The following is a 111974-nucleotide window of genomic DNA, read 5'->3' as shown; positions in this document are numbered from 1 at the left end:
CGATGGTCCTGCACCGGCTCCGTCAGACGGTCGGTGACACCGCCTTCCGCACCCTGCTGCGCGGCTGGGCCGCCGCCCACCGGCACGGCAACGCGGACACGGCCGACTTCACGGCGTACGTGGAGCGGCAGGCGCCGGGCAAGGACGTCGACGCGATCTGGGCGGACTGGCTGTACGGGGACGGGAAGCCGGCGCCCGCCCAGGAGTGAGGGGGCGGGTGGCGGGGACGCCGAAGCCCCCGGCCGTCACGACGGTCGGGGGCTTCGGCGGAGCTGCGGGTGGACGTCGGATCAGACGTTCACGCCGAAGTCCTGGGCGATGCCGACCAGGCCCGAGGCGTAACCCTGGCCGACCGCGCGGAACTTCCACTCGGCGCCGTTGCGGTAGAGCTCGCCGAAGACCATGGCCGTCTCCGTGGCCGCGTCCTCCGAGAGGTCGTAGCGGGCGATCTCGGCGCCGCCCGCCTCGTTCAGGATGCGGATGTAGGCGTTGCGCACCTGGCCGAAGTTCTGCGAGCGGTTCTCGGCGTCGTAGATCGAGACCGGGAACACGATCTTCTCGATGTCGGCCGGGAGGCCGGCGAGGTTGACCTTGATCGCCTCGTCGTCGCCCGCGCCCTCACCGGTGCGGTTGTCACCGGTGTGGATGATGGTCTGGTCCGGGGTCTGCTTGTTGTTGAAGAACACGAAGTGGCCGTCCGAGTAGACCTTGCCCTGCGTGTTGACCGCGATCGCGGAGGCGTCGAGGTCGAAGTCCGTGCCGGTGGTGGTGCGGACGTCCCAGCCCAGGCCCACGGTGACGGCGGTCAGGCCCGGAGCCTCCTTGGTGAGCGAGACGTTGCCACCCTTGGACAGGCTTACAGCCATTGTTGGGAGTCCTTCCCTCGTTAGACATACGGCAGCATGAAGCTACAGCTACCGGTATCAACGCGGAGAGGGGTACGCGAGGTTCCTGGTCTCTTTACTTTCTTTACCGAGCTGTTCCCCTGCCGCGCCGATAATCGCGTGACGTGGACCGGACAGCTCGGGGAACATGGACGTCATGTCCGGTCCCTACGTCATCCGCGGCTCCGTCTCGCTCCCCGAGGCCGAGCTCCTCTGGCGTTTCTCCCGGTCCTCCGGGCCCGGCGGACAGCACGTCAACACCAGCGACACCCAGGTGGAGCTTCGCTTCGACCTCGCCCGTACCGAGGCACTGCCCGACGTGTGGAAGCAGCGGGCCCTGGCCACGCTGGCCGGCCGGCTCGTCGACGGCGTCGTCACCGTGCGCGCCTCCGAGCACCGCTCCCAGTGGCGCAACCGCGAGACCGCCGCCGTACGCCTGGCCTCTCTCCTCGCCGAGGCGACGGCCCCGCCGCCCAAGCCGCGCCGGGCCACCCGGATCCCCCGGGGTATCAACGAACGCCGGCTGCGGGAGAAGAAGCAGCGCTCGGACACCAAGCGGGGGAGAACCGGCCGCGACTGGGGATGACCCCCGGGGCGTCGCTACGACAGGTCCAGCACCCCGACGATCTCCCCCTCGCTCGTCTCCCCGTCGGTACGGAAGCCGAGCTTCGGATAGAAGTTCTCGGGGGAGTGGGGACCGGTGTGCCAGGTGACGTACATCTCCTTGCCGCCCCTGCGGCGGATCTCGGCCGCCACCGACTCCACGGCGAACCGGCCGTAGCCCCGGCCCTGTTCGCCGGCGGCGATGTTCAGCCGCCACAGGCCGGAGCGGAAGAGGGTGCCGTCCTCCTTCCAGTCGATGCCGAAGAAGGCCATCAGGAAGCCGACGGGGCGGTCGCCGTCGACGATCAGGCGGGGCCAGGCGACGCCGGCGGGGTGGACGTACGCCTCGGCGAGGGACTGCATCACCGGGGAGACCGCGAATTCCTGTTCAGGGCGGACCTTTATGCCGGTGGCGGCCTCGAAGTTGTGGGGTGTGATCTCCACGAGGCGCGGTGCGGGAGTCGTCGTCATGCGCGCACCCTAGGCAGGCGGGCCGGGGGGAGGCGATCGAATTCCCGGCTCAGCCCAACTGCCGGTACCGGCCCCGGAAATACGTCAGCGGGCCGCCGTCCGCGCTCGGTACGGCCGCCGTCAGGACCCGGCCGATCACCAGGACGTGGTCGCCGGCCGGCACGCGCTGTTCCGTGCGGCACTCCAGCGTGGCCAGGGCGCCGCCCACCAGGGGAGCGCCGGACGCCTCGCCGCGGACGTACGGGATGTCCTCGAAGAGGAGACGGTCGCTGATGCGGTTCTTCATGGCGAAGCGGCCGGCGATGTGCCGCTGGCTCTCGGAGAGCACCGACACCGCCCACAGGGGCTGCTCGTCGAGCAGGTCGTCCATGCGGGAGCCCTCGCGCAGGCTGACCAGCACCAGGGGCGGGTCGAGGGAGACCGACATGAAGGCCGTCGCGGTCATGCCGACGTCCTCGCCGGTCGGCGCCTGCGGGTCGTCCGCGTCGAGCGACGCCTCCCGCGCGGTCACCAGGACCACGCCGGCGGCCAGCCGGGACAGGGCTGCTCGGAACTCGTCGTTGCTCACCCCCACAGCATGCCCGGCGGCGGGAGCGGCGAGGGTGGCGGGCGGGGCGGGGAGAGTGTTCGGCACGCTCGGAACGCTAGCCGTCGGTCCGTGCGCGCCGCATCGGGCCTCCGGCCGAGACCGGTCCTAGGACTCGCGGACGAGTTTCCGTGTGTACTCTCTGTGTTCCGTTCGTGGTGTTCCGTTCGCGGTCTTCCCCACGGTCATCACATTCACAAGAACTTTGCGTTCAGTAAACGCACAGGGAAAATGCAGAAACCCCACTCAATTGCTCATCTTTCGCTGTGACTTGAGTCACAAGAGAGACTAATTGTTGACCCTGTGTACCGAGTGGGCAGCGCGCTGTGATTCAGTGGCAGGGAAGCTGCCAGGACGATACGCCGATGAGAACCCTTGATTCGCTGCGAGGTCTCGGGGGGGGAGGGCGAGCATGGAGAGCGAGTCGGAGCCCTACGTCCGCCTTGCGTCCCTGCGGCAGCTGCACCAGGTCATGGCCGACATGAACACGGCCCGCAGCCTCGCCGACACACTGCAGACCGTGGCCGACGGCGTGGTCCAGGCCCTCGGGTACGAGCTGGCGTGCGTGAACCTCGTACGCCCCGACGGTGACCTCGTCGTCGCCGCCTTCGCGGGCAACGCGGCCGCCGAGGCGCTGATCACCGGACGCGTCGGTTCCCGGGACTCCTGGGAGCGCCGGCTGGCCATGGGTGAACACTGGGGCGACCTGGTCTTCATACCGCACACCGAGGGCTGGGTCCTCGACGACGACGACGTCCCGCAGTGGTACACCGACGGGCCCGCGCCCCGCTTCGAGGACGAGTGGCACCCCTCCGACCGGCTCTTCGCTCCCATGTTCACGCCCGGCCCGCCCGGCGGCGTGAGCGGTGAGCTGATCGGCGTGCTGTCCGTGGACCGGCCGCGCAACGGCCGCCGTCCGGGCGCATGGGGGCGCGAAGCGCTCCAGATGTATGCCTTCCAGGCCGCCATCGCGATCAGCAACGCGCGTCTACGTGCCAACATGCAGCGTGCACTGGTCAGGCTCGAAAGGGAGCAGCAGGCCCTGCGCGCCAGCGAGGAAAGCTTCCGGCAGGCCTTCGAGTACGCCCCCTCCGGCATGGCCATCGCCGAGATGGGCGGCGACCAGCACGGCCGGATCCTGCGCACCAACGACGCCCTGTGCCGGCTGCTGGGCCGCCCCGCCTCCGCGATGCGCCGCTACTCCTTCTCCGACCTCGTCCACCCCGAGGACATAGGCACCCTGCTCCGCACCTCCGCCGAGGGCGGCCGCGCGGAACTCCGGCTCGGCCGCCGCGACGGCACGTACATCTGGGTCCACCTGCGCAACTCCGTCGTCGCCGACGCGGCCGACGGCCCCCGCTTCCTCCTCACGCACGTCGAGGACATCGAGGAGCGCAAGCGCCGCGAACTGCAGCTCGCCCACCGCGCCTCGCACGACGCGCTCACCGGCCTGCCGAACTCCGCCGAGCTGCGCTCCCGGCTCGCCTCCCGCCTGTGCCGGCGCGCCGACCACGCGAGCGCCCTGGAGCCGGTGGACGCCGCGTACAGCCACCCCGTCTTCGACACGGGCGGCCACGGCTTCGACTTCCGGCCGGGTACCGAGGCGTACGACAACTACGACCACCACGTGCACACCGTCGCCCCTGAGGGTGAACATGACGACGGCACCAAGGGGCTCGCGGTCCTCTTCTGCGACCTCGACGGCTTCAAGTCGATCAACGACCGGTTCGGGCACAACTCCGGTGACGCGGTCCTCATCGAGGTCGCCCGGCGCCTGTCCCGGGCCGTCCGCGACGGCGACACCGTGGCCCGCCTCGGCGGCGACGAGTTCGTCGTGCTGGCCGACGGGCTCGGCCGGGCCGACGCCCAGGACCTCGCCGTACGCCTGCGCAACGAGATCATCCAGCCCATCCGGGTCGACGGACGGGCCATGCGGGTCGGCGCCAGCTTCGGCATCGGCTGGGCCCATTGCGGGATGACGGCGGACGAGGTGTTGAAGTCGGCCGACGAGCGGATGTACGTCGAGAAACGATCGCGTCCCAAACAACACAGACGCGCGGGATGATCCCCAGGTCAGCGAACTGATGCGATCCGAGTCACCCGTTTGGGCCATCAGGAGCGGGTAGGCTCGCCCTTCTCACCACACCAATCGCATCCGCACCGCACCTGTTGAGGAGACCAAGGGATGACGGCCGGCAACAACGGCGCGAGCACGCCCGAGGACGACGACCCGTTCGGCTATCTCTACGCCGACGGGCAGGCCAACGGCGCCCAGCCGCCCTCTGGTGCCGGCGGTTACGGCTATCCGGGCTCCGTCAACCGGGTGCGTGCGGTCGGCCAGCGACAGTACGGCCAGCAGGCTCCGGCCGCCGCGACCGCGCCCTACGGCCAGGTCCCGCAGCAGGGTGCCCAGGGCCAGGCGAGCGCCCACTACGCGGCGCCCGAGACCTTCCCGGGCAGCGCTCCCACCACCCACCAGCCGCAGCCGTCCTACGGCGGTGGCGGCGGCGGCCGGCGCGGCCCCAACACCAAGGGGCTGCTGATCGGCGCGATCGCGGTCGTCGCCGCGGTCGTCATCGGCATCGCGGTGGCGATGACGGTCGGTGACGGCAACGACGACGCGAGCGGGAACGAGGCGTCCGCGACGCCGACGGTTTCGCAGAGCGCGGAGCCGAGCCCGTCGAACAGCAACAGCGCGGCGAGCGAGGACGACCTGCCGACGATCGACGCGAAGGCGCTGGCCCTGGGCGGAACCGCCGCCACCGCCTCCGACGTCAAGGGCGCCAAGGCCGACGGCGGTGTCTACATCACCGGCTTCAACCAGGTCGGCTCCTCGGTCACCTGGACCGTCAACAACATCCCCAAGAGCGGCAAGTACAGCGTGTACGTCGGCTACAGCGTCCCCGGCAAGGACCAGAACGCCACCCTCACGGTCAACGGGACGGCCTCCAACACGCCGGTCGACCTGAAGAACTGGGCGAACGCCGCCGAGGGCGACTACGCGAAGGGCTGGACGCAGACGTACAACTACATCCAGCTCAACAAGGGCACCAACACGATCAAGGTCTCCTGCGAGCAGGGGAACCAGTGCGACGCCCTCCTCGACCAGATGTGGCTGGTGAAGGGCTGGGTCAAGTCGTAGCCGGTCACGCCGCGCCGACCTCCCCCGTCACCGTCACCCGCCCCACCAGCTCCTCATAGGCCTCCCGGTCGAACTCCCCCGCCACCGGCGCCAGCACCGTCGCCGCCGACAGGGCGACCGCGCGGGCCAGCCGGTCCGGCCAGGGGAGTCGTCCGACCAGGCCCGACAGCAGGCCCGCGACCGCCGAGTCGCCGGCGCCGGTCGGATTGCCGTGGACGCGGGCGGGCGGGGCGGCCCGCCAGCGTCCCTCCGGGGTGACGGCGAGCAGGCCCGCGGGGCCCAGGGAGGCGACCACGGATCGGGCACCGCGACGGCGGGCGTCCTGCGTGGCACGCGACGGCTCGTGGGAGCCGGTCAGCTCGGCCAGCTCGTCGGCGTTCGGCTTCACGATGTCGGGGCGGGCGGCCACCCCGCGCCGCAGTGCCTCCCCGCTGGTGTCGAGGAGGACGGGGACACCGGCCGCCTTCGCGGTCCGGACGAGCCCCGCGTACGCCCCGACCGGCACCCCCGGCGGCAGGCTCCCGCACAGAGCGACCGCGGACGCGGACAGGATCAGCTCCTCGTACGCCTCCTGGAAGGCGGACCACTCGGCGGGCGTGACCGTCGGCCCGGGCTCGTTGAGCTGGGTCGTGTCGCCGGTCGCCTCGTCCACGACGGCGATCGTGCGGCGGGTGGCGCCGGCGACCGGGACGAGGGCGTCCGTCAGGCCCGGCACCGCGGTGAGGCCGTCCTGGACGACCTGTCCCGTCGCGCCGCCGACGAAGCCCGTGACCGTCACCTCGTGGCCGAGGGCCGCGAGGACCCGGGCCACGTTCACACCCTTGCCGCCCGGCCGTTCGGTCAGGTCCGTGATCCGGTGGGAGGTGTGCGGGCGCAGGGACCCCACGCGATAGGTGATGTCGAGAGCGGTGTTCGGCGTGACCGTGAGGATCACCTGGCTCGACCTTCCCCGAGGAACAACGCAGAACGCGCTTGCCGTCCGTCTGCCCGAAGGGCCGGTCAGGCCAAACGGACGACGGTCCTCCCAGTTTGACAGGACAACCGCCGCCCACAACAGGCGGACAGATCACCCCAGTTGGGGATCGACCACCCATTCACCCCGGCGCATCACGCCCCTGAGCTCGAAGTCGGCGTCCAGGAGGACCAGGTCGGCGTCCTTGCCGGGCTCCAGGGAGCCGATGGTGTCGTCCAGGCCGAGCAGGCGGGCCGGGTTGGCCGAGAGGGCGGCGACCGCGTCCTCGACGGACAGCCCGTCGACCGTCACCGCCCGCTTGAACGCGCGGTCCTGGGTGAGGGTGGAGCCCGCGATCGAGCCGCCCTCCACCAGCCGGGCCACGCCTGCGGCCACCTCCACCTCCAGCGGGCCGAGCATGTAGCGCCCGTCGCCGAAGCCGGCCGCGTCCATCGCGTCCGTGATGAACGCCACCCGGTCCGCGCCCGCGTGACGGAACGCGAGCTGGAGGGAGGCCGGGTGCAGGTGCGTCCCGTCGTTGATGAGCTCGACGGTGATCCGCTCGTCCTCCAGCAGGGCGGCGATCGGGCCAGGGGCGCGGTGGCCGAGGGCCGGCATCGCGTTGAAGAGGTGGGTGGCGACCGTGGCGCCCGCCTCGATGGCCTCCACCGTCTGCTCGTACGTCGCGTCCGTGTGCCCGATCGCCGCGATCACGCCGTGCTCCGCGAGCAGCCGTACGGAGTCGATGCCGCCGGGCAGCTCGGTGGCGAGGGTCACCATCTTCGCCGTGCCCCGCGCCGCGTCGATCAGCTTGCGGACCTCCGCCGGGTCGGGGTCGCGCAGCAGCTCCTCGGAGTGCGCGCCCTTGCGGCACGGCGAGATGAACGGCCCCTCGAAGTGGATCCCGGCGATCTCCCCCTGTTCGGCCAGCTCGGACAGCAGTCCGGCCCGCTGGGCGAGGAAGTCCATGTCGCCGGTGACCGTGGAGGCGACGAGCGTCGTGGTGCCGTGCAGGCGGTGGGTGTGGATGCCCTGAAGGACCTCGTCGACCGTCCCGGAGGTGAACGAGGCTCCGCCGCCGCCGTGGTTGTGGAGGTCGACGAATCCGGGCACGAGCCAGTGACCGCTCACGTCGATCACCTGGGCGGCTCCCGGCGGGGCGTCGGCGGCGATGCGGGTGCCGGCGACGGTGACGCGGCCGTCGGGCACCGTGCCGGTGGGCAGTACCACGCGGGCGCCGGCGAGTACCCGCGGGTGCCGGTGCGGTGTGGCTGGTCGCGCAGTTCCCCGCGCCCCTGAGGGGGTTGCCATCAGGTTGCTACCTCCGTGCGGTCGGTCGGTTCGAGGAGGTCCCAGGCCAGCAGCCCGGCACCGAGGCATCCAGCCGTGTCCCCCAGGGCCGCGGGGACGATCGACGGCAGTTTCTGGAAGGTGACCCGCCGCCGCACGGCCTCCCGCAGCGGTGTGAACAAGGTTTCCCCCGCCTCGGCGAGCCCGCCACCGATGATGAGCGTGCGCGGGTCCAGCAGGGTGAGCGCGGTGACCAGTCCGTCGGCCAGGGCGTCGACGGCATCCCGCCACACGCGTACGGCCTTCGGATCGCCGGACGCGACGGCCTTCGCGCAGTCGGCCGCGTCCGCCCCGGCGTCCCCGGTCGCCGCCGCCCACGCCTGGCTCACCGCCGCCGCGGACGCGTACCGCTCCAGACAGCCGCGCTGCCCGCACGGACAGAGCGCCCCTCCGGGCCGTACGACGATGTGACCGATCTCGCCCGCGAAGCCGTGGGCACCCGACTCCACCCGGCCGCCGATGCCGATGGCGCCCGCGATGCCGGTGCCGAGGGGAACGAACAGGAAGCGGTCGGCCCCCTTGCCCGCGCCGATCCGGCCCTCCGCGAGGCCGCCGGTGCGGACGTCGTGGCCGAGGGCGACCGGGACTCCGCCCAGTCGCTCGCCGAGCAGTGCGCGCAGGGGTACGTCGCGCCAGCCCAGGTTGGCCGCGTAGGCGGCGACGCCCCGCTCCTCGTCGACGATGCCGGGGACGGCGACGCCGGCGGCGGCCGCGGGCTCGCCGAAGCGCTCGATGCCGTACGCGCGCAGCTCGGCGGCGAAGCCGAGGATGCCCTCGACCACCGCGTCCGGCCCGCGTTCGCGCCCGGTGGCGCGCCGGGCCAGGTGCAGCAGCTCGCCGTTCGCCCCTGCCAGGGCGGCCTTCATCCCGGTGCCGCCCACATCGAGGGCGATGACGTGTCTCACGGGGACAGTTTGACCCGTGGACCCTCAAGAGGTCTAGTCCACTCACGTGGTGTAGACCTTAGGGAAATAATATGTATGACTTTTCGAGAGTTTCGATGATCAACAATGTTGGAGCGATGGCAGTGCAGCGGGGTAGGGCGGGAACGATCGCGGCGGTGTCCGCACTGGGCCTGACGGCGGTCCTGGGCGGCTGCGGCCTCACCGGCGAGTCCGGCGAGGTGACGCTGAGGCTGGTCGCCGCCGACTACGGCGACAGCACGGCCAACAGCTCCCGGAAGTACTGGGACGCCCTGGTCAAGGAGTACGAGTCGAAGCACGACGGCGTGCACGTCGACGTGAGCGTCCACTCCTGGAACGACGTCGACCGCGAGGTCAAGGAACTGGTCGACGCCGGCAAGGCGCCCGACATGGCGCAGATCGGCGCGTACGCCGACTACGCGGACGCGGACCAGCTCTACAAGGCCGACGACCTCGTCTCCATCCCCGTCCAGGCCGACTGGATCTCGCAGCTGTCCAACGCGGGCGAGGTCAACGGCGTCCAGTACGGCCTGCCGTTCGCCGCCTCCACGAGGCTGCTCTTCTACAACAAGACCCTCTTCACCGAGGCCGGCCTCACCCCGCCGACGACCTGGGACGAACTCGCCGCGGACGCCGAGGCGCTCAAGGCGGAGGGCGTGAAGTACCCGTACGCGCTGCCCCTCGGGCCGGAGGAGGCGCAGGCCGAGACCATGCAGTGGCTGCTCGGCGGCGGTGGCGGATACACCGACACGCTCGGCACGTACAGCATCGACTCCTCGGAGAACGTCGACACCTTCACCTGGCTCAAGGACGACCTCGTCGGCAAGGGGCTGACCGGGCCGGTCGCCCCCGGCAGGCTCAACCGGGCCGACGCCTTCGCCGCGTTCGCGAACGGGGACGTCGGCATGCTCAACGGGCACCCCTCGCTGATGAAGATGGCCGAGAGGAAGGGTGTGAAGTTCGGCATGGTGCCGATGCCCGGCGAGGACGGCCAGAACAAGATCTCCATGGGGGTCGCCGACTGGATGACCGCCTTCAAGAAGAACGGGCACGCCGAGCAGATCGGCGACTTCCTCGACTTCGTCTACAGCGAGAAGAACGTCCTCGCCTTCTCCCGGGAGTACGACCTGCTCCCGGTCACCAACTCCGCGTCCGAGGTCATGAGCGCGGCGAAGCAGGACGCCGACCTCAAGCCGTTCCTCGACGAGCTGCCGCTGTCCGAGACGTATCCGGTGGGGGAGACGTCCTGGGCACGGGTCAGCGCGGCCGTGAAGAAGGGCATCGGGCAGGCCGTCGCGTCGGGCGGGAGCCCGGCCGCCGTGCTGAGCCGCCTGCAGACGACGGCCGCCCAGGCGCAGGCCGCGCGGTAGGCCACTGCCGGTGCCGGCTGCTCGCGGTGGGCCACTGTCAGTGCCGGCGGCTAGCGTGCGGGCATGGACGAGGAGCAGCGGCTGGACCGCCGGGAGCGGGAGATCCTCGCGCTGGAACGACGGGGCTTCAGCGGACCCGGCGTGAAGGAGCGGGCGATACGCGAGGAGCTGGGGCTGGCGCCGGTGCGCTACTACCAGCTGCTGAACGCGCTGCTGGACGACGAGCGGGCGCTGGCCTTCGACCCGGTGACGGTCAACCGCCTGCGCCGGGTACGGGAAGCGCGACGGGGCGAGCGGTAGGGCTTCGCCTCCTGGAGGCCGAGGGGTGTCGGGAGCGCGGGGCCCTTCGTGGATAGGGTCGAGGCATGGGCAGCCACGCGGAATCCATGGAACCGAACGTCACTGACCCGCTGCCGACGCCGGCGACCTCGGCAGGGCGGGGTGGGCTCGAGGCCCTGCTCGCCCACCCGGGGCGCGCGGTGATCGCGCTCGACTTCGACGGGACGCTCGCGCCGATCGTGGCGGATCCGGAGCAGGCCCGGGCGCATCCGGAGGCGGTGCGGGTGCTGGCCGCGCTCGCTCCGAAGGTCGCCGCCGTCGCCGTGGTCACCGGGCGTCCGGCCGCGGTGGCCGTTCGGCACGGCGGCTTCGCCGGGGTGCCCGGTCTCGAACACCTCGTCGTCCTCGGGCACTACGGCGCCGAGCGCTGGGACGCCCGTACCGGGACGGTCAGCGCACCCGCCCCGCACCCCGGTGTCGCCGCCGTCCGGGCGGAGCTGCCGGGCGTGCTCGGCGAGGCCGGTGTCCGGGAGGGGGCGTGGGTCGAGGAGAAGGGGCGCGCGGTCGCCGTACACACCCGCAGGGCCGCCGATCCGCAGGCCGCCTTCGAGGCCCTGCGCATCCCTCTCACCGAGCTGGCCGCCCGCCACGGACTGATCGTCGAGCCCGGCCGACTCGTCCTCGAACTCCGCCCGCCGGGCATGGACAAGGGCGTCGCCCTCCGGGAGTACGTCCGGGAGATCGACGCCACGTCGGTCCTCTACGCCGGCGACGACCTCGGCGACCTCCCCGCCTTCGCCGCCGTCGACGAACTCCGCTCCGACGGCACACCCGGCCTGCTGGTCTGCAGCGGCAGCGACGAGGTCACCGAGCTGCGGGAGCGGGCGGACGTGGTCGTCGACGGCCCGGAAGGGGTCGTAGGAGTACTGAGGGCTCTCGCCGAGCGGATCGGCAGGTCCTAGCCCAGGCGGCGCAGCGCGTCCAACTGGTCCAGGAACCATCGCGCCGGCGGCAGGGCGGTCGCCGCCGCGGTCAGCCGCTTCGTCCGCTCCGCGCGTTCGCCCGTCGGCATGGTCAGCGCCCGGTGCAGCGCGTCCGCCGTGCCGACCACGTCGTACGGATTGACGGCGATCGCGTCCTCGCCCAGCTCCTCGAAGGCCCCCGCCTCCCGGGACAGCACCAGCACGCATCCCTCGTCGGAGACCAGCGGCACCTCCTTGGCGACGAGGTTCATGCCGTCCCGGATGGGGTTGACGAGGGCCACGTCGGCGAGACGGTACGCGGCCAGGGAGCGCGCGAAGTCGTCCTTCAGGTGCAGCAGGACCGGGGTCCAGCCCGGCGTGCCGTACTCCGCGTTGATCTCGTCCGCCAGCCGCTGCACCTGCGCCATGTACTCCCGGTACACGGCGAGGTCCTGGCGGGACGGGTACGCGAACGCCACGTGCACCACCCGCTCACGCCACTCGGGGTGGTCGACGAGCAGCTGCCGGTAGGCGAGCAGGCCGCGCACGATGTTCTTGGACAGCTCGGTGCGGTCGACGCGGACGATGGCGCGGCGGCCCTCGCCGATCTCCGCCCGCAGGGCCACCATCCGCTCCTCGACGTCCGCCTCGTGCGACCGCTCGCGCAGGAAGTCCGCGTCCGCGCCCAGTCCGTGCACGCCGATCCGGGTGTCCCCGAGGCCCCCGGCGAACTCCGTACAGCAGGCGGTGAAGGCGTCCGCCCAGCGGCGGGTGAGGAAGCCGAGCCGGTCCGCGCCGAGCATGCCGCGCAGGATCTGCCCGGCGATGTCGTCAGGCAGCATCCGGAAGTACTCCGGCGGCGCCCACGGCGTGTGGGAGAAGTGGCCGATCCGCAGGTCCGGGCGCAGCTCGCGGAGCATGCCCGGGACCAGGGTGAGGTGGTAGTCCTGTACGACGACCGCGGCCCCCTGGGCGGCGTCCTCGGCCAGCGCCTCGGCGAACGCGCGGTTGTACGTCTCGTAGGACGCCCACTGCCGCCGGAACTCCGCGTCGAAGACCGGCTCCAGCGGGGTCTGGTACAGCATGTGGTGGACGAACCACAGCACGGAGTTGGCGATGCCGTTGTACGCGTCGGCGTGCACGTCGGCGGGGATGTCGAGCATGTGGACGCCCGGCTCGCCGACGCCGCGCCGCACGGCCTCGCGGTCGCCGTCGCTCAGCGCCGAGCAGACCCACAGGGCGCCCGCGTCGGGTCCGATGGCGGACAGACCCGAGACAAGCCCGCCGCCACCCCTCTTGGCGTGGAGCGAGCCATCCGCACCGTCCGGGCGTACCTCGTACGAAACCGGGCCGCGGTTGGACGCGACAAGTACCTCAGCATGGTGCGTGGAAGCCATACGCCTCAACTTAGCCTGGCCCGGAAACACTCAAACGTTCGGGCGGCTCCGAGGGCCGTAAACAGCCCTGCACGGCCTGTACGGCCCTCGGAGGCCGGGACACGCCCGGTCAGGCGACCTTTCGATGCGCGTACTCCGCGATCTCCACCATCGGCGGCCGCTCCTCCGTGTCCACGGAGTAGGTACGCGGCTCGAAGCCGTCCTCACCCCGTTCGAACTGGGTGAGGGAGGGCCGGACGAGGTGCCCGCGGGCCAGCCGCAGCTGGGCCGTGCGGTAGATCGCGGCGGACATCCGGCCCAGCGCCTGGCCGTCCTGGTGGCGGTGCTTGCGCACCCCCACGTCGACCTGGGCCAGTGCGTCGAGGCCCACCAGGTGCAGGGAGTCGATCAGCATGCCCAGCTCCACGCCGTAGCCCACCGGGAACGGGAGCTGTTCCAGGAGCGAGCGGCGGGCCGCGTACTCGCCGCCGAGCGGCTGGACGAAACCGGCCAGCTGCGGCCAGTGCATGTTCAGCAGCGGGCGGGCCATCAGTTCGGTGACCCGGCCGCCCTGTCCGGCCGTCCTGCCGGAGGCGGGCGAATCCAACTCAGTGCCGAGGGGACGGTCGTACATCCCCTTGACCAGCTGGACCCCGGGTTCGGTGAGCAGCGGCCCCACGATCCCGGAGACGAAGTCGGAGGAGAACTCCTTCAGGTCGGCGTCGATGAAGCAGATGATGTCGCCGTTGGTGGCCAGAAGCGAGCGCCAGAGCACCTCGCCCTTGCCGGGGGCGATCGGAATGCGGGGGAGTATGTCGTCGCGGTGGACGACCCGGGCCCCCGCGGCGGCTGCCACTTCGGAGGTGCGGTCGGTCGATCCCGAGTCGACGACGACGATCTCGTCGACGAGCGGGACCTGTTGCATGAGGTCGTGACGGATCACGGCGACGATGTCACCGACCGTCTCCTCCTCGTTGAGCGCGGGCAGTACGACACTTACCGACTGTCGCGTGGCGCGTTTCGCGGCCAGGATCTTGTGGAGCGGGCGATCGGTCTTCGACCAGGAGCGAGTGCTCAGCCAACGCTCGACCTCATTCAGCACGGTGCGCGGCTCCTCTGCGTTCTCTCGGCGAGCGGGTGATCCATGCTCTCTTGGGGGAACATGTGATCCATCTCGCGGTTCGGACGGCTATCTCAACTGTCCTGGCCTTCGGTTACAGTCTTGAACAACGCTGATGACCATCGCATGTCGGGGTCCGCGTTCCGTTTCAACGATCAACAACTACATACCGCTCATCCAGAGGGGCAGAGGGATACGGCCCGATGAAGCCCCGGCAACCCTCCAGTCGGTTCTCGTCACCAGCGAGGCTCCCGACTAGGGAAGGTGCCAAATCCGTCTCACGGCGAAGTGCGTCGTGAGGAAGATGAGGAGAAAGGGCCTCGCCTCCATGGCTGTGCAGACTGATGCAAGCACCACGAACACCGTAGACCTCGGCCCCGCCGCAGCGCTGAGCTGCCGCGAGTGCGGTCACCGCGTGCCCCTCGGCCCGGTCTTCGCCTGCGAGGAGTGTTTCGGCCCGCTCGAGATCGCCTACGACTTCTCCGCGTACGACACGGAGGAACTCCGCAAGCAGATCGAGGCGGGACCCGCGAACATCTGGCGCTACGCGCCGCTGCTGCCCGTCCCGGCCGACGTGGCGGACAAGCCCAACATCAACCCCGGCTGGACCAAGCTCGTCCAGGCCGACAACCTCGGCCGCGAGCTGGGTGTCGACGCCGGCAAGCTCTTCGTCAAGGACGACTCCGGCAACCCGACGCACTCCTTCAAGGACCGCGTCGTCGCCCAGGCCATCGAGGCCGCCCGCGCCTTCCACTTCACCACCCTCTCCTGCTCCTCCACGGGCAACCTGGCCGGTGCCGTCGGCGCCGCCGCCGCCCGCGCCGGCTTCCGCTCCTGCGTGTTCATCCCGCACGACCTGGAGCAGGGCAAGATCGTCATGGCCGCCATCTACGGCGGCGAGCTCGTCGGCATCGAGGGCAACTACGACGACGTGAACCGCTTCTGCTCCGAGCTGATCGGCGACCCGGCCGGCGAGGGCTGGGGCTTCGTCAACGTCAACCTGCGGCCGTACTACGCCGAGGGCTCCAAGACCCTCGCGTACGAGATCTGCGAGCAGCTCGGCTGGCAGCTCCCGGACCAGCTGGTCGTCCCGATCGCCTCCGGCTCGCAGCTCACGAAGATCGACAAGGGCCTGCAGGAGCTGATCAAGCTCGGGCTCGTCGAGGACAAGCCGTACAAGATCTTCGGTGCCCAGGCCGAGGGCTGCTCGCCGGTGTCCGTCGCCTACAAGGCCGGGCACGACGTCGTCCGCCCGCAGAAGCCGGACACCATCGCCAAGTCGCTCGCCATCGGCAACCCGGCGGACGGGCCGTACGTGCTCGACATCGCGCGGCGTACGGGCGGTGCGGTGGAGGATGTGAACGATGAGCAGATCGTGGATGCGATCAAGCTCCTCGCGCGCACGGAGGGCATCTTCGCGGAGACCGCCGGGGGTGTGACCGTGGGTGTGACGCGCAAGCTGATCGAGAGCGGTCTCCTCGACCCGACGAAGACCACGGTCGTGCTGAACACGGGGGACGGTCTCAAGACGTTGGACGCGGTGGCGGGTACGGGGCTGACTGCGACCATTCGTCCGAACCTGGAGTCGTTCCGCGAGGCAGGCCTCGTCTAGTCCGTCTTCGAGCTGCAGGCCGGTGGGGCTGGTCGCGCCCCGCGGCGGAGCCGCATATCGATACAGTCCCGCGCCCCCAGGCCCGTATCCCTGACCGGAGGTTTCAACCGTGAGCGTTACCGTCCGCATCCCCACCATCCTGCGCACCTACACCGGTGGCAAGGCCGAGGTCGCCGCCGAGGGGGCCACCCTCGCCGAGGTCATCAGCGACCTGGAGAAGAACCACACGGGTATCGCCGCCCGGGTGCTCGACGACCAGGGCAAGCTGCGCCGGTTCGTCAATGTGTACGTCAACGACGACGACGTCCGCTTCGAGCAGGGCCTGGAGACCGCGACCCCGGACGGCGCCGGTGTCTCGATCATTCCGGCCGTCGCCGGCGGCTGATTATTACCGTCGGTAACGCCGGTTACCGAGAGTTTCGTTGAATTGCCCCCTCCGTGAGAGAAGCGGAGGGGGCAATTCAATGTGGTTGAGCGCGGTACAGTTGGGGAACGCGATGCCGATCTCCGGGTCGGAAGCCCTTGATTTCCCCCTGGCACCCGATAAGAAGTAGCCAAAGTGTGTGCTTCTTTCGCGGCTTTTGTGCTTTTTGTGGGGCCCGACTTGCCCCGAATTCGGGTGAATTCTCACCACATTCCGGACCGTGCGCGTCCAGAATTCTCGTCCGATTGACCTGTTGCAGAGGGCAGTTGGACAGATACATTCGGCCGCGGTCGACGCGTTCCGGCGCACGCCCCCAACCATGTGGGGGGTGAGGTCTGACCCGGATCCGCGAAGTGTGGATCTGTGCAAGGGCCAGTAATAGGGGAGTTAGGCATGGCTCAGGGCACCGTCAAGTGGTTCAACGCGGAGAAGGGGTACGGCTTCATCGCGGTCGACGGTGGTGCGGATGTTTTCGTCCACTACAGCGCGATCCAGATGGACGGCTACCGCACCCTGGAGGAAGGTCAGCGGGTCGATTTTGAGATCTCGCAGGGCCAGAAGGGGCCGCAGGCGGACATGGTCCGACTGGCGACCGGCTGAAGCACGCGCCGACTGACAGCGACGTTCTTCTGTTCTTCGGAGGGCTCGTATCCCATGGGGAGTCATGGGTTACGAGCCCTCCGGCATGTCCGGAACAGGTCGCCGCGGCGCGGACCGTTCCCCGGTGGGCGCTTGCGCCCACCCGTCACCCGACCGCCACCCCTCAACGAGCCCGCTTCGCGGGCGCTTGCACTCTCGAGGGGCGAGTGCTAATCATTGGCGTTAGCACTCTGAAGGTGAGAGTGACAACGAGGACCGGGTCGGTGAGGCCCGCAGGCCAAGTGGGGCAAGGAACCACGAGGCAGGCAGGCCGTCCGTCGCGGGCGCCAGCGCGGTCCGGAGAAATCCACCCCCTGTCCGGGAGGACCACTTCACATGGCCAAGATCATCGCGTTCGACGAGGAGGCACGGCGCGGTCTCGAGCGCGGGATGAACCAGCTCGCCGACGCCGTCAAGGTCACCCTTGGCCCCAAGGGCCGCAACGTCGTCCTCGAGAAGAAGTGGGGCGCGCCCACGATCACCAACGATGGTGTTTCCATCGCCAAGGAGATCGAGCTCGAGGACCCGTACGAGAAGATCGGCGCCGAGCTGGTCAAGGAAGTCGCCAAGAAGACGGACGACGTCGCCGGCGACGGAACGACCACGGCGACCGTGCTCGCCCAGGCGCTCGTGCGCGAGGGTCTGCGCAACGTAGCGGCCGGCGCCAACCCGATGGCCCTCAAGCGCGGTATCGAGAAGGCCGTCGAGGCCGTCTCCGGTGCCCTGCTCGAGCAGGCCAAGGATGTCGAGACCAAGGAGCAGATCGCCTCCACGGCCTCCATCTCCGCCGCCGACACCCAGATCGGCGAGCTCATCGCCGAGGCGATGGACAAGGTCGGCAAGGAAGGCGTCATCACCGTCGAGGAGTCCCAGACCTTCGGTCTCGAGCTTGAGCTCACCGAGGGTATGCGCTTCGACAAGGGCTACATCTCGGCGTACTTCGCGACCGACATGGAGCGTATGGAGGCGTCGCTCGACGACCCGTACATCCTGATCGCCAACTCCAAGATCGGCTCCGTCAAGGACCTGCTCCCGCTTCTGGAGAAGGTCATGCAGTCGGGCAAGCCGCTGCTGATCATCGCCGAGGACGTCGAGGGCGAGGCCCTGTCGACCCTGGTCGTCAACAAGATCCGTGGCACCTTCAAGTCCGTCGCCGTCAAGGCCCCGGGCTTCGGTGACCGCCGCAAGGCGATGCTGAACGACATCGCCATCCTCACCGGCGGCGAGGTCATCTCCGAGGAGGTCGGCCTCAAGCTGGAGAACACCTCGATCGACCTTCTGGGCCGTGCCCGCAAGGTCGTCATCACCAAGGACGAGACCACCATCGTCGACGGTGCCGGCTCCTCCGAGCAGGTTCAGGGCCGGGTCAACCAGATCCGCGCCGAGATCGAGAACAGCGACTCCGACTACGACCGCGAGAAGCTCCAGGAGCGCCTGGCGAAGCTCGCGGGCGGCGTGGCCGTCATCAAGGCCGGTGCCGCGACCGAGGTCGAGCTCAAGGAGCGCAAGCACCGCATCGAGGACGCCGTTCGCAACGCGAAGGCGGCCGTCGAGGAGGGCATCGTCGCGGGTGGTGGCGTGGCCCTCATCCAGGCCTCCTCGGTCTTCGAGAAGCTGGACCTGGAGGGTGACGAGCTGACCGGCGCCAACGCCGTGAAGCTGGCCCTGGAGGCCCCGCTCAAGCAGATCGCCGTCAACGGTGGTCTCGAGGGTGGCGTCATCGTCGAGAAGGTGCGCAACCTGCCCGTCGGCCACGGCCTGAACGCCGCGACCGGTGAGTACGTCGACATGATCGCCGAAGGCATCATCGACCCGGCGAAGGTGACGCGCTCTGCCCTGCAGAACGCCGCTTCCATCGCCGCGCTGTTCCTCACCACCGAGGCCGTCATCGCCGACAAGCCGGAGAAGGCGGGCGCTGCCCCGGCCGGCGGCGGCATGCCGGGCGGTGACATGGACTTCTGATCCTTCCGAGGATCGCGAGTTCATCGCTGTACGACAGTGCGGCGCTGTACGACGCCGAGGGCGGTACTCCCTGGAGACAGGGGGTGCCGCCCTCGGGCGTGTCCGGGATCACAACCCAGGCGGAATGCCCTGGCCGGTGGCTCCGTTGGAACCTGCGTACCGTATATGCGCATGCACATACCGTCTGGTCTTATTGGAGCCCCCACGTGACCGCCACCACCACCGAGTCCACCTCCCGCGCGGCCCGCATCCTCTCCCGGCCGACCGCGATCAACGGCCTGACCGTCCCGAACCGCATCGCGATGGCCCCCATGACCCGCGCGTTCTCCCCGGGCGGCATCCCCGGCGCGGACGTGGCGTCGTACTACGCGCGCCGCGCCGCCGCGGGCGTCGGCCTCATCGTCACCGAGGGCACCTACGTCGGCCACGAGTCGGCGGGGCAGAGCAATGACATCCCGCGCTTCCACGGCGAGGAGCAGCTCGCGGGCTGGGCGAAGGTCGCAGCCGACGTGCACGCGGCGGGCGGCACCATCGTGCCGCAGCTGTGGCACATCGGCATGGTGCGCGAGCAGGGCCAGCCGCCCTACGCCGAGGCCCCCGCCGTCGGCCCCTCCGGTCTGCGCATCGGCGCCGACGAGCCCACCGGCAAGGCGATGACCCAGCGCGACCTGGACGACGTCATCGGCGCCTTCGCCGAGGCCGCCGCGGCCGCCGAGCGGATCGGCTTCGACGGTGTGGAGATCCACGGCGCTCACGGCTACCTGGTGGACCAGTTCCTGTGGGCCGGTACCAACCGCCGGACCGACGCCTACGGCGGCGACCCGGTGGCCCGCGCCAGGTTCGCCGAGGAGCTCGTGGCGGCGGTCCGCGAGACCGTCTCCTCCGACTTCCCCGTGATCTTCCGCTACTCGCAGTGGAAGCAGGAGGCCTACCGCGCCCGTCTGGCCGAGACCCCCGAGGAGCTGGAGGCGGTCCTCGCGCCGCTCGCCGCGGCCGGAGTCGACGCCTTCCACGCCTCCACCCGCCGCTACTGGCTGCCCGAGTTCGACGGCTCCGACCTCAACCTGGCCGGCTGGACCAGGAAGCTCACCGGCAAGCCCGTCATCACCGTCGGCTCGGTCGGCCTCGACGGCGACTTCATCAAGGGCTTCATGGGCGAGGGATCCCCGCTCAGGGGCATCGACGACCTGCTCGACCGGCTGGAGGCCGAGGAGTTCGACCTGATCGCCGTGGGCCGCGCCCTGCTCCAGGACCCGGAGTGGGCGGCGAAGGTGCTCTCCGACCGCTTCGACGAGCTGGAGCCTTACGACGCGGCGGCGCTGAAGACCCTGAGCTGAAGAGCCTGAGCCGAAGGCCCTGAACCGAACTCCAGGTCCCTCTAGTGTTCGAGAGATGCGGATACTGCATCTCTCGGACACCCACCTGGACCGGACCGCCACCCCCAACAAGGACGGCGTCGACGCCACCGAGTCGCTGCGCCTGATGCTCGCCGAACTCCAACACCAGCAGGACGTGGACGCGATCGTCGTGACCGGTGACCTCGCCGACGCCGGGGAGGTGGAGGCGTACGCGGCCGTGCGCGACCTGGTCGGGGAGCTCGCGCGGCGCGTGGGCGCGCCGGTCTTCTTCACCACCGGCAACCACGACGAACGTACGGCCTTCACCAAGGTGCTCGGCAGCGGCCACCTGACGGCGGACGGCACCGAACGCGCCGAGACGGTACTGGAGTCGGCCACCGGCGAGCGGGCGGCGGTGAGCACGGTCGGCGGCCTGCGTTTCGTCACGCTGGACTCGCTGGTGCCGGGGAAGGTGCACGGCCACCTGGGCCGGGCCCAACTGGACTGGCTGCGCCAGGTGTTGAGCGAGCCCGCGCCGCACGGCACGATCCTCGCCTTCCACCACCCGCCCATCGCGCTGGACGTCGAGACGCAGCGCGCCTTCGGCCTGCGCAACCCGGAGGACCTGGCGGCGGTGATCGGGGGCACCGACGTACGGGTCGTGCTCACCGGCCACTTCCACCTCCAGCTCTCCGGCTTCCTGGCGTCCGTGCCGGTCTGGGTCACCCCCGGTGTCGTCAACCGCATCGACCTGACGGCACCGCCCGGCACGGAACGGGCCGTGCGCGGGGCGTCCGCCTCCCTGGTGGAGCTGGGCGGACCGTCCGGCCCGCTGTTCCACACCTTCCACGCACGGGACCCGCGGGCCCACGAGACGGTGTGGGAGCTGGGAGAGGAGCAAGTGCGATCGATTGTCGAGAAGCATGGCTGAGAGCCGTGAATCAGCGGATCAACGATCAGGAGGAGCGCCGACGATGACGACAGCCGAGCCCCGAGGCCCCATGGCCGACTCCGCACCGCCCGTGGTCCGTACCCGCGCCGGTGCGGTGCGCGGGTGCCGGGAGGGCGGGCTGACCGTCTTCCGCGGCATCCCGTTCGCCGCCCCGCCGGTCGGCGAGGCCCGTTTCCAGGCGCCGCGCCCGGCCCCGGCGTGGGACGGCATACGCGACGCGTACGCCTTCGGCCCGCCGCCCCCGCAGGAGGCGGCGTTCCTGGGCCGCGGCGACGCACAGGACGCGTCCCCGGGTGACGACTGGCTGACGGTCAACGTGTGGACGCCCGACCCGGACCCGGCCGCCCACCGCCCGGTCATGGTGTGGATCTACGGCGGCGCCTACAAGCTCGGCCACGCCGGCAGCCCCGGCTACGACGCCCGGCACATCGCGCACGACGGCGACGTCGTGGTCGTCAGCCTGAACTACCGCGTCGGCATCGAGGGTTTCGCCCACCTCGACGGGGCGCCCGCCAACCGCGGCCTGCTCGACCAGGTCGCCGCCCTGGAGTGGGTCCGGGACAACATCACGGCGTTCGGCGGCGACCCCGGCCAGGTGACCGTCTTCGGCGAGTCGGCCGGCGCCGGATCGGTGGCGGCCCTGCTGGCCATGCCGAGCGCGTCGGGCCTGTTCCGGCGGGCCATCGCCCAGAGCGTGCCGGGCACCTACTTCTCCGACGCGCTGGCCCGCGACATCGCGACGGCGATCGCGGCGGAGGCGGGGCTGCGGCCCACGGTGGCCGACCTGTCCACGGTCGGCCCGCGCGCACTGCCCGCCGCGGGCGAGGCACTGGGCGCGAAGATGCTCCAGTACGTCGGCAGGTGGGGCCAGGCCGCTCCCACCATGACCCCCTTCTCCCCGGTCGTCGACGGCGAGGTGCTGCCGGTCACGCCCTGGCAGGCGCTGACCGCCGGGGCGGGCCGGGACGTGGAGCTGGTCGTCGGGCACAACCGGGACGAGTTCCGGCTGTTCCTGGCGATGGGCGGGCAGCTGGGGAACATCACGGAGGAGCAGGCGCGGTGGGCACTGCGGCTGTTCGCACCGGGGGAGGCGGGGGAGGACGGTTACCGTGCGGCCTTCCCCGACGCCTCACCGGATGAGCTGTTCGAACGCGTCCAGACCGACTGGCTGTTCGCCATGCCCAGCCACCACCTGGCCGAGGCGCAGGCCACGGGCGGCGGCCGAGCCCACCTCTACGAACTGACCTGGCCGGCGCCGGGCGGCGGAGGCGCCCTGGGTGCCTGCCACGCGCTGGACATCCCGCTGCTCTTCGGCACCTTCGCCGCCGATGTCGGCCTCATGCTGTTCCCCGGCGGCGAGGTCCCGCCGGAGGCCGAGGCGCTGTCGGCCCGCTTCAGGGCGTCCTGGACGGCGTTCGCGAGGACCGGCGACCCGGGCTGGCCGGCGTACGGCACCCAGGAGCGGCTGGTGCAGGTACTGGACGCGGAGCCGCAGGTGCGGGCCTATCCGGAGGAGGCGTCGAGGCGCATGTGGGAGGAGTACGAGTTCGCGCCGATGCCGCTGCTGGCGTGAGTGTGCCGCTGACGTGAGCGAGCCCTACAGGTTCCCGAGCGGCTCGATGTCGACGCGCACCGGGGTGCCCCAGACGCGCAGCACCTCGTAGTCGGTGAACTCGTGCACGAGCCGGTAGGCCATGGCCGCCCGGGGCCCGCGCCGCTGGGCGGCGAGATAGAGCTCGGCCTCGTGCCGGTCCCGGCGCGGGGTCCCGCACAGCTGCCACGCCTGTCCGTTCCACAGCTCCGGCAGCCAGCGCTGCTGGGGCTGCGGCCGGTCCTCGCGTACGCCGTACCGGGAGGGCGTGGGGTCGCTCGGGTGCGGTTGCGCGGAGGGCCCGTTGTACTCGGAGCGGCGGGCCGCGCGGCGCCGGGTCTCGCAGAGCAGACAGAGGTCCTGGGCGTTCTCGTCGACTGGGCCATTGGGGTGCTCGGGGCAACGCGTGGTGGGCACGGCCCCGGTGACGCTGTCCGCCAGCAGGTCCAGGGCGCGCTTGAGGTCCGCCTTGACCTCGTGCAGCCGGGTGTCGGGGGTGTCACCGGTGAGGGCCTCGCCGTGCTCTCCGAGAAGACGCAGGGCGCGGCCCAGCGCGGTGAGCTGGGCGTGGTTCATGGGGTGCGGCTCCGGTCTTCGGCGTCCAGCTGGGCAAGGAACTCGTCGTGGGACATCGATGGGCCGGACGGAGCAGCCTCATACGCGAGAGCTTCGGCGATGTCGGCCTCGTCGCGTTGCCGCTGGAGCTCGTCCCGAGTCTGCCATGGCTTCACGGGCTGACTCGTCTCCATCCTGGTGAGGCCGTCAGTCGGCGTAGTCCTTGAGCCTTTCGGTGTCGAGGGTGATGTCGACGGGGGAGGGTAGCTCGACGGTAGCGCCCCACGGGTAGGACGGGGACCGCTGGTAGCGGCCGTCCTTGGGTTCGCTGAAGACGGTGACCGTGTTGTTGTCGCGGTCGATGAGGAGGTAGACGGGGATGTCGGCTTCCGCGTAGCCGAGTGGTTTGTCGATGCGGTCGCGTTGGTTGGTGTCGCGGTCGCGGGAGGTGATCTCCACGGCCATGAGAGAGCCGTCGGGGTCAGACCACTCGCCGTCGCCACGGAAGTGGTCCACCGGCACGAGAGTCCCGTCCGTGCGAGCGCGGCCCTTGCGGTACGCCTCCGCCTTGACGCCTGACTCAGGCACGAGGTCCAGGTCAGGGCGATGCTGCATGCATTGACGCAGCAGCCACATGAAGATCGAGCGGTGGTTGCCGTCCGGCACAGCCTTGACCTCTACCTTTCCCTTGATGTACTCCAGCCGCACCGTCTCGGGGGCCACCGCAGCAAGCTCCTCGAACTCGTCCACATCGAGGGGCCCGTGCCGGATGCACAGCCGCCCTCCCAGGAACTCCAGCCTGTTCCGGATCTCCCTCGGAGCCCTGCGAACGAGTTCGTCGAAGTCTTCGACATCCATCTGCGGGCGGTCGGTCGTGTCTGGGGTCATGGCGTCGCCTCCTTCCGTCCATCGTGCCCCGAGCTGGTGGCGTCGGACCGTAGGAGCCGTCATGTGGGTGCCTTCTCTCGGCGCCGTTGGGACATCGCCGTGCGGATCTCGGCCGCGCGGGCGTGGATCGTGGGTGCGGGCACGGGCGCAGTGGGTTGGGCAGGGGCGCGTTCGCCCCTGCACGCGCTGCATCGGCCACCCGGCAACGCCTCCGGGCGGCCCGGGGTGCCGCACCTGGCGCACTCCAGGATGCGGAGGGGTGGGCGCGGGGCCGGTGCGGGCTCGGGCGGGAGCTTCGTGGTCAGGCGCCTGCGGACGAGGGCGGCCGGGTGGTGGACCGGGGTGGGCAGCCCGGCGGTCAGGGCCTGGAGTACGGCCTCGTCGGTGGCACCCCGCGCGAACCACTCCGTGAGCAGCGGGGCGAGGGTCGCGCAGTCGGCCTGAGAGAGGGAGAGAGCGGGATTCGTACGCCCCAGGGCGGCGAGCAGGATGTGGGCCCGGGACCGGGTCTGGCGGGGCGGGTCCGACGACGGCTGCTCCGGTACGTCGCCCCGCGTGAACGCCGCCCACCAGTCATCGTCGCGTGCGGTTCGGGAGAACCACGATCGGGTGATCCAACGCGAGCCCCCGTCGGACGCCGCCAGGTGCTCGCGGCCGCGGCGCAAGTGCCCTGCCGCCTGGAGGCGGTTGAGGGCCGTTCGGAGCGCGCACTGTCCGTACGGCAGCACCTTGGCCAGCGTCTTTACGGAGATGTCGGCGCCGTCCGGGAGCCGGTCGAGATACGCGGCGATGGCGGCTTCGCGGGGCGGGAGATGGGCGAAGTCGGTCGCGGTGCGTGGGCGTTGGTCGGGTGCGGAGCGTTTTCCGTAACCCGGACGGGCCATCGGGTGGGAGAGGGCGTGCGCGGGCAGGGAGGCAGCACTAAGCTGGGCATCAGCCATGGGGATCGAACTGTTCCTTCGATCTCGTAGGTCAAGCCCCCGCAGGTGTTGCTAGCACCGAGCGGGGGCTGTTTCGTTATCCGGGCACGCTAGACGATCGTGACTCTGCGTGGCAAGCCGAACGCGTCAAGTCAACACGCGGGGTGGGAGGGCGGGTTGAGGCCCTCCACCCATTCCTTGCAAAGAGGGCTCGGAGCTGGACGCTTGAGCTTCGGGGCCGGTCAGCCCATGCTCTTCGCGCCGTCCAGGGACTCGCGGATGATGTCGGCGTGGCCCGCGTGCTGGGCGGTCTCGGCGGCGATGTGCAGCAGCACCCTGCGGGCCGACCACCGAGCCCCGGGCTTGTTCCAAGGGGCCTTGGGCAGCGGGTGGGTGGCGTTCAGGTCGGGCAGGGTCGTGACGAGTTCGTCGGTTCGGCGGGCCGTCTCGTCGTAGTCGGCCAGCACGCCGGCCAGCGTCTCGCCGGGCAGCATCCGGAACTCGTCGGCCCGCCGGGCGAAGTCGGCCTCGGTCATGGCGGTGAAGTCGGGCATGGCCGACGGGCCGTTGAGGATGAAGTCCGCCCAGTGCCGCTCCACCGAGGTGACGTGTTTGATCAGGCCGCCCAGGCACAGCTCGCTGTCGGTGGTCCGCTGCCCGGCCTGTTCGTCGGTGAGGTCGCGGGCGGTGAAGCGCAGGAAGTGCCGGCTGTGGGCCAGCGTTTCCAGCAGGTCGGCGCGCTCGTCGGTGGTGATGGCGTGTGTGGTGTCGGTCATGAGGCCACGCTAGGAGTCATGGAGGTCAGATCCTGACCTCGATAACCGCCTCGACGAATGCCGACCAGGTCTGCGCCCGGAACACGAGCTTCGGGCCGTGGGGGTGCTTGGAGTCGCGGACGGGGATGAGGGCGGAGTGGCCATCGGCTACTTCGAGGCAGTCGTTGCCGCCGCCGCCGCTGTAGCTCGACTTGCGCCAGATGGTCGTGCTCAGGTCGTGCTCAGGGAAGTTCCTCATGGGCGTAATCCTGCGCCAACGTCTCGATCAGGGCCAAGGACTTCTCTGGCGAGAGTGCGGAGGCCGTGAGGAGTTCGAAGGTGAATCTCAGTTGGACGACAGTGGCGGGGTCGTCCTCCAGCCGTCCGGTGCCAGGCCCTTCGAAGTAGGCCAGCGGAGGGGCGTCTTCGAAGTCCATCAGTTTCAGCGAGCCGTCCATCGACTTGTGCGCGCCCGCGCTGAAGGGCAGTACCTGCACGATGACACGGCTCCGGCGGGCCAGGTCCGCGACGTGGTGCAGGGCCTCCGCCATCACCACTCGGCCACCGGTCTCCCGGCGCAGTGCCGCCTCGTCAAGTACCGCCCACAACAAGGGCTTTGTTGGATCGCCGAGTAGACGGGTCCGCTCCATCCGGCCGTCCACCCACTCGTCGATCGTCTCCTCCGGCGCCGTCGGGGCGAATGCGCGGTTCACGGCCCGCGCGTACGCGGCTGTCTGGAGCAGTCCAGGGATCAGCATCGGCGCGTAGTGCCGGATCGCCGTGGCAATCGCCTCCGCCTCCGCCGCCTCCGCGAAGTGTTCGGGATAGCGGGACTTGGCCGCCGCCCCACAGTTCCGCTGGAAGAAGTCCCCTGTGCCCAGCGCCTCGTCCAGCAGTCGCGCGTACTCCGGCTGCATCCGCCGCGTCCCCGCCTCCATCTGGCCGATGAACGTGCCGCTGACGAACAGCCGGTTCCCCAGGTCCTCCTGGCTGAGCCCCGCCTTCTCGCGCGCGTGACGCAACTCGGCGCCCAACAGCGCCCGCGGTGACGATGACGGGTCGAGGTCCTTAGGTCCAGGCATGGCGACTCCCGGTCAAGCAGCAGAGGTTGTTGGGCCGTCCCGTATAGCCAGGTTAGGGGCGTGACGGACACGCTGTGTTGCGAATGACCAACTCAGCGTGGAGGTAGGTAGATGACCGTGCGACCGACCGAAGAAATCGTGGCGTCCTTGCGGAAGGCCCTCGTGGGCGTCGGCATCATCCTGCCCTCCCTGCGCGTCGACCCCGTGACCGGCGCGAGCGACGAGCCGTTCGCCCTGGTCGAGCTCGGGCGCTGCAACGTCCGTACCGCCGAGCGGCTGGCCTCCGTCCTGCGCGGGGAGCGGCCCGCGATCGGTACGCATGTCGTGGACGTACGGGACGGGCGGCTCGGGGAGGTGATGGGGCACGTCGGCGGGCGGGTGCAGCTCCGGCCCGTCGTCGGCGGGCGGGAGTGGGATTGCCCACCGGAGTCGACGGGACCCGCGCCGCAGGAGGAACTGCTGCGGGCGCGAGTCCGCAGGGTCAACGAGGAGGGGCGGCTGCCCTGTTGAGACGGTCGTACTGCTCCCGGGTCAGCCGAATGTCCGCCGCCGCCACGTTCTCCTCCAGGTGCCCCGGGCTCGCCGTACCCGGAATCGGCACCATCACCGGTGAGTGCGCGAGCAGCCAGGCCAGGGCGACCTGTGTCGGGGTCGCCTCCAGTTCGGAGGCCACCGCCGTGATCTCGGGTTCCTTGTCCGCCGCGCCCGGCGCCACGGGCCGCCACGGGAGGAACGCGATGTCCGCCGCCTCGCATGCCTTCAGTACCGGCTCGTACTCGCGGTCGAGGACGTTGTAGCGGTTCTGGACGCTCGCGATGTCGACGATCGAGCGGGCCTCGGCCAGCTCCGCGACCGTCACCTCGGACAGGCCGATCCTGCCGATCTTGCCCTCCGAGCGGAGTTCGCCCAGCGCTCCCAGCTGGTCGGCGAGCGGGGTGTCCGGGTCGATGCGGTGGAGTTGGAGGAGTTCGATGCGCTCCGTGCGCAGGCGGCGCAGGGCTTCGTCCACCTGGGTGCGGAGGGAGGCCGGGCGGGCGTCGTAGGACCAGTCGCCCGACTCCGTTCGTACGACGCCGACCTTGGTGGTGACGAGGAGGCCGGCGGGGTAGGGGTGCAGCGCCTCGGCGACCAGTTCCTCGTTGGCTCCCCAGCCGTACAGGTGCGCGGTGTCGATGAGGGTGACGCCCAGTTCGACCGCCCGCCGGAGCAGCGCGACGGACGCGGCGCGGGCGTCCGCCGGCTCGGTCGGCAGTCGCATCGCGCCGAATCCGAGCCGGCGGACCTCCAGGTCCGAGCCGATACGGAACGTGGTCGTGGGCTTCATTCCGGGTCCTCCCCCTGGTCGAACACCCAAGCTAGCAAGCCCGGTTGGCGTATCAGTGGGCCGCCGCCAGCGCGACGCGCAGGTGTCCCTCCGACTCCGCCAGGAGGCGGGCGGCCGTCGCGCCGTCGACGTCGGCGAGGAGGGTCAGGATGGCGTTCTTCACCTCGCCGTCGGTGGCGGCGAGAGCCTGCTCGATCTCGTCGTCCCGGGCGCCGGTGGCGAGGGCGACGATGCGGCGGGAGCGGGCGCGCAGTTTCTCGTTCGAGGCGCGTACGTCGACCATGAGGTTCCCGTACGTCTTGCCCAGGCGGATCATCGTGATCGTCGACAGCATGTTGAGGACGAGCTTCTGGGCCGTGCCCGCCTTCAGGCGGGTGGACCCGGTGAGCAGTTCGGGGCCGACGACGATCTCGATGCCGTGCTCGGCGGCCGCCGCGAGCGCGCTGTTCGCGTTGCAGGCCAGGCCGATGGTCAACGCGCCCTGCTGCCGGGCGTGTTCCACCGCGCCGATGGCGTACGGGGTACGGCCGGAGGCGGAGACGCCGACCACGGTGTCGGCGGCGGTCAGGGAGAGGGCGTCGAGGTCGGCGCGGGCCAGCTCCGCCGAGTCCTCGGCCCCTTCGACGGAGGTGACCACGGCCTCCCGGCCGCCGGCGATCAGTCCGACGACCTGCTCCGGCTCGGTGTTGAAGGTCGGCGGACACTCGGACGCGTCCAGCACCCCGAGCCGTCCTGCGGTACCGGCGCCCGCGTAGACCAGCCGTCCGCCCCGCCCCATCCGCTCGGCCACGGCGTCGATCGCGGCGGCGATCTGAGGCAGCCGCCGCGCCACCGCGTCCGGCACGAAGGCGTCCTCGCCGTTCATGAGACGGGCGATGTCGAGGGTGGGCAGCCGGTCGATGTCGGCGAGCTCGGGGCGGAAGGCCTCGGTGGTGAGGGCTTCCAACTGGGCCTGGAGGTCACGGGGGTCGGAGGTGGAGGTCATGGGGTGATGGCTCTTTTCCACTGCGCTTTTCCACTTCGTTCTGACGGTCGGCCCCGCGGTCTACCGCCGGTGCCGGTGCGCGAGCGCCTCGTACGAGGCCGCCAGCGCCGGCGCCGCCGTCTCGTACGTCTGCTGCGCCACCCCCACCAGCAGACAGTCCACCACCAGCAACTGGCTGGTCCGCGACGACATGGCCGCCGGCCGGAGTTCACTCTCGCGAGCCGTGGACGTGGTCAGCACATGGTCGGCGTACTGCGTGACGGGACCCTCGGGCCGGCCGGTGATCGCCACCGTCGTCGCCCCGTGCTCGAAGGCGACCCGGAGCGGCTCGATGACGTCACCGGTCGAGCCCGAGTGCGTGATCGCTATCGCCACGTCCCCCGCCCGCAGTTGCACGGCGTTGGTGACGGCGAGGTGCGGATCGTTGTGGGCGTGGGCTATCAGCCCTATCCGCAACAGCTTCTGGGTGAGGTCCTGGGCGACCAGCCCGCTCGCCCCCACCCCGTACACGTCCGTCCGCCGCGCCCCCGTCAGCGCGGACACCGCCGCCCCGAGCTGTACGGTGTCGAGGCCGGCCGCCGTGTCGGCGAGGGTCTGCTGTTCGTCGCAGGCGAGTTTCGCCACCACGTCGGCGAGGGAGTCGTCCACCGCGATGTCCGTGGTGATCGCGGGCGCGCGGCCGGACTGCTGCTGGGCGGCGAGGCCGGCGAGGGCGAGGCGCAGATCGCGGTAGCCGGGGTAGCCCAGGACGCGGGCGGTGCGCACGACCGTCGCCTCGCTGGTGCCGGTGCGTTCGGCGAGACCGGTGACCGTGAGGGCGGCGCAGCCGGCCGGGTCGTGCGCGACGGCCTCGGCGACGCGCTGCATGGAGCGGGTCATCGAGGGGGCGAGGGTGCGCACCTTCGCGGCGAGACTGTTGCCGAAAATTTCCTTCACGTCCCGGGTCACATCTGAAAGATATTTTCGGCTCGGTGTTGTGGTCAAGAGTGCGCACAATGGGTGCATGGACCCCATCAGCCCCCTGGAGCAGGCGTTGCACGCGGCGCGCGCCCTCGTGCTCGCCGACCTGGCCGCGAGCGAGGTGGCCGCCGCGGACGTGGTGTCGATGGTCGAGGACTCCGTCGTGCAGCGGCGCTGGTGGGTCGAGCAGTGGCCGGAGGGCGCGGGATTCGTGGCCGGGCTGATCGCCCAGGACGTACAGGACTCGCTCCTTGACCGGTACGGCCGCTGGCCGCTGTGCCCGGTGTGCGGCACCGGCGACCCGCACGCCCTGGAGGTCGAGCCGGACCTCGGTCCCGACCCGCACTGGGTGTGCCACAAGGCGGGCGTGAAGGTCGCCGCGGTGGGGGCGCTCGGGTCGGCGACCGGCGGGACGCCGCCCTCATGACCGTGTACATCGACCCGCCCACCTGGTCGGGCCACGGGCGTCTGTGGTCCCACCTCGTCAGCGATGTCTCGTACGCCGAACTGCACACCTTTGCCGAGAAGTTGGGTGTGCCCTCGCGGGCCTTCGAGCGGGACCACTACGACATTCCGTCGGACCGGTACGCCGAGGTGGTGGCCGCGGGGGCGGTGGAGGTCGGCAGCCGCGAGGTGGTGCGGCTGCTGCACGGGGCAGGGCTGCGGAGGCGGAAGGGGCGGGATCAGCCGCGCAGTTCGTAGGCGAAGTGCTCGTCGTCGTCGGCCTCGCCGCTCACCTGGGTGAACCCGGCTCGCGAGATCACCCCCTGGGACGGCAGGTTGTCCCGCTCGATCACCGCGAACAGCACCCGCACCTCCGGGCGGGCCAGCGCCCACCGCGACAGCGTGCGCAGCGCCTCCGTGGCATAGCCGTTGCCGCGGGCGGACTCGGCGAGGTCGTAGCCGATCTCGACGCGGCCCTCCTCGTCCGGCGGCCCGTGGAAGCCCATCGCGCCGACCGCCAGGCCGTCCTCGCGCCGGACGAGCGCGAACATCCCCCACTCCGGCCGGTGCACGCCCGCCTCGTACGCCGTCACCAACAGCCCGGCACCGTCCCGGGTCCCCTGGATCGGTCCGTCCGCGACCCACGCGATCCCGCCCTCACCGCCCAGGCTCAGGTCGGCCGCGGCGGCGGGGGTGACGCCCTGCATGATGAGCCGGTCGGAGTGGATGCGAATCGGGGCGTCGCCCACGGAGGGTGATCCTTCCTGCGGAGGTCCGGGCCTGTGACGCTACTCCGGCCGGGCTCACCCCGTCAGCAGTTCCAGCTCGGCGGCGAGGTTGTAGCGGGCCGTCGCCTCCCACTCCGCCTGCCCGTACGGAGTCCTGAACAGCCTGGGCAGGTCGAGGAGTTGCCGCAGAACCGCGGCCCGTCCCGCGCGGAAGGCGTCGGACGGGACGAAGCCGTACTCCTCGCGGACGGCGGCCGTGTACGCGGCGTACGCCGACGGCGGGGCGGCGAGGATCGCCAGGTCGGCGTCGCACAGGACCTGCCCGTCCGGGTCGTCGTCGGCCGGGTCGTGGGTGGTGGTGAGCCGGACCAGGCGGGCGACCTCGGCGGTCCGGTCCGCGGCGACCCCCGCCTCGGGCAGGGCGCGTTCGGCGAGGCGGGCCGAGCGCTCCTCGTTCTCGGAGCGGTCGGGGAGGTAGACCGCGTCGTGGAACCAGGCGGCGAGGCGGACGACGTCCGGGTCGGCGGCGTACTTCTCCAGCACGTCGACGTGGTTGAGGACCGCAGTGAGGTGGGTGAGCGTGTGGTAGCGGCGCTGCGGCTCCTGCCAGCGCGCCAGCAGGTTGTCGGCGTACGGCGCCGGGTCGGGGCCGGCGGCCTCGCGGCCCCGGGCTCCTTCCAGGGCGCGGGCGAAACGGGTGCGCAGGGCGTCTGGATCGGCCATGTCTCCATTGTCCCCGCGAGCCGAGGGTGCCCCCTAGCGTTGTGCCCATGACTTCTGCCGACGTACGTGACCCGGACCTGCCCGGCCGACTTCTCACCGCCGAGCGGGACGCCCTCGTCCCGCTGCTGCGGGCCAGGCCCGACGAGGACTACGCCCTGCCGGCCCCCGCGTGCCCGGGCTGGACCGTGCGCGATGTGCTGGCGCACTGTTCGGCCGCGTTGATGCGGGTCGTGGAGAGCAGGTACGACAAGGACGTCTTCTCGCCCGAGTCGAACGACCGGGACATCGCCGAGCGGGCCGACTGGCCGAACGCGCGGATCGTCGACGAGCTGGAGCGCGGGATGACCAAGGCCGGGCCGGTGATCGCCCGCGCGGGCGGGGTGCTGGACGGGATCGCCCTGGGGGAGTGGGTGCACGCCGGCGACGTGCGCGAGGCGCTGGGGGAGCCGGGGGCGTACGCGGGGCGGGGGCTGCCGGACGCGCTCGCGCTGCTGGTGAGGATCACCCGGGAGCGGGACCACGTGCCCCTCCAGGCCGACCTCGACGACGTCGACGAGCCGCTGCGGCTGGGCGGTGTCCCCGGGGAGCGGCCGCCGGCACGGTACATCGGCGACGCTGCCACCCTCGTACGGCTGTACGCGGGACGTTCGGTGGCGGGAGCGGCGTACGAGCTGGCGGGGGCGAAGGAGGAGGAGCTGAACATCTACGGGTGAACGACTACGGCGACCAGGGGTGAACGTCTCCGGGTGTGCGGGGCCCCGTACAGGCGTGGTCGTACAGGCGTAGTCTGGATTGGACTAGACCTGTACTAGACCTGTACTGGACCTGTACAGGCACGCAGCCAGACCTGTAGCCGCCCGACGAATGGGGACCCATGAGCAAGCGTGCAGTCCTGGAGGTGATCGCCCTCGACGTCGAGGACGCCGTCGCCGCCCAGGCCGGAGGCGCGGACCGACTCGAGCTGGTCACCGACATCGCGGCCGACGGACTGACCCCGTCGGCCGCGACGGTCGCCGGGATCCGGGCCGCCGTCGACATCTCGCTGCGCGTGATGCTGCGGCCCGCGGACGGGTTCACGGCGGGAGCCGCCGAGGACGTCGACCGACTCGTGCGGGTCGCCGGGGAGATGCGGGCGGCGGGCGCCGAGGAGTTCGTGCTCGGGTTCCTCGACGAGGCCGGCGGAGTGGATCTGCCGGCCGTGGAACGGGTGGCCGGAGCGTTGGCCGGCTGCCGGTGGACCTTCCACCGGGCGATCGACCACTGCGCCGACCGGGACGCCCTGCGCAAGCAGCTCGACGGGCTGCCCGGCCTCGACACCCTCCTCACCGCCGGTTCGGCGTCCGGCGTGGACGACGGCCTCCCCGCCCTGCTCGCCGAGGCGGCGCGCAGGCGGGACGGGGAGCCGGGGTACGAGCCGCGGATCCTGGTGGGCGGAGGGCTGCGCCTGGACCACGTGCCCACACTCCGGGCCGCCGGGATCGACGCCTTTCACATCGGCGGGGCCGCCCGGCCGGACGGCTGGGGCCGCCCGGTGTCGGCGGCGGCGGTCGCTCAGTGGCGGCGGGCGCTGGACGGCGGGTGATGCCGGGAGTCCTCCCGCGCAGTTCCTGGGCCCTGTCGTCACCTCCCCGTCGGCCGCCCGAAGGGCGGGCCCCGCGGCGCGAGTGGGGAGACCTCCTACGCCCTTGAGGCAGTGGGGAAGGTGCATGGCGTCGCGGGGCAGGCGGGAAGGTGACGACAGGCGCTAGGGGGAGTTTTGGAAGTCCTGTGCGGTGCCCGCGGTGTTCGGTGCGTGCCCTCGGCGTGCCGGACGAAGGCCCTCGTACTGGACGTACTTGGGTCTTTGGCCGGTGCGGCGAGGGTGCGTGCCGGGCGCCGTGGGTGCTGTGCGGGACTTTCACAACACCCCCTAGCCGAGTTGGCCGGGCAGCGGCGCCGCGTGCGTCACGATCAGGCCCGACACCGCTCGGGTCAGGGCCACGTACAGGCGCCGCAGGCCGGTGCGTTCGTCGGGTTCGCCGTCGACCACGGCCTGGGGTTCGTCGAGGACCACGTAGTCGTACTCCAGGCCCTTGGCCAGTGAGGCCGGGACCAGGGTCAGGCGGGTTTCCGCCGTCGTCTCCTCGCCGGGGGCCAGATACCCGATGCCCGCCTCGGCCAGCGCCCCGGCCAGCGCCGGGACACGGGCGTCGGCGGCGATCAGGCCGGTGGAACCCTCGCGGCGCAGCAACTCCTCGCAGGCGGCGACCACGTCGGCGGCGCCGGAGGCCGCCCGGACGTCGAAGAAGCCCGGGTTCTCACGGACCGAGGCGACCGGGGTCAGGCCCGGGGCGATGTGCGGGAGGAGGCGGGAGGCGTACGTGATGACGTCGGTCGGCACGCGGAAACCGGCCGTCAGTTCCTCGATCACGCCGTCCGTCTTGCCGAGGTGGGCGAGGGCCTCGTCCCAACTCCGGGTCGCCCACGGGGTGGTGCCCTGGGCGAGGTCGCCGAGGACGGTGGCCGAACCGGTGGTGCAGCGGCGGCCGACGGCCCGGTACTGCATGGGGGACAGGTCCTGCGCCTCGTCCAGCACCACGTGCCCGAGCGAGTGCGTGCGCTGGATCAGGTCGTTCGCCTCGTCGATGAGCACCGCGTCCGCGGGCGCCCACCGGGCGGACTTCACCGACCGCACGTTCTTCGCCCACAGGATCGTCTTCTGCTCGTCCTCGGTCAGGACTTCGTCCGCGTGTACGGCGAGGAAGTCCGCGTCCGTGAGCAGCCGCAGCACGAGTTTCGCCGGGTCGACGGGCGGCCAGATCGCCTTGACGGCCGCCTTGACCGCGCTGTTGCGGGCCACCGCGTCCTGCACCCGGTCGTCCGGGGCCTCGCCGGAGCGTTCCATCTGGACCAGCACGGCGTGCGCGATGCGCTGCGGAAGGGCCTCGCGGGCGGCGCCGTAGCGGATGTCGCGGTCGAGCAACTCGCGCACGATCTCCTCGAGTTCGTACGCCGGGACCCGCCAGCGGCGCGAGCCGCGCACGACGACGACCGGCTCGGCCGGCATGCTCACGTGCGCGTACACGGCCCGCCTCAGCACCTCCGCCATCCTCGCGTCGCCCTTGATGACCGCCGCGGCCGCCTCGTCCGTACCCCGCACCTCCGCGGTCCGGGAGACCAGGTCGTCGACGGTGGCCTGCTCGACCGCCAGCTCGCCCAGCGCGGGCAGCACCTGCTCGATGTAGTGCAGGAAGGACCTGTTCGGCCCGATGACGAGGGTGCCGGTGCGGGCGAGCCGGTCGCGGTGGGCGTAGAGGAGATACGCGACGCGGTGCAGGCCGACGGCCGTCTTCCCGGTTCCCGGACCTCCCTGCACGCACACCGTCCCGCCGAGCCCGGAGCGCACGATCTCGTCCTGCTCGGGCTGGATGGTCGCCACGATGTCCCGCATCGGGCCCACGCGCGGCCGCTCGATCTCCTGCTGGAGCAGCTTGCTGGTGCCCGCGGCCTCCGCCGGGTCGGACAGGTGCTCGTCCTCGTACGCGGTGAGGTCGCCGCCCGTGTAACCGAAGCGGCGGCGCAGCGCGATGTCCATCGGGGTCTTCTTGGACGCCCGGTAGAACGGCTGCGAGACCGGCGCACGCCAGTCGATGACCATCGGGTCGCCGTCGTGGTCGTGCACGTGCCGGCGCCCGATGTAGAAGCGTTCCCCTTCGCCGCCCTCGGCCTGCTCGGAGCCGGGGGCGTGCAGGTAGTCGAGCCGGCCGAAGAACAGCGGGGTGTGGCTGAGGTCGGCGAGCGCCTTGATGCGTTCGCCGATCTGGCGCTCCAGGATCTGCGCGTTGACCCAGTTCGCGGTGACGTCGCTGATGTCCAGGGACTCGGCGTCCTCGCGCATGGCCCGCAGGGCGGCGCGGGAGCGGGCGAGGTGGGCGCGCTCGCGGGCGAGGGGGTCGTCGTCGACGGGCGTGGAGGGGCTGGACAAGGGGGTGCCTCCGGAAGGACCTGCGGGGTGGGTGGCGCGGGATACCGACCGGTTTCCGTCCGGGCGGCGGCACTCCGTGGGGAGGCGGGCAAGAGCGGAGATTGTAGGTGAGCCGCGCGTCCGGGAGCGAATGGTTTTCCCCATCCTGAGCGAACGGCTCCCGCCGCCCCCGAAGTCGTGGCTTTCGCAGCCCCCCGCCCGGTGGCTTGCGCCGCCCCCCGCCCGGTGGCTTGCGCCGCCCCCTAGGGGACGTCCCCTCCACCCTGAGGGTGGCCGGTCGCCCCGAAGTACTACGCGGCGACCGCCCGGGTTCGCTCCCCAGACCGATGCCGTCCTTACGCCCGGAAAGCCACCATGGAGGTATGAGCGCAGCAACCGTCAATCCAGCCCCGCGCCCGCCCCGTCCGGCCGGCGCCACCCCCGTCCTCGGCAGCCACCGGCACGTCCTCGGCGAGGCCCTGCGCGCCGTGAAGGTCTTCGCCCGCGCCGTCTTCGACGTCGTCATCCTCGGGGAGTACGGCGAGGAGGTGCACGTCCGCCGCAGGTGAGGTGCCCTCCTCCTGGGCGCTCAGCTGTCCGCGAGCAGCTCGTCCGCGTCCACGATCCGGTAGGCGTACCCCTGTTCCGCGAGGAACCGCTGCCGGTGCGCGGCGAAGTCCTGGTCGATGGTGTCCCGGGCGACCACGGAGTAGAAGTGGGCCTGGTGACCGTCCGCCTTCGGCCGCAGCACCCGCCCCAGCCGCTGTGCCTCCTCCTGCCGTGACCCGAAGGTCCCCGACACCTGGATGGCGACCGTCGCCTCGGGCAGGTCGATGGAGAAGTTGGCCACCTTCGACACCACCAGCACGCTGATCTCACCCTGCCGGAAGGCCTCGAAAAGCTTCTCGCGCTGCGCGTTGGACGTCTCGCCCTTGATCACGGGCGCGTCGAGGTGTTCTCCCAGCTCGTCGAGCTGGTCGATGTACTGCCCGATGACGAGGATCTGCTGCCCGGCGAACCGGCGCACGATCGCCTCCGTCACCTTCCGCTTGGTCACGGTCGTCGCGCAGAAGCGGTACTTCTCCTCGGTCTCGGCGGTGGCGTACGCGAGCCGCTCGGCGTCCGTCAGGTTCACCCGGACCTCGACGCAGTCGGCGGGCGCGATGTACCCCTGCGCCTCGATCTCCTTCCACGGCGCGTCGAACCGCTTCGGCCCGATGAGCGAGAACACGTCGGACTCCCGCCCGTCCTCCCGCACGAGGGTCGCGGTCAGACCCAGCCGCCGCCGTGCCTGCAGATCGGCCGTGAACTTGAAGACCGGCGCCGGCAGCAGGTGCACCTCGTCGTAGAGGATCAGGCCCCAGTCCCGGGAGTCGAAGAGCTCCAGGTGCGGGTAGACGCCCTTCCGCCGGGTCGTCAGCACCTGGTAGGTGGCGATGGTGACGGGCCGGATCTCCTTCCGCGTCCCGCTGTACTCGCCGATCTCCTCCTCGGTCAGGGAGGTCCGCTTCACCAGCTCGTGCTTCCACTGCCGCGCGGAGACGGTGTTCGTGACGAGGATGAGGGTGGTCGACTTGGCCTGTGCCATGGCCCCGGCGCCGACGAGCGTCTTCCCGGCCCCACAGGGCAGGACGACCACACCGGACCCGCCGTGCCAGAAGTTCTCCACGGCCTGCTTCTGGTACGGCCTGAGCGCCCATCCCTCCTCGGCCAGCTCGATCGCGTGCGCCTCGCCGTCGACGTACCCCGCGAGGTCCTCGGCCGGCCAGCCCAGCTTGAGCAGCGTCTGCTTGATCTGCCCGCGCTCGGAGGGGTGCACGGCGACGGTGTCGGGGTCGATGCGGTTGCCGACCAGCGGGGCGATCCGCTTCGAGCGCAGGACCTCCTCCAGGACCGGACGGTCGGTGGAGGTGAGGACCAGTCCGTGCGCCGGGTGCTTGGACAGGGTCAGGCGGCCGTAGCGGTCCATCGTCTCCGCGATGTCCACGAGCAGCGCGTGCGGCACCGGGTACCGGCTGAACTCCACCAGCGCGTCCACGACCTGTTCGGCGTCGTGCCCGGCCGCCCGTGCGTTCCACAGCCCGAGCGGCGTCACCCGGTAGGTGTGGATGTGCTCCGGCGCCCGCTCCAGCTCCGCGAACGGCGCGATGACCCGACGGCAGTCGTCCGCCCGCTCGTGGTCGACTTCGAGCAGCAGAGTCTTGTCCGACTGGACGATGAGTGGACCATTCACGCTCGGCACCCTTTCCGAAGGCCGGAGGTCAGGAGGTCACGGCCAAACGTCCAGTGTGCCTTACCGGCTGCGGATCGGGTGGGGGGTGCGTCACAGTGCGGCCCTGCCGGACGCGTGCGGGCCGCACTGTGCGGGTCGAAGGGGACGGTTGCCGGATGCGCCCCGCTACTTCAGCGAGGGCAGGTTGACGCTGTTGAGCAGGGGCCCTTCGACGGAGACGCCCTCCGTGACCAGTGGCTCGACGGCGGCGACCGGGAGGGGCAGCGGCAACGCGGCGGCCGAGGGAGCCAGCGCGCCCAGGACAGCGGCGGCGGCCACGGCGGTGGTGACGCCTGCGGTGACGGCGGAACGGGTGGGGACGGGGCACTTGGTACGCATGGGGACGTGCGGGCCTTTCACCTACGGGACGGAAGGGGCAACGGACGGAAGGGGACGGGCCGGCCCGGGAACGCCGGACCGGCCCGGGGACGAGCGCGGGTGCGTCAGATCTGCGGAGTTTCGAGGACCAGCCCCGCGATGTCGATGCCGACGGCGGCGGCCTGGGTGGCGAAGGCGCCGATCATCAGGGCGGTGGCGGTCAGAACGGCGGCGACACGACGGGCAGCACGCATGGGGGACTCCCTTTTTCTGTTGCACTCGCCCGGGCCGCCTGCGGGGCTGCTCGGGCGTGATCAGGACATCCCGTGGCTGCCCGGCGGCTCGCGCCGGAATGCGGGAGGCCGGGGAAGCTCCCTCATGAGTGGGAAGTGTCCGGCGTGGCGTGCATGATCACGGACGTACACCCGTGGGAGTGAGACAGCGGTGAGCCGCCCTCAGAGCTGGTCCTCCGCCAGCTCCGCGACCCCCGTCACCCGGTGCAGCGGATACGTCCGTACCTCGTCCGCCGTGTGGTCGAACGCCGTGACGAAGCCGCCCTCGACGCGGATCGGGGCGATGAGGCGCTGGGTGGCGGTGCCCTCGGCGTTGACGTAGCCGATCCACAGGGCCTCGCCGGTGAGGACGGCGGCCTGCATGGTGGCAAGGGTCTCGGCCGGGCTGGTGCGGGGGAGGTCGCCGCCGGTGGCGGGGGTGGCCGCCGTCGGCTTGAGGGGGGTCGTGGAGGCCAGGTCGCCGGCGCGGATGGCGCGGATCGCGGCGTTCAGGAGGGTCGCGTCGGGGACCGGGGGGCCCTCCGGAACCGGCGCGGGCGCGGTGCGCGGCGGGGTGCGGTGGGCGTGGGCGCGGGAGATCAGGACTTCGCCCTCGGCGGACTCGGCGGCCGGCGCGAACCCCATCGCGCGCAGCCCGTCGAGCAGGGCGGCGGGGTCTGCCTGGGTGGCCAGGACCGTGGGGGCCAGGCGGCGCAGGCGGAGGCCCGCGGCACGCTTGTCGGCGATGATCTCGTTGAGCAGCGCGTCGTCGTCGCAGCGGACGTAGGCGGAGGCGGCACCGACGCGCAGATGACCGTGCCTGCGCGCCACGTCGTCGATCAGGTACGACAGCGGCTGCGGAACCGGCGTACGGGAGTGCTCGGCCAGGAACGTGTGCAGGTCGGAGGCGGCCCGGCCGGAGTCCAGGGCGCGGCGCACCGAGCCCGGCGTGAACCGGTAGACGGTCGCCCCGCCCTTCGACTCCACGTCGGCGAGCACCCCCAGCGTCTCCGCCAGCGGCCGCTTCAGCGGCCCCGGCGCCACCGCCGTCAGGTCGGCCTGGAGCAGCACGTGGTCCAGCGGCTCGGGGAGGAGAGGGCCCAGAAGGCGGGCGGCCGTCGCGGAGGCGGTGGCCTGTTCGGGGGGTGAGAGGGGTTCGACGGCCGGCACGGGGTGGTGGTGGACGGGGAGCTTGTCGCCGGGCCCGACGGGTTCCTCCGCTGCCGCTTTCGGTGCCGGCGCGCCCAGCAGCGCCCGTCCCTGCGTCGACATCGCGCCCCGGCCGGTCACGCCCAGCAGCTCCGCCTCCGACAGCGTCCACCGGGCGAGCCGGGCCCGCAGGTCGTCCTCCCGCTGCGGTCCGCGCAGGGGGCGCTCCCAGCTCAGGCGGGCCAGCACCGACTCGGCGGACGGCGAGGCGCCCGCCGGCAGCCCGGCCAGCAGGGTCAGCACCCGGTGCCGCACCTCGGGCGCGGCCGAGCGGTCCAGCCCCGGACCCAGCGCCGACAACGTGCGTTCCTTCACGTCCCGACCGCCCACCAGCCCGGACGTCCGCGTGGCCGTCAGCCACGCCTCGGCGAGCCCGGCCCAGCGCTGGGCCGGGGGCTGCTCCAGCCACTCGTCGTAGGCCGGTGTCGCCGCGTACCGCTCGTCGGGCTCTCCGTCGGAGGCCAACAGGCCCGCCGCGTAGGCGAGTTCGATCCAGAACGCGGCGATGGGCTCGGACACGTCGAGGGCGACGGCGGTCCGCTTCAGGTCACGGACGCTGAGCCCGCCCGCCCGCAGCACCGCGGGCCCGCCCTCGTGCCAGTCCTTCAGCAACTCCTCGACGGTCGCCAGCGCGGTGTACGCCTGTCCGGCCGCCGCCGCGTCCACAACCTGTGGACGATGGGTGGCCGCGGCCTCCACGGGGGGCGGCAGCGGCTCGGCGGCCCGGTGCGCCCGGCCACCGCGCAGATGCAGGGCCACCTCCCGGGGCAGCACGACCGTCCCCGGCGCCGTCGGCAGCAGCAGACCCCGGTCGACGAGCCAGCGCAGATGGGCCGCGGGATCCGCGGTGACCTGGCCGTACGGCGGTCCCCAGACCAACCGGGCCAGCACCTCCCGCGACTGCTCCGGGGCACCGGCGAGCAGCGCCCCCATCCGCTTCCGGTTCCTGAACAGCGCGGTGAGCGCCGCCACCGCCGAGACCGCGTCGTGCGTGGACGCCAGCCCCGCCGCCGTCACGATGTCCTGGATACGGCCCGGCGACATGCCCGAGGTCGCCTCCTGGACCGTCGGCCCCAGCCCCGTCGGCGACGGATGCTGCGGCGAGGGTGCCAGCAGCTCCCGGGCCGTACGCACGAGCCGCAGCCGGTCGTCGCCGCCCCACACCAGCGCCTGCTCGCGCAGCGTCCCGAGGGCCCGGGGCAGGGCGGCCGTGACCGCCGGGTCCCGCTCGTCGCCCGCCATCAGCCCGAGCAGTTCCTCGTACGCCGCCGGGTCCGGCGCCACCGCCAGCGCCTCCGCCGTCTGCAACGCGAACCGGTCGAGCCGCTCCAGTGCACGGACGACCGACGCGCGGGTGCCGGCGCGGGTCGCGAGCTGGGTGAGGTCGGTGGGGACGGGCGTGATGAGGTCGGGACGGGCGCGCAGGAGTGCGGCCAGGGAGGCGTCGTCCCTGGCACGGAGTGCTTCGGCGAGGGAGCGCGGCGGTGCTGCCGGGTTGCTCATCCGACCCACGGTAGCGGGTGGGTACGACGACGGGGTCCGCGTGTACCTCCCGCTGCGGGCAGTCGTGCCGCTGGGGCGATGAGGGTCCCCCCGCTCGAGCGAAGTCGAGAGTGGGGCAGGGTGGGCGCAGCGGCACCCCGCGGCGCCGGGCTGCGCGACCCACCTGCTGGCCCACCCGGCCGACGCGGCCGCCCGCGGCTACGGCATATGTGCCCACCCGCGATACCGTCGTCCGACGAGGTATCCAACGCGCCAACCCCGGAGGGGACTTCGTGGGTATCGAGAGCGACCAGGTCGTCTACGAGTATCTGAGCCGCGTCGGTGACTTGGCGCAGCAGCGGCAGCTGCCGTCGGCCACCCGGATGCGCCTGGTGTCGGAGCTGCGCAACGAGATCGACCGGCGCCGCGCGAAGGCCACCGTCGACAGCCCCGCCGCGGTCCGCCGCATCATCGACCGCCTCGGCAGCCCCGACGAGGTCGTCCAGGCCGCCGGCGGGACCGGCGGTGCGCCGCAGACGCCGGCCGCCGGCGTGCCCGTACAGCGGGACCGGGAAGCGGAGGAGGGCGGTCGCACGAAGGGGCTGCGGCGGGTCGTGCCGCGGCCGCGGCCGGCCCAGGCGTCCCCCGACCCCGGTCCGTCCGACGCGCCGTCCCCGCCGCACATGGCGAGCACGCACGAGCTCGGGGACAGCGCCACGCAGCCGGACTGGTGGCGGGTGGACAGCAGCCCGTTCGGGGTGGGCGACAGCGTGCCCGGTTTCGTCGGCGGCGTGGAGATCCCGGAGCTGCTCAGGCCTCCGCCGCCGCAGGAGGAGCCGGCGGTCGAGAAGGAGACCGCCGAAGCGCAGCACGCGCTCCCGGTCCGGCGAAAGGCCGGGACCCTCGGGAAGCTGGTCCGGCTCGGGAAGACCGCTCCCGCGCCCGTCGCGGAGGCCGTGGCCGAGGCGCCCGCCGCCCGCCGCCGCTTCCGGCTCCTGGGCGGCGGCACCGGAGGCGACGGCGGCACGGGCGGCTGGACCAACCCCTTCCTCCTGCTCGCCGCCGGACTGCTCGTCGCCGGTGCCGTGCTCGGCAACTGGATCGTCCTCGTGCTGGGCTGGGGCATCGCCTACGCGTCGCGGCGGCTGAGCGACGCCGAGACGAAGTGGGCGGTCGTGATCCTGCCCGGCCTGTCCCTGACGGCCGGTGCGGTGTGGCTGTGGGGGCGGACCGAGGACCGGTGGGGCGACCCCGTCGCCGAGGGGCACATGAACGACGCGCTCGCGCAGACCTGGCCGTGGGTGGTGCGGGGGGCGGCGGTCGCGTCGGCGCTGTTCCTGGTGTGGCGGTCGCAGCGGCGGCGATAGGCCCCGGGTACGGGCAGGGCACACGGCTCGCCTGCCGGTGACCGCGGCTGGGCACAATGGCCCATATGGCCTCCACGACCTCTCCCGCGCTGACCGTCGGCTTCGACCTCGACATGACCCTCATCGACTCCCGGCCCGGCATCCACGCCTGCTACCTGGCGCTGTCCGAGCGGACGGGGACGTACATCGACGCCGATCTGGCGGTCACCCGGCTCGGGCCGCCGCTCGCTCAGGAGCTGGTCAACTGGTTCCCGGCGGAGCGGGTCGAGCCCATGGCCGACCTGTACCGCGCGATGTACCCGGCCATCGCCATCGTGCCGACACCCGCGATGCCCGGCGCCCGCGAGGCGATAGCGGCGGTGCGGGCCGCCGGCGGACGCGCCATCGTCGTCACCGCCAAGCACGAGCCCAACGCCGAGCTGCACCTGGAGCACCTGGGCATCGCACCCGACGAGGTCATCGGCGACCTGTGGGCGGAGCAGAAGGCGGACGCGCTGCGCGAGCACGACGCGGGCGTCTACGTCGGCGACCACGTCGGGGACGTACGCGGCGCGCGGAAGGCCGGCGCGCTCTCGGTCGCGGTGGCCACCGGCCCGTGCGACCCGGACGAACTGCGGACGGCGGGCGCGGACGTCGTGCTCGACGACCTCACCGGGTTCCCCGGCTGGCTGGCGGCCTACCTCCCGGCCCGCGCCTGACGGCGCCCCGCAGCGACCGACTGGAGCACTCCGGCACCGGCCAGCAGGAAGCCGACGCCCATGAGCATGCTCAGGCCGAACATGTACGTCGGAAAGGGCGTCGTACCGAGCAGCATCGGGGCCACCGTGACCAAAGTGGCCACGGCACCGATGAAGAAGACGAGCACACCGGCGCGGATCAGTCGGTCACCGGGCTCGGCGGAATTCGTTTGGGTTTTGTCACGCACCGGACCAGGGTAGTTCCCTGCGCGAAGGAACAACCGGGCGACGTCTTGTCACCGGCCTGAAGACCATTAGCCTGGGAACCGGCGGGTCCCGACGACCCGCCCCAGTGCTATCAAGAGCCGTTTCCAGAAGCAGTTTTCCGACGAGTACGAGGACGAGGACAGACGTGCCTACCGGCAAAGTCAAGTGGTTCAACAGCGAGAAGGGCTTCGGCTTTCTCTCCCGCGACGACGGCGGTGACGTCTTCGTCCATTCCTCGGTCCTCCCCGCCGGAGTCGAGATGCTCAAGCCGGGCCAGCGAGTCGAGTTCGGTGTCGTCGCCGGCCAGCGCGGCGACCAGGCTCTTTCGGTCACCATCCTCGACCCGACGCCCTCGGTCGCGGCCGCGACCCGCAAGAAGCCGGACGAACTGGCCTCCATCGTCCAGGATCTGACGACCCTCCTCGAAAACATCACGCCGATGCTCGAAAGGGGCCGTTACCCCGACAAGGCCGCCGGCGCGAAGATCGCCGGCCTGCTGCGGGCGGTCGCCGACCAGCTCGACGTATAGCCGTTCCCTCAGGGGAAATCCAGCGCGTTCGGGCCGAGGGGCGGTACCAGCCCCTCGGCCGCCGCGCGCGTGAGCAGCCCGCGTACGGCCGCGTAACCGTCCTCGCCCAGATCCGCCGTGAATTCGTTGACGTACAGCCCGATGTGCTGGTCGGCGACGGCCGGATCCATTTCCTGGGCGTGCTCCATGACATACGGGCGGGAAACCGCGGGATCGTCCCAGGCCGCGCGGACGGACGTCCGGATCGAGTCGGCGAGCAGCCTCAGCGTCTCGGCGCCCAGCGACCGCCTGGCGATGATCGCGCCCAGCGGGATCGGCAGCCCGGTCGTGTTCTCCCAGTGCTCGCCCATGTCCGCGAGCTTGTGCAGCCCGTAGTTCTGGTACGTGAAACGCGCCTCGTGGATGACGAGTCCCGCGTCGACCTTCCCGTCCCGCACGGCGGGCATGATCTCGTGGAACGGCATCACCACGATCTCGCCCACACCTCCGGGGAGCGTGTCCGCCGCCCACAGCCGGAACAGCAGGTACGCGGTCGACCTCTCGCTCGGTACGGCGACCGTACGGCCCGTCAGGTCCCCTGGCCCGCGGGTGAGGACGAGCGGCCCGCAACCCCGGCCCAGCGCACCCCCGCACGGCAGCAGCGCGTACGCGTCGAGGACGTACGGCAGCACGGCGTACGACACCTTCAGCACGTCGGACTCGCCGCGCTCGGCCATGCCGTTGGTGATGTCGATGTCCGCGAAGCTCACGTCGAGGGCGGGCGCGCCGGGGACGCGGCCGTGGGCGAGGGCGTCGAAGGTGAAGGTGTCGTTGGGGCAGGGCGAGTACGCGATCTGCAAAGGCTGCGACGGCTGCGACGGCTCACTGGTCATGTGGGTTCCAACTCTCCAGTACGGGTGTGAGCTTCCCGAAGGCCGTCGTCAACGCGCTCAGCGCGTCACCGATGCGCCAGGCGGCCCGGTCGCGCGGGCCGACCGGGTTGGAGACGGCCCGCAGTTCGAGGACCGGCACGCGGTGGGCGGCGGCCGCCTCGGCGACGCCGAAACCCTCCATGGCCTCGGCGAGGGCGCGGGGGTGGCGCTCGCGCAGGGCGGTGGCCCGGGCGGCCGTACCGGTCACCGTCGACACGGTCAGGACGGTGCCGGGGCGCGCCCCGGTCGCCGACACGACAGCTCGTACGAGTGTTTCCGGCGGACGGTGGGTGACGGTACCGAAGCCCAGCTCGGTCACCGGCAGGAACCCGTCGGCCGTCTCGGCCCCCAGGTCGGCCGCGGTGATCTCGTCGGCGACGACGAGTGAGCCGAGGGGTGCCTCCGGCTGGAAGCCGCCGGCGATCCCGGCGGAGACGACGAGGCCGTAGGGGGCGCCTTCGAGCGCGGCCGCGGTGAGGGCGGCGGCGGTGGAGGCGGCGGCGAGGGCGGGGCCGACGCCGGCCGCGAGAAGGTCGTACCCGCCGGGCACCGGGTGGAGCGTCCCGCCCGGTATCGGCACCTCACGGGCGGTGCCCGGGAACGCGCGCGCCACCGCGTCCCGTTCGACCGGGACCGCGGTGGCTACGAGGATGCGCATGGACGACGGCGGATCAGCTGTCCGCGTTCTTCAGCTTGAAGTTCCAGGCGCCCTTGTACACCTTGCTGGCCGTCGAGTCGGTCTTGTCCTGCTCGACGATGCTGATGTTCAGTTCCTTCGGCGCGGCCTGGCCCTGCTGGTCGGCGAAGAGGTCGACGCCCTCGAAGGAGTAGTACGTCTTCTTGTAGACGTTGGTGACCTGCTGGCCGTTGATCCACAGGGCCCAGCCCGTCTCGGCCACCTCGGGGTCGACACCGATGCGCAGCGTCTCGCTCTGCGGCACCTCGATCGTGTGCGACGCCTTCTTGACGGCGCACTTGGCGGCCTCTTCCCTGCCGAGGTCCTTGCCGTCGTCGTAGCAGGCGGCCTCGGCGCTCACCGAGTCCGAGCCGACCGTCACGGTGGCGCGCGGCGTCGGCTTGTCGCAGGCCGACAGGACGAGCAGTCCGGCGGATACGGCGCCGGCGGCGGCGACGACGCGGCGGCGTCGCACTACGGATTGCAGCATGGTCATGGCTGAAGGCTATCGGGCGTGCCCACCCACCCTCCTACGCGGGGGTGCGACGTGCCGTGCGTTACGCCACCCTCGGTCGCGCGGGGCCCCCGTGGCGGGCCGACGTCAGCAGGCCCCTGACGGTGGCCAGCCAGCCGGTGGCGACGATCGCGGCGCCCACGAACAGGCCCAGCGTGCCGTTGAGAGGCATCACGATGCCGACCGCGCCGCCGAACACCCAGGACACCTGGAGGATCGTCTCGGAGCGCGCGAACGCCGACGTCCGCACCTGCTCCGGCACGTCCCGTTGGATCAGCGCGTCCAGGGACAGCTTGGCGAGAGCCTGCGCGAACCCGGCGACCGCCGCCAGACACGCCACCAGGAGCGCGCCGAAGAAGATGGCCGCCGTGATCGCCGCGGCGATCACACACGCCACCACCGTCACGATGATGAGCTCCGGCGCCTTCGACCGCAGCCACGCCCCGACCGCCGTACCGAGCGCGTTGCCCGTGCCCGCCGCGGCGATCACTATGCCCAGCGACACGGCCGCGCTCTCCCCGGTCAGCGGATGCTCCCGCAGCAGGAAGGCGAGGAAGAAGATCAGGAACCCGGACAGGCAGCGCACCCCGGCGTTGGCCCCGAGGGCGTGCGTGACGGCGATGCCGACCGTGCGCAGCCCGGGCCGCTTGACCGGCTTGAGGTGCGGCCCGTGCAGGTGCGCCTCGTCCGCGGCCAGCAGCGCCACGTCCTCGCCCTTGGCCGAGTCGACCTTCGGCGGCAGGGTGAAGGACAGGAACGTACCCACCATGAAGATCACGAAGGCGCCGTAGAGCGGCCAGCTCGACCCGATCGACTGCAGCCCCGCCGCGATCGGCGCGGCGACGCCGGTCGCGAGCAGCCCGCCGAGGGTGACCCGCGAGTTGGCCTTCACCAGGGAGAAGCGGGGTGGGAGCAGCCGGGGCACCACGGCGCTTCTGACGACCCCGTACGCCTTCGAGGCGACGAGCACCCCCAGCGCCGCCGGATACAGCTCCAGGCTGCCGCTGGCGACCGCCCCGGAGAGGATCAGCGCGAGCAGCGCCCGGGCCAGCATCGCGCCCGCCATCGCCGCCCGGCGGCCGTGCGGGATGCGGTCCAGGAGCGGGCCGATCACCGGGGCGAGGACCGTGAAGGGCGCCATCGTGATCGCGAGATAGAGCGCGACGCGCCCCCGGGCCTCGTCCGTGGGGACCGAGAAGAACACGGTGGAGGCCAACGCGACCGTGATCATCACATCCCCGGCGCCGTTCACACCGTGCAGCTCGATCAGCTTGCCGAGCCCGGACTCGCCGGCCCCGTGCGCGTGCGTCGCCTTGCGGATGCCGCGAGCGGGACCCGTCACCGGCAGATGCAGGGCACGACCGATCGCGCGGAGAGGGCCTCCTGCCCGGCCCGACCCGCTTCCTCGGCCGCTCCCCTTGCTGCCTTTGATCTCTTTGGACATCCCTTTGGACCCACCGACCCCGGTGGCACCTTCGGGAGTCTTCGCGGCTGCCACCCCGTCATAGTGCCCCGAGAAAGCCGTGTGTAGTGCGGTTACCGCGCGTATGGAGGTGCACTTCTGAAAGCGAACAGACCCGTCGGTGTAGGCCAAGCGCACGCGAACAGGTAGCGTGCGTATCTCAGCCATCCCGCAGAATGGGTGGTACAGGTGCGCCCGAGTGTGAGTGGGCGCGGACGTCGACGCGGTCCTGTGGTCCGCTCCGTCCGCCCCGCCGCCGACAGGCAGACGCACCAGAGAGACGGCGTAGGAGAGAAGCGATACCTGTGAGCGCAGCGACCACGCGAAGCCGCACCCCCGACCGCCTGTGCGCCGAGGCCGTCGACCTCGCCCGCTCCGCCGCCGAGGAGGCCGCCGCACCAGGTGTGGTCGGCGAGCACTCGGGGCTGGTGTCCGAGGGCGACCGTGTCGTCACGCACTTCTTCGAGTGCAAGGAACTCGGCTACCGGGGCTGGCGCTGGGCCGTCACGGTCGCCCGCGCCTCCCGCGCCAAGTTCGTGACCCTGGACGAGGTGGTGCTCCTGCCCGGCCCGGACGCCCTCCTCGCCCCGGAGTGGGTGCCCTGGAGCGAGCGGCTGCGCCCGGGCGACATGGGCCCCGGTGACCTCCTCCCCACCGACGCCGAGGACCTGCGCCTGGAGCCCGGCTACACCGGTGAGGACGAGCCGCTGCCGAGCTCGCCCGTCTCCGAGGAGATGGCCGAGCTGGTCGAGGCCGAGGACGCGGAGGTCACGCCGGGCGCGCCCGCGACCCTGCCCGTGGTCCCGGCCCGCGGTTCCATCGCCGCCGTCGCCGAGGAACTCGGCATGCGCCGGGCCCGCGTCCTGTCCCGCTACGGCCTGCACATCGCCGCCGACCGCTGGGAGGAGTCCTACGGCGCGAAGACCCCCATGGCCCAGGCCGCACCCGCGGCCTGCGTCAGCTGCGGTTTCCTCGTGCCGATCGGTGGCTCCCTGGGCCAGGCCTTCGGCATCTGCGCCAACGAGTTCGCCCCGGCCGACGGGCGCCTCGTCTCCCTGTCCTACGGCTGCGGAGGCCACTCCGAGGCAGCGGTCATGCCGGCTCCGCCACGGCCGGCACCCCCGGTGATCGACGAGACGACGGTGGATCCGTTCCCGCTGCGGCCGGCGCGGGACTCCGGGTCGGTACCGGATGTCTCCGACGAGGATGCGGCGGAGCTGGGGCACTCGTAAGGGGCCCGGTGGGAGTCTGATCCGGACACGGCGCCAACTCGTGTCCAGGATCGGACTCGCTCGCTACTCACCCGTGGGTCGGTCCGCGGTCTCTGAGAGGACCTGTTCCGCCGAGGTGGCGGTGATGGCGCGGTCGAACCAGAGGTCGAGGACATCAAGGTCGTCGCACGACGTGACGCGCTCGCGGTCTGCGTCCGAGACCTCGACGCCACGGCGGTCCAGCAGGTGCAGGATGCCTTCGGCCTTTGCCTGGGCGCGGCCCTCGTCACGGATTTCCTCGGAGAGATACGACTTGTAGAAGGAAAGGTCCACGGCCACCAGGTTCCTCCAGAGTTCTCCGGCCCGGCGATTGACGCCGAGGCCCTGTGCGGTGAATTCGATGATGGGGTCGGCGACGGCTTCGGGCACGTCCTGCAGAGCGGTGGAGAGGGCCTTCAGTATCCCATCGACGGCCGGTTCCTTCGCGTGGGTGATGGCGGACAGTGTGGCCAGCGCCAGGTCGGCACGGGCCTCGTCCGGATCGTTGATCACGGGCATGTTGTGCGGACCGGCCACCAGCGGGTGGAGCGTGAGGGCGGCCCACCACCGGGGCCCGATGGGTACGGGCTGGGCGGCCCACTCGGCTGTGGCCCGGTCCTGGCAGACGACCAGCAGCAGGGGCGGGGTCTTGTACTTGGTGTGCAGGAAGGACAGGTAGTACGCCCAGCTGGCGGGCTTGTTCGGGTCCTTCGCGCTCTGCGCTTCGACGGCCAGCAGGACCGGCTCCTCGCCGTCGAACCGCAGGAGTGTGTCGACGCGGCGTTCGACGGGCTGGATCTCGGTGAGGTCGGTCGGCAGAACCGTGACGGACGTGGGCTGGATGAACGGCAGCCCGAGGGCCTTGGAGACGCCGGTGAACAGGCCGGGGTACTCCTGGAAGATGCGGTGCATCGCCTCGTGGGACGAGTTGACCATGCGGTTCCTTGAGCTTGGGCGGGTCTGTGGATCCTCAGACGGGGGCGGGTGACGGGGCCCGGCAGTCGCGGCAGTGGCCGGGTGCGGGGGAGCGGAAGGCGCGGTCGCAGGCGTCGCAGGTCTGGAGTGGGTGGCGGGTGGCCGGTGGTGGCGCGGTCGGTGTGCGGAACGGGGGTGGGGGCGGCAGTTGGGCGGTGAGGCGGTGGGCCAGGAGGGCGGCGGGGCGTCGTGGGCCCTCGGGTGGGAGATCCGCGGTCAGGGCGTGGCGTACGGCGGTGGGGGTGACGTCGCGTTCCAGCCAGGCGGCGACGCCCGGGGCCAGGTGGGCCGTGTCGCAGGTGGACAGGAGCAGGCAGGGGTCGTGGCGGCGGAGGTCGGCGAGGAGGTCCGTGGCCCTCTGGAGGAGGGCGGGGGCGGGATGCGCAGGGCTCGGGACGGCGGGGAGGGGCTTTCGGGGTGCCCGTTTCCTCGGGGCGGGGTGTGCGGGGTGTGCGACGGGCTCGTGGTCGGCGTCGCGGTGCCGTCCGGGCTGGTTGCAGGAGACGGTCCGGGTGATGATGCGGCCGCCGGGGGCGCGTACGCGGGTGCGGCGCAGGTAGCCGTGGGCCTCCAGCTCCCGCAGGGCGGCGGCGATGCGGGTCGCGCCCTCGGGGAAGCGGGCGGCGAGTGTCTTGATGTCGACGCGGGCGCCCTTGGGCAGGGACTGGATGTGGGCGCCGAGCCCGATCGCGAGGAGCGAGAGCTCGGGGTGCTGGGCGAGGTGGTTGCCGATCACCGTGAAGCGGGTGGTGTGGCGGGTGTGGTCGTGGTCCAGGCCGCCGCCGGGGTGGGCGTGCCGGTGGGGGTGGTTTTTGCCCGCGGGCCGGGACTGGGCGTGCGAGGGCACGCTAATGTCGTGCGTATCCATCAGGAAGGTGCTTTCTTCCTCGTTGGTCAGGCCCTCGCATTGGGATGCCAGTCCCGGCGGGGGCCGTCGCATGTCTGCGGTTGTGTTGCGCTGAGAGTAGGGCCGGCAACCTGCCGGAAAGCCAGCCGAGTTGGCGATGTTCACTCGCCCGGGTGAGGTGGCGTGCGGCGCGGCGGGAGGGTGGGGTGGGGCTTGGTGGGGGTGCTTTCACCTCGTGGTTCTTTGGGGAAGGCGCCCCTGTCACCGAAGCCCGCGTTTCTGGGTTCCGGTGGGAGATTCAGCTCCGCCCAGACGGTCTTGCGCGGGTGCGGCCCCCGGGTGACGCCCCAGCGGTCGGCAAGCGCCTCGACGAGGACGAGCCCTCGGCCTGACTCGGCGTCGGGGTCGGGGACTTGGAGGCTGGGCAGGCGGTCGACGCAGGTGTCGGTGACCTCGATGCGGAGGGTGTCGGCGACGACGTAGAGGCTTGGAAGTCCCGACCGGGGACGCGGCTGTGGGTGGCGGCGTTGGCGGCGAGTTCGGCGACGAGGTGGCGTGCCGGGTCCAGGGGGAGCTGCCACGAGCGCAGTTGCTCGGTGGCGAGCAGGCGGGCGAGGCGGGCTCCGCGGGGCGTGGGGGACAGCTGCACGCTGAAGTTGCGAGCGGGGGCGGCGGTTTCGTGGATCACGTCACTCAGAGTGGCCGTCCGCGCCTACCGTGAACAGTGACGACTCCGTTGCGTACGGTGACTGTCCGGACGTTGTCCGGTGGTGTCCGGGCTGTCCGGAACGGCCGTACGGGTAGGGGCGTCGAGGCACGGTCGTACGACGGAGGGGTGCGGGATGCAGCAGGTGGACGGTCACGCGGGGCGGCTCAAGACCGAGGCGGACGAGCCGGGTTGGGAGGTCGACCCGGACGACGACTGGGGTGTGGCGGTCGTCGCCACGGTGGGGCGGCAGCTGAGGCTGCGGCGGGAGGCGGTGGAGATGCGGGCCGCCGACTTCGGGGAGGCGGTCGGGTACGGCGAGGACATGGTCTACAAGATCGAGGCCGGGAAGCGGATCCCCCGTCCCGAGTACCTGGACAGGGCGGACGAGGTGCTGGCGGCGGGCGGGCTGCTCGCCGCGATGAAGGAGGACGTTAGGAAGGTCCGGTACCCGAAGAAGGTGCGGGACCTGGCGCAGATGGAGGCGAAGGCTGTCGAGCTTCAGCTGTACGACCCGCTGAACGTCCACGGGCTGTTGCAGACGCCGGAATACGCACGAGGGCTGCTGCTGATGCGGCGCCCCGCGTACACCGAGGACGAGGTGGAGCGGTTCATCGCCGCACGGGTGGCCCGCAAGGCGGTCTTCGAGCGGGACCCCGTGCCTGAACTCAGCTTCGTCCTGGAGGAGTGGACGCTTCGCCGCCCGCTCGGGGGGAGGGCGGTGCTGCGACGCCAGCTCGAACATCTGCTGGTCACCGGGCGGTTGCGGAACGTCGAGCTTCAGGTGATGCCGATGGATCGCGAGGAGCACGCCGGGCTTGCGGGCGGGATCGAGGTGCTGAAATTCGCCGATGGCTTGGCGATGGGCCGATCGCCGGCCGTGGCCAACGGCCGACCCGTGTCTGAGCCCAGGCAGCTCCGTATCCTTGAACTTCGGTATGGCATCATCCGGGCGCAGGCTCTCACGCCGCGTGAGTCCGCCGCCTTCATCGAGCAACTGCTGGGGGAAACATGAGCCGTAACACCTCGGCCGGGGGCGCGTCCGACCTGGCGTGGTTCAAGAGCAGCTACAGCAGCAGCAGCGAGGGCGACTCCTGCGTCGAGATCGCCCCGACCCTCGACACCATCCATGTCCGCGACTCCAAGCACACCGAGGGCCCGCGGCTCGCCGTCACTCCGGCCGCGTGGGTCGACTTCGTGACGTACGCGTCCGAGGGCTGACCGGGGTGCGCCTTACGTAGGGAACTCGCCCAGCCAGGCACGGTTCAGCAACTGGCTTGGGACGTAGTCGGATTCGACGTCGATCGGGAAACCGGCGTCATGGGCAAGACAGGCGATGGCGAGAGGGCCGAGCGCAAGGTAGCCCTCGACGGTTTTTTCACGTTCCTCGGACGCCGTCCAGAACGACTTGTGAAGTTCCAGTGCTTCGACAAGAGCTTGATTGAAACCTTCGTGATCTTTGCGAAGGAAGTACTGGAAGAGGTTGATCGGTTGGTACAGGATCTTGTCCAGGACTTCTCGGTCGGCGATCAGTGCGACATCCGGGGAGGACGTCTGAATCGTGGTGACGAGCTTGTCGCCGAGTCCCGGACGCTCCAACCAGTATGTCTGCAAGGAATCGATCCAGTGGTAGACGTACTCGTCGTAATCGGTGCCCGAAGTGCGCAGGGTGTCGAGTGAGATCTCGCACAACTGGCTCATGCGGTCCTGCTCGCGGCAGACGACGGACAACCAGAACGCCGTGAGCCAGTTACCCGGCTTGATGTAGGGCTGCCGTCCGGTTGACGGAATGATGCGCATCTCGTCGGCGATGCGGCATTCCACCACACCCTCGGTTCGACTCGACGCGGCGAACATTGCGGAGCTCACTTGCATCGCCGTGACGACTGCCTCCCAGGTTGCCAGCAGGGAGGCATCGGGATTGGCCGCGAGGCGGGCCTGCAGATGTGTCATCGCCTTGCTCAGCGTGAAGTCGAACATGTGTGGTTTCTGCTCGAGCATGGAAATGGACCTGGTGAGTCCGTCACCCAGTCGCTGCGCGTACGCCTGGTCGTCCGGGCCAGGGCTCCCGTGCCGATCCACCCTCACTGTCACCCCTTGCTCCCGTCACCCGATGTCGAACTGGTGCGTTTCGTAGCCAGCGTACTTGGCGCCGTCGGACTTCCCCATGACAAGGATGTAATCAAGCTTGCCTTCCGCAAGGGCCATCTCCAGTTCATCTGCCAACAGGTCTTCGCTGGGATGGTCACGGCCTCGCAGCCGCATCTCTTTGAGGATGTCCTTGAAGTATTCGCGCGTGCCTTGCATGGCTCTTCCGCCGCCATCCTCCGGGGGTATCCGGCGAGAGCCCAGATCTGTCGTGATGTCGGATTTCGCCTCCACGACCACGAACCCGCCGTCTTCGCGACGCCACACCTGGTCGAACTGATCGTTTCCATTGGCCGGCCCGTACAGTGTTTCTTTGGTGGAATTCGGGTAATGCTCGGAAATGAACTGACGTTCCGCGATCATCTCGCCGTAGGCTTCGGCCGCCTTGGTCCTCGAGTTCATTGCAGACCGGTATTCGTTTCCTGCATCGCGCTGCATCAGGTCCGAGTCGTCCAAACCCGTGATGCCATTCCTGTGTCGCTCGGCGCTCATGGAATAGTCGATCGAACTCCTGCGATGGGCTGCCGCCTCGTCCAACTGCTGCAGTGTTTCCGGGCTCAGCACTTCGTGCCGCCCTCGGCCTATCTCAGCGCCATCAACGTACTTCTGGGGGATGGGAGGCGGTGCATCGGACGCCGCGGTCTTGACCCCGGTGACGGGGTCCACGTGCAGTTGGACCGGCACAAGGGTGCTCTCGTCAGCGATGGTCGTCCTGATTCGACGACCGTCGTTGTAGTAGTAGCGCTCGAAGTATCCCGGCTCGTGATTGGCGCGGTAGACCTGAATTTCCTTGACCTGGTCCGGAGTGAGTGAGCCCTTCGGACCGTACGGGTTGTCGCCATCCCGCATGAAGGGGGGACGTTCAGGACTGGACGTGTGGCCAGGTGTCGGCTGGTCTTCGCCGTGCCTCCCTGCATCACCAAGCGCATCGTCGTCGGCCTTGCCGAGGTTGTCCAGGTTGCTGCCGCCTGGGGGTACCTCGTGGCCATGCCCCGGCAACCCGTCGGTGCCACTGCCACCCGGTACGTCGTGCCCACTGGATCTGGTACCACCATTGCGCAGGTCGTCGGTGTGGCCGCCGGGCAGACGGTCGCTGGTTCCTGTGCCGGGGATCGCCCTGTCCGGAGTTCCGCCCGGGCCACGGGGGTCGATGCTGTTCGTCGGGAGATGGTCGCCAACTCCGCCGCCTGGCAGGTTGTCTCCAGCGCTGCTGCCGGGAAGGTGGTTGCCGACGCCGCCGGAGAAATCATCTGCGGCATGGATTGCCGGGGTGACGGGGGCGTTGTCGCCTACGCGGCCGACGTCGCCGAGGTCGTTGCCCACGCTGGCACCCAGCCGCACCGGCTGGCCGGCTTGGTCGGCGGTGTGGGTGCCCGTGCCGACCAGGGCGGGTTCCTTCACGGGGGTGCCCACGTCGGGCACGTCCGCGCCTGCGGCCGGGGTGCCGGAGGCGGGCTTGTCGACGACGTCGGTCGGTGCGTTGTGGACGTTGTCGATCACGTTGCCGTGCTGGTCGAGGAGGTTGCCGTTGCCGTCCATGTAGTGGGCCGGGGAGCCGTCCACGCTCGGCAGTTTCGTCGTGCCCGGGGGGAGGGTCACGGTGTCGTGGGGGAGTTGGACGGTGCCGTCCGGCAGTCGGGTCGCGCCCTGCGGGATCGCCGTGCCCTCGGGCAGCCTCACCGTGCCGTCCGGGAGGGTCAACGTGCCCTCCGGCAGGGCGAAGGCGCCCTCCGGGAGAGGCGGGACGTGGATCGCGCCCACGCCCCGCAGTCCCTTGCTGATGTCGCCGATCTTCGACAGGCCCGCGCCGGCGGCCTTGGCGACGTAGGTCATGGGGTCCACGAAGTGGCTCGCCTTGCCCGCCACCGACAGCGCCTTCGCCGCCGCGCCCGCCTTGCCCGCGCCCGACACCCCGGCACCCGCACCACCCGTGAACACCGTCGTCAGCACGTTGAAGGTGACCGCTCCGGCGGCGCGGCCGGGGTTCCTGCCCCACTCGTCCCATGCCAGCAGGGCCTTGCCCGTCTCCTTCATCGCGGTGCGCGAATCGCGGATGGAGGCGGGGAGTTGGTCCTCGGGCAGCAGCCAGAACGCCGTGCCCAGGATCGGGTTCAAGGTGAGGCCGATGCCGGCGCCGAGTTGCGCGAGGCCCTTCCATGCCTGGCCCATCGCGTCCCAGCCGCCGAAGCCCACCAGCGTGCCCAGGCCTTTGACGGTGCCCCAGACGCCGTCGACGATGAACCCGTCCCACACGAACGACTTCACCCAGTGGCCGACCTCGTACCAGTGGTGCTTCTCCTCCACCGGGTCACCCCAGGGCACCTTGGCGTTCTTCATGTCGTCCGCGGAGAAGCCGTACTGGTCCTTGCGGTCGGAGCCGTCCCCGGCGACCATCTGCGTGCCGCCCCACAAGGCGGTGATCTTGTTGTGGCAGGTGCGTTCCGCCGCCCAGAACGCCGCCACCGTCGCGGTGATCTCGTCCCGGATCCGGTTGTGTTCGTCGACCTTGTCCTCGTCGTACTCCCACTCGTCGTCGTCCCTGACCGACGTCACGAACGTCCCGGCCCTGGCCTTGAGCTCCTTCAGTCTGGCCGCCAGGGGGCGGACCTCGGTGGCATACGACGACAGGGCACCGGTCACCGTCTCAAGGTCGTCGGCGAACGCGTCCGCGCGGTCCGCGACCGGCTTCGTCTTCGCGAAGAGCACCTCCGCCTCCGACGCGACGTAGTACGCCGACAGGCCCTGGAACCGGGAGTGGACGTCCTCGCCGGTCCTACGGACGTTGCCCGCATCCTTGTTCAAGTCCGCGCAGTCGGTCTCCAGCTGATCCAAGTCGCCCTGGAACTGCGGTATTTCCCCCGGCTTGAGCACCCCGCCACTCGCCCCCACTGCTCCCACACGCCACCGACTCGATCATCTGTATCAATCGGCGCGTTGCATCCGCAATCCGGTTCTGGCCAAAGGTTGCCGCCCGGGGGCTGCTCACTTACGTGCGGTCCCTGCTCCGGGGCCGCCCCCGGCACGCCGACGGCCCCGATCCGCCCAGGCGGCCCACGCACCCCCGCCCTCCGAGCGGTACCTTCATCGTCACGCCGATGAGGAGAGTCAACGTGAGTAAGTTCGTGCGGCCCGCGGCCGAGGGTGCTGACCCCTTCGGGACCGCCCGTCTCAGGCGAGGCGTACTCGACGCCTGGGCCACCAGCCCCGCTCGCTTCCGCGAGGACGCAAACGCCGAGGAGGATCTTGTCCTCGGCGGGTACAGGGACCGGCTCGTCGTGGAGCTCGCTCAGAATGCCGCCGATGCGGCTGCCAGGGCAGGGGTGCCCGGCCGGCTCCGGCTCACCCTTCGTGAGGGTGTCCTCGTGGCCGCCAACACCGGTGCCCCCCTCGACGCGGCGGGTGTGGAGTCCCTGGCCACCCTCCGCGCCTCCGCCAAGCGCGACACCCCCTCCATCGGCCGTTTCGGCGTCGGGTTCGCGGCCGTTCTCTCCGTCACCGACGAGCCCGCGGTCGTCGGGCGGCACGGCGGTGTCCGCTGGTCCCTCGCCGAGGCCCGGGAGCTGGCCGCGGACGTCGCCCGGCACAGTCCGGGGCTGGGAGACGAGGTCCGCCGGCGCGACGGGCATGTTCCCCTGCTGCGGCTGCCGTTCGCCGCCGAGGGCACCGCTCCCGACCCGTACGACACGGCCGTCATCCTGCCCCTGCGCGACCCGGCCGCCGCCGATCTCGCCGGACGCCTCCTCGCCGCCGTGGACGACGCCCTGCTCCTCGCCCTGCCGGGGCTGGAGGAGGTCGTGATCGAGGTCGAGGGGGACGCCCCGCGGACGCTGCGGCGTCGGACCGACGGCGACTTCACCGTCGTAGAGGACTCGCGGGACGGTACGACCCGCTGGCGTACCGCCGTGGGGCACGGGCCGCTCACGCCCGACCTGCTCGCCGACCGGCCCGTCGAGGAACGTTTGCGACCGCACTGGTCGGTCACCTGGGCCGTGCCGGTCGACGAGGACGGCACGCCCGCCCGGCCCCGCACCACCCCCTTCGTGCACGCCCCCACTCCGAGCGACGAGCCCCTGGGCGTCCCCGCCCTTCTCATCGCGTCCCTGCCACTGGACACGACCCGTCGGCACGCGGCCCCCGGTCCGCTGACCGACTTCCTCGTGCAGCGGGCGGCCGACGCGTACGCCGGACTCCTCGCCGACTGGCGCCCGGTGACCGCCGGCATCATCGGCCTCGTGCCCGGCCCGCTGGGCAAGGGCGAGCTGGACGGGGCGCTGCGCCAGGCGATCCTGGAGCGGTTGCCGCGGACCTCCTTCCTGCCGCCGGCCACAGAGCCCTCGGCAGATGCCGCAGCAGATGCCGCAGCAGAGCCCTCAGCGGATGCCTCAGAGGACGACGACCTGCCCGTGGCCCTGCGTCCCCGTGACGCCGAGATCGTCGAGGGCGCCGGATCCGACACCGTCCGTGTGCTGGCCGAGGTGCTGCCCACCCTCCTGCCCGCCGGGCTCGAACGGCGGGTGGAGCTGCGGACGTTGGGGGTCGCGCGGGTTCCGCTGACCGACGCCGTCGACCGGCTGGCCGGGCTGGAGAAGGAGCCCGACTGGTGGCGGCGGCTGTACGACAGCCTGGCCGGGGTCGATCCGGACCGGCTGTCCGGGCTGCCCGTGCCGCTCGCCGACGGCCGGACCACCATCGGGCCCCGGCAGGTGCTGCTGCCCACCGCCGACGCCGCCCGCATCGACCCCGAAGTCCTCGCCCGGCTCGGCCTCAAGGTCGCCCACCCGGACGCCGCCCACCCCCTGCTGGAGAAGCTGGGCGCCCTCCCGGCGACGGCCCGGGCCGTGCTCACGACCCCGCAGGTCCGGGCCGCCGTGGCCGCCTCCCTCGACGACGAGGGCGGACTGGACTGGGAGCAGGACGCGCCCGACGCCGAGGAACTGGCCGACACCGTCCTCGCGCTGGTCCGGGACGCGGACCTGGAGCCGGGCGACGAGCCCTGGCTCGGTGCCCTCGCCCTCCCCGACGAGGACGGGGAACTGTCCCCGGCGAGCGAACTCGTCTTCCCCGGAAGCCCGTTCCACCAGGTCATGCGCGAGGACGAACTCGCCTCCATCGACCCCGAGCTGGCCGACAGGTGGGGCGAGCAGCCGTTGGCCGCCTGTGGCGTCCTCGCCAACTTCGCCCTGGTCCGCGCCACCGACGTGGTCCTCGACCCGGACGAACTGGAGCCCCGCGACAGCGACTTCGCCGAGCCGGACGACGTCGGTCTGCTCGACGCCGTCGACGTGTGGTGCGAGGACATCCTCGACCGCTTCCCGGACACGCCCGTACCGCCCGTCGCCACCGAGCTGGTCGCCGTGCGCGACCTGGACCTGGTGGACGACGACAAATGGCCGCAGGCGCTCGCGCTCCTCTCCAAGCCGCCCTTGCGTGACGCGCTCACCCAGCAGGTGCGGATGCTGCTGCCGGACGGCACGCACGAGGTCGTACGGCCTTACACCGCTTGGTGGTTGCGCGGGCACCCGGTGCTCGACGGCCGCCGCCCCGCCGGGCTCCTCGCCGCCGGCGGCGACCCGCTTCTGCACGGGCTGTACGACGAGGCCGACGCGGCCGGGTTCGACGACGAGCAGGTGCTGCGGGCGCTGGGCGTACGGACGTCCGTGGCCGCGTTGCTCGACGAGCCCGGCGGCGCCGCCGAACTCCTCGACCGGCTCGCCGATCCGGACCGGGACGTCACCGGTGCCCAACTGCACGCCCTGTACAGCGCGTTGGCCGAGCTGGACCCTGAGCAGGTGACCCTGCCGGACGAGCTGCGCGCCGTCGTCGACGGGCGGGTCGAGGTGGTCGACGCGGCCGACGCCGTGGTCGTCGACTCGCCCGACCTGCTGCCCTTCACCGAGGGCGTCCCGCTGCTGCCCGTACGGCCCGCCCGGGCCGCCGAGCTGGCCGAACTGTTCCAGGTGCGCCGGCTGAGCGAGTCCGTCACCGGAGGAGTCGACTCCGAGGGCACCGAACACGACGTACCGGAGTCGGTGCGGCTGCTGCTGGGGGCGCGGACCCCTGCCACGTACGTCGAGCACGAGGAACTCTTCGTCGACGGCGTGGAGATCGACTGGCGCCTGACGAACGACGGCACCCTGCACGCCGCGACCCTGGAGGGCGTCGCCGCGGGCCTCGCCTGGGCGGCGGGGCAGTGGCCCCGGCGGTTCGAGGTGGCCGCGCTGATGGAGGATCCGTCGCGGACGGGGGAGCTGGCGCGGGATCGCTGGTTCGACTGATGCGATGACGTCTCATGACGTGACATGACGTGACGTGGCTACGGGGGCCGTCCTGCCGGACGGTCCCCGTAGTCATGTTTCCCGGAGGTCTTCTCCTGAAGGCCCGTCAAAAAATCTCCAAAACTTCGTACAACCATTCACATGCGTCGCGGATCTCATCACGTGAGCCAACAGGCTCCATCATCACTTGGGCCCCGTGCGACGACGAGCCGTAGGGAACGACCACTGCCGGGGCCCCTTCTCCACGTGGGGAACACATGCGCATTCGTGCCACCGTGGCCGCCGTCACCGGCGCCCTGGCCCTGTCCGCCCTCGTAGTACCGGCCGCACAGGCCGACAGCGCGTCGCCCAGCAAGTCCGACATTCAGAAGACCGTCCAGGCCGCGAAGTCGGCTTCCGGCAAGAGCGCCTTCGCCGCCGCCGACATCGGCGAGCCGTACGCGCTCGACCTGTCCTTCTCCGGCGTGAAGATCAACAACGGCAAGCCGATCGTCGCGGGCGTCGCCGCCCAGGTGACCGTCCCGGTGACGTACAAGGTCACGCACGCGGCGGACGTCAACCTCAACGCCTCCGACTTCCTGATGGACGTCGAGCTCTACCGCGGCGCGTCCTACGCGGACTACGACTACACCCTCTACGGCGACGAGTGGCCGACCTGCACGGCGACCTCGACCACCACCGCCAACTGCAAGGGCACCATCGACGTCTACCCGGACGTCGAGCTGATCAACTCCTTCGCCACCACGTGGAAGGTCGGCGGCTACGCCATCGCCCTGAACGGCGAAGACCCCGAGGCCGAGGACACCGACTGGAGCAAGGTCGGTTACGTCGAGCAGGACGGGCTGGGCACCACCAGGCTCCAGCGCCTCTCCAAGCTGACGGTCAACGCCTCGCCGGAGCCGGTCGTCAAGGGCAAGACCATCACCGTCACGGGCAAGCTGTCCCGCGCCAACTGGGAGACCCACAAGTACGCGGGTTACTCCGGCCAGCCGGTCAAGCTGCAGTTCCGCAAGAAGGGCTCCACCACCTACACCACGGTGAAGACCATCACGACGAACTCCACGGGCAACCTGAGCACGACCGTGAAGGCGGCCACCGACGGCTACTTCCGCTACAGCTTCGCGGGTACGGCCAGCACCCCGGCGGTCAGCGCCGCGGGTGACTTCGTCGACGTGAAGTAAACACCCAACGCGTTGCGGCCGGCCCCGGAATCCATCCGGGGCCGGCCTTTTCTCTGCGCTTCGCAAGGAGTTGGTATCCCGGACACAAAATCCGGATTCGACCGTACAACCAGGCACATGTGTCGCGGATCTGATCGCGTGAGTCAACAGACTCCTAGCTCACTTCTCCCCCTGGGGAACGCACATGCGCATTCGTGCCACCGTGGCCGCCGTCACCGGCGCCCTGGCTCTGTCCGCTCTCGTCGCGCCGGTCGCACAGGCCGCCGACACCTCGTCGTCCTACCGGACAGACGCCACGAAGGCCTTCGCCGCGGCGCACGCCGCCGGCTCCGGCAACACGACGTTCAGCACCGCCGCCGACGCGGCGGACCCGGACGTCACCTTCTCGAACCTCAAGATCGCCAGTGCGATCAAGGTCGGCACCACCAACGAGGTCACCACCTCGGTCACCTACACGATGACCCACGGCACGGACGTCGACATCACCTCCGACGACTTCGCCACCGGCCCCGTCATCTACAAGGGCTCGTACGACTCCCCGAGCAACGTGGTGGGGGGCGACTACCCGGCGACCTGCACCGCGACCTCGTCGACCACCGCCAGCTGCAAGGGCGACATCAACATCTACCCGGCCGACGCCTACCTGGTCAACGCCGACGCCGGCACCTGGACGGCCGGCGCGCTGGCCCTCACCTACAGCGACCAGGACGGAAGCGTCCAGGGCGAAACCGACCAGGGCAGCCTCGGCACCACCAAGGTCCAGCGCTACTCCAAGCTGACGGTCAACGCCGGCCCCGAGCCCGTCTACAAGGGCAAGACCATCACCTCCACGGGCAAGCTGTCCCGCGCCAACTGGGAGGACGGCCACTACCACGGCTACACCAACCAGCCCGTCAAGCTCCAGTTCCGCAAGGCGGGCACCACCACGTACACCACCGTCAAGACGGTGTACTCGGACTCCTACGGCAACCTGAAGGCCACCGCCACCGCCGGCTACGACGGCTACTGGCGCTTCAGCTTCGCCGGCACCACGACGACGCCGGCGGTCAGCGCCGTCGGTGACTACGTCGACGTGAAGTAACTCCCCTCGGCTCTACGCCGGGACGCGGCGGTCGACCACCCTCCACAGCACCTCCAGGGCGACCGCCGCCACCGCCGCGATGCCGACCGCGATCCACGGCATCGTCACGCCGACCAGCTTCAGCGCGAAGAACTCCTGCAGCCACGGTACGACCAGGACCAGCAGGAACCCGGCACCCATCGTGGCCACCAGCCCGATGCGCCACCAGGTGTAGGGGCGGGCGATGATCGCCAGCACCCACATCGAGACCAGGAACAGTGTCAGCGTCGCGGCACTGGTCTCCGCGTCCAGCGCGCCGCTGCCCGTGTAGTGGTGCCGGGCGAGCAGATACGTCGTGAAGGTCGCCGTCGCGGCCACCCCCCCGCCGGGGATCGAGTACCGCATCACTCGCCGTACGAAGTTGGGTTTCGCCCGCTCCTTGTTGGGCGCGAGGGCGAGGAAAAACGCCGGGACGCCGATGGTGAGGGTCGACAGCAGGGTCAGGTGCCGGGGCAGGAACGGGTACTCGACCTGCCAGCAGACCACCAGGATCGCCAGCAGGACCGAGTAGACCGTCTTCACGAGGAAGAGCGTCGCGACCCTCGTGATGTTGCCGATGACGCGCCGGCCCTCCGCGACCACCGACGGCAGCGTCGCGAAGCTGTTGTTGAGCAGCACGATCTGCGCGACCGCCCGGGTCGCCTCCGAGCCCGAGCCCATCGCCACGCCGATGTCGGCGTCCTTCAGGGCGAGCACGTCGTTCACGCCGTCGCCGGTCATCGCGACCGTGTGCCCGTGCGACTGCAGGGCGCCCACCATGTCCCGCTTCTGCTGCGGGGTGACCCGCCCGAACACCGTGCCCTCGTCGAGGGCCGTGGCCATCCCTTCCTGGTCGGCGGGGAGCCGACGGGCGTCGATGGTGGTTCCGCTCAGTCCCAGTTTCGAGGCCACCGCGCCCACCGACACCGCGTTGTCCCCGGAGATGACCTTGGCGCGGACGTCCTGCTCGTCGAAGTAGCGCAGGGTGTCCGCCGCGTCCGCCCGCAGCCGCTGCTCCAGGACGACCAGGGCGGTGGGCCGGGCACCCCGGCCGACCTCGGGATCGTCCAGGTCACGGGCGGCCCGCGCGAGCAGCAGCACCCGCAGCCCCTGCTCGTTGAGGCGCTCGGTCTCGGTCAGGGCCGGGTCGTCGGGTGCGAGGAGGACGTCGGGGGCGCCGAGGAGCCACGTGCTGATCTCGCCGTCGCCCTCGCTGAAGGAGGCGCCGCTGTACTTGCGGGCGGAGGAGAAGGGCAGGGACTCGGTGCAGCGCCAGTCCACGCCGTTCGGGTAGGCGTCGATGATCGCCTGGAGGGAGGCGTTCGGCCGCGGGTCCGACTCGCCGAGGGCGCCGAGCACCATTCGTACGTACGGCTCCTCGGCCCCCTGGAGCGGCCTGAGCTCGGTGACGTCCATGCCGCCCTCGGTGAGGGTGCCCGTCTTGTCGAGGCAGACCACGTCGACGCGGGCGAGCCCTTCGATGGCGGGCAGTTCCTGAACCAGGCACTGTTTCCGGCCGAGCCGGATGACGCCGATCGCAAAGGCGACGGACGTGAGCAGGACCAGCCCCTCCGGGACCATCGGGACGATGCCGCCGACGGTCCGGGCGATGGAGTCCTTGAGGTCGTTGTCCTTGACGAACAGCTGGCTGACGATCAGGCCGATCGCGGTCGGGACCATCATCCACGTCACGTACTTGAGGATCGTGGAGATGCCGGAGCGCAGCTCGGAGTGGACCAGCGTGAACCGGGAGGCCTCCTCGGCGAGCTGGGCGGCGTAGGCCTCGCGGCCGACCTTCGTCGCCTGGAAGGCGCCGCCGCCCGCGACCACGAAACTCCCGGACATGACCTGGTCCCCGGGGCGTTTCACGACCGGATCCGCTTCCCCCGTGAGCAGCGACTCGTCGATCTCCAGCCCGTCGGCCTCGACACACACTCCGTCGACCACGGCCTTGTCGCCGGGCCCTATCTCCATCAGGTCGTCCAGCACGATGTCGCTGGTGGCGACCTGGGAGGCGATCCCGTCCCGCCGCACGGTCGGCCGGGCCTCCCCGATCACGGCCAGCGAGTCCAGGGTCTTCTTCGCCCGCCACTCCTGGATGATGCCGATGCCCGTGTTCGCGAGGATCACGTAGCCGAACAGGCTGTCCTGGAACGGCGCGACGAACATCATGATCACCCACAGCACGCCGATGATCGCGTTGAACCGGGTGAAGACGTTCGCACGGACGATCTCGACGGTGGACCGGCTGCTGCGGACCGGCACGTCGTTGACCTGGCCGCGTGCGACCCGCTCGGCGACCTCGGCGGCGGTCAGTCCGGTCACCGTGGTCATGACCGTCGTCGGCCGCGCCGGGCCCAGTTCGGCGCTCGCGTCGATGTGCGTCATGCATTCGACGGTACGTGCGGATTTACGGCTTCACCCGGTGAGTGGGCGGAAGATCCGACTTGGGGATGAGGGGGAGGGGAGTGAGTGGTGCCGTAGTACTACGGGACGGTGGCCACTCGGCACCCGCCCCACCCGGCGGTCAACGCGGAGCCTTTTCCTCGCCCCCGCCGCCCTTACCCGTCCCATCCCCAGGGGCGCTGCCCCTTCGACCCCGCCAGGGGCTTCGCCCCTGAACCCCGCTGGGGCTGCGCCCCAGACCCCGCTTCGGCCCGAAGGGCCTCGTCCTCAAACGCCGGACGGGCTGAAAGGGGCTGGCCATTCGGCCGGCCGGGACGGGTGGTGGGTGGGCATAGGGGCGGAGTCCCCGGTTGGTTACTTGGGCTCGGCTGCCCGTTTGATCGCCGCTTCGCGCTTGCGGACGTACCAGATGCCGATCAGGCCCAGGCCGGCTCCGGCGAGGCAGGTCCACACCCACCACGTGTGGCCGTGGTCGTCGAACCAGCCGTAGAAGGGGAGCTGTACCAGGAAGAGGACGAACCAGAGGATCGTGCCCCCAATGACGGTGGGGACGATGGGGCCCTCCAGGGGCTCCGGCGCCTCGTGCTCGGGGGTCCACTTCTGCATGGGGACAGCTTACGAGGGCGATCAGGTCTACGCGCGGAGATGGCGCCGGCCGGGTCATATGTTCATACTGAATCTGTTTTTGTCCGGCCGCTTTCCGGCCGCTTCTCTTCGTACGAAACACCAAAGGTCACGCATGCCCACCTCGGCCCCCGCCAAGGTCCCCGCGCCCCAGCCGCCGGGCAGTACGCCCGCCTACGGCGTCCTCGACCGCCACTTCCGGATCTCCGAGCGGGGCAGCACGCTGTCCCGGGAGATCCGGGGCGGGTTCGCCACCTTCTTCGCGATGGCCTACATCATCGTGCTGAACCCGATCATCCTCGGCAGCGCGAAGGACGTGTACGGGCACCAGCTCGACAACGGCCAGCTCGTCACGGCGACGGCGGTGACCGCGGCGTTCACCACCCTGCTGATGGGCGTCGTCGGCAACGTCCCGATCGCGCTCGCCGCCGGCCTCGGTGTGAACTCGGTCGTCGCACTCCAGCTCGCACCCCGGATGTCCTGGCCGGACGCCATGGGCATGGTCGTCCTGGCCGGCTTCGTCGTGATGATCCTGGTCGCCACCGGCCTGCGCGAGCGCGTGATGAACGCCGTGCCCTACGGCCTCCGCAAGGCCATCTCCATCGGCATCGGCCTGTTCATCATGCTGATCGGCCTCGTCGACTCCGGCTTCGTCTCCCGCATCCCGGACGCCGCCCGGACCACCGTCCCCCTGCAGCTCGGCGGCGACGGTCACCTCAACGGCTGGCCGGTGCTCGTCTTCGTCCTCGGCGCGCTGCTGACCCTGGCCCTCATCGTCCGCAAGGTCTCGGGCGCGATCCTCGTCTCGATCGTCACGACGACCGTCCTCGCGGTGATCATCAACGCGGTCGCGGACGTTCCCTCCTGGGGCCTGACCACGCCCAAGTGGCCCGGGAACCCCGTCGCCACCCCCGACTTCGGTCTGATCGGCGAGGTCAGCCTCTTCGGCGGCTTCGCGAAGGTCGGCGTGCTGACCGGCGTCCTCTTCGTCTTCACCGTGCTGCTGTCGTGCTTCTTCGACGCGATGGGCACGATCATGGGCGTCAGTGACGAGGCCAAGCTGACCGACGCCCAGGGCCAGATGCCCGGCATCAACAAGGTCCTGTTCGTCGACGGCCTCGCCGTCGCCGCCGGAGGCGCGAGCTCCTCCTCCGCCACCACCGCCTTCGTGGAGTCCACGGCCGGCGTCGGCGAGGGGGCGCGGACCGGCTTCGCGAACGTCGTCACCGGCGGTCTCTTCACCGTGGCGCTCTTCCTCACGCCCATCGCCACGATGGTCCCCTCCCAGGCCGCCACCCCGGCCCTGCTCGCGGTCGGCTTCCTGATCCTGTCCGGCTCGGTCGGGGAGATCGACTGGGCCGACCCCACCATCGCGATCCCGGCCTTCGTGACGATGGTGATGATGCCGTTCACCTACTCGATCACCAACGGCATCGGCATGGGCTTCATCACCTTCGTGGTGCTGCGCCTGACGGCCGGCCGCGGCAGGGAGATCCCGGCCGCGATGTACGTGGTGTCCGCGGTGTTCGCGTTCTACTACCTGATGCCGGCGCTGGGTCTGACGTGAGACCCGCTCAGGTCACGTCGTAGAACCTCTCCGTCTCCTCGACGGCGGTCTGGAACCGCTCGTCGAAGTCGTCGCGAGCGAGCGTCCGGACCACATAGTCCTGGACGCTCATCCCCCTTTTCGCCGCATGGCCCCGGAGCCGCTCTAACAGCTCCCCGTCTATCCGCAGGCTGAGCACGCTGGTCCCCATGAACAGAGGGTCGCGGGCGGACCGGTGCGGCGTTCACTTTCCGCCGCCGACTCACTCGTACGGGTGATGATCGGGTTCAGTGGCGGGGGTCACGGGAATCCGGCCGCGCGCCAGCTTGTTTAGCGAGGGTAATGAGTTACCCTAAAGAGATGCCGGACCTTACCCATGGCGACGACGCTGCCGCCGTGAACTCCCTGCGCTCCGCCGTGATGCGGCTCTCCCGTCGGCTCAAGCACCAACGGGTCGACGAGTCGCTGAGCCCGACCGAGATGTCGGTGCTCGGCACCCTGTCCCTGCACGGCAAGGCCACCCCGGGCGAACTCGCCCGCAAGGAGCACGTCCAGCCGCCGTCGATGACCCGCATCGTGGCGCTGCTGGAGGCCAAGGGACTGGTCCGTCTGGAGCCGCATCCCGAGGACCGGCGCCAGAAGGTCGTCACGAAGACCGAGCAGGCCGAGGCGATGCTCGAGGAGAGCCGCCGCAAGCGCAACGCCTTCCTGGCCACCCTGGTCGACGGCCTGGACGAGGACGAGTGGGCGAAACTCCGCGCCGCCGCCCCCGTTCTGGAGAAACTCGCACACCTGTAAGCAGCGTTCACGAGGAGGCGACCCTTTGAGTTCGGGACCCGGAGCAGACTCCGCCCCCGCACCGACCACCCACGACTCCCTGTCCGATCCCCAGCGCGCGTCCATGTTCAGCTCCCTGAAGGTCAGGAACTACCGCCTGTTCTTCATGGGCCAGGTCGTCTCCAACATCGGCACCTGGATGCAGCGCATCGCCCAGGACTGGCTGGTGCTCAGCCTCACCGGCTCCGCCACCGCCGTCGGCGTCACGACCGCCCTGCAGTTCCTGCCGATGCTGCTCTTCGGCCTCTACGGCGGCGTCCTCGTCGACCGGCTGCCCAAGCGCCGCACGCTGCTGTTCACCCAGTCGGCGATGGCCCTCACCGGCATCGCGCTCGCCGCGCTCACCCTCTCCGGCCACGTCCAGGTCTGGCACGTCTACGTCGCCGCGTTCGCGGTGGGCCTCGCGACCGTCCTGGACAACCCGGCCCGCCAGACCTTCGTCTCCGAGATGGTCGCCCCCGACCAGCTGCAGAACGCGGTCAGCCTCAACTCCGCGAACTTCCAGTCGGCCCGGCTCATCGGCCCCGCCGTGGCCGGCGTGATGATCACCGGCGTCGGTACCGGCTGGGCGTTCCTCGCCAACGGCCTGTCCTTCGTCGCCCCCCTCGCCGGCCTGCTGATGATGCGCGCACGTGAGCTGCACGTCGTCGAGCGGGCCCCGCGCGGAAAGGGCCAGTTGCGGGAGGGCCTGCACTACGTCGCCGGGCGGCCGGAGCTGATCTGGACCATCGTCCTTGTCGGCTTCGTCAGCACCTTCGGCTTCAACTTCCCCGTCTACCTCTCGGCCTTCGCCGACGACGTGTTCCACGCGGGCGCGGGCGCCTACAGCCTCTTCAACATACTGATGGCGGTGGGCTCGTTGGCGGGCGCGCTGCTCGCGGCCCGGCGCGGCACGGCCCGGCTGCGGGTGCTGGTCGCGGGCGCGGTGGCCTTCGGCGCGATGGAGCTGGTGGCCGCGACCGCCCCCTCCCTGTGGCTGTTCGCCCTGCTCATGGTCCCCATCGGCATGTTTGGCATGACGGTGAACGTCACGGCCAACAGCAGCGTCCAATTGAGCACCGACCCGGCCATGCGGGGCCGTGTGATGGCCCTGTACATGATGGTGTTCATGGGCGGGGCGCCGGTGGGCGCGCCCATCGCCGGCTGGATCACGGACGCGTACGGCGTCCGGGCGGGCATGGCGGCGGGCGGTGCCGTCTCGGTCGCCGCGGCCGTGACCATCGGCCTGGTCCTGGCCCGCGTCGGCAACCTGCGGCTGTCGGTCGGCTGGAACCGCGGACACCCGCAGGTGCGGTTCGTGCCGCGGGAGCGGGAGGAGCTGGCCGCGGCGGCCTGAGCGTCCGTATCACGTCCGTCGTACGCCCCACTGGAACCCGGAGGGCTCATACCCTCCGGGCCAGTACCTGCCCCGGCCACTCGGACTCCCCGACCGTGAACGCCTCGGTGCGGGTGAAGCCGTTGCTCTCGTAGTAGCGGACGAGCTTGCCGTCGTCGCCGGCGTAACAGTCCACCCGCAGCAGCGAGACGCCCGCCCGCCTGGTCTCCTCGGCCGCGTGCGCGAGCAGCGCGCTGCCCACTCCGCGTCCCTTGAAGCGGCGGTCGGAGGCGAGCCAGTGGATGTACCGCTCGGGCTCGCCGGGGGGCGTGAGGTGGGACAGGTAGGCGCCGGCCGAGTCGGTGAGGGTGAGGGTGGCGGCCGGCACGCCCTCGACCTCGGCGACGAACACATCGCCCTCGTCCATGTACCGGGTGACCGACTCCACCGTCTTCGGGCTCTCGGACAGCGGCTTCGTCCCCCACTGTCCGGTGCGCCCCTGCGAGACGAGCCACTCCACGCTGCTGTCGAGCATGCCGAGTATCGCGGGGATGTCGCCGGGCCCGCCCGCCCTGATCCTGATGATCTCCATGACGGCACCCTAGGGGGTGTTTCGAAAGTCCCGCACAGCACCCACGGCGCCCGGCACGCACTCTCGCCGCACCGGCCAAAAGCCCAAGTACGTCCAGTACGAGAGCTTTCGTCCGGCACGCCGAGAGCACGCACCGGACACCGCGGGCACCGCACAGGACTTTCGAAACACCCCCTAGGTGACCAACCGCGTGCGTTCCAGGGAGAGTTGGCGGGCAGCCGGACGCGTCTTCGGCGGACGGGGAAGCGGCCACCGGCACACACTCCTAGGGTGACCGCATGAGACTCTTCGCCGCCGTGCTCCCACCCGAGGACGTGGCCGCCGAACTCGCCGCCGAGGTGGCCGCCCTGCGCGGGCTGCCCGGTGCGGACGCCCTGCGCTGGACCGGCAGGGCGGGCTGGCACTTCACCCTCGCGTTCTACGGCGAGGTGGCCGACGACCTGCTGCCGGACCTGTCGGCGCGCCTGGAGCGGGCCGCCCACCGCACCGCACCCTTCCCGCTGGCGGTGCGCGGCGGGGGCCAGTTCGGCAAGGGGCGCGCGCTGTGGGCGGGCGCCGAGGGCGACCTGCCCGCGCTGCGGCTGCTGGCCGACCGGGCGGAGGCGGCGGCGCGCAAGGCGGGTGTACCGATGGGGGAAGCACCGCCGCTACAAGGCCCACCTGACGGTCGCCCGCAGCCGGGACGACGTGGACGTGCGGCCGTACCTGGAGGCCATGGAGCCGTTCACCAGCCGCACCTGGACGGTGGACGAGCTGACGCTGGTCCGCAGCAACCTGCCGGCGTCGGGCGTTCCGGGCGAGCAGCCGCGTTACGAGCCGGTCGCCCGCTGGTCTCTCGGCGCGGCCGGTTAGGCTCGAAGGCGTGGACCCGAAAACCCGGAACCGGATCATGGCCGGTGCGCTTGTGCTGATGTTCGTCGTCGTTGCCCTGGCGGCCGCGCTCGGCAGGTAGCTGCTGAGCAAGGAGCGCCCGGGGAACCGCGTGCGTACGCCCACGGCGGGCCGTATGCGGCTGGTCGCGCGGTTCCCCGCGCCCCTCCGGGGGCGCTCCTACCAGGCGAAGGCCTCCGGCGACGGCCCCGGCCCGGGGAAGACCTCGTCCAGCCCGGCCAGCAGTTCCTCGCTCAGCTCCAGCTCGACCGCCCGCAGGGCCGAGTCGAGCTGTTCGGCGGTGCGCGGGCCGACGATCGGTCCGGTCACGCCGGGCCGGGTGAGCAGCCAGGCCAGCGCGGCCTCGCCGGGCTCGATCCCGTGCTTGTCGAGCAGATCCTCGTACGACTGGATCTGCGCCCGTACGGCCGGGTTCGCGAGCGAGTCGGCCGCCCGCCCCGAGGCCCGCCGGCCGCCCTTGACCTCCTTCTTGAGCACGCCGCCGAGCAGGCCGCCCTGGAGCGGCGACCAGGGGATGACGCCGACGCCGTAGTCCTGCGCGGCCGGGATGACCTCCATCTCGGCGCGGCGCTCGGCGAGGTTGTACAGGCACTGCTCGCTGACGAGGCCGATGGTGCCGGAGCGCCGGGCGGCGATCTCGTTGGCCTGGGCGATCTTGTAGCCGGGGAAGTTGGAGGACCCGACGTAGAGGATCTTGCCCTGCTGGACGAGCACGTCGATGGCCTGCCAGATCTCCTCGAAGGGAGTGGCGCGGTCGATGTGGTGGAACTGGTAGAGATCGATGTGGTCGGTCTGCAGCCGCTTGAGGCTGGCGTCCACCGCCCGCCGGATGTTCAGGGCGGACACCTTGTCGTGGTTGGGCCAGGCGGCAGCGCCGTCCGCGGCCATGTTGCCGTACACCTTGGTCGCGATGACGACCTTGTCGCGCCGGTCGCCGCCCTTGGCGAACCAGTTCCCGATGATGCTTTCGGTACGGCCCTTGTTCTCGCCCCAGCCGTACACGTTCGCCGTGTCGAAGAAGTTGATCCCCGCGTCCAGTGCCGCGTCCATGATCGCGTGACTGTCCGCTTCGTCGGTCTGCGGACCGAAGTTCATGGTGCCGAGCACCAGTCGGCTGACCTTGAGTCCCGTGCGTCCGAGCTGCGTGTACTTCATGACTGCCTAGCCAACGGCCTGGAGTGCGCTCTATGCAAGCAGCCTTGACGCTAACTGGAAGTTAGTGCTTTCCTTCGGGAAGTATCAACTTGAATTTTCAAGGTCTGGAGTCTCGATCGTGACCCCCACCACGCCCGCGCGCCGCATCGTCGTCGCCGCGCTCGCCGCCGGCGCCCTGCTGGGAACCGCCGCCGTACCCGCCGTCGCCGCCCCGTCCGCACACCACTCGGTGCGCTACGGAGAGGGAGCGCGGCTCGACTACCAGAAGGCCGTTGCCGTACGCGTCCTCAAGGGCGTGTTCGAGCAGGGCGACACCGAGGTCGTCGACCGGTTCGTACGGCCGGACTACATCCAGCACAACCCGCTCGCTCCCGACGGCGCCGAGACGCTGAAGAACCTGGGGGCGGGTCTGCACCAGCAGTTCCCGGACGCCGAGTACGGCATCAAGCGGGTCATCTCCGAGGGCGACCTGGTCCTCGTGCACTCCAACGTCGTGCTGACGCCGGGGAGTCGGGGCTCGGCCGTCTTCGACATCTTCCGCTTCCAGGACGGGAAGATCGCCGAGCACTGGGACGCCGCGCAGAACGTGCCGGAGACCACGGCCAACGGCAACGACATGTTCTCGACGGTGAGTCGGCCGCGGACTCAGGCGCCGGGGCCGCGGTGGCTGACGGCGTACAACAAGAAGCTGGTGACCAAGGCCTTCGAGCAGCTCCTCGTGAAGAAGGACCTGTCGGCGATCGACACGTACTGGGGCCCCGAGTACCACCAGCACAACCCCAACATCGCGGACGGCGTGGCGGGCGTGAAGGCGGGCCTCGGCGGGTACTTCGAGGCGTTCCCGCAGCTGTCCGTCTCGCCGAAGCGGATCGTCGCCGAGGGCGACCTGGTCGCGGTCCACAGCCACTACGTCAACACGCCGGGCGAACGCGGCCAGGCGATCGTGGACCTCTTCCGGGTGCGGAACGGGAAGATCGTCGAGCACTGGGACGTGCTCCAGGACGTGCCGGCCACTTCGGCGAACGACAACACGATGTTCTAGAGTCGGCCGCCCCTGCGCCGTGCTTCAGCCGTCGTACGGCTCCGCGAGGCCCCACGCCTGGTGCATCGCGTCCGCGAAGGCCGCCGCGACCTTGTGCTCGCCGCTCGCGTTGGGATGCGTGCCGTCGTAGGTGTCCGTGCGGATGTCGTACGACGCCGGCGGCGACGCCAGCAGCAGGGGCGAGGGGGGTTCGTCCAGGTCGGCGACCGTCTTCGCCAGCAGTTCGTTGAAGAGGGCGACCTGCTCGGCGAAGGCGGTGTCCGACTCGGCGAGTGTGTTCGGGATGACCGGGAGGACGACCGTGCGGACGCGCGGGTTGGCCGTGCGGGCCTCGGTGACGAAGCGGCGGGCGTTCTCGGCCGTCTGTTCCGGGTCGGTGTAGAAGCCCAGGTCGATCAGGCCGAGCGCGACCAGGAGGACGTCCGCCCGGTGTTCCCGTACCGCCTCGCCGATCAGCGGGGCCATGTGCATCCAGCCCTCGCCCCAGCCCGCGAGGTGCGAGCGCGGGAAGTCGGGGTCGGCGTACTCGTACGACGTGGGGGTGTCGGTCGCCTTGTCGTACAGCGTCTCGCGCGGGCCGACGAGGGTGAACGGGGCGCCGTACGTCTCGCGCAGGTGCTGCCACAGCCGGTAGCGCCAGGTGTGTTCGCCGGCACTGCCGATGGTCTGGGAATCGCCGACGGGCATGAACCTGAGCATCCGCTCATGATGAACGATCGGCGGGCCGGCCGGGGTGTGAGGACCGCCACCCATCCGTGGATCGCGGCGCGGGATGGCAGGCTTGGGGCATGCGTCGCTCCCTTGCCTTCCTCGCCGCGGGCTTCCTCGTCGGTGCGCTTGCCCTGCCGGCCTCCGCAGCCGACGGCGACAAGGAGTTCACCATCACGGATCCCCGCATCACCGAGTCCAGCGGGCTGGCCGCCTCCCGCCAACACCCCGGCATCTACTGGACGCACAACGACAGCGACGACGGGGCCTACCTCTACGCCGTCGACAGCGGGACGGGAAAGACCGTCGCGACCGTCACCCTGACCGGGGTGGGCACCCCCCGTGACGTCGAGGCCATCTCCATCGGCCCCGGCAACGAGATCTACGTCGGCGACATCGGCGACAACCTCGGCGGCACCTGGCCCTATGTGTGGATCTACCGGCTGCCCGAGCCCAAGGAGTTGCGGGACCAGACGATCCGGGCCACGCAGTACGTCGTGAAGTACTCGGACGGGGCACGGGACGCCGAGTCCCTGGTCGTGCACCCGAAGACCGGGCGGGTCTACATCGTCGACAAGAACGAGAAGGGCGGGCACCTGTACGAGGGTCCGGCCGAGCTCTCCGCCTCCGGGACCAACGTCTTCAAGCCCATCGCCCCCGTCGCCGACCTGGAGGCCACCGACGCGGCCCTGTCGCCCGACGGTGAACACCTTGTCGTGCGCAGCTACTTCGGGGCGATCGCCTACGACTGGAGCGGCGGGAAGATCAAGCGGCTGGAGCGGGTCGGCGTGCCGTTCCTGGGGCAGGGCGAGTCCGTCACCTACACCGACGACGGGTCGACGCTCATGTTCGGCGCCGAAGGGGCCGACAGTCCCGTGAAGCCGGAGGACGCGCCTGGGGACACCGGGTCCGAGTCCTCCTCCGGCGGGGGGAGTTCCGCGGACGGCAACGACACCGGAAGTGACGACGGCGGCAGCAACGTCAAGGTCGGCGCGATCGCCGCGGCCGTCGCCCTGGCGGCCGTGATCGGCTTCCGGCGGCTATTCCGTCGCCGTTCGTGAGCCCGCTGCCCGCTCGCCCGCTGCCTTCGCTGCCCGCTCGTCGACGAACACCTCCAGCCCGTCCAGGATCCGCTGCAGCCCGAACTCGAAGTGGTCGAAGGCGGGGCCCCAGGCGTCCTCGTCGAGGGAGGCGAGCAGGGGAAAGCGTCCGGACTGCATGATCTTCTCCAGCATCGGCGTCTGGGCCTGCCAGAACTCCGTGTCCGTCAGGCCCGTCCGGCGCTCCGCCTCCCGCTGGTACAGCTGGGTGCGCGCGGCGCCGACGACATAGCCGTCGATCATGATGACCGCCGAGACCAGCTCGGCGTCGCTCAGCCCCATCGGCTTGATCCGGGACAGGATCTTCTCCATGCCGTCCAGGGCGCTCGGGCCGAGGATCGGGCGGGACTGGTTGACCTGGAGCAGCCAGGGGTGGCGGCGGTAGAGCGCGAGGGTGGCGCGGCCCATGGCCTCCAGGGCCGAGCGCCAGCCGCCGTCGCCGAGGTCGGCGGGGTTCTCCGATGGGCGCTGCACGCGGTCCAGCATCAGGTCGAGCAGTTCGCCCTTGCCGGGGACGTACCGGTACAGGGACATGGCGCCGGTGCCGAGCTCGGTGGCGATCCGGCGCATGGACACCGCGTCCAGGCCGTCGGAGTCCGCGACCCGGACGGCGGCTTCCACGATCCGGTCCAGGGTCAGGGCCGGTTTGGGCCCGCGACTGGGGCGTCGGCCGGTGTCCCACAGCAGTTCCATGGTGCGGACGATGTCGCCGCTGCCGCTGGTCTCCGTACCGCCCTTGCCGCTCGTCATGGGGCCAGCTTAAGTCCTCGCGAAAAAACTGGGTACGTCGTACTCGCAATCGGGTACGGTGTACTCAGTTACCTAAGGAGGGATTCATGGAGGGTTACGCCGTACAGGCACAGGCCCTGGAGAAGCACTACGGCGACAAGCGCGCCCTCGACGGCTTCGACCTGGCCGTCCGCGAGGGCACCGTGCACGGCCTGCTGGGGCCGAACGGCGCGGGCAAGACGACCGCGGTCCGCATCCTGTCCACGCTCGTCCGGCTGGACGGCGGACACGCGACGGTGGCCGGCCTCGACGTCGCCCGGCAGCCGCGCGAGGTGCGCGCCCGCATCGGCCTCACCGGGCAGTACGCGGCAGTCGACGAGGTACTGACCGGACGCCAGAACCTGGAGATGTTCGGCCGCCTGTTCCACCTGGGCGGCAGGCGCGCCAAGCTGCGGGCCGTGGAGCTGCTGGAGCAGTTCGACCTCACCGACGCAGGCGACAAGGGCGTCGGCGGCTACAGCGGTGGCATGCGGCGCCGCCTCGACCTCGCCGCGTCGATGATCCTCGCCCCGGCCGTCCTGTTCCTCGACGAGCCGACGACCGGCCTCGACCCGCGCAGCCGCGGTGAGGTCTGGGACTCCGTCCGGGCGTTGGTGGCGAGCGGCACCACCGTGCTGCTGACCACGCAGTACCTGGAGGAGGCCGACAAGCTGGCCTCCCGCGTCACCGTCATCGACCACGGCCGGGCCATCGCCGACGACACCCCGGACGGGCTGAAGAACCGCATCGGCGGCGACCGTATCGAGGTCGTGGTCGCCGAGCGGTCGGAGATCCCGAGGGTGGTGAAGGTCGTCGCCCGCGTCTGCGACGGCGAACCCGAGGCGGACGAGACCGAGTTGCGGGTGCACGCCCCGGTGACCGACCGGGTGTCGGCGCTGACGGAGGTGGCGCGGACCCTGCAGGACGAGGGTGTGCGGGTCGAGGACATCGGGCTGCGCAGGCCGAGCCTCGACGACGTGTTCCTGCGCCTGACCGGACACCGGACCGAGACGACCGAACAGACCGAGAAGAGGGCCGTCGCATGAGCGCCGTCGACCTGACCGGCCAGGACGCCCGCGGCCGCGTGTACTGGGCCCTCGCCGACTGCTGGAACATCGTCCGCCGTGGACTGACCCACTACCAGCGCCAGCCGATCAACATCGCCTGGCAGCTGGGCTTCCCCATCCTGTCCGTCCTTCTGTACGGCTATGTGTTCGGCAGCGCCATGCAGGTGCCCGGCGGCGGGGACTACCAGGACTTCCTGATGCCCGGCATGTTCGTGATGACGATGGCGTTCGGCTTCATCAACACCGCCACCGTCGTCGTCTACGACTCCACCAAGGGCGTCATCGACCGCTTCCGCTCCATGCCGATGGCCTCGTCCGCCGTGGTCGCCGGCCGCGGGGTGACCGATCTGCTGGTCGCCTGCGCGGAGTTGGGGATCATGATGGCCACCGCGTTCGCCATGGGCTGGCGTCCGGACGGCGGCTGGGGCTTCCTCGCCGCCTTCGGACTGCTGCTGTGGCTGCGGTTCGCGCTGATCTGGATCGGCGTGTGGCTGGGCCTTCTGGTCCCCAACCCGGAGGCGGCGGGCGGGCTGTTCGCGGTCGCCTTCCCGCTCACCATGATCTCCAGCATCTTCGTCGCGCCCCAGCTCATGCCCGACTGGCTGGGCCATGTGGCCGCCTGGAACCCGATCTCCTCCACGGCCGCGGCCAGCCGCGAGCTGTTCGGAACGCCGGTCGGGACCGGGGACTCCTGGGTCGAGCAGCACGCGCTGCTGATGGCCGGGGTGTGGCCCGTGGTGCTCACGGCGATCTTCCTGCCGCTCGCGGTACGGAGGTTCCAGAAGCTGAGCCGGTGACGGCCGGCGCACAAGGGGACGTCGGCTGTCTTGACGTGTTCATGGGTGATGGCTTCCATGGGGGGTGCGTGGTGCGGTGGGAGCGCTCCCATCGGTTCCGGGCCCGCGCCTCCCGAGAGGAAGCAGCGACGTGTTCCACAGCTTGCGAAAAGCGCTGTGCGCTGTTGCCGCGGCGCTCCTGTTACCCCTGACCGCAGCCCAGACCGCCGACGCGGCCGAGGCGGCCGAACCGGGGGCGGGCTACTGGCACACCAGCGGCCGTCAGATCCTGGACGCCGCCGGGCAGCCCGTCCGGATCGCCGGAATCAACTGGTTCGGCTTCGAGACCGCCAACCACGTCACCCATGGCCTCTGGGCCCGCGACTACAAGAGCATGATCGACCAGATGAAGTCGCTGGGCTACAACACCCTCCGCATGCCCTTCAGCGACGACATCTTCAAGAGCGGTGCCGTCCCCGACAACATCGACTTCTCCGGCGGCAAGAACGCCGACCTGCGGGGACTCACCTCCCTCCAGGTCCTGGACAGGATCGTCTCGTACGCCGGTCAGGACGGCCTGAAGGTCATCCTCGACCGGCACCGCCCGGACGCGGCCGGCCAGTCGGCGCTGTGGTACACCTCGGCGGTCCCCGAGTCGACCTGGATCACCAACCTCAAGGCGCTCGCGACCCGGTACAAGGGCAACCCCACCGTCATCGGCATCGACCTGCACAACGAGCCGCACGACCCGGCCTGCTGGGGCTGCGGCGACACGACGAGGGACTGGCGCCTGGCCGCCGAGCGGGCCGGCAACGCGGTGCTCTCCGTCAACCCCGACCTGCTGATCCTCGTCGAGGGCGTGCAGACCTTCAACGGCGTCTCCGGCTGGTGGGGCGGCAACCTGATGGGCGTCGCCGAGTACCCGGTACGCCTCGACGTGCCGAACCGGGTCGTGTACTCCGCCCACGACTACGCCACGAGCGTGGCCCAGCAGAGCTGGTTCGGCGACCCGTCGTTCCCCGCCAACATGCCGGGCATCTGGGACAAGTACTGGGGCTACATCTTCAAGCAGAACATCGCGCCCGTGTGGGTCGGCGAGTTCGGTACGACACTCCAGTCCACCGTGGACCAGAAGTGGCTGGCCGCACTGGTGACCTACCTGCGCTCGACGTCCGCGTACGGCTCCGACTCCTTCCACTGGACCTTCTGGTCCTGGAACCCCAACTCCGGTGACACCGGCGGGATCCTCAAGGACGACTGGTCGACCGTGGACACGGTGAAGGACGGCTACCTGGCGAGCATCAAGGCGCCGGGATTCGCGGCGGGCGGCGGGGGTGACCCCACCGACCCCGGTGACCCGGGAGGCCCCGGCGGGGGCACGGCCGCCTGCACCGCCGCCTACACCGTCAGCAGCGACTGGGGCTCGGGCTTCAACGCCGAGGTGAAGGTGACCAACCCGGGCACCACCGCGCTCACGTCCTGGAAGGTGACGTGGACCTGGCCCGGCGCGCAGAAGGTCACCAGCATGTGGAACGCGTCGTACACCCAGTCCGGGGCGACGGTGAGCGCGGTGAACGCCTCGCACAACGGGGCGGTGGCGGCGGGCGGTTCGGCGAGCTTCGGGTTCGGGGGCGCGCCCGGGGGCGGAGGTGTGCCGACGGTGACCTGCACGGCGACCTGAACCACCGCGTGAGGCACGAGGAAGGGCGCCCGGTGATCACCGGGCGCCCTTCCTCGTCGTACCGCTCGAAACGACTACAGCTTCTCGATCACGAAGTCGATGCACTTGGTCAGCGCCTCGACGTCGGCCGGGGCGACCGCCGGGAACATGGCGACGCGGAGCTGGTTGCGGCCGAGCTTGCGGTAGGGCTCGGTGTCGACGATGCCGTTGGCGCGCAGCACCTTGGCGACGGCCGCGGCGTCGATCTCGTCCGAGAAGTCGATCGTGCCGATGACCTGGGAGCGCTTGGCCGGGTCGGTGACGAAGGGGGTCGCGTACTTGGACTCGTCGGCCCAGCCGTACAGGCGGGTCGAGGAGTCCTTCGTGCGGGCCGTGGACCAGGCGAGGCCGCCCTGGCCGTTGAACCACTCCAGCTGCTCGTTGAGGAGGAAGAGAGTGGCCAGCGCCGGGGTGTTGTACGTCTGGTTCTTGCGCGAGTTGTCGATCGCCGTCGGCAGGCTGAAGAACTCCGGCACGTGGCGGCCGGAGGCGTGGATGCGCTCGGCGCGCTCGATCGCGGCCGGGGAGAAGACGGCGATCCACAGGCCGCCGTCGGAGGCGAAGGACTTCTGCGGGGCGAAGTAGTAGACGTCGGTCTCGGCGATGTCGACCGGGAGGCCGCCGGCGCCGGAGGTGGCGTCCACGAGGACAAGGGAGCCCGCGTCGGCGCCCTGCACCCGCTTGACGGGCGCGGCGACACCGGTGGACGTCTCGTTGTGCGTGAAGGCGTACACGTCGACGCCCGCCTCGGCCTGCGGCTCCGGGTGGGTGCCCGGGTCGGAGGAGATGACGGTCGGCTCGGCGAGCCACGGAGCGAGCCCCGCGGCCTTGGCGAACTTGGAGCTGAACTCGCCGAAGGTGAGGTGCTGCGACTTGTTGTCGATGAGGCCGTGGGTCGCGACGTCCCAGAAGGCGGTGGAGCCGCCGTTGCCGAGGACGACCTCGTAGCCCTCGGGGAGCTGGAACAGCTCGGAGATGCCCTCACGGACCTTGCCGACCAGGTTCTTGACGGGGGCCTGGCGGTGTGAGGTGCCCATGAGGGACGTACCGGTGGAGGCGAGTGCGTCCAGCGCCTCCGTCCGCACCTTGGAGGGGCCCGCACCGAAGCGTCCATCGGCGGGCTTGATGTCAGCGGGAATCTGGATGTCGGCCACGTTTCGGAGGGTATCTCTTTCGGTGAAACCGGATGGAGCGGTGTCCGTTCGATGAGACGGTCGCTCCAGTAGGTGGAACTGGTGGGCAGCCCCACGCGTGCGGATCTAGGGGGTCAGCCGAACCGGCAGTTCGAAGAGGTCGTTCTGGGTCACCACCGGCTTGTTGCGCAGCTCGCTCGCCGGGACCGCCAGGTCCAGCCCCGGGAAGCGCTCGTACAGAGCGGGCAGCGCCACCGAGGCCTCCAGGCGGGACAGGGCCGCGCCCGGGCAGACGTGCGGGCCGTGCCCGAAGGAGATGTGGCGGCTCCTCGTCTCCCGGGTGATGTCGAAGTCGCCCGCCGTCGGGCCGTGCGCCTGCTCGTCGCGGCCTATCGCGCCGTACGAGACGATCAGCGCGTCACCCGCGGGGATCACCCGGTCGCCGACCGGGACGTCCTCGGTGGCGAAGCGGATCAGGACGTGTGAGGTGGGGGTGGAGTGGCGCAGGGTCTCCTCGACCACCGCCGACCAGTCGACCGCGCCCGAAAGGACCAGGGCACGCTGGTCGGGGTGGGTGGAGAGGTTGACCACCGCGTTGACGATCAGTGAGATCGTCGTCTCGTGTCCCGCCGCGACCATCAGCTGGAGCGTGGAGACGATCTCCTGGTCGGTGAGGTGGTCGCCGTTCTCGGAGGCCAGGATCAGGGCGGACGTCAGGTCGTCGCCGGGCTCCGCGCGCTTGGCGGCGAGCGTCTGCGCCATGATGCCCGCCAGCTCGGTGAGCGTGGCGACGACCTCGGCGGGCGGGGTCTGCGTCGAGAAGAACTTCTCGAACAGCTCCTTGAGCCGGGGCAGCTTCGACTCCTCGATGCCCATCAGGTCGGCGATGACGTACATGGGCAGCGGGTACGCGAAGGCCGCCTTCAGATCGACGACGCCACCCGAGAGGGTGACGTCACCAGGGAGATCGTCGAGCAGTCCCTCCGTGAGCTCGGTGATCCGTTCCCGCATCCGCTCCACCCGGCGCGGGGTGAGCGCCTGCGCGACGAGCGTGCGCATCCGACGGTGGTCGGCGCCGTCCACGGTGAGCATGGAACGGCCCGGGTTGGCGAGGCCGATCAAGGGCCAGTCCGCGGGGATCTCGCCGCGCTGCCAGGCGCCCCAGACATTGATGTCCTTGACCAGCCTGGGGTCGGTGAGCAGTGCCTTGGCCTCGGCGTGGTGGGTGACGGCCCAGACGGGGACACCGCCCGGCAGTTCGACGGCGGCCAGCGGGCCCGCCTCGCGCAGCCTGGCGCTCTCGCCCTCCAGGTCGGTGACTAAGGCGTCGAGGGCGATACGGGTCTCTTCGATGCCGGTCGTCATACGGAGTGCCTCCAGGGCGGGGTCGGGGTGTTACGTCGTTCCTGTGTCGGCGAGCAGGCGCCGGCGAAGGTCAGAGCGCGGGCACCGGCGTGAACCGGACCGGCAGCTCGGTCAGTCCCCTGAGCCAGGGCGAGGGCCGGCGCGTGAGGGACTCGGCGGGCACCGCCAGGTCGATGTCGGGCAGCCGGTCCAGTACGACCTCGATGGCTGTCCGCGCGATGACCTCGGCGATCTCCTGCGCCGGGAACGGGCAGCGGTGCTCACCGTGCCCGAAGGAGAAGTGCGCGTTGTTGCCGCCGGTGAGCGCGGACCCGTCGGTGCGTACCTGCGGGTCGGAGTTGGCGCCCTGGAGGCCGAGCAGCAGCAGGTCGCCGGCGCGGATGCGGCGCCCGCCGAGGTGGGTGTCGCGGGATGCCCAGCGGCCGGCGATGTTCTGCGAGGGGGTGTCCTCCCACAGCACCTCGTTCATGGCCTCGGCGACGCTGTTGCGGCCGCCGAAGAGGGAGGCGGCGAAACGGTCGTCGGTGAGCATCAGCCGCAGCGAGTTGCCGATCCAGTCGGCGGTGGGCTGGTGGCCCGCCGCCAGCATCACCACGACGTCCTGGCCGATCTCCTCGTCGGTGAAGCCGGAGGTGTCGGCGAGCATCCGGGACACGACGTCCTCGGCGGGGTTCGCCCTCCGGTCGGCCAGCAGTCCGGCCATGGAGCTGATCACATGGGTCTGGCCCGCGATCGCCCTGTCCCGGCCGTCGATCATGTCGTTGAGGGCGGTGACCAGGCCCGGACCCTGCTCGTCGGAGAAGCCGAAGAGGCGGGCGAGGACCCGCACCGGCAGCAGCATCGCGTAGTTCGCGATGAGGTCCGACTCGCCCTTGGCGCACACCGCGTCGATCAGTTCGTCGGCGAACCGCTCGGCGTGGCCGCGCAGTTCGGAGGCGTCCACCTCCTGCAGCGCGTTGCTGATCATGGCGGCGCGCTCGCGATGGCGTTCGCCGACGGTGTAGAGGATCGACGGCTGCTTGCGGCCGATCATCGGCAGCAGCGGCCAGTCGTCGGGGATGGTGTCCCACTGGTTCCACAGGTCCGAGTCCCGGCTGAACAGGACCGGGTCACCGGTGACCTGGTGCAGCTCGCGGTAGCCGAGCACCAGCCAGGCGGGCACGTCGCCGTCGAGCAGCACCGGCGTCACGGGGCCGTGCTCGCGTCGCATCTCCCGGTACAGACGGGCGGGTTCGGTCTGGAACCGGGGGCCGCTGAGCGGGACGGCTTCGGTGGTCACACGAACTCCTGTCGGGGCAAAGCGGCTTGGGCGGCCTGGTCGGCGTACCGGTCCTGGCCGGGGTACCGGTCTCGGCCGGCGTACTGGTCCTTGATGTGCTGGACCAGCGTGATGAGAACCTGCTTGCCGGACGCGCGGGAACGGGCGTCGCAGTCGATCAGTGGCACGTGCGGGTCGAGGTCGAGGGCCTCGCGGACGTCGGCCGCGGCGAAGGCGGGACCGCCGAAGTCGTTGCAGGCCACGATGAACGGCGTGCCGTGGTGTTCCAGGCGGTCGATGGCGTACCAGGAGTCGTCGATACGGCGGGTGTCGACGAGGACGACCGCGCCGAGCGTGCCGGAGAACAGGCGGTCCCACAGGAACCAGAACCGTTCCTGGCCGGGCGCGCCGAACAGATACAGCACGTTGCGGGCGTCGAGCGTGATGCGGCCGAAGTCGAAGGCGACGGTGGTCGCGGTCTTGCCGCTCACCTCGCTGATGTCGTCGACCGTTTCGCCCGCCCGGGTCATCGTCTCCTCCGTGTTGAGGGGACGTATCTCGCTCACCGAGCGGACCAGGGTCGTCTTGCCGACGCCGAAGCCGCCCACGACCACGATCTTCAGGCCGTTGTCGGCGGAGGCACCCAACGGGGTGCGCGCGTCAGAGATTGCGGAGTCCAACGAGCACCTGTTCCAGGAGGTCGGGTTCGGGTACGGCTGCCGTGTACGGGTGGCGGGCGCTGACGCGGCCCGCCGCGAGAAGGTCGGAGAGCAGGACCTTGGTGATGCTCACCGGCAGCCGCAGCTCGGCTGCGACCTCGACGACCGCAGTGGGGCGTTCGGCCATCCTGAGGATCGCCACGTGCTCCGACTGCATGCCGGGCCTGGGGTCGCTCTCGGCGACGACGAGGGTCACCAGGTCGAACGGGCTGTCGGAACCGGACCGGGTGCGCCCTTGGGTGAGGGTGTAGAGACGGTCCGGGGCGTCGTCCCTGCCGGGCCGACTCATGACGTACGCGGCTGCGCGGTCAGGTGCTCGCCGAGCTGCTCCACGAGCTCGCTCATGTTGTGGCCGACGAGCCCGACGTCCGCGTCCTCGGTGGTGACCACGGCGAGGTGCGCGCCCTGGCCGGCCTCGACGATGAACAGGACGCCTCCGTAGAACTCCGTCATCGCCGACCGCACGCCCCCGCTGCCGTCGCCGAACTCGACGGACGCCCCGTGGGACAGCGACTGGATGCCCGCGGCGATCGCGGCGAGCTGATCGGCCTGGTCGACGGTGAGCTCCGGCGTACGGCACAGCTTCAGGCCGTCGCGGGACAGCACGAGGGCGTGCCGTGCGCCCGGGGTCCGCTCCAGGAGGCCCTCGATGAGCCAGGTGAGCTTCTCGTCGGCGGTGGTCGTGCCGGTCATGAGGTGGGGTCGCCTTCCGGGTGCGCGTGCTGGTGTGACGGGGTGGCGGGGGTCGCCTCGGCCGGTGCGGCGACGGTGGAGTCACCTGGGCCGCCGTCCTGGTGCGGGGCGGCGGGGGGTTGGAGGGCGGCGGCCTGGTCCGGGGCGGCCGGGCCGGGGGCGGCCTGGTCGTTTCCGGAGGCCCGTACGGCCTGACGGAAGCTGTTGAAGCGGTTCGCCCGGGTCGTGGCGTCGTCGGCGGCGGGCGCGGGCCGCGGCTCGGTGGTACGGCCCGCGCCGAGCCGTCGCTCGGCCTCGGCCAGGGTCAGGCCACGGCGGCGCTTGGGCAGGCCCGCGGGCCACTCGTCCGCCACCGCGCTGTCCGCGGACTCGTGGACCGGCAGGGGATCGCGGTCCGTGGAGTCGTACGGGGGTACGGGATCGGGGTCCGTGGAGTCGTACGGCGACAGCGGTACGGGATCGGGGCCTGTTACGGGATCGGGGCTCGGGCCGGTGGTGGAGTCGGCCGGGGCGGGGGTCGCGCGGGGGCGTGGCGGCGGTGCGGCGGGCGGACTCGGCGGTGCGGCGGGCGGCTCGGCTGCGGCCGGGCTGGTGAGGATGTCCTGCGGGATGAGCAACAGGACGCCCGTGCCGCCGCGCGCGGAGGGCCGGAAGGAGACCTTCAGGCCGTACTTGCGGGCCAGCCGGCCGACCACGGAGAGGCCGAGCCGGGTGCCGGTGAGACCGCCGAGCCCGGGGGACTCGCCGGAGACGGCCTCCTCGGCCCGGCGCAGCTGCACCTCGCCCATGACGAGTCCGCTGTCCTCCACGGACACGATCACGCCGGCCGGTACCTCCTCCACGTACACATGGACCTCGGCGGTCGGCGGCGAGAAGTTGGCGGCGTTGTCGAGGAGTTCGGCGAGCGCGTGCATCGCGCCCTCGGCGGCGTGGCCGGCGACGGCGGCCTCACTGGCCGAGTGGACGCGCACCCGCTGATAGCCGCTGATGCGGCCCATCGCGCCCCGCAGGATCGACTCCATGACGATGGGGCGCGCCCAGCGGCGGCCGGAGCGGGCGCCGGTGAGGACCGCGACCGAGTCGGCCAGCCGGCCCGCCTGCGCGGTGCGGTGGTCGAGGTGCAGCAGGTCGGCGAGGACGTCCTCGTCGCTGTGCCGTTCCTCCATCGCCCGCAGGTCGGCGAGCATGCCGGTGGCGATGGCCTGCATCCGGCCGGCCGCGTTGGCGGTGGCGGAGATCGCGGCGGCGCGCTCGCTGGTGGCCCGGCGGAACTGTTCGCTGAGCCGGGAGTTCTCGTCGGCGAGGCGGTCGCGCTCCTCGGCGAGCTGGATGCGCTCGTCGGCGAAGGACACGGTGAGGCGTGCGCGTTCCTGGGCGAAGGACTCGGTGAGCTGGATACGTTCCTGGGCGAAGGACTCGGTGAACCGGGTGCGTTCCCGGTCGAGCTCGGCCCTCAGCCGGGCGCGTTCCCGGGCCAGGTCGCCGGTCAGGCGGTCGTGTTCCCGGCGGGACTCCTCGGCTATTCGCGCCCGTTCCTGGAGCAGTCGTCCGGCGTCCAGGGTGACGGCCTCCAGCCGGCGGCGGGTGAGCCGGGCCGTCTGAAAGCCGTGGGAGGCCAGGGTGACGGCCGCGCACAGCAACAGGGCGACAGCGCTCGCGCCCCAGGCCAGCGGGGTGCGCACGGACGAGGGCGCCCCCGCGACCGCGCCGGCGACCGCGAGGGCGGACAGGACGGCGGTGAGCAGCAGGGCCGGTGCGACGGTGCGGACGGCGGGGCGTTCGCCGGGGAGCGTGGGCGCGGTCATGAAGGGGATCCTCGGTCGGGTCCTCGGGCGGACGCCGTCGGGTCGCGGGCGGCCCTCGGTCGGGTCCTTGGTGTGTGTATGGGTGGTTCTGGGCAGGCGGGTATCAACACTGTGCGTTCAAGGCGCTCAACTGGCGGTCACTATAGGAGACTTTCTGATCGAATTGGGAAGGAACGCATTCCGTATTCGAAATGTGGCCTGGGCCCGGTCATGGAACGACATCCCGCCTGTGGACAACCGGCCTCGTCGTCGGTGGCGGGATGCACCATGGGTGCATGACGGATCTTGAGGCCGCTCTGCGCAAGACCGTCCGGGGCGAGGTCGGATTCGACGTCACCTCCCGGGCGTTGGTCACCATGGACGCGTCCAACTACCGGCGCGTCCCGCTCGGCGTAGTGGCCCCACGGGACGCCGACGACGTGGCGGCGGTACTCGCCGTGTGCCGGGAACACGGCGTGCCGGTCGTGGCCCGCGGCGGCGGGACGTCGATCGCCGGGCAGGCCACGGGCACGGGCGTCGTCCTGGACTTCACCCGGCACATGAACCGGCTGCTGTCCCTCGACCCGGAGGCGGGCACCGCGGTCGTGCAGCCGGGGCTGGTCCTGGACCGCCTCCAGGAGGCCGCCGCCCCGCACGGTCTGCGCTTCGGCCCGGATCCCTCCACCCACAGCCGCTGCACCCTCGGCGGGATGATCGGCAACAACTCCTGCGGCTCGCACTCGGTGGCCTGGGGCACGACCGCGGACAGCGTGCGGGAGCTGTCCGTGCTCACCGCGCGCGGAGAGCGGCTGCGGCCCGGACAGGGGTGGGCGGGCGCCCCGACGGGCCTGCGGGAGCTGGTGGACGGCCACCTGTCGATGCTCCGCACCGGCTTCCCCGAGCTGCCCCGCCGCATCTCCGGCTACGCCCTGGACGCGCTGCTGCCCGAGAACGGCGCCGACGTCGCCCGTTCCCTCTGCGGTTCGGAGGGCACGCTGGGCGTCCTGACGGAGGCGGTCGTGGGGCTGGTCCGGGCGCCACGCGCGCGTGCCCTGGCCGTGCTGGCCTACGCCGACGAAGGCGCGGCGGCGGAGGCGGCTGCCGGACTGCTGCCCCACGGGCCGCTCACCGTGGAGGGCATGGCGGCGGACCTCGTCCGCTCCACGGCCGACCTGCCCCGGGGCGGGGCCTGGCTGTTCGTGGAGACCGGCGGTGACACGCAATCGCAGGCCCGCGCGCGTGCGGAGGCGATCGTGCGCGCGGCGGACGTCGTCGACGCGCTCGTGGTGACGGACCCCGCCGGGCAGCGGGCGCTGTGGCGCATCCGCGAGGACGCGAGCGGCACGGCGACCCGGATGCCGGACGGCTCCGAGGCCTGGCCCGGCTGGGAGGACTGCGCGGTGCCCCCGCACCGGCTGGGCGCCTACCTGCGGGATTTCAGGGGCCTGCTGACGGCGCACGGGCTGCGCGGCACGCCGTACGGCCACTTCGGGGACGGCTGCATCCACGTCCGCATCGACTTCGACCTCCTGACGGACCCGGGCATCGCCCGCTTCCGGCACTTCTCACAGGAGCTGGCCGAGCTGGTCGTGGCCCACGGCGGTTCGCTGTCCGGGGAGCACGGGGACGGGCAGGCGAGGGCCGAGCTGCTGCCCCGCATGTACGGCGAGGAACTGGTGGGCCTGTTCGAGCGGGCGAAGGCGCTCTGGGACCCGGACGACCTCCTCAACCCGGGCATGCTGGTCCGCCCCGCCCCGCTCGACACCAACCTCCGCTTCTCCGTGCTCCCGCGCGGCGTGGACGTGGCCTTCGGCTACCCGGCGGACGGCGGCGACTTCTCGGCGGCCGTGCGCCGGTGCGTCGGGGTCGCGAAATGCCGTACGACGTCGGCGTCCGGGGCTGCTGTCATGTGCCCGTCCTTCCGGGCCACCGGAGAGGAGGAACACTCCACACGCGGGCGTGCCCGGCTGCTGCACGAGATGCTCGCGGGCGAGCTGGTCACCGACGGCTGGCGGTCCAAGGAGGTCCGGGACGCCCTCGACCTGTGCCTGTCCTGCAAGGGCTGCCGGTCCGACTGCCCGGTCGGGGTCGACATGGCCACGTACAAGGCGGAGTTCCTCCACCACCACTACGCCGGGCGGCGACGCCCGCTCGCGCACTACAGCATGGGGTGGCTGCCGGTGTGGCTGCGGGCGGTGGCCCGTACGCGTACGGCGTCCGTGGTCAACGCGCTCTCCGCCGTGCGGCCGTTCGCGTGGGCGGCGAAACGGGTGGGCGGCATCGCGGCGGAGCGGGAGATTCCGCGGGTGGCCACGGAGACGTTCAGCCGGTGGTGGAGGAGGCGAGAGTCTGTGGGCGGCTCCGGGGCTCTGGTGATCCTCTGGCCGGACACCTTCACCGAGCACCTGTCGCCGTCCGTGGGCCGGGCGGCCGTACGCGTACTGGAGGCGGCGAACCTGCGGGTGGCGCTGCCGCCGACGCTGCGGATGCGCGTGCGACCCGTGGGGGACGGCACGTCGAAGGCCGCGATTTCCCTGCTGAGCATGCGGCGAAGCCGCGTCTGCTGCGGGCTGACCTATGTCTCGACGGGCCAGCTCGACCGCGCCCGTACGGTCATGCGCCGCACGCTGGACCTGATGGCGCCGGTGCTGGAGTCGGACGCCCCGGTCGTCGTCCTGGAACCCAGCTGCGCGGCCGCTCTCCGCACGGACCTGCCGGAACTCCTCCACGACGACCCCCGGGCCGCCCTCCTGGCGTCCCGGATCCTGACCTTCGCCGAGGCCCTGGAACGCCTCGCCCCCGACTGGGCCCCGCCCCGCCTGGACCGCCCGGCGACCGGCCAGACCCACTGCCACCAGCACGCGGTACTCGGCGATGCCCCCGACCGCCGCCTGCGCGAGGCCGCCGGCCTCACCGGCGAGCTGGCCGGCGGCTGCTGCGGACTCGCGGGCAACTTCGGCTTCGAGAAGGGCCACTACGAGGTGTCGGCCGCGTGCGCGGAGGAGCGGTTGCTGCCCGCGGCACGAGCGGCGGAGGGCGAGGGCGCGGTGGTGCTGGCGGACGGGTTCTCGTGCCGGACGCAGCTGGAGCAGTTGGCGGGAGTGCGGGGGCGGCATGTGGCGGAGGTGCTGGCGGAAGGGCTTGAAGGGGCTTGAAGGACGAGGCCGGGAAGGGCAATGACCGGGCCGCGGGCTCCCTGGCATGATCACGGCGTGACCCGTGAGTCTGTACGGCCCCGCCCCAGGAAGTACGTCCTCTTCGATGTCGACGGCACGTGATCGACGCCGTGGACAACCAGCGCCGGGTCTGGGGGACGTGGGCGGGCCGGTACGGCCTGGACGCCGACGAGGTCCACCGGGTGGCGTTGCGGACCCGGCCGATGGAGACCTTCGCGGCGGTGGCCCCGGACCAGGATCCGGGGGAGTGCCTGACCGCCCTGCACACACTGGAGGACGAGGACGTCCGCTCCGGCGTCTACAGGGCGTGCCGTACCTGGTCGTCACGGTGTTCGGCGGTGCCGGTGAAGTTGTAGAAGAAGCGGCGCGGGCTGCCGGTGGGGTTGCCGTGGGTGTCGAGGCGCCAGGCGGCGAGGTGGTCGGCGTTCATGTCGACGCCGATCACGCCGTGGGCGAGCACTGCCTCGATCGGGAGGGCGGGGCTGGGCGGGAACTGCCAGGACGCGGTCAGATACCAGCGGTCCCGGCCGGTATCGAGGTGGATGCGGTAGGCGATCGCCCGGTTGGCCGCGACGCGATCCGCCCACTCCTCGCCCCGGTGCGCGAACGTGACCCGGCAGGCCAGGACGTACCGTCCGTGCGGGGCGTTGGCCAGATGCGTCAGCGGTGCGGGCAGTTTGAGGCTCACCACCCCGTCGGGGCTGACCCGGATCGTCTCGTTGCCGTACCGCTTCCCGGACTCCCCGTCCGCCTGGCAGAACCAGCGCTCCGCCTCCCAGCGCCCACGCCACGCGGACTCCGTCAGCTGAGCCGCCTCCAAGTGGTGCCGGGGGCGGGCCAGGCGTTTGCCGCCGCGTGCGACGTGGACGATGCCGGCCTCGCGGTCGGCCCGCGCGGCAGCCAGCCGGTCCTCCAGTACCCGCAGGCGCCTTGACTTCGCGTGCCATTCCCGCTCGGACCGGTAGCCCCCGGGCGTCTTCCTCGTCCACTTCTGCCCGACCGGCTGGGACAGCCGGTGCTCGATGGTGCGGACGCCGGCTTCCAGGGTGTGGATGTGTGCGAGCTGGCAGCGGCGGGCCAGCGCCCACTGGTCGTGCGTGGCTTGGTGATGCTGCCCGCCCACCGGGACGACGACAGCGGCGTCAGCTCCCGCTTACGCACCGCCCACGCCTCAGTGGAGTGCTCCAGGCCGTCCCGGCACCGCGTCTTGAGGTCCTTCGAAGCCAGCGACCCCAGATCGCGCCCACCAGACGCAGCACCTTCTCATCGCCGGGCGTCAGGTGCTTGAGACAGGTCCGCACGGCCACACCATCAGGACCGGGCGCGACGAACGGCTCCGCAACGCTCCTCAGCTCACCCACCCCGTCACGCTCCCGCCCGAAGAACCCTGTCGCCATGACAAAGGAGCACCCCACAGGAAGGTCACGTATTCGATGAAAGAACGTCAGTTCCCCGCCGGAAGCGACCCCACGGCCGAGGCGCGCGACACGACACGCCTGCGGGAAGCGGCCCCGGACATCCTCGCCTTCACCCGTGCGGAGGGGCCGGCCGGGGTGCGATGACCGAGGGCGACTCGAGCCTCACGGACATGGGCTGCCGCACTTCATAGGCTGGCGGGCCCTGCCACCGCCAAGGAGTCCCGCGCATGCCCCTCCGCGTCCAGCCCGTCTCGCGCGACGAACATCTCGCCTTCGTCGCGGCCCGCCCCTCCGCCAGCCACATGCAGGTCCCCTCCTGGGGTGAGGTGAAGCCGGACTGGCGGGCGGAGAGCCTGGGGTGGTTCGACGAGGAGGGGCGGCTGGTGGGGGCCGGGCTCGCGCTGTTCCGGCCGGTGCCGAAGCTGAAGAAGTACCTCGCGTACCTGCCCGAGGGACCGCTGATCGACTGGTACGCGAGCGATCTCGACCGCTGGCTGGACCCGATGCTCGCCCACCTCAAGGGACAGGGCGCCTTCTCGGTCAGGATGGGCCCGCCCGTCGTCGTACGCCGATGGGGTGCCGACGCGGTGAAGGCGGCGATCGCCGATCCGGCGGCGCGACGGCTCGGGGACGCGGAGGCGACGTCGTACGAACCGCGTGCCGTCGACGTGGCGGGGCGGCTGCTGCGGGCCGGCTGGCAGCGGACCGCGTCCGGGAGCGAGGGCGGCTTCGCGGCCGGGCAGCCCCGGTACGTCTTCCAGGTGCCGTTCGCCGGACGGTCGCTGGAGGACATCCACGGCGGCCTCAACCAGCAGTGGCGGCGCAACATCAAGAAGGCGGAGAAGGCCGGGGTGAAGGTCGTCCGCGGCGGTGAGGAGGACCTGCCCGCCTTCTACGGGCTGTACCTGGAGACCGCCGAGCGCGACCGCTTCCTTCCGCGCCCGCTGTCCTACTTCCAGCGCATGTGGACCGCGCTCACCGCCGAGCACCCCGACCGCATGCGGCTCTACCTCGCCCATCACGACGGCGACGTCCTCGCCGCCGCCACCATGCTCACCGTCGGCGACCACGTCTGGTACTCGTACGGCGCCTCCACCAGCCGCAAGCGCGAGGTCCAGCCCAACAACGCCATGCAGTGGCGCATGATGACCGACGCCCACGAACTCGGCGCCGCCGTCTACGACTTCCGGGGCATCACCGACACGCTGGAGGAGTCCAACCACCTCCTGGGTCTCCTGCGCTTCAAGGCGGGCGCGGGCGGTGAGGCCGTCGAGTACCTGGGGGAGTGGGACTTCCCGGTCAACCGGCTGCTGCACAAGGCGCTGGGTCTGTACATGTCCCGCCGGTAGCCCCTCGGGTCCGCTGCGGCGACGCGCCCTGGGTGAGACAGTTGCGTAAGGGGTTCACACACCTGGCGCAGTCCATTACTGTGGACTCCGGAGTACAGTGAGATGTACGAACCCCGAGCCGCCCCGGAAGGCACCGTGAGCACCCCCAGCGCAGCCACCACCCCCTCCAGCACTCCGACGCCGGTCGGTGCCGCGCCCGCTCCGGACGGCACCCCGCAGCGCCGGGGCTCCCTCGGGCCGGTGGGGCTGCTGCTCGCCGGGGGCGTCTCGGTGCAGTTCGGCGGCGCGCTCGCCGTGCTGCTGATGCCGAGGGCCGGCGCGCTCGGCGTGGTCACCCTGCGTCTGCTGGCGGCGGCACTCGTGCTGCTGCTGATCTGCCGGCCCCGGTTGCGCGGCCACTCCCGCGCGGACTGGGGCACGGTCGTCGTCTTCGGCGTCACCATGGCCGCGATGAACGGCCTCTTCTACCAGGCCGTCGACCGCATCCCGCTGGGTGCGGCCGTCACCCTGGAAGTGCTCGGCCCCCTCACCCTGTCGGTCCTGTCCTCCCGCCGCGCGCTCAACCTCGTGTGGGCGGGCCTCGCCCTCGCGGGCGTCTTCCTCCTCGGCGGCGGAGGCTTCAGTGACCTCGACCCCGCAGGCGTCGCCTTCGCGCTGGGGGCGGGCGCCATGTGGGCGGCGTACATCGTCTTCAGCGCGCGTACGGGCCGCCGCTTCCCGAAGGCGGACGGACTCGCGCTGGCCATGGTGGTGGCCGCCCTGCTGTTCCTCCCCCTGGGCATGGCCGAGGCGGGCACGAAACTCCTCGACCCGACGACGATCGCCCTCGGCTCGGCGGTCGCCCTCCTGTCCTCCGTCCTGCCCTACACCCTCGAACTCCTCGCCCTGCGCCGCCTGCCCGCCTCCACGTTCGCGATCCTCATGAGCCTGGAACCGGCCATCGCCGCGGCTGCCGGCTTCCTGATCCTCAACCAGGCGCTGACGGTGCCGGAGGCCGCCGCGATCGCCCTCGTCATCGCCGCGAGCATGGGGGCGGTGCGGACGCAGGTGGGACGGGGGAGGCCGAAGACCCTCGACGGCTGAGCCCGAGCACGGCGGTCGCGTCACCGGGCGGCCAGGCGGCCGGGCTCCCCGACACTTCAGGCCGAGGTCAGCCGGCCCGCCAAGGCGAAGGGGCCTGTCGGCGGTGTACTGCCGCCCCGTCAGCCGTCGAAGCGGTGGCGGGCGGCCTCGATGTGACCGAGGTACTGATGGGTCCAGTCGCACATCCCGTCGACCGTCTTCCGCAGGCCCTGGCCCGCCTCGGTGAGGGTGTACTCGACCCGTGGCGGCACGGTGGGGTACACGGTCCGCTCGACCAGGCCGTTGCGCTCCAGCATGCGCAGGTTCTGGGTGAGCATCTTGTGGCTGATCCCCTCGATCTCGTTCCGCAGCTCACCGAAGCGGCGGGTGCGATCGCCGAGCGTCTCGATGATCAGAAGCGCCCACTTGTTGGCGACGTCCGAGAAGATCTCCCGCGCCAGAGAGTCCGCGCGCGTCAGGTCAGCGTCCTCGGGCGAGCCCTTGAACTGCTTGGTCACCATCAGGTTCCCCAGTCACCGAAAAGTGCGTTCTTCCACGTCAGCGACCACTCTCCTATGGTTCCTGAGTAACCACAAGAGAGTGAACGGGCCTTCGGGCTCTCATGACGAGAAGGCGGACACCATGGCCATCACCCTGGTCAACCCCAGCGGACTGCCGGAGATCGACGTCTACCACCAGGTGTCGATCGCGTCGGGGTCGAAGCTGGTCTTCATCGCCGGGCAGGTCGCCTGGGACGCCGACGGGGTGACGGTCGGCGAAGGCGACCTCGCCGCCCAGGTGGAGCAGAGCTACCTCAACGTCGGCACCGCCCTGGCCGGCATCGGCGCATCCTTCGACGACGTGGCGAAACTGACCGTCTACGTCGTCGACTGGACCCCCGACAAGATGCCCCTGTTCCTGGAAGGCGTCGCTCGGGCGTCCGCGAAGCTGGGCGTCACCCCCGTACCCCCGGGCACCCTGCTGGGCGTCGCCGCACTGGACATCCCCGAGCACCTGGTGGAGGTGGAGGCGACCGCGGTCGTCGACTGAGAACCAAAGTCCCTCGCGGAAATTCATGCAAGCATGCTTGCTTGTTTCTGGGCCCGCTGCCATGCTCCCCCCATGGCCGACCCGACGCCCGTGTTCGCAGACCTGCGTGCCGAGAGCGAGGAACTCGACCGGCTCGTCGCCGAGTTGAGCCCGGAGCAATGGGACCTCGCCACCCCCGCCCCCCGCTGGACCATCGCCCACCAGATCGCGCACCTCGCCTGGACCGACCGCTCGGCGCTGCTCGCGGTCACCGACGAGGACGCGTTCCGGGGCCTGGTGGAGAAGGCGCTCGCCGCCCCCGGCTCCTTCGTCGACGAGGGCGCGGAGGAGGGCGCCCGGCTCGCGCCCGCAGACCTGCTCTCCCGGTGGCGCGAGGGCCGTACCGCACTCGACGCGGCCCTGCGCTCCGCACCGCCCGGCGCCCGCTTCCCCTGGTACGGCCCGCCCATGTCCGCGGCCTCCATGGCCACCGGCCGCCTGATGGAGACCTGGGCCCACGGCCAGGACGTCGCGGACGCGCTGCAAGCCACCCGCACCCCCACCGACCGGCTCCGGCACGTCGTCCGCATCGGCGTGCGCACCCGGGACTTCGCCTTCGGGGCGCACGGACTGACCCCGCCGGCCGGGGAGTTCCGCGTCGAACTCACCGGCCCGGGCGGTGACATGTGGTCGTACGGGCCCGAAGAGGCCGCTCAGCGCGTCACCGGGCCCGCCCTCGACTTCTGTCTCCTGGTCACCCAGCGGGCCCACCGCGCCGACCTCGCCCTGCGTGCCGACGGCCCCGACGCCGACCGCTGGCTGGACGTCGCCCAGGCCTTCGCGGGCCCGCCCGGCACCGGACGCGCCCCCGAAGGAGCCGGCCGGTGACACCCCTGCGCATCGGCAACGCCTCCGGCTTCTACGGCGACCGCTTCGACGCGATGCGCGAGATGCTCACCGGCGGCGAACTCGACGTCCTCACCGGCGACTACCTCGCCGAACTGACGATGCTCATCCTCGGCCGGGACCGGCTCAAGGACCCGGGCACCGGCTACGCCCGCACCTTCCTGCGCCAGCTGGAGGACTGCCTGGGGCTCGCACACGAGCGGGGCGTGCGGATCGTCGCCAACGCCGGCGGGCTCAACCCGGCCGGACTCGCCCGTGCCGTACGGGAGCTGGCCGAGCGGCTGGGCATCCCCGTCCGGGTCGCGCACGTCGAGGGCGACGACCTGAAGGACCGGTACCCGGACAGCCTCGCCGCCCACGCCTACCTCGGCGGCTTCGGCATCGCGGCCTGTCTGCGGGAGGGCGCGGACATCGTCGTCACCGGGCGGGTGACGGACGCCGCGCTGGTCACCGGGCCCGCCGTCGCGCACTTCGGCTGGGGGCCGCAGGAGTACGACAAGCTGGCGGGGGCCGTCGTCGCGGGGCACGTGCTGGAGTGCGGCGCCCAGGCCACCGGCGGCAACTACGCCTTCTTCGGCGAGGGCGGCGCCACCCTCCCCGGCTTCCCCCTCGCCGAGCTCCACGAGAACGGCGACAGCGTCATCACCAAGCACCCCGGCACCGGCGGCCTGGTCGACCTCGGCACGGTGACGGCCCAGCTGCTGTACGAGACGGCCGGGGCCCGCTATCCGGGACCGGACGTCACCGCCCGCCTCGACACCGCACGGCTCACCCAGGAGGGCCCCGACCGGGTGCGGATCGACGGCGTCCGGGGCGAGGCCCCGCCTCCGACGCTCAAGGTCGGCGTCAACCGCCTCGGCGGCTTCCGCAACGAGGTCGTCTTCGTCCTCACCGGGCTGGAGATCGAGTCCAAGGCGGCGCTGGTGCGGCAGCAGATGCGGGCCGCGTTCACCACGTCCCGCCCCGAGCACGTCGACTGGGACCTCGTGCGCACCGACCGGCCCGACGCCGACTCCGAGGAGACCGCGAGCGCGCTGCTGCGGCTCGTCGTGCGGGACCCCGTCCAGGAGAGCGTCGGCCGGGTGCTGAGCGGAGCCGCCGTCGAGCTGGCGCTCGCCAGTTACCCAGGCTTCCACGTGCTGGCACCCCCGGGCAAGGGCACGCCCTACGGGGTCTTCGAGGCGGCCCACGTCCCGCACACCGACGTCGGCCAGGTGGCCGTCCTCCACGACGGCCGCCGGATCCCCGTGGCACCGGCCCACGACACCCTCGTACTCGACAGCGTTCCCGAGCCACCGCTGCCCGAGCCGCTCCCCGCAGGGCCGCTGCGACGCGCCCCGCTCGGCCTGGTCGCCGGCGCCCGCAGCGGGGACAAGGGCGGGGACGCCAACGTCGGGGTCTGGGCCCGCACCGAGGACGCCTGGCGGTGGCTCGCCCACGAACTGACCGCCGACCGGTTCCGGCAGCTGATCCCCGAAAGCCGTGAACTGAACGTCACCCGGCACGCCCTGCCCAACCTGCACGCCCTCAACTTCCTCGTCGAGGGCATCCTCGGCGAGGGCGTCGCCGCCCGGCACCGCTTCGACCCGCAGGCCAAGGCCCTGGGCGAATGGCTGCGCTCCCGCCACCTGGACATCCCGGAGGCCCTCTTGTGACGGTCATCAGCTCCACCCTGGACACCGCCGGCGCCGACTTCCGGGCCAACCGCGAAGCCATGCTCGCCAAGCTGGACCAGTTGACCGCCGAGCACGTGAAGGCGCTCGCCGGCGGCGGCGAGAAGTACGTCGCCCGGCACCGGCAGCGCGGCAAGCTCCTCGCCCGCGAACGCGTCGAACTGCTCCTGGACCCCGACACGCCCTTCCTGGAACTGTCGCCACTGGCCGCCTGGGGCAGCGAGTACGCGGTGGGCGCCTCCCTGATCACCGGCATCGGTGTCGTCGAGGGCGTGGAGTGCCTGATCACCGCCAACGACCCGACCGTGCGCGGCGGCGCCAGCAACCCCTGGTCGCTGAAGAAAGCCCTCCGCGCCAACGACATCGCGCTCGCCAACCGGCTGCCCTGCATCAGCCTGGTGGAGTCCGGCGGGGCCGACCTGCCCTCCCAGAAGGAGATCTTCATCCCCGGGGGCGCGATCTTCCGGGACCTCACCCGGCTCTCCGCCGCCGGGATCCCCACCGTCGCGGTCGTCTTCGGCAACTCGACCGCGGGCGGCGCCTACATCCCCGGCATGTCCGACCACGTGATCATGGTCAAGGAGCGCGCGAAGGTGTTCCTCGGTGGGCCGCCGCTCGTGAAGATGGCCACCGGCGAGGAGAGCGACGACGAGTCGCTGGGCGGCGCGGAGATGCACGCGCGCGTGTCGGGCCTCGCCGACCACTTCGCCGTCGACGAGCCGGACGCCCTGCACCAGGCCAGGCGCGTGGTGGCCCGCCTCAACCACCGCAAGGCGTACGGCGATCCAGGGCCGGCCCTCCCTCCCAAGTATGACGAGGACGAGCTCCTGGGGATCGTCCCCGGCGACCTCAGGACCCCGTTCGACCCGCGCGAGGTCGTCGCCCGGATCGTCGACGCCTCCGACTTCGACGAGTTCAAACCGCTGTACGGGACGAGCCTGGTCACCGGGTGGGCCACCCTGCACGGCTATCCCTTGGGAGTACTGGCGAACGCCCAAGGGGTGCTCTTCAGCGAGGAGTCCCAGAAGGCCGCCCAGTTCATCCAGCTCGCCAACCAGCGCGACATCCCGCTGCTCTTCCTGCACAACACCACCGGCTACATGGTCGGCAAGGAGTACGAGCAGGGCGGCATCATCAAGCACGGCGCGATGATGATCAACGCGGTCAGCAACTCGAAGGTCCCGCACCTGTCGGTCCTCCTGGGCGCCTCCTACGGCGCCGGCCACTACGGCATGTGCGGCCGCGCCTACGACCCCCGCTTCCTCTTCGCCTGGCCCAGCGCCAAGTCCGCCGTCATGGGCCCCCAGCAGCTCGCCGGCGTCCTCTCGATCGTCGCCCGGCAGTCCGCGCTCGCGAAGGGCCGGCCCTACGACGAGGACGCCGACGCCGCCCTGCGCGCCATGGTGGAGCAGCAGATCGAGTCCGAGTCCCTGCCGATGTTCCTGTCCGGGCGGCTGTACGACGACGGCGTCATCGACCCGCGCGACACCCGTACCGTCCTCGGCCTGTGCCTGTCCGCGATCCACACGGCGCCCTACGAGGGCGCGCGCGGTGGCTTCGGCGTCTTCCGGATGTGAGACCCATGATTTCGACACTGCTGGTCGCCAATCGGGGCGAGATCGCCTGCCGCATCTTCCGCACCTGCCGTGAACTGGGCATCCGGACGGTCGCCGTGCACTCGGACGCCGACGAGAACGCCCTCCACGCGCGCGTGGCCGACGCGACGGTACGACTGCCGGGCGCGGCGCCCGCCGACACGTATCTGCGCGGCGACCTGATCGTGAAGGCCGCCGTCGCCGCCGGCGCGGACGCCGTGCACCCCGGCTACGGCTTCCTCTCCGAGAACGCCGGCTTCGCACGCGCCGTCCTGGACGCCGGCCTGGTCTGGATCGGCCCGCCGCCGGAGGCGATCGAGGCGATGGCGTCCAAGACACACGCCAAGAAGCTGATGGGCCTCGAACCCCTGCGCGACGTCACCGAGACCGACCTGCCCGTCCTGGTGAAGGCGGCGGCGGGCGGCGGAGGGCGCGGCATGCGGATCGTGCGCCGTCCGCAGGACCTGGACTCCGCGCTGGAGGCCGCGCGCGCCGAGGCCGCGAGCGCCTTCGGCGACGGAGAGGTGTTCGTCGAGCCGTACGTGGAGAACGGACGCCACGTCGAGGTCCAGGTGCTCGCCGACACACACGGCACGGTGTGGGCGCTCGGCACCCGCGACTGCTCCCTCCAGCGCCGCCACCAGAAGGTGATCGAGGAGGCGCCCGCACCCGCCCTGCCCGACGGGCTCGCCGAGGAACTGCACACCCTGGCCGTACGCGCCGCCCGCGCCGTCGACTACGTGGGCGCCGGCACGGTCGAGTTCCTGATCGCCGACGGCAAACCCCACTTCCTGGAGATGAACACCCGCCTCCAGGTCGAACACCCCGTCACCGAAGCCGTCTTCGGCATCGACCTGGTCGCCCAGCAGATCCGCGTCGCAGAAGGCCACCCCCTCGAGAACGACCCCCCACGCGCGCGTGGCCACGCCGTGGAGGCCCGCCTGTACGCCGAGGACCCGGCGAACGACTGGACCCCCCAGACCGGCACCCTGCACCGCCTGACCGTCCCGGAAGGCGTCCGCCTGGACACCGGCTACGAGGACGGCGACTCCATCGGCGTCCACTACGACCCGATGCTCGCCAAGGTCGTCGCCCACGCTCCCACCCGCGCGGAAGCCGTCCGCAAACTCGCGGGCGCCCTGGAGCGAGCCACGCTCCACGGCCCCCTCACCAACCGGGACCTCCTCGTACGGTCGCTACGGCACCCGGAGTTCACCACCGCCCGCATGGACACGGGCTTCTACGACCGCCATCTGCCCGAACTCACCGCCTCCGCCCCCGAACCCCACGCCCCCCTGGCCGCCGCCCTCGCCAACGCCCACGGCCGCTCCCGCTTCGGAGGCTGGCGCAACGTCCCCTCCCAGCCGCAGACCAAGCGCTACGCGATCGCGGGGGAGGAGCACGAGGTCCACTACCGGCACACCCGGGCGGGCCTGCAGGCGGACGGAGTGCGCGTCGTCCACGCCGCCGCAGATCTCGTCGTCCTGGAAGTGGACGGCGTACGACGGAAGTTCACGGTGGCCCGCCACGGCGACGAGGTGCACGTCAACAACACCGCCCTGCGGGCCCTGCCCCGCTTCCCCGACCCGACGGCTCACCTGGCCCCCGGCTCCCTGGTGGCCCCCATGCCGGGCACGGTGGTGCGGGTGGCCGAGGGCGTGGAGCTCGGCTCCACCGTCCAGGCGGGCCAGCCCCTGCTGTGGCTGGAGGCGATGAAGATGGAACACAAGATCACAGCGCCGGTCACGGGAACACTCACGGCCCTCCACGCCACACCCGGACACCAGGTGACGGTCGGTTCTCTGCTGGCGGTGGTGCAAGCCACCTAGGGGCGCGGGGAACTGCGCGACCAGCCACACACGACCCGCACCCTCCAAACGGCAGAACCCCCCTCCCCTGAGGAGCCTCATGACCACCCTCATCGAATCCGAGGAACACAAGGCCCTACGAGCAGCCGTAACCGCCCTCGGCACCCGCCACGGCCGCCACCACGACCGAGAAGCCCTCTGGTCCGAGGCAGGCAAACTCGGCTACCTCGGCGTCAACCTCCCCGAGGAGTACGGAGGCGGAGGCGGCGGCATCGCCGAACTCTCCATCGTCCTCGAAGAACTCGGCGCCGCCGGCTGCCCCCTGCTCATGATGGTCGTCTCCCCGGCCATCTGCGGCACCGTCATCGCCCGCTTCGGCACGGACGCCCAGAAACAGCACTGGCTCCCCGGCCTCGCCGACGGCACCCGAACCATGGCCTTCGGCATCACCGAACCCGACGCCGGCTCCAACAGCCACCGCATCACCACCACGGCCCGCCGCGACCCCGACACCGGGGACTGGCTCCTCACCGGCCGCAAGGTCTTCATCTCCGGCGTCGACATCGCCGACGCCACCCTCATCGTCGGCCGCACCGAGGACTCCCGCACCGGCAGCCTCAAGCCCTGCCTCTTCATCGTCCCCCGCGACACACCCGGCTTCACCCGCCACCGCATCGACATGGAACTCACCGCCGCGGAAAAGCAGTTCGAGCTCACCCTCGACGACGTACGGCTCCCCGCGGACGCACTCGTGGGCGACGAGGACGCCGGCCTCCTCCAGCTCTTCGCCGGCCTCAACCCCGAACGCGTCATGACCGCCGCCTTCGCCATCGGCATGGGCCGCTACGCACTCGCACAAGCCATCACGTACGCCAGCGACCGCACCGTCTGGAACACCCCCATCGGCGCCCACCAGGCCATCGCCCACCCCCTCGCCCAGGCGCACATCGACCTCGAACTCGCCCGCCTGATGATGCAGAAAGCAGCCCACCTCTACGACGTCGGCGACGACGCGGGCGCGGGCGAAGCCGCCAACATGGCCAAGTACGCGGCCGGGGAGGCCTGCGTGAAGGCGGTCGACCAGGCCGTGCACACGCTCGGCGGGAACGGCCTCACGCGCGAGTTCGGGCTCGCCTCGTTGATAACAGCCGCGCGCGTGGCTCGTATTGCTCCGGTGAGCCGGGAGATGATTCTCAACTACGTCTCCCACCAGACCCTGGGCCTGCCCAAGTCGTACTGACCGGCACGTGCCGCGCGAGGAGGAACCGTGTTCCGCAGCGAGTACGCAGACGTCCCGCCCGTAGAACTCCCCATCCACGAGGCGGTGCTCGGCCGGGCCGCCGAGTTCGGTGACACGCCCGCCCTCATCGACGGCACCGACGGCACCACACTCACCTACGGCCAACTGGACCGCTTCCACCGCCGCGTCGCCGCCGCCCTCGCCGATGCCGGCGTCCGCAAGGGCGACGTCCTCGCCCTGCACAGCCCCAACACGATCGCCTTCCCGACCGCGTTCTACGCCGCCACCCGCGCGGGAGCCTCCGTCACGACCGTGCACCCCCTCGCCACCCCGGAGGAGTTCGCCAAGCAGCTCACCGACTCCGCCGCCCGCTGGATCATCACCGTCTCACCGCTCCTGCAGACCGCCCGCCGGGCCGCCGAACTCGCCGGCGGCGTCCGGGAGATCTTCGTCTGCGACAGCGCCCCCGGACACCGCTCGCTCATCGACATGCTGGCCTCGGCGGCCCCCGAACCGCAGATCGACATCGACCCCGAGCAGGACGTGGCCGCCCTCCCGTACTCGTCCGGCACCACCGGCACACCCAAGGGCGTGATGCTCACCCACCGCCAGATCGCCACCAACCTCGCCCAGCTCGAACCCGCCATGGGAACCGGCCCCGGCGACCGCATCCTCGCCGTCCTGCCCTTCTTCCACATATACGGCCTGACAGCCCTCATGAACGCCCCCCTGCGCCTGGGCGCCACCGTCGTCGTCCTGCCCCGCTTCGACCTGGAAACCTTCCTCGCCGCCATCCAGAACCACCGCATCACCGGCCTGTACGTCGCCCCGCCGATCGTCCTCGCCCTCGCCAAGCACCCCGCCGTCGCGCAGTACGACCTGACGTCCCTCCAGTACATCGTCAGCGCCGCCGCCCCCCTGGACGCCAAACTCGCCGCCGCCTGCTCCGGGCGGCTCGGCCTGCCCCCCGTCGGCCAGGCCTACGGCATGACCGAACTGTCCCCGGGCACCCACGTCGTCCCCCTCGACGCCATGCGCGAAGCACCCGCCGGCACCGTCGGCAGGCTCATCGCCGGCACCGAGATGCGGATCGTCTCCCTCGACGACCCCGACAAAGACCTCGGCATCGGCGAGTCCGGTGAAATCCTCATCCGCGGCCCCCAGGTCATGAAGGGCTACCTCGGCCGCCCCGACGCCACCGCCGCGATGATCGACCCCGACGGCTGGCTGCACACCGGAGACGTCGGCCACACCGACGCCGACGGCTGGCTGTTCGTCGTCGACCGCGTCAAGGAACTCATCAAGTACAAGGGCTTCCAGGTGGCCCCCGCCGAACTCGAAGCCCTGCTCCTCACCCACCCCGGCATCGCCGACGCGGCCGTCATCGGCGTCTACGACGACGACGGCAACGAAAGCCCGCACGCCTACGTGGTCCGCCAGCCGGCCGCCACCGACCTCTCCGAAGGAGAGGTCATGATGTACGTCGCCGAACGCGTCGCCCCCTACAAACGCGTCCGCCACGTCACCTTCATCGAAGGCGTCCCACGCGCCGCCTCCGGAAAGATCCTGCGCCGACAACTCAGGGAGCGGACGTGACCGCCCTGGTCCACCCCACGCACACACGCGGCATCACCACCCTCACCCTGGACTCGCCGCACAACCGCAACGCCCTGTCCGCCCCGCTCGTGCACGAACTCGCGGACGCGCTGAAACGATCGGGCAAGGACGACGCCGTACGCGCCGTCGTCCTCACCCACACCGGCACCACCTTCAGCGCGGGCGCCGACCTGCGCGAACCACCGGACCCCAAAGCCCTGGTCGCCCTGCTCCGGCAGATCGTCGAACTCCGCAAGCCCGTCGTGGCCCGCGTCACCGGCCACGTACGGGCCGGCGGCCTCGGCCTGCTCGGCGCCTGCGACATCGCCGCCGCCTCCCACACCGCCACCTTCGCCTTCACCGAAGTCCGCATCGGCGTCGCCCCGGCACTGATCTCCCTCCCCCTCCTGCCCCGCGTCGACCCCCGCGCCCTCGCCCGCCACTACCTCACCGGGGAGACCTTCGACGCGGCCGAGGCCGCCCGCATCGGCCTCCTCACGGCAGCCGCCGACCACGCCGACGTCGACCAGGTCCTCGCCCCCGTCCTCGACGGACTGCGCCGAGCCTCCCCACACGCCCTCGCCGAGACGAAACGCCTGCTCACGGCTAAGGTGCTGGAGGCCTTCGACCAGGACGCGGACGAACTGGCCGCCCTCTCGGCCCGCCTGTTCGCCTCCGCGGACGCCCGCGAGGGCATGACGGCCTTCCTCGAACGACGGGATCCCCCATGGGCGCTGTGAACGCGGTCGACCGCCCCCCGGGCGACCGCGCCCCCAAACAGGACCGCAGCCGCGCCACCCGGCAGCGCCTCCTGGAGGCCGCCGTCGCCTGCCTCGCCGAACACGGCTGGGCGGGCTCCACGGTCACCGTCGTCGCCGAACGCGCCGGCGTCTCCCGCGGCGCCGCCCAGCACCACTTCCCGACCCGCGAAGACCTCTTCACCGCGGCGGTCGAGTACGTCGCCGAAGAACGCTCCACCGCCCTGCGCGCCCTCTTCCCCCAGGGCGCCACGACAGACGACCGCCGGACCGTCGTCTCCGCCCTCGTCGACCTCTACACCGGCCCCCTCTTCCGCGCCGCCCTCCACCTGTGGGTCGCCGCCTCCAACGAGGACCAGCTGCGACTGAGAGTGACAGAACTGGAAGCCCGCGTCGGCCGCGAGACCCACCGCATCGCCGTGGACCTGCTCGACGCCGACGAATCCCGCCCCGGCGTCCGCGAAACGGTCCAGGGCCTGCTCGACATGGCCCGGGGGCTGGGACTGGCGAACCTGCTCACGGACGACGCCGGCCGCCGCGACCGGGTCGTGACGCAATGGGCGAACCTGCTGGACGAGGCACTGGGCTGACGGAGGACCGGATCAGCGGTTCCGGGCCCGGCCGCCGCCCCCGCCCTCACGGACTGAGCCGCTCCACCCGCCAGCTCCCGTCCGGCTCCGCCACGTACCGCAGCCGGTCGTGCAGCCGGTTCTCACGGCCCTGCCAGAACTCCACCGCCTCCGGCGCCACCCGGAAGCCGCCCCAGTTCGGCGGGACCGGCACCTGCTCGCCCTCCGGATAGCGGGCGGCCAGCTCCGCGTAAGCCGCGTCCAGGCCGGTGCGGTCCGCGATCACCGAGGACTGCGCGCTCGCCCACGCACCGAGCTGGGAGCCGTGCGGGCGACTGCGGAAATACGCGGCCGTCTCGTCCCGTCCGGTGCGCCACGCGACGCCCGTGACGATGACCTGGCGGGCCATCGGATGCCACGGGAACAGCAACGAGACGAATGGGTTCTCCGCCAGCTCGCGGGCCTTGCGGGAGTCGTAGTTGGTGTAGAAGACGAAACCCTGCTCGTCGAAGTGCTTCAGCAGCACCGTGCGCGCGCTGGGCCGGCCCTCGGCGTCCGCCGTGGCGACGACCATGGCGTTCGGCTCGAAGAGCCGCCCCTCGATCGCGGCCTCCTTGAACCAGCGCGCGAACTGCTCGACGGGCGTTGCGGCCAGGTCGGCCTCGGTCAGCCCTTCGGCGCGGTACTGCTTGCGCATGGAGGCGGGATCGAGGGGGGCGTCTCGGTCGGTCACGCCGTCATCCTGCCGTATCCACGGGCCGCGTTCAGCACGGTGTCCTTCATCACTGAGTGGCACCCAGTGCCGCAACATCTCCCCAAGGGTGACACTCGCGGCTATCGTGCTGATGCCGTTCCGGTCGGGTGACCGCCGACCGCGCGGGGCATCACAGAGGTACCGCCCAGGGCCGCGAGTTCTCGCAGACGAACCGTGGATCCGTGGGACGGCCGCACACCCACCGCCCGTCACGTGGTCGCCGCACCCGCAGCACACCGGCCGCAGCACAACAGAACATCCCCACCACCCGTCGCACACATCAAGAGGAGCCGCCTGATGTCCGACTTCGTACCCGGACTCGAAGGAGTCGTCGCGTTCGAGACGGAGATCGCCGAACCCGACAAGGAGGGCGGCGCACTCCGGTACCGGGGCGTCGACATCGAGGACCTGGTGGGCCAGGTCTCGTTCGGCAACGTCTGGGGACTGCTCGTCGACGGCGCCTTCAACCCCGGCCTGCCGCCCGCCGAGCCCTTCCCGATCCCCGTGCACTCCGGCGACATCCGCGTCGACGTCCAGTCCGCGCTCGCCATGCTGGCCCCCGTGTGGGGCCTGAAGCCGCTGCTGGACATCGACTCCGCCCAGGCCCGCGCGGACCTCGCCCGAGCCGCCGTGATGGCCCTGTCCTACGTCGCCCAGTCCGCCCGCGGCCAGGGCCTGCCCATGGTCCCGCAGCGGGAGATCGACAAGGCGCAGTCCGTCGTCGAACGCTTCATGATCCGCTGGCGCGGCGAGCCCGACCCCAAGCACGTGGCGGCCGTCGACGCCTACTGGACCTCCGCCGCCGAACACGGGATGAACGCCTCCACCTTCACGGCCCGCGTCATCGCCTCGACGGGCGCGGACGTCGCGGCCGCTCTCTCCGGCGCCGTAGGAGCCATGTCCGGCCCGCTGCACGGCGGCGCCCCCTCCCGTGTCCTCGGCATGATCGAGGAGATCGAACGCACCGGCGACGCCGACGCCTACGTCAAGCAGGCCCTCGACAAGGGCGAACGCCTGATGGGCTTCGGCCACCGCGTCTACCGCGCCGAAGACCCGCGAGCCCGCGTCCTGCGCCGCACCGCCCGCGAACTCGGCGCCCCCCGCTTCGAGATCGCCGAAGCCCTGGAGAAGGCGGCCCTGGCAGAGCTCCACGCCCGCCGCCCCGACCGGGTCCTCGCCACGAACGTCGAGTTCTGGGCCGCCATCATCCTCGACTTCGCCGAGGTCCCGGCCCACATGTTCACCTCGATGTTCACCTGCGCCCGCACGGCCGGCTGGTCGGCCCACATCCTGGAACAGAAGCGCACCGGCCGCCTGGTCCGCCCCTCCGCCCGCTACATCGGCCCCGGCTCCCGCGACCCGCGCGAGATCGAGGGCTACGGCGACATCGTGCGCTGAGCCCTGCCGCCGGGCATCACGCGGGACCGAACAACTCCGCGTGGTGCCACGCGGAGTTGTTCGGTCCCGCGAACGCAGACGACCCGCGAGCTCGTGGTCCCTCCGCCTGACGGCGAAGAAGCCGGCCGGACGTACCGGCGAGCTCGCGGGTCGGGTGACTGCTGGGATTGGGCCGGCTGCGCGCTTCTTTCACGCGCTGGTCCGGCACCGCACTCGGTGGGGTGACGGGCCGCTAGCCCGCAGCCACCTCACGCGTCCGGTTCTTGTACATCTGCCGAACCACCTCCCTTCTCGTGTAGCCCACACACTAAGAACCGGTGGGCGTGCGATCAACCGCTTTTTCCGGGACTTGAACATGGAGACAGAGATGCCCGCGCGAAGGGGGCGTGGTCGTCGTGCCTGACCTGCGGATTCAGCCGGTCGACGGAGACGTCGTGCTCGAGGAGTGGCGGCATGTGCACAACGTGATCGTGCCGCCCGCTGCCATGGGGATCGATGAGGTGCGGGAGCGCGCTGGGCGTTACCGGCTGGAGAACGCGTATCTCGGGGAGATGGTCGTCGGGTGTTCGACCGTGCGGCCGCCCGAGGGGGAGGGGGCCGTGGCGACCGTCATCGCGCGCGTGCTGCCCGAGTACCGGGGGCGGGGGTTTGGGGCGGCGTTGTATGAGAAGGGGCTCCGGTGTGCGCATGAGCTGGGGGCTCGGGTGGTCGAGACGTGTGTGCTGGCGGTGAATGAGGACGGGCTGCGGTTCGCCGGGGCGCGGGGCTTCGTGGAGGTGGAGCGGTATGTGCTGGACGGTGAGACGGACGTGTGGGTGGATCTGAGGCTCGCGCCGTCCCAGGTCTAGGCCGGCGGGATACTCGGATTTCCGGCGCACAACGATTTTTTCCATCTTGTGGGAACCCGGTGTGTGCTGCGTCACGTTCCAGTTAGATGATTGTTAGTGAGCGAACCGACGTGCCGTACGTGCGGACGCGGCAGCCTGCAGGGGGTCCAGGTGAGTGCTTCCCGGCGTAGTGGGACCACCGACGAGATCGGGCCGGACGAGCCCGAGCGGGACGGTCCGGAGGGTTCGGACGGCTCGGATCTGCTGGCCGCGCTGCTCGACGGGATGGACGCGGCCCTGTGCGCCTTCGACGCGGACGGGGTGGTGACGCACTGGAACCGCGAGGCCGAGCGGATCCTCGGGTGGAGCGCCGCCGAGGCCGTGGGGCGGCACGGGTTCGCCGGGTGGGCGGTGCGCAGTGCCGACGCCGAGGAGGTGGAGGGGCGGCTGCTGGCCGCGATGCACGCTCCCGGGCGGCAGGTGCACGAGTTCGCGTTGCTGACCAAGGACGGCGGGCGGGTGCTCGTACGGACGCAGTCGGCGGCGGTGCGTGGGCCGGACGGTAAGCCCGCGGGGCTGTACTGCGCTTTCAGTGAGGTGCACACGCAGATCGACCTGGAGCGGTCGATCGCGCTGAGCGAGGCGCTGTTCGAGGAAGCGAGCTGGGGTGTCGTGCTCGTCGACGCCGATCTGCGGCCCGCCGTGGTCAACGCGCATGCCGCGCGGGCGCTGGGTGTCGGGCGTACGTCCGTCCTGGGGCGGCCGCTCGGGGATCTGCTCGCCCAGGGTGTCGAGGAGTTGGAGAGCGCGCTCACGCATGTGCTGGCCGAGGGCGCGCCGCCCGCGCCGGCCGAGATCTGGGTGAGTGTGCGTACGCCGGACGGTGAGCAGCGGCGTTGCTGGCGCTGCGGGTTCGTGCGGCTGGCGTCACCGCTCGCGGAGGAGCCCGTACCGCTGGGCGTGGGCTGGCTCTTCCATGACGTGACGGACGCCAAGCAGAGTGAGCAGGAGGCGTCGCTGCTGCGGTTCCGTACGAATCAGTTGCACCGGGCTGTCCGGGCCGCCGCCGAGTGCGAGGACCCGCGTGAGGCGGCGGCTGTGCACCTGGACTTCGCGCTGGCCGGGTTCGCCGACCATGCGCTGATCGACCGGGTGTCGGGCGGCGCGGTGGCGGACGGGGCGGAGACGGGTTCGCTGCGGCTGGTACGGGTCGCGGCGACGCCCTCGGGGGCGCCGGGGCCGTCTCTGCTCACCGGGCAGGCGGGTTTGCCGGTGCGGTACGGGGAGGGGCATCCGGCGTTGCAGTGCGTGGAGCGGGCCGGGTCGGTGCGGGCGAGTGTGGGGACCGTGTCGGTGGAGAAGGCCCGGGAGTGGGCGGTTTCCCGGCAGTGGCCGTCGGATGCGGTGCACGCGTTGTGCGCGGTGCTGCGGAGTCGGGGGCGGACGCTGGGGGTCGTGACGTTTCTGCGTGGGGCCGGGCGGAGTCAGTTCGAGCGTGGGGACGCGGTGTACGCGGAGGATGTGGCCGTTCGGATCGGCTCGGCGTTGGATCTGGCCGAGGTGCTGGGGCGGGAGTAGCGGCAGTACGACTGTCCGCGGACCGGCGGGTGTCTAGCGCCGGTAGAAGATCCGCTCCCCGTACTTCTCGAACACCCGTCCGTTCCATTCGTGGCCCCCGTCCACGTTCCCCGAGCGCAGCAGTGGGGGTTCGATGCCCCGGTCGGCCAGGCTGCTCGCCGCCGTGGCCATGACCGCCTGGAGGATGGCCGAGGTGACGACCGTGGAGGCGGGGGCGAAGGGGGCCGGGATGGTGTCGAGGGTGAGTTCCGCGTCGCCGACGGCGATCTTCGAGTCGAGGACGATGTCGCAGTGGTCCTTGAGGTAGGTGCCGGAGAGGTGCCGGGACGTCGTCTCCGTGGCGTACGCGACGGATGTCACGCCGATGACCTTGAGGCCCAGGGCGCGGGCGCTTATGGCCATCTCGACGGGGAGGGCGTTGCGTCCGGAGAGGGAGATGATCACGAGGGCGTCGCCCGCGCGGGCCGGGGAGCAGTCGAGGACGGCGCGGGCGAGGCCGTCGACGCGTTCGAGGGCCGAGCCGAGTGTCGCCGGCATGACGTCGACGCCGACGGTGCCGGGGACGGCCAGCAGGTTCATCAGGGCGAGGCCGCCGGCGCGGTAGACGACGTCCTGTGCGGCGAGGGAGGAGTGACCGGCGCCGAAGGCGAAGAGCCGGCCGCCGGAGGCGACGGTGTCGGCGAGGAGCACGCCGGCCGCCTCGATGGTGGGGGCCTCCTCGTCTCTGACCCGTTGCAGCAGGCCGATCGCGGCGTCGAAGAACTGACCGGCCGGCTTGCTGTCGCTCATGCGGGCCCCTTCGGAGCGTCGGGAGTCTGGGTCTCGGCGTCTGTGTCGCGGCGCGTGTGTCGCGGATCACGGTGCGGTCTGGACCACTGGGATGTCAATACGGTCGTGGGAAGGGTCCTGTAACCCCTTGGTTTCCACGGCGCGGCACGCTTGTCAGTGGTATCCGGCAGAATTGGTGCCAGGGCCAGCGCACAAGCCGGGAAGCTGTCGTGCTTCCGGGCAGATCTCATCAAGGGGCACGTATGTCCGGACTGATCGACACCACGGAGATGTATCTCCGCACCATCCTCGAGCTGGAGGAGGAAGGTGTGGTCCCCATGCGCGCCCGGATCGCCGAGCGGCTCGACCAGAGCGGGCCGACGGTCAGCCAGACGGTGGCGCGGATGGAGCGCGACGGCCTGGTGTCCGTCGCCAGCGACCGTCACCTGGAGCTTACGGACGAGGGCCGTCGGCTGGCCACGCGCGTGATGCGCAAGCACCGGCTCGCGGAGTGTCTGCTCGTCGACGTGATCGGCCTGGAGTGGGAGCAGGTGCACGCCGAGGCGTGTCGCTGGGAGCACGTGATGAGCGAGGCGGTCGAGCGCCGCGTCCTCGAGCTGCTGCGCCACCCCACCGAGTCGCCGTACGGGAATCCCATCCCGGGCCTGGAGGAGCTGGGCGAGAAGGACGGCGCGGACCCGTTCCTGGACGAGGGCATGGTGTCGCTCGCCGATCTCGACCCGGGTCTGGAGGGCAAGACGGTCGTGGTGCGCCGGATCGGCGAGCCGATCCAGACGGACGCGCAGCTGATGTACACGCTGCGCCGGGCGGGCGTGCAGCCCGGCTCGGTGGTGAGCGTGACGGAGTCGGCGGGCGGTGTGCTCGTGGGCAGCGGTGGTGAGGCGGCGGAGCTGGAGGCGGGCGTCGCGTCGCACGTGTTCGTGGCCAAGCGCTGAGCGGTTCGGCGGTACGGCCGAAGGCGGCGATGGCCGTCTCAACTGCCGAGACTGGCGGGGCAGTTGTGGTTTTCCGGCCATCTCGTCGAATCCGAGATTCACTGTGCCGAATCGCAGCGCTCGGACGCTTGCCGTGCGAGGCTGTCGCGTGAGGCATATGACCTGAGGGTTCTTGGCCGTGGTCCGGCAGCGATGCCGCGTCCGGCCGGGGAGGGGGCGGGAAGATGTGCCGTGGACGTGTGGATGGCCCCGGCGCCTGGTGGCGCCGGGGCCTGTCCTCCCCTGTGCTGACCTGGAGCCCCGAGCTCTCAAGGTCATCCCCTTCGGACCGGTTTCCCCGAGCGGTCCGCCTCCCGTTGAAGATCTCCCCTCGGCGGCGGCGATCATTCCTGGAGTGTGGTCACTCGAACGAGGGGTGTTGTCGGCGAGAGCCGTATTTTCGAATACATATTCGATAAATTGGATACTCTGCGGGTGACGCATCACGCGGAACCTGCGCTTCAGGGGTGTGGGCAGGAACGACAGACACGGCAGGGCAGGGCAGGACGAGGTTCACAGGACCCGCCGCCTGGAGCGGGAGCGAACGGGTCCGAGCGGAGCTAGGGGGGTGCCAGGACCAGTGGCGCGACGCATCGACGTGATCGGGGCGGGCGGCGTACGCCTTGCCGCCTGGGAGTTCGGCGACCCTCCCAAGTCCGACCCGGCGAAGGACGTACCGAAGCAGAACGGCTTACTGCAGCAGGACGTACCGAAGCAGGCCGCAGCGGGGCGGACGGCGTCCCCGCAGTCCGGCGGCCCCGGGGAGCCCGAGCGGGCCCCCGGTGTGCTGTTACTGCACGGCCTGATGGGCCGTGCCTCGCACTGGGCGTCCACCGCCCGCTGGCTCTCCGAGCGGCATCGCGCCGTCGCCCTCGACCAGCGCGGCCACGGCCAGAGCGACAAACCCCCGCGGGCGTCCTACACGCGCGAGGCGTACGTCGAGGACGCCGAGGCCGCCCTCGAACAGCTCGGGCTCGGGCCGGCCGTCCTCATCGGCCACGCGATGGGTGCCCTGACCGCCTGGCAGCTCGCCGCCAAGCGTCCCGACCTGGTCCGCGGGGTGATCATCTGCGACATGCGGGCCTCCGCACTCGGCGCCGCCTCGCAGCGCGAGTGGGAGGACTGGTTCAAGGCCTGGCCCGTCCCCTTCGCCACGCTCGCCGACGTCCGCAAGTGGTTCGGCGAGGACGACCCCTGGGTGGAGCGCCCGAACCCGGCCCGCGGCGAGTTCTACGCCGAGGTCATGCAGGAGTCCCCCGACGGCTGGCGCCCCGTCTTCGACCCGGAGCAGATGCTCGAGTCCCGCGAGACCTGGGTGTACGACGCCCACTGGGAGGAACTCACCCAGGTGGAGTGCCCCGCCCTGGTCGTGCGCGGTCTCGACGGCGAGCTGGGCCGCGCCGAGGCCCAGGAGATGGTCCGCGTGCTGCCCCGCGGCCAGTACGCGGAGGTCGCCGACGCCGGCCACCTCGTGCACTACGACCAGCCGGACGCCTGGCGGGGCGCGGTCGAGCCCTTCCTGGACACGGTCCTCACCGACCTCACGGGCTGACACCGGCCCCCAGAGCTCACCCCGGGACCCGGCTGCAAGGCCCGGCGGGCCGGCGGCCACGGGGGTGGGGGTTTGTGCGGTGTGCCGGGTGCGGGTGCCTGGTGGCTGGTCGCGTAGTTCCCCGCGCCCCTGGGGGGAGGGTGCG

At 71.2% G+C, this 111974-nt stretch carries 104 protein-coding genes, 5 pseudogenes and 1 riboswitch (1 of these 110 running past the window's edge); of the genes and pseudogenes, 57 read left to right on the top strand and 52 right to left on the bottom strand.

The window, feature by feature from the left end; genetic code table 11:
• Window positions 1-209: the final stretch of a M1 family metallopeptidase gene (locus tag KUM49_RS13160; RefSeq protein ID WP_217236974.1), read on the top strand. Its footprint begins 1216 nt before the window's first position; only the last 209 of its 1425 coding nucleotides appear in the window; the start codon falls outside the window, past its left edge; its stop codon occupies window positions 207-209.
• An 81-nt stretch (window positions 210-290) separates the two neighbouring features.
• On the opposite strand, the gene KUM49_RS13155 is transcribed toward KUM49_RS13160, so the two are convergent.
• On the bottom strand, window positions 291-866 hold the full coding sequence (locus KUM49_RS13155; protein ID WP_217236973.1) for a TerD family protein: 576 nt from the start codon (window positions 864-866) through the stop codon (window positions 291-293).
• A 166-nt stretch (window positions 867-1032) separates the two neighbouring features.
• Here KUM49_RS13155 and arfB point away from each other — a divergent pair, with 166 nt between their 5' ends.
• Entirely contained in the window at window positions 1033-1470 is a 438-nt protein-coding gene (gene arfB / locus KUM49_RS13150) for an alternative ribosome rescue aminoacyl-tRNA hydrolase ArfB (protein WP_217236972.1), read from the top strand.
• A 14-nt stretch (window positions 1471-1484) separates the two neighbouring features.
• Here arfB and KUM49_RS13145 read toward each other — a convergent pair whose 3' ends face one another.
• Together KUM49_RS13145 and KUM49_RS13140 are read right to left on the bottom strand one after the other, a co-directional pair.
• Window positions 1485-1958 carry a GNAT family N-acetyltransferase gene (locus KUM49_RS13145; RefSeq protein ID WP_217236971.1) on the bottom strand — a complete coding sequence of 158 codons (474 nt, stop codon included), beginning with the start codon at window positions 1956-1958 and terminating at the stop codon, window positions 1485-1487.
• A 49-nt stretch (window positions 1959-2007) separates the two neighbouring features.
• The gene (locus KUM49_RS13140) at window positions 2008-2592 is read right to left on the bottom strand and encodes a flavin reductase family protein (protein ID WP_217236970.1); all 585 of its coding nucleotides are present in this window, start codon (window positions 2590-2592) and stop codon (window positions 2008-2010) included.
• A 364-nt stretch (window positions 2593-2956) separates the two neighbouring features.
• Here KUM49_RS13140 and cdgB point away from each other — a divergent pair, with 364 nt between their 5' ends.
• Both cdgB and KUM49_RS13130 read left to right on the top strand, forming a co-directional pair.
• Entirely contained in the window at window positions 2957-4609 is a 1653-nt protein-coding gene (gene cdgB / locus KUM49_RS13135) for a diguanylate cyclase CdgB (protein ID WP_217236969.1), read from the top strand.
• 120 nt (window positions 4610-4729) lie between these two features.
• Window positions 4730-5686 carry a CBM35 domain-containing protein gene (locus KUM49_RS13130; RefSeq protein ID WP_217236968.1) on the top strand — a complete coding sequence of 319 codons (957 nt, stop codon included), beginning with the start codon at window positions 4730-4732 and terminating at the stop codon, window positions 5684-5686.
• Window positions 5687-5690: 4 nt separating this feature from the next.
• Here KUM49_RS13130 and KUM49_RS13125 read toward each other — a convergent pair whose 3' ends face one another.
• The 3 genes from KUM49_RS13125 to KUM49_RS13115 all read right to left on the bottom strand — a co-directional run bounded on the left by KUM49_RS13125 (window position 5691) and on the right by KUM49_RS13115 (window position 8893).
• On the bottom strand, window positions 5691-6620 hold the full coding sequence (locus KUM49_RS13125; RefSeq protein WP_217236967.1) for a 1-phosphofructokinase family hexose kinase: 930 nt from the start codon (window positions 6618-6620) through the stop codon (window positions 5691-5693).
• 132 nt (window positions 6621-6752) lie between these two features.
• Complete coding sequence (gene nagA / locus KUM49_RS13120) at window positions 6753-7949, bottom strand: N-acetylglucosamine-6-phosphate deacetylase (RefSeq protein WP_217236966.1); 1197 nt, start codon at window positions 7947-7949, stop codon at window positions 6753-6755.
• A complete protein-coding gene (locus KUM49_RS13115) occupies window positions 7949-8893 on the bottom strand; it encodes an ROK family protein (protein WP_217236965.1) in 945 nt (314 codons plus the stop codon). The genes nagA and KUM49_RS13115 overlap by 1 nt, the downstream gene beginning before the upstream one ends.
• 116 nt (window positions 8894-9009) lie before the next feature.
• On the opposite strand from KUM49_RS13115, the gene KUM49_RS13110 reads away from it, so the two are divergent.
• The 3 genes from KUM49_RS13110 (at window position 9010) to otsB (ending at window position 11522) form a co-directional block, all read left to right on the top strand.
• Window positions 9010-10281 (top strand): ABC transporter substrate-binding protein, encoded by a 1272-nt coding sequence (locus tag KUM49_RS13110; protein WP_217236964.1) that lies wholly within the window; start codon window positions 9010-9012, stop codon window positions 10279-10281.
• Window positions 10282-10344: 63 nt separating this feature from the next.
• Entirely contained in the window at window positions 10345-10581 is a 237-nt protein-coding gene (locus KUM49_RS13105; RefSeq protein WP_217236963.1) for a DUF3263 domain-containing protein, read from the top strand.
• Between the two features lie 65 nt (window positions 10582-10646).
• The gene (otsB, locus tag KUM49_RS13100; RefSeq protein ID WP_217236962.1) at window positions 10647-11522 is read left to right on the top strand and encodes a trehalose-phosphatase; all 876 of its coding nucleotides are present in this window, start codon (window positions 10647-10649) and stop codon (window positions 11520-11522) included.
• Here otsB and KUM49_RS13095 read toward each other — a convergent pair.
• Both KUM49_RS13095 and KUM49_RS13090 read right to left on the bottom strand, forming a co-directional pair.
• A complete protein-coding gene (locus tag KUM49_RS13095) occupies window positions 11519-12919 on the bottom strand; it encodes a trehalose-6-phosphate synthase (RefSeq protein WP_217236961.1) in 1401 nt (466 codons plus the stop codon). The two genes, otsB and KUM49_RS13095, sit on opposite strands and share 4 nt — an antisense overlap.
• Before the next feature lie 109 nt (window positions 12920-13028).
• Window positions 13029-14000: a glucosyl-3-phosphoglycerate synthase gene (locus KUM49_RS13090; RefSeq protein WP_217236960.1), complete on the bottom strand. Its 972-nt coding sequence runs from the start codon at window positions 13998-14000 to the stop codon at window positions 13029-13031.
• A 188-nt stretch (window positions 14001-14188) separates the two neighbouring features.
• Window positions 14189-14329, top strand: a riboswitch (SAM riboswitch).
• Between the two features lie 17 nt (window positions 14330-14346).
• On the opposite strand from KUM49_RS13090, the gene thrC reads away from it, so the two are divergent.
• From thrC to KUM49_RS13055, 7 genes are all read left to right on the top strand, one after another.
• Complete coding sequence (thrC, locus tag KUM49_RS13085; protein ID WP_217236959.1) at window positions 14347-15630, top strand: threonine synthase; 1284 nt, start codon at window positions 14347-14349, stop codon at window positions 15628-15630.
• A gap of 109 nt (window positions 15631-15739) precedes the next feature.
• Window positions 15740-16015 carry a MoaD/ThiS family protein gene (locus tag KUM49_RS13080; RefSeq protein WP_217236958.1) on the top strand — a complete coding sequence of 92 codons (276 nt, stop codon included), beginning with the start codon at window positions 15740-15742 and terminating at the stop codon, window positions 16013-16015.
• 432 nt (window positions 16016-16447) lie between these two features.
• A complete protein-coding gene (locus KUM49_RS13075) occupies window positions 16448-16654 on the top strand; it encodes a cold-shock protein (protein ID WP_007493268.1) in 207 nt (68 codons plus the stop codon).
• A 375-nt stretch (window positions 16655-17029) separates the two neighbouring features.
• Window positions 17030-18655 carry a chaperonin GroEL gene (gene groL / locus KUM49_RS13070; protein WP_053749950.1) on the top strand — a complete coding sequence of 542 codons (1626 nt, stop codon included), beginning with the start codon at window positions 17030-17032 and terminating at the stop codon, window positions 18653-18655.
• Between the two features lie 206 nt (window positions 18656-18861).
• Window positions 18862-19992, top strand: coding sequence for an NADH:flavin oxidoreductase (locus KUM49_RS13065; RefSeq protein WP_217236957.1), 1131 nt, complete (start codon window positions 18862-18864; stop codon window positions 19990-19992).
• 55 nt (window positions 19993-20047) lie between these two features.
• Entirely contained in the window at window positions 20048-20923 is an 876-nt protein-coding gene (locus tag KUM49_RS13060; RefSeq protein ID WP_217236956.1) for a metallophosphoesterase, read from the top strand.
• A 43-nt stretch (window positions 20924-20966) separates the two neighbouring features.
• Window positions 20967-22517: a carboxylesterase/lipase family protein gene (locus KUM49_RS13055; protein ID WP_217236955.1), complete on the top strand. Its 1551-nt coding sequence runs from the start codon at window positions 20967-20969 to the stop codon at window positions 22515-22517.
• Window positions 22518-22541: 24 nt separating this feature from the next.
• Here KUM49_RS13055 and KUM49_RS13050 read toward each other — a convergent pair whose 3' ends face one another.
• The 6 genes from KUM49_RS13050 to KUM49_RS13025 all read right to left on the bottom strand — a co-directional run bounded on the left by KUM49_RS13050 (window position 22542) and on the right by KUM49_RS13025 (window position 26735).
• The gene (locus tag KUM49_RS13050) at window positions 22542-23111 is read right to left on the bottom strand and encodes a hypothetical protein (protein WP_217236954.1); all 570 of its coding nucleotides are present in this window, start codon (window positions 23109-23111) and stop codon (window positions 22542-22544) included.
• 186 nt (window positions 23112-23297) lie between these two features.
• Complete coding sequence (locus KUM49_RS13045) at window positions 23298-23978, bottom strand: Uma2 family endonuclease (RefSeq protein WP_254401155.1); 681 nt, start codon at window positions 23976-23978, stop codon at window positions 23298-23300.
• A 59-nt stretch (window positions 23979-24037) separates the two neighbouring features.
• Window positions 24038-24919 (bottom strand): hypothetical protein, encoded by an 882-nt coding sequence (locus tag KUM49_RS13040; protein ID WP_254401154.1) that lies wholly within the window; start codon window positions 24917-24919, stop codon window positions 24038-24040.
• Window positions 24920-25140: 221 nt separating this feature from the next.
• Window positions 25141-25674, bottom strand: coding sequence for a DinB family protein (locus tag KUM49_RS13035; protein ID WP_217236953.1), 534 nt, complete (start codon window positions 25672-25674; stop codon window positions 25141-25143).
• A gap of 25 nt (window positions 25675-25699) precedes the next feature.
• Window positions 25700-25912, bottom strand: coding sequence for a DUF397 domain-containing protein (locus tag KUM49_RS13030; RefSeq protein WP_217236952.1), 213 nt, complete (start codon window positions 25910-25912; stop codon window positions 25700-25702).
• Window positions 25896-26735: a helix-turn-helix transcriptional regulator gene (locus KUM49_RS13025; RefSeq protein ID WP_217236951.1), complete on the bottom strand. Its 840-nt coding sequence runs from the start codon at window positions 26733-26735 to the stop codon at window positions 25896-25898. Before KUM49_RS13025 ends, KUM49_RS13030 begins: the two co-directional genes overlap by 17 nt.
• Window positions 26736-26846: 111 nt before the next feature.
• Here KUM49_RS13025 and KUM49_RS13020 point away from each other — a divergent pair, with 111 nt between their 5' ends.
• Window positions 26847-27245, top strand: a complete 399-nt coding sequence (locus tag KUM49_RS13020) for a hypothetical protein (protein WP_254401153.1) — start codon at window positions 26847-26849, stop codon at window positions 27243-27245.
• Here KUM49_RS13020 and KUM49_RS13015 read toward each other — a convergent pair.
• The 3 genes from KUM49_RS13015 to KUM49_RS13005 are packed head-to-tail and all read right to left on the bottom strand — an operon-like array spanning window position 27217 to window position 29992.
• Window positions 27217-28059: an aldo/keto reductase gene (locus KUM49_RS13015; protein WP_217236950.1), complete on the bottom strand. Its 843-nt coding sequence runs from the start codon at window positions 28057-28059 to the stop codon at window positions 27217-27219. The genes KUM49_RS13020 and KUM49_RS13015 overlap by 29 nt on opposite strands.
• 52 nt (window positions 28060-28111) lie before the next feature.
• Entirely contained in the window at window positions 28112-29044 is a 933-nt protein-coding gene (gene murQ / locus KUM49_RS13010; RefSeq protein WP_217236949.1) for an N-acetylmuramic acid 6-phosphate etherase, read from the bottom strand.
• Window positions 29045-29104: 60 nt separating this feature from the next.
• Window positions 29105-29992 (bottom strand): MurR/RpiR family transcriptional regulator, encoded by an 888-nt coding sequence (locus tag KUM49_RS13005; RefSeq protein ID WP_308406614.1) that lies wholly within the window; start codon window positions 29990-29992, stop codon window positions 29105-29107.
• Between the two features lie 55 nt (window positions 29993-30047).
• Here KUM49_RS13005 and KUM49_RS13000 point away from each other — a divergent pair, with 55 nt between their 5' ends.
• Together KUM49_RS13000 and KUM49_RS12995 are read left to right on the top strand one after the other, a co-directional pair.
• The gene (locus tag KUM49_RS13000; protein WP_217236948.1) at window positions 30048-30431 is read left to right on the top strand and encodes a hypothetical protein; all 384 of its coding nucleotides are present in this window, start codon (window positions 30048-30050) and stop codon (window positions 30429-30431) included.
• Window positions 30428-30706, top strand: coding sequence for a DUF4031 domain-containing protein (locus KUM49_RS12995; RefSeq protein WP_217236947.1), 279 nt, complete (start codon window positions 30428-30430; stop codon window positions 30704-30706). The genes KUM49_RS13000 and KUM49_RS12995 overlap by 4 nt, the downstream gene beginning before the upstream one ends.
• On the opposite strand, the pseudogene KUM49_RS12990 reads toward KUM49_RS12995, so the two are convergent.
• Window positions 30688-31176, bottom strand: a pseudogene (locus KUM49_RS12990) (GNAT family N-acetyltransferase); the annotation flags it as partial. The gene KUM49_RS12995 and the pseudogene KUM49_RS12990 overlap by 19 nt on opposite strands.
• A 75-nt stretch (window positions 31177-31251) precedes the next feature.
• The gene (locus KUM49_RS12985; protein WP_217236946.1) at window positions 31252-31899 is read right to left on the bottom strand and encodes a hypothetical protein; all 648 of its coding nucleotides are present in this window, start codon (window positions 31897-31899) and stop codon (window positions 31252-31254) included.
• Between the two features lie 47 nt (window positions 31900-31946).
• Here KUM49_RS12985 and KUM49_RS12980 point away from each other — a divergent pair, with 47 nt between their 5' ends.
• On the top strand, window positions 31947-32612 hold the full coding sequence (locus KUM49_RS12980; RefSeq protein ID WP_217236945.1) for a maleylpyruvate isomerase family mycothiol-dependent enzyme: 666 nt from the start codon (window positions 31947-31949) through the stop codon (window positions 32610-32612).
• Between the two features lie 161 nt (window positions 32613-32773).
• Window positions 32774-33481: a copper homeostasis protein CutC gene (locus KUM49_RS12975; protein ID WP_217236944.1), complete on the top strand. Its 708-nt coding sequence runs from the start codon at window positions 32774-32776 to the stop codon at window positions 33479-33481.
• A 327-nt stretch (window positions 33482-33808) separates the two neighbouring features.
• On the opposite strand, the gene KUM49_RS12970 is transcribed toward KUM49_RS12975, so the two are convergent.
• Window positions 33809-35863 (bottom strand): UvrD-helicase domain-containing protein, encoded by a 2055-nt coding sequence (locus KUM49_RS12970; protein ID WP_217236943.1) that lies wholly within the window; start codon window positions 35861-35863, stop codon window positions 33809-33811.
• Window positions 35864-36225: 362 nt separating this feature from the next.
• Here KUM49_RS12970 and KUM49_RS12965 point away from each other — a divergent pair, with 362 nt between their 5' ends.
• Window positions 36226-36411, top strand: coding sequence for a hypothetical protein (locus KUM49_RS12965; RefSeq protein WP_217236942.1), 186 nt, complete (start codon window positions 36226-36228; stop codon window positions 36409-36411).
• Window positions 36412-36431: 20 nt separating this feature from the next.
• On the opposite strand, the gene KUM49_RS12960 is transcribed toward KUM49_RS12965, so the two are convergent.
• From KUM49_RS12960 to KUM49_RS12950, 4 genes are all read right to left on the bottom strand, one after another.
• Window positions 36432-38075, bottom strand: a complete 1644-nt coding sequence (locus KUM49_RS12960) for a DNA repair helicase XPB (RefSeq protein ID WP_217236941.1) — start codon at window positions 38073-38075, stop codon at window positions 36432-36434.
• 165 nt (window positions 38076-38240) lie between these two features.
• Window positions 38241-38453: a hypothetical protein gene (locus tag KUM49_RS12955; RefSeq protein WP_217236940.1), complete on the bottom strand. Its 213-nt coding sequence runs from the start codon at window positions 38451-38453 to the stop codon at window positions 38241-38243.
• A 104-nt stretch (window positions 38454-38557) separates the two neighbouring features.
• Window positions 38558-38686 (bottom strand): hypothetical protein, encoded by a 129-nt coding sequence (locus KUM49_RS49790; RefSeq protein WP_302185430.1) that lies wholly within the window; start codon window positions 38684-38686, stop codon window positions 38558-38560.
• 201 nt (window positions 38687-38887) lie between these two features.
• The gene (locus tag KUM49_RS12950; protein ID WP_217236939.1) at window positions 38888-41416 is read right to left on the bottom strand and encodes a helicase C-terminal domain-containing protein; all 2529 of its coding nucleotides are present in this window, start codon (window positions 41414-41416) and stop codon (window positions 38888-38890) included.
• A gap of 272 nt (window positions 41417-41688) precedes the next feature.
• Between KUM49_RS12950 and KUM49_RS12945 the strand changes: the two genes are divergently transcribed.
• Together KUM49_RS12945 and KUM49_RS12940 are read left to right on the top strand one after the other, a co-directional pair.
• On the top strand, window positions 41689-42762 hold the full coding sequence (locus tag KUM49_RS12945) for a hypothetical protein (protein ID WP_217236938.1): 1074 nt from the start codon (window positions 41689-41691) through the stop codon (window positions 42760-42762).
• Between the two features lie 65 nt (window positions 42763-42827).
• Window positions 42828-43460 carry an HAD family hydrolase gene (locus tag KUM49_RS12940; RefSeq protein WP_217236937.1) on the top strand — a complete coding sequence of 211 codons (633 nt, stop codon included), beginning with the start codon at window positions 42828-42830 and terminating at the stop codon, window positions 43458-43460.
• On the opposite strand, the gene KUM49_RS12935 is transcribed toward KUM49_RS12940, so the two are convergent.
• Complete coding sequence (locus KUM49_RS12935) at window positions 43439-43687, bottom strand: hypothetical protein (protein ID WP_217236936.1); 249 nt, start codon at window positions 43685-43687, stop codon at window positions 43439-43441. The two genes, KUM49_RS12940 and KUM49_RS12935, sit on opposite strands and share 22 nt — an antisense overlap.
• 164 nt (window positions 43688-43851) lie before the next feature.
• Here KUM49_RS12935 and KUM49_RS49785 point away from each other — a divergent pair, with 164 nt between their 5' ends.
• A complete protein-coding gene (locus KUM49_RS49785; protein ID WP_217236935.1) occupies window positions 43852-44235 on the top strand; it encodes a cold-shock protein in 384 nt (127 codons plus the stop codon).
• A gap of 8 nt (window positions 44236-44243) precedes the next feature.
• Here KUM49_RS49785 and KUM49_RS12925 read toward each other — a convergent pair whose 3' ends face one another.
• The 4 genes from KUM49_RS12925 to KUM49_RS12910 form a co-directional block, all read right to left on the bottom strand.
• Entirely contained in the window at window positions 44244-45107 is an 864-nt protein-coding gene (locus tag KUM49_RS12925) for a 1,4-dihydroxy-6-naphthoate synthase (RefSeq protein WP_217236934.1), read from the bottom strand.
• Window positions 45097-45804: a futalosine hydrolase gene (locus tag KUM49_RS12920; protein ID WP_217236933.1), complete on the bottom strand. Its 708-nt coding sequence runs from the start codon at window positions 45802-45804 to the stop codon at window positions 45097-45099. The genes KUM49_RS12925 and KUM49_RS12920 overlap by 11 nt, the downstream gene beginning before the upstream one ends.
• 13 nt (window positions 45805-45817) lie before the next feature.
• Window positions 45818-46318, bottom strand: a complete 501-nt coding sequence (locus KUM49_RS12915; RefSeq protein WP_217236932.1) for a hypothetical protein — start codon at window positions 46316-46318, stop codon at window positions 45818-45820.
• 61 nt (window positions 46319-46379) lie between these two features.
• On the bottom strand, window positions 46380-47834 hold the full coding sequence (locus KUM49_RS12910) for an MFS transporter (RefSeq protein ID WP_217236931.1): 1455 nt from the start codon (window positions 47832-47834) through the stop codon (window positions 46380-46382).
• A gap of 269 nt (window positions 47835-48103) precedes the next feature.
• Here KUM49_RS12910 and KUM49_RS12905 point away from each other — a divergent pair, with 269 nt between their 5' ends.
• A complete protein-coding gene (locus KUM49_RS12905) occupies window positions 48104-49030 on the top strand; it encodes a DUF3027 domain-containing protein (protein ID WP_217236930.1) in 927 nt (308 codons plus the stop codon).
• Between the two features lie 63 nt (window positions 49031-49093).
• Here KUM49_RS12905 and KUM49_RS12900 read toward each other — a convergent pair whose 3' ends face one another.
• From KUM49_RS12900 to KUM49_RS48255, 3 genes and pseudogenes are all read right to left on the bottom strand, one after another.
• A complete protein-coding gene (locus tag KUM49_RS12900; protein ID WP_217236929.1) occupies window positions 49094-49984 on the bottom strand; it encodes a hypothetical protein in 891 nt (296 codons plus the stop codon).
• A gap of 34 nt (window positions 49985-50018) precedes the next feature.
• A complete protein-coding gene (locus KUM49_RS12895; RefSeq protein WP_217236928.1) occupies window positions 50019-50891 on the bottom strand; it encodes a helix-turn-helix domain-containing protein in 873 nt (290 codons plus the stop codon).
• A gap of 260 nt (window positions 50892-51151) precedes the next feature.
• Window positions 51152-51519: pseudogene (locus KUM49_RS48255) on the bottom strand (ATP-binding protein); the annotation flags it as partial.
• Window positions 51520-51712: 193 nt separating this feature from the next.
• Between KUM49_RS48255 and KUM49_RS12890 the strand changes: the two are divergent.
• Window positions 51713-52591 carry a helix-turn-helix transcriptional regulator gene (locus tag KUM49_RS12890; RefSeq protein ID WP_217236927.1) on the top strand — a complete coding sequence of 293 codons (879 nt, stop codon included), beginning with the start codon at window positions 51713-51715 and terminating at the stop codon, window positions 52589-52591.
• The gene (locus KUM49_RS12885) at window positions 52588-52797 is read left to right on the top strand and encodes a DUF397 domain-containing protein (RefSeq protein WP_217236926.1); all 210 of its coding nucleotides are present in this window, start codon (window positions 52588-52590) and stop codon (window positions 52795-52797) included. The genes KUM49_RS12890 and KUM49_RS12885 overlap by 4 nt, the downstream gene beginning before the upstream one ends.
• Window positions 52798-52809: 12 nt before the next feature.
• Here KUM49_RS12885 and KUM49_RS12880 read toward each other — a convergent pair whose 3' ends face one another.
• Window positions 52810-53556, bottom strand: coding sequence for an immunity 49 family protein (locus KUM49_RS12880; protein ID WP_254401149.1), 747 nt, complete (start codon window positions 53554-53556; stop codon window positions 52810-52812).
• A 126-nt stretch (window positions 53557-53682) separates the two neighbouring features.
• Window positions 53683-56430, bottom strand: coding sequence for a hypothetical protein (locus tag KUM49_RS48250; RefSeq protein ID WP_374200150.1), 2748 nt, complete (start codon window positions 56428-56430; stop codon window positions 53683-53685).
• 404 nt (window positions 56431-56834) lie between these two features.
• Between KUM49_RS48250 and KUM49_RS12870 the strand changes: the two genes are divergently transcribed.
• The 3 genes from KUM49_RS12870 (at window position 56835) to KUM49_RS12860 (ending at window position 62261) form a co-directional block, all read left to right on the top strand.
• Entirely contained in the window at window positions 56835-59999 is a 3165-nt protein-coding gene (locus KUM49_RS12870) for a sacsin N-terminal ATP-binding-like domain-containing protein (protein WP_217236924.1), read from the top strand.
• 257 nt (window positions 60000-60256) lie between these two features.
• Window positions 60257-61180 (top strand): hypothetical protein, encoded by a 924-nt coding sequence (locus tag KUM49_RS12865; protein ID WP_217236923.1) that lies wholly within the window; start codon window positions 60257-60259, stop codon window positions 61178-61180.
• A gap of 184 nt (window positions 61181-61364) precedes the next feature.
• Window positions 61365-62261 (top strand): hypothetical protein, encoded by an 897-nt coding sequence (locus KUM49_RS12860; RefSeq protein ID WP_217236922.1) that lies wholly within the window; start codon window positions 61365-61367, stop codon window positions 62259-62261.
• A gap of 12 nt (window positions 62262-62273) precedes the next feature.
• On the opposite strand, the gene KUM49_RS12855 is transcribed toward KUM49_RS12860, so the two are convergent.
• Together KUM49_RS12855 and KUM49_RS12850 are read right to left on the bottom strand one after the other, a co-directional pair.
• A complete protein-coding gene (locus KUM49_RS12855) occupies window positions 62274-64667 on the bottom strand; it encodes an HAD-IC family P-type ATPase (protein WP_217236921.1) in 2394 nt (797 codons plus the stop codon).
• 372 nt (window positions 64668-65039) lie between these two features.
• A complete protein-coding gene (locus KUM49_RS12850) occupies window positions 65040-65291 on the bottom strand; it encodes a DUF2530 domain-containing protein (protein ID WP_217236920.1) in 252 nt (83 codons plus the stop codon).
• A gap of 133 nt (window positions 65292-65424) precedes the next feature.
• Here KUM49_RS12850 and KUM49_RS12845 point away from each other — a divergent pair, with 133 nt between their 5' ends.
• A complete protein-coding gene (locus KUM49_RS12845; protein ID WP_217236919.1) occupies window positions 65425-66876 on the top strand; it encodes an NCS2 family permease in 1452 nt (483 codons plus the stop codon).
• A gap of 7 nt (window positions 66877-66883) precedes the next feature.
• Here the strand turns inward: KUM49_RS12845 and KUM49_RS12840 are convergent, their stop codons facing one another.
• Window positions 66884-67066 (bottom strand): BrnA antitoxin family protein, encoded by a 183-nt coding sequence (locus tag KUM49_RS12840; protein ID WP_254401146.1) that lies wholly within the window; start codon window positions 67064-67066, stop codon window positions 66884-66886.
• 149 nt (window positions 67067-67215) lie between these two features.
• Between KUM49_RS12840 and KUM49_RS12835 the strand changes: the two genes are divergently transcribed.
• Window positions 67216-67653, top strand: coding sequence for a MarR family winged helix-turn-helix transcriptional regulator (locus KUM49_RS12835; RefSeq protein WP_124441237.1), 438 nt, complete (start codon window positions 67216-67218; stop codon window positions 67651-67653).
• Window positions 67654-67678: 25 nt separating this feature from the next.
• Window positions 67679-69028: an MFS transporter gene (locus KUM49_RS12830; protein ID WP_217236918.1), complete on the top strand. Its 1350-nt coding sequence runs from the start codon at window positions 67679-67681 to the stop codon at window positions 69026-69028.
• A 46-nt stretch (window positions 69029-69074) separates the two neighbouring features.
• Here the strand turns inward: KUM49_RS12830 and KUM49_RS12825 are convergent, their stop codons facing one another.
• Complete coding sequence (locus KUM49_RS12825; protein ID WP_217236917.1) at window positions 69075-69599, bottom strand: GNAT family N-acetyltransferase; 525 nt, start codon at window positions 69597-69599, stop codon at window positions 69075-69077.
• Window positions 69600-69877: 278 nt separating this feature from the next.
• Between KUM49_RS12825 and thpR the strand changes: the two are divergent.
• Window positions 69878-70451 (top strand): annotated as a pseudogene (gene thpR, locus KUM49_RS12820) (RNA 2',3'-cyclic phosphodiesterase).
• A gap of 198 nt (window positions 70452-70649) precedes the next feature.
• Here thpR and KUM49_RS12815 read toward each other — a convergent pair.
• On the bottom strand, window positions 70650-71645 hold the full coding sequence (locus KUM49_RS12815; RefSeq protein WP_217236916.1) for an aldo/keto reductase: 996 nt from the start codon (window positions 71643-71645) through the stop codon (window positions 70650-70652).
• 118 nt (window positions 71646-71763) lie between these two features.
• Between KUM49_RS12815 and KUM49_RS12810 the strand changes: the two genes are divergently transcribed.
• Window positions 71764-72687 (top strand): nuclear transport factor 2 family protein, encoded by a 924-nt coding sequence (locus KUM49_RS12810; RefSeq protein WP_217236915.1) that lies wholly within the window; start codon window positions 71764-71766, stop codon window positions 72685-72687.
• Window positions 72688-72711: 24 nt separating this feature from the next.
• Here the strand turns inward: KUM49_RS12810 and KUM49_RS12805 are convergent, their stop codons facing one another.
• Complete coding sequence (locus KUM49_RS12805) at window positions 72712-73386, bottom strand: SGNH/GDSL hydrolase family protein (RefSeq protein WP_217236914.1); 675 nt, start codon at window positions 73384-73386, stop codon at window positions 72712-72714.
• A gap of 89 nt (window positions 73387-73475) precedes the next feature.
• Between KUM49_RS12805 and KUM49_RS12800 the strand changes: the two genes are divergently transcribed.
• Window positions 73476-74456: a WD40 repeat domain-containing protein gene (locus KUM49_RS12800; protein WP_217236913.1), complete on the top strand. Its 981-nt coding sequence runs from the start codon at window positions 73476-73478 to the stop codon at window positions 74454-74456.
• On the opposite strand, the gene KUM49_RS12795 is transcribed toward KUM49_RS12800, so the two are convergent.
• Window positions 74436-75245 carry a TetR/AcrR family transcriptional regulator gene (locus tag KUM49_RS12795; RefSeq protein WP_217236912.1) on the bottom strand — a complete coding sequence of 270 codons (810 nt, stop codon included), beginning with the start codon at window positions 75243-75245 and terminating at the stop codon, window positions 74436-74438. The genes KUM49_RS12800 and KUM49_RS12795 overlap by 21 nt on opposite strands.
• Window positions 75246-75331: 86 nt before the next feature.
• Between KUM49_RS12795 and KUM49_RS12790 the strand changes: the two genes are divergently transcribed.
• The 3 genes from KUM49_RS12790 to KUM49_RS12780 all read left to right on the top strand — a co-directional run bounded on the left by KUM49_RS12790 (window position 75332) and on the right by KUM49_RS12780 (window position 78787).
• Window positions 75332-76309, top strand: a complete 978-nt coding sequence (locus KUM49_RS12790) for an ATP-binding cassette domain-containing protein (RefSeq protein ID WP_217236911.1) — start codon at window positions 75332-75334, stop codon at window positions 76307-76309.
• Window positions 76306-77127 (top strand): ABC transporter permease, encoded by an 822-nt coding sequence (locus KUM49_RS12785; RefSeq protein ID WP_217236910.1) that lies wholly within the window; start codon window positions 76306-76308, stop codon window positions 77125-77127. Before KUM49_RS12790 ends, KUM49_RS12785 begins: the two co-directional genes overlap by 4 nt.
• A 130-nt stretch (window positions 77128-77257) precedes the next feature.
• Complete coding sequence (locus KUM49_RS12780) at window positions 77258-78787, top strand: cellulase family glycosylhydrolase (protein ID WP_217236909.1); 1530 nt, start codon at window positions 77258-77260, stop codon at window positions 78785-78787.
• A gap of 74 nt (window positions 78788-78861) precedes the next feature.
• On the opposite strand, the gene serC is transcribed toward KUM49_RS12780, so the two are convergent.
• The 7 genes from serC to KUM49_RS12745 all read right to left on the bottom strand — a co-directional run bounded on the left by serC (window position 78862) and on the right by KUM49_RS12745 (window position 85799).
• Window positions 78862-79980: a phosphoserine transaminase gene (gene serC, locus KUM49_RS12775; RefSeq protein ID WP_217236908.1), complete on the bottom strand. Its 1119-nt coding sequence runs from the start codon at window positions 79978-79980 to the stop codon at window positions 78862-78864.
• 105 nt (window positions 79981-80085) lie between these two features.
• The gene (locus KUM49_RS12770; protein ID WP_217236907.1) at window positions 80086-81324 is read right to left on the bottom strand and encodes a cytochrome P450; all 1239 of its coding nucleotides are present in this window, start codon (window positions 81322-81324) and stop codon (window positions 80086-80088) included.
• A 70-nt stretch (window positions 81325-81394) separates the two neighbouring features.
• Window positions 81395-82603 carry a cytochrome P450 gene (locus KUM49_RS12765; RefSeq protein WP_217236906.1) on the bottom strand — a complete coding sequence of 403 codons (1209 nt, stop codon included), beginning with the start codon at window positions 82601-82603 and terminating at the stop codon, window positions 81395-81397.
• Entirely contained in the window at window positions 82600-83262 is a 663-nt protein-coding gene (locus tag KUM49_RS12760) for an ATP/GTP-binding protein (protein ID WP_374200149.1), read from the bottom strand. Before KUM49_RS12760 ends, KUM49_RS12765 begins: the two co-directional genes overlap by 4 nt.
• Window positions 83243-83590 (bottom strand): DUF742 domain-containing protein, encoded by a 348-nt coding sequence (locus tag KUM49_RS12755; RefSeq protein ID WP_217236905.1) that lies wholly within the window; start codon window positions 83588-83590, stop codon window positions 83243-83245. The genes KUM49_RS12760 and KUM49_RS12755 overlap by 20 nt, the downstream gene beginning before the upstream one ends.
• A complete protein-coding gene (locus KUM49_RS12750) occupies window positions 83587-83994 on the bottom strand; it encodes a roadblock/LC7 domain-containing protein (RefSeq protein WP_217236904.1) in 408 nt (135 codons plus the stop codon). Before KUM49_RS12750 ends, KUM49_RS12755 begins: the two co-directional genes overlap by 4 nt.
• Window positions 83991-85799 carry a sensor histidine kinase gene (locus tag KUM49_RS12745; RefSeq protein WP_217236903.1) on the bottom strand — a complete coding sequence of 603 codons (1809 nt, stop codon included), beginning with the start codon at window positions 85797-85799 and terminating at the stop codon, window positions 83991-83993. Before KUM49_RS12745 ends, KUM49_RS12750 begins: the two co-directional genes overlap by 4 nt.
• A 275-nt stretch (window positions 85800-86074) precedes the next feature.
• On the opposite strand from KUM49_RS12745, the gene KUM49_RS12740 reads away from it, so the two are divergent.
• Together KUM49_RS12740 and KUM49_RS12735 are read left to right on the top strand one after the other, a co-directional pair.
• On the top strand, window positions 86075-88933 hold the full coding sequence (locus KUM49_RS12740; RefSeq protein WP_217236902.1) for an FAD-binding and (Fe-S)-binding domain-containing protein: 2859 nt from the start codon (window positions 86075-86077) through the stop codon (window positions 88931-88933).
• A 57-nt stretch (window positions 88934-88990) separates the two neighbouring features.
• A pseudogene (locus KUM49_RS12735) lies at window positions 88991-89262 on the top strand (phosphatase); the annotation flags it as partial.
• On the opposite strand, the pseudogene KUM49_RS12730 reads toward KUM49_RS12735, so the two are convergent.
• Window positions 89256-90315: pseudogene (locus tag KUM49_RS12730) on the bottom strand (IS200/IS605 family accessory protein TnpB-related protein); the annotation flags it as partial. The pseudogenes KUM49_RS12735 and KUM49_RS12730 overlap by 7 nt on opposite strands.
• Window positions 90316-90387: 72 nt before the next feature.
• Between KUM49_RS12730 and KUM49_RS49780 the strand changes: the two are divergent.
• The 3 genes from KUM49_RS49780 to KUM49_RS12720 all read left to right on the top strand — a co-directional run bounded on the left by KUM49_RS49780 (window position 90388) and on the right by KUM49_RS12720 (window position 92804).
• A complete protein-coding gene (locus KUM49_RS49780) occupies window positions 90388-90516 on the top strand; it encodes a hypothetical protein (protein WP_302185429.1) in 129 nt (42 codons plus the stop codon).
• Between the two features lie 83 nt (window positions 90517-90599).
• Window positions 90600-91721 carry a peptidoglycan bridge formation glycyltransferase FemA/FemB family protein gene (locus KUM49_RS12725; protein ID WP_217236901.1) on the top strand — a complete coding sequence of 374 codons (1122 nt, stop codon included), beginning with the start codon at window positions 90600-90602 and terminating at the stop codon, window positions 91719-91721.
• 135 nt (window positions 91722-91856) lie between these two features.
• Window positions 91857-92804: a DMT family transporter gene (locus tag KUM49_RS12720; protein WP_217236900.1), complete on the top strand. Its 948-nt coding sequence runs from the start codon at window positions 91857-91859 to the stop codon at window positions 92802-92804.
• 119 nt (window positions 92805-92923) lie between these two features.
• On the opposite strand, the gene KUM49_RS12715 is transcribed toward KUM49_RS12720, so the two are convergent.
• Window positions 92924-93304 carry a helix-turn-helix domain-containing protein gene (locus KUM49_RS12715; RefSeq protein WP_217236899.1) on the bottom strand — a complete coding sequence of 127 codons (381 nt, stop codon included), beginning with the start codon at window positions 93302-93304 and terminating at the stop codon, window positions 92924-92926.
• Between the two features lie 121 nt (window positions 93305-93425).
• Here KUM49_RS12715 and KUM49_RS12710 point away from each other — a divergent pair, with 121 nt between their 5' ends.
• From KUM49_RS12710 to KUM49_RS12670, 9 genes are all read left to right on the top strand, one after another.
• Window positions 93426-93833: a RidA family protein gene (locus KUM49_RS12710; protein WP_217236898.1), complete on the top strand. Its 408-nt coding sequence runs from the start codon at window positions 93426-93428 to the stop codon at window positions 93831-93833.
• A 72-nt stretch (window positions 93834-93905) separates the two neighbouring features.
• On the top strand, window positions 93906-94700 hold the full coding sequence (locus tag KUM49_RS12705) for a TIGR03084 family metal-binding protein (protein ID WP_217236897.1): 795 nt from the start codon (window positions 93906-93908) through the stop codon (window positions 94698-94700).
• On the top strand, window positions 94697-96373 hold the full coding sequence (locus KUM49_RS12700; RefSeq protein ID WP_217236896.1) for an acyclic terpene utilization AtuA family protein: 1677 nt from the start codon (window positions 94697-94699) through the stop codon (window positions 96371-96373). The genes KUM49_RS12705 and KUM49_RS12700 overlap by 4 nt, the downstream gene beginning before the upstream one ends.
• Entirely contained in the window at window positions 96328-97968 is a 1641-nt protein-coding gene (locus tag KUM49_RS12695; RefSeq protein ID WP_254401145.1) for a carboxyl transferase domain-containing protein, read from the top strand. The genes KUM49_RS12700 and KUM49_RS12695 overlap by 46 nt, the downstream gene beginning before the upstream one ends.
• 5 nt (window positions 97969-97973) lie before the next feature.
• Window positions 97974-99815, top strand: coding sequence for a biotin carboxylase N-terminal domain-containing protein (locus KUM49_RS12690; protein ID WP_217236894.1), 1842 nt, complete (start codon window positions 97974-97976; stop codon window positions 99813-99815).
• A 79-nt stretch (window positions 99816-99894) separates the two neighbouring features.
• Window positions 99895-101034 carry an acyl-CoA dehydrogenase family protein gene (locus tag KUM49_RS12685; protein ID WP_217236893.1) on the top strand — a complete coding sequence of 380 codons (1140 nt, stop codon included), beginning with the start codon at window positions 99895-99897 and terminating at the stop codon, window positions 101032-101034.
• A 27-nt stretch (window positions 101035-101061) separates the two neighbouring features.
• Window positions 101062-102630: a 4-coumarate--CoA ligase family protein gene (locus tag KUM49_RS12680; protein ID WP_217236892.1), complete on the top strand. Its 1569-nt coding sequence runs from the start codon at window positions 101062-101064 to the stop codon at window positions 102628-102630.
• Entirely contained in the window at window positions 102627-103370 is a 744-nt protein-coding gene (locus KUM49_RS12675; protein WP_217236891.1) for an enoyl-CoA hydratase family protein, read from the top strand. The genes KUM49_RS12680 and KUM49_RS12675 overlap by 4 nt, the downstream gene beginning before the upstream one ends.
• On the top strand, window positions 103358-103978 hold the full coding sequence (locus tag KUM49_RS12670) for a TetR/AcrR family transcriptional regulator (RefSeq protein WP_217236890.1): 621 nt from the start codon (window positions 103358-103360) through the stop codon (window positions 103976-103978). Before KUM49_RS12675 ends, KUM49_RS12670 begins: the two co-directional genes overlap by 13 nt.
• A 46-nt stretch (window positions 103979-104024) precedes the next feature.
• Here KUM49_RS12670 and pdxH read toward each other — a convergent pair whose 3' ends face one another.
• Entirely contained in the window at window positions 104025-104654 is a 630-nt protein-coding gene (gene pdxH / locus KUM49_RS12665) for a pyridoxamine 5'-phosphate oxidase (protein WP_254401168.1), read from the bottom strand.
• A 354-nt stretch (window positions 104655-105008) separates the two neighbouring features.
• Between pdxH and KUM49_RS12660 the strand changes: the two genes are divergently transcribed.
• The 3 genes from KUM49_RS12660 to KUM49_RS12650 all read left to right on the top strand — a co-directional run bounded on the left by KUM49_RS12660 (window position 105009) and on the right by KUM49_RS12650 (window position 108514).
• Window positions 105009-106109 (top strand): citrate synthase 2, encoded by a 1101-nt coding sequence (locus KUM49_RS12660; RefSeq protein ID WP_217236888.1) that lies wholly within the window; start codon window positions 105009-105011, stop codon window positions 106107-106109.
• Window positions 106110-106504: 395 nt separating this feature from the next.
• Window positions 106505-106957, top strand: a complete 453-nt coding sequence (locus KUM49_RS12655; protein WP_308406612.1) for a GNAT family N-acetyltransferase — start codon at window positions 106505-106507, stop codon at window positions 106955-106957.
• A gap of 150 nt (window positions 106958-107107) precedes the next feature.
• Window positions 107108-108514 (top strand): PAS domain-containing protein, encoded by a 1407-nt coding sequence (locus KUM49_RS12650; protein ID WP_217236887.1) that lies wholly within the window; start codon window positions 107108-107110, stop codon window positions 108512-108514.
• Between the two features lie 33 nt (window positions 108515-108547).
• Here the strand turns inward: KUM49_RS12650 and KUM49_RS12645 are convergent, their stop codons facing one another.
• Window positions 108548-109303 (bottom strand): SIS domain-containing protein, encoded by a 756-nt coding sequence (locus KUM49_RS12645; RefSeq protein ID WP_217236886.1) that lies wholly within the window; start codon window positions 109301-109303, stop codon window positions 108548-108550.
• 242 nt (window positions 109304-109545) lie between these two features.
• Here KUM49_RS12645 and KUM49_RS12640 point away from each other — a divergent pair, with 242 nt between their 5' ends.
• Window positions 109546-110238: a metal-dependent transcriptional regulator gene (locus KUM49_RS12640; RefSeq protein ID WP_217236885.1), complete on the top strand. Its 693-nt coding sequence runs from the start codon at window positions 109546-109548 to the stop codon at window positions 110236-110238.
• 619 nt (window positions 110239-110857) lie between these two features.
• Window positions 110858-111829, top strand: a complete 972-nt coding sequence (locus tag KUM49_RS12635) for an alpha/beta fold hydrolase (protein WP_217236884.1) — start codon at window positions 110858-110860, stop codon at window positions 111827-111829.
• Window positions 111830-111974 lie beyond the last annotated feature (145 nt).

It is taken from the genome of Streptomyces sp. AC555_RSS877 (assembly GCF_019049245.1).
Taxonomy (GTDB): Bacteria; Actinomycetota; Actinomycetes; order Streptomycetales; family Streptomycetaceae; genus Streptomyces.
The sequence above is the reverse complement of the archived record's forward strand: the minus strand, read 5'-3'. Positions and strand labels throughout refer to the sequence as shown.

What these genes read in the sequence shown, in the direction of transcription:
- KUM49_RS12785 (WP_217236910.1), top strand. Translation starts at nt 76,306, where the DNA reads ATGAGCGCCGTCGACCTGACCGGCCAGGACGCCCGCGGCCGCGTGTAC.
- KUM49_RS12980 (WP_217236945.1), top strand. Translation starts at nt 31,947, where the DNA reads ATGACTTCTGCCGACGTACGTGACCCGGACCTGCCCGGCCGACTTCTC.
- KUM49_RS12885 (WP_217236926.1), top strand. Translation starts at nt 52,588, where the DNA reads ATGAGCCGTAACACCTCGGCCGGGGGCGCGTCCGACCTGGCGTGGTTC.
- KUM49_RS12840 (WP_254401146.1), bottom strand. Translation starts at nt 67,066, where the DNA reads ATGGGGACCAGCGTGCTCAGCCTGCGGATAGACGGGGAGCTGTTAGAG.
- KUM49_RS12715 (WP_217236899.1), bottom strand. Translation starts at nt 93,304, where the DNA reads ATGGTGACCAAGCAGTTCAAGGGCTCGCCCGAGGACGCTGACCTGACG.
- KUM49_RS12855 (WP_217236921.1), bottom strand. Translation starts at nt 64,667, where the DNA reads ATGACGCACATCGACGCGAGCGCCGAACTGGGCCCGGCGCGGCCGACG.
- KUM49_RS12895 (WP_217236928.1), bottom strand. Translation starts at nt 50,891, where the DNA reads ATGGATACGCACGACATTAGCGTGCCCTCGCACGCCCAGTCCCGGCCC.
- KUM49_RS13025 (WP_217236951.1), bottom strand. Translation starts at nt 26,735, where the DNA reads ATGCCTGGACCTAAGGACCTCGACCCGTCATCGTCACCGCGGGCGCTG.
- KUM49_RS12915 (WP_217236932.1), bottom strand. Translation starts at nt 46,318, where the DNA reads ATGACCATGCTGCAATCCGTAGTGCGACGCCGCCGCGTCGTCGCCGCC.
- KUM49_RS12695 (WP_254401145.1), top strand. Translation starts at nt 96,328, where the DNA reads ATGGCTGCGCTCCCGCCACCTGGACATCCCGGAGGCCCTCTTGTGACG.
- KUM49_RS12925 (WP_217236934.1), bottom strand. Translation starts at nt 45,107, where the DNA reads ATGACCAGTGAGCCGTCGCAGCCGTCGCAGCCTTTGCAGATCGCGTAC.
- KUM49_RS12880 (WP_254401149.1), bottom strand. Translation starts at nt 53,556, where the DNA reads ATGTTCGACTTCACGCTGAGCAAGGCGATGACACATCTGCAGGCCCGC.
- thrC (WP_217236959.1), top strand. Translation starts at nt 14,347, where the DNA reads ATGGCTGTGCAGACTGATGCAAGCACCACGAACACCGTAGACCTCGGC.
- KUM49_RS12950 (WP_217236939.1), bottom strand. Translation starts at nt 41,416, where the DNA reads ATGAGCAACCCGGCAGCACCGCCGCGCTCCCTCGCCGAAGCACTCCGT.
- cdgB (WP_217236969.1), top strand. Translation starts at nt 2,957, where the DNA reads ATGGAGAGCGAGTCGGAGCCCTACGTCCGCCTTGCGTCCCTGCGGCAG.
- KUM49_RS13130 (WP_217236968.1), top strand. Translation starts at nt 4,730, where the DNA reads ATGACGGCCGGCAACAACGGCGCGAGCACGCCCGAGGACGACGACCCG.
- KUM49_RS12790 (WP_217236911.1), top strand. Translation starts at nt 75,332, where the DNA reads ATGGAGGGTTACGCCGTACAGGCACAGGCCCTGGAGAAGCACTACGGC.
- KUM49_RS12985 (WP_217236946.1), bottom strand. Translation starts at nt 31,899, where the DNA reads ATGGCCGATCCAGACGCCCTGCGCACCCGTTTCGCCCGCGCCCTGGAA.
- KUM49_RS13145 (WP_217236971.1), bottom strand. Translation starts at nt 1,958, where the DNA reads ATGACGACGACTCCCGCACCGCGCCTCGTGGAGATCACACCCCACAAC.
- nagA (WP_217236966.1), bottom strand. Translation starts at nt 7,949, where the DNA reads ATGGCAACCCCCTCAGGGGCGCGGGGAACTGCGCGACCAGCCACACCG.
- KUM49_RS49790 (WP_302185430.1), bottom strand. Translation starts at nt 38,686, where the DNA reads ATGCGTGCTGCCCGTCGTGTCGCCGCCGTTCTGACCGCCACCGCCCTG.
- KUM49_RS12745 (WP_217236903.1), bottom strand. Translation starts at nt 85,799, where the DNA reads ATGACCGCGCCCACGCTCCCCGGCGAACGCCCCGCCGTCCGCACCGTC.
- groL (WP_053749950.1), top strand. Translation starts at nt 17,030, where the DNA reads ATGGCCAAGATCATCGCGTTCGACGAGGAGGCACGGCGCGGTCTCGAG.
- KUM49_RS12825 (WP_217236917.1), bottom strand. Translation starts at nt 69,599, where the DNA reads ATGGAGATCATCAGGATCAGGGCGGGCGGGCCCGGCGACATCCCCGCG.
- KUM49_RS12795 (WP_217236912.1), bottom strand. Translation starts at nt 75,245, where the DNA reads ATGACGAGCGGCAAGGGCGGTACGGAGACCAGCGGCAGCGGCGACATC.
- arfB (WP_217236972.1), top strand. Translation starts at nt 1,033, where the DNA reads ATGGACGTCATGTCCGGTCCCTACGTCATCCGCGGCTCCGTCTCGCTC.
- KUM49_RS12965 (WP_217236942.1), top strand. Translation starts at nt 36,226, where the DNA reads ATGAGCGCAGCAACCGTCAATCCAGCCCCGCGCCCGCCCCGTCCGGCC.
- KUM49_RS12770 (WP_217236907.1), bottom strand. Translation starts at nt 81,324, where the DNA reads ATGACGACCGGCATCGAAGAGACCCGTATCGCCCTCGACGCCTTAGTC.
- KUM49_RS13015 (WP_217236950.1), bottom strand. Translation starts at nt 28,059, where the DNA reads ATGAAGCCCACGACCACGTTCCGTATCGGCTCGGACCTGGAGGTCCGC.
- KUM49_RS49780 (WP_302185429.1), top strand. Translation starts at nt 90,388, where the DNA reads ATGAAAGAACGTCAGTTCCCCGCCGGAAGCGACCCCACGGCCGAGGCG.
- KUM49_RS12755 (WP_217236905.1), bottom strand. Translation starts at nt 83,590, where the DNA reads ATGAGTCGGCCCGGCAGGGACGACGCCCCGGACCGTCTCTACACCCTC.
- otsB (WP_217236962.1), top strand. Translation starts at nt 10,647, where the DNA reads ATGGGCAGCCACGCGGAATCCATGGAACCGAACGTCACTGACCCGCTG.
- KUM49_RS13045 (WP_254401155.1), bottom strand. Translation starts at nt 23,978, where the DNA reads ATGACCCCAGACACGACCGACCGCCCGCAGATGGATGTCGAAGACTTC.
- KUM49_RS12900 (WP_217236929.1), bottom strand. Translation starts at nt 49,984, where the DNA reads ATGGTCAACTCGTCCCACGAGGCGATGCACCGCATCTTCCAGGAGTAC.
- KUM49_RS12850 (WP_217236920.1), bottom strand. Translation starts at nt 65,291, where the DNA reads ATGCAGAAGTGGACCCCCGAGCACGAGGCGCCGGAGCCCCTGGAGGGC.
- KUM49_RS12865 (WP_217236923.1), top strand. Translation starts at nt 60,257, where the DNA reads ATGCGCATTCGTGCCACCGTGGCCGCCGTCACCGGCGCCCTGGCCCTG.
- KUM49_RS12690 (WP_217236894.1), top strand. Translation starts at nt 97,974, where the DNA reads ATGATTTCGACACTGCTGGTCGCCAATCGGGGCGAGATCGCCTGCCGC.
- KUM49_RS12645 (WP_217236886.1), bottom strand. Translation starts at nt 109,303, where the DNA reads ATGAGCGACAGCAAGCCGGCCGGTCAGTTCTTCGACGCCGCGATCGGC.
- KUM49_RS13030 (WP_217236952.1), bottom strand. Translation starts at nt 25,912, where the DNA reads ATGAGGAACTTCCCTGAGCACGACCTGAGCACGACCATCTGGCGCAAG.
- KUM49_RS12940 (WP_217236937.1), top strand. Translation starts at nt 42,828, where the DNA reads ATGGCCTCCACGACCTCTCCCGCGCTGACCGTCGGCTTCGACCTCGAC.
- KUM49_RS12725 (WP_217236901.1), top strand. Translation starts at nt 90,600, where the DNA reads ATGCCCCTCCGCGTCCAGCCCGTCTCGCGCGACGAACATCTCGCCTTC.
- KUM49_RS13110 (WP_217236964.1), top strand. Translation starts at nt 9,010, where the DNA reads ATGGCAGTGCAGCGGGGTAGGGCGGGAACGATCGCGGCGGTGTCCGCA.
- KUM49_RS13060 (WP_217236956.1), top strand. Translation starts at nt 20,048, where the DNA reads ATGCGGATACTGCATCTCTCGGACACCCACCTGGACCGGACCGCCACC.
- murQ (WP_217236949.1), bottom strand. Translation starts at nt 29,044, where the DNA reads ATGACCTCCACCTCCGACCCCCGTGACCTCCAGGCCCAGTTGGAAGCC.
- KUM49_RS12860 (WP_217236922.1), top strand. Translation starts at nt 61,365, where the DNA reads ATGCGCATTCGTGCCACCGTGGCCGCCGTCACCGGCGCCCTGGCTCTG.
- KUM49_RS12815 (WP_217236916.1), bottom strand. Translation starts at nt 71,645, where the DNA reads ATGAAGTACACGCAGCTCGGACGCACGGGACTCAAGGTCAGCCGACTG.
- KUM49_RS12640 (WP_217236885.1), top strand. Translation starts at nt 109,546, where the DNA reads ATGTCCGGACTGATCGACACCACGGAGATGTATCTCCGCACCATCCTC.
- pdxH (WP_254401168.1), bottom strand. Translation starts at nt 104,654, where the DNA reads ATGCGCAAGCAGTACCGCGCCGAAGGGCTGACCGAGGCCGACCTGGCC.
- KUM49_RS12685 (WP_217236893.1), top strand. Translation starts at nt 99,895, where the DNA reads ATGACCACCCTCATCGAATCCGAGGAACACAAGGCCCTACGAGCAGCC.
- KUM49_RS12845 (WP_217236919.1), top strand. Translation starts at nt 65,425, where the DNA reads ATGCCCACCTCGGCCCCCGCCAAGGTCCCCGCGCCCCAGCCGCCGGGC.
- KUM49_RS12835 (WP_124441237.1), top strand. Translation starts at nt 67,216, where the DNA reads ATGCCGGACCTTACCCATGGCGACGACGCTGCCGCCGTGAACTCCCTG.
- KUM49_RS13075 (WP_007493268.1), top strand. Translation starts at nt 16,448, where the DNA reads ATGGCTCAGGGCACCGTCAAGTGGTTCAACGCGGAGAAGGGGTACGGC.
- KUM49_RS13035 (WP_217236953.1), bottom strand. Translation starts at nt 25,674, where the DNA reads ATGACCGACACCACACACGCCATCACCACCGACGAGCGCGCCGACCTG.
- KUM49_RS12955 (WP_217236940.1), bottom strand. Translation starts at nt 38,453, where the DNA reads ATGCGTACCAAGTGCCCCGTCCCCACCCGTTCCGCCGTCACCGCAGGC.
- KUM49_RS13000 (WP_217236948.1), top strand. Translation starts at nt 30,048, where the DNA reads ATGGACCCCATCAGCCCCCTGGAGCAGGCGTTGCACGCGGCGCGCGCC.
- KUM49_RS13050 (WP_217236954.1), bottom strand. Translation starts at nt 23,111, where the DNA reads ATGAACCACGCCCAGCTCACCGCGCTGGGCCGCGCCCTGCGTCTTCTC.
- KUM49_RS13040 (WP_254401154.1), bottom strand. Translation starts at nt 24,919, where the DNA reads ATGGCTGATGCCCAGCTTAGTGCTGCCTCCCTGCCCGCGCACGCCCTC.
- KUM49_RS12705 (WP_217236897.1), top strand. Translation starts at nt 93,906, where the DNA reads ATGGCCGACCCGACGCCCGTGTTCGCAGACCTGCGTGCCGAGAGCGAG.
- KUM49_RS13020 (WP_254401153.1), top strand. Translation starts at nt 26,847, where the DNA reads ATGACCGTGCGACCGACCGAAGAAATCGTGGCGTCCTTGCGGAAGGCC.
- KUM49_RS13105 (WP_217236963.1), top strand. Translation starts at nt 10,345, where the DNA reads ATGGACGAGGAGCAGCGGCTGGACCGCCGGGAGCGGGAGATCCTCGCG.
- KUM49_RS12890 (WP_217236927.1), top strand. Translation starts at nt 51,713, where the DNA reads ATGCAGCAGGTGGACGGTCACGCGGGGCGGCTCAAGACCGAGGCGGAC.
- KUM49_RS13095 (WP_217236961.1), bottom strand. Translation starts at nt 12,919, where the DNA reads ATGGCTTCCACGCACCATGCTGAGGTACTTGTCGCGTCCAACCGCGGC.
- KUM49_RS12800 (WP_217236913.1), top strand. Translation starts at nt 73,476, where the DNA reads ATGCGTCGCTCCCTTGCCTTCCTCGCCGCGGGCTTCCTCGTCGGTGCG.
- KUM49_RS12710 (WP_217236898.1), top strand. Translation starts at nt 93,426, where the DNA reads ATGGCCATCACCCTGGTCAACCCCAGCGGACTGCCGGAGATCGACGTC.
- KUM49_RS12740 (WP_217236902.1), top strand. Translation starts at nt 86,075, where the DNA reads ATGACGGATCTTGAGGCCGCTCTGCGCAAGACCGTCCGGGGCGAGGTC.
- KUM49_RS13155 (WP_217236973.1), bottom strand. Translation starts at nt 866, where the DNA reads ATGGCTGTAAGCCTGTCCAAGGGTGGCAACGTCTCGCTCACCAAGGAG.
- KUM49_RS12670 (WP_217236890.1), top strand. Translation starts at nt 103,358, where the DNA reads ATGGGCGCTGTGAACGCGGTCGACCGCCCCCCGGGCGACCGCGCCCCC.
- KUM49_RS12805 (WP_217236914.1), bottom strand. Translation starts at nt 73,386, where the DNA reads ATGCTCAGGTTCATGCCCGTCGGCGATTCCCAGACCATCGGCAGTGCC.
- KUM49_RS12995 (WP_217236947.1), top strand. Translation starts at nt 30,428, where the DNA reads ATGACCGTGTACATCGACCCGCCCACCTGGTCGGGCCACGGGCGTCTG.
- KUM49_RS12920 (WP_217236933.1), bottom strand. Translation starts at nt 45,804, where the DNA reads ATGCGCATCCTCGTAGCCACCGCGGTCCCGGTCGAACGGGACGCGGTG.
- KUM49_RS12975 (WP_217236944.1), top strand. Translation starts at nt 32,774, where the DNA reads ATGAGCAAGCGTGCAGTCCTGGAGGTGATCGCCCTCGACGTCGAGGAC.
- KUM49_RS12660 (WP_217236888.1), top strand. Translation starts at nt 105,009, where the DNA reads ATGTCCGACTTCGTACCCGGACTCGAAGGAGTCGTCGCGTTCGAGACG.
- KUM49_RS13055 (WP_217236955.1), top strand. Translation starts at nt 20,967, where the DNA reads ATGACGACAGCCGAGCCCCGAGGCCCCATGGCCGACTCCGCACCGCCC.
- KUM49_RS12750 (WP_217236904.1), bottom strand. Translation starts at nt 83,994, where the DNA reads ATGACCGGCACGACCACCGCCGACGAGAAGCTCACCTGGCTCATCGAG.